General features: G+C 45.6%; 114 protein-coding genes and 1 rRNA gene (1 of these 115 running past the window's edge). 72 read left to right on the top strand and 43 right to left on the bottom strand.

Annotated features, from left to right (window positions below; all coding sequences use genetic code 11):
• On the bottom strand, nt 1-550 hold the 5' portion of the coding sequence (locus G6R11_RS10490) for a helix-turn-helix transcriptional regulator (protein WP_163133033.1). 392 nt of this gene lie to the left of the window's left edge; only the first 550 of its 942 coding nucleotides appear in the window; the start codon lies at nt 548-550; the stop codon falls past the left edge of the window.
• Nucleotides 551-726: 176 nt separating this feature from the next.
• Here G6R11_RS10490 and G6R11_RS10485 point away from each other — a divergent pair, with 176 nt between their 5' ends.
• On the top strand, nt 727-1,500 hold the full coding sequence (locus G6R11_RS10485; protein WP_163133032.1) for a YMGG-like glycine zipper-containing protein: 774 nt from the start codon (nt 727-729) through the stop codon (nt 1,498-1,500).
• 56 nt (nt 1,501-1,556) lie between these two features.
• Here G6R11_RS10485 and G6R11_RS10480 read toward each other — a convergent pair whose 3' ends face one another.
• Nucleotides 1,557-2,543, bottom strand: coding sequence for a GGDEF domain-containing protein (locus tag G6R11_RS10480; protein WP_163133031.1), 987 nt, complete (start codon nt 2,541-2,543; stop codon nt 1,557-1,559).
• A 144-nt stretch (nt 2,544-2,687) separates the two neighbouring features.
• Nucleotides 2,688-3,611 carry a LysR substrate-binding domain-containing protein gene (locus G6R11_RS10475; RefSeq protein WP_163133030.1) on the bottom strand — a complete coding sequence of 308 codons (924 nt, stop codon included), beginning with the start codon at nt 3,609-3,611 and terminating at the stop codon, nt 2,688-2,690.
• Nucleotides 3,612-3,879: 268 nt separating this feature from the next.
• Here G6R11_RS10475 and metE point away from each other — a divergent pair, with 268 nt between their 5' ends.
• Together metE and G6R11_RS10465 are read left to right on the top strand one after the other, a co-directional pair.
• Nucleotides 3,880-6,147, top strand: a complete 2,268-nt coding sequence (gene metE, locus G6R11_RS10470) for a 5-methyltetrahydropteroyltriglutamate--homocysteine S-methyltransferase (RefSeq protein WP_163133029.1) — start codon at nt 3,880-3,882, stop codon at nt 6,145-6,147.
• A 106-nt stretch (nt 6,148-6,253) separates the two neighbouring features.
• Entirely contained in the window at nt 6,254-7,723 is a 1,470-nt protein-coding gene (locus G6R11_RS10465; RefSeq protein ID WP_163133028.1) for an MATE family efflux transporter, read from the top strand.
• Here G6R11_RS10465 and G6R11_RS10460 read toward each other — a convergent pair.
• The gene (locus G6R11_RS10460) at nt 7,720-7,956 is read right to left on the bottom strand and encodes a DUF2375 family protein (RefSeq protein WP_163133027.1); all 237 of its coding nucleotides are present in this window, start codon (nt 7,954-7,956) and stop codon (nt 7,720-7,722) included. The two genes, G6R11_RS10465 and G6R11_RS10460, sit on opposite strands and share 4 nt — an antisense overlap.
• 155 nt (nt 7,957-8,111) lie before the next feature.
• On the opposite strand from G6R11_RS10460, the gene G6R11_RS10455 reads away from it, so the two are divergent.
• Nucleotides 8,112-8,825, top strand: coding sequence for an HAD family hydrolase (locus G6R11_RS10455; protein ID WP_163133026.1), 714 nt, complete (start codon nt 8,112-8,114; stop codon nt 8,823-8,825).
• Nucleotides 8,826-8,865: 40 nt separating this feature from the next.
• Nucleotides 8,866-9,540, top strand: a complete 675-nt coding sequence (locus G6R11_RS10450) for a hypothetical protein (protein WP_163133025.1) — start codon at nt 8,866-8,868, stop codon at nt 9,538-9,540.
• Between the two features lie 36 nt (nt 9,541-9,576).
• On the opposite strand, the gene G6R11_RS10445 is transcribed toward G6R11_RS10450, so the two are convergent.
• Nucleotides 9,577-9,774 carry a DUF4250 domain-containing protein gene (locus G6R11_RS10445; RefSeq protein WP_240352439.1) on the bottom strand — a complete coding sequence of 66 codons (198 nt, stop codon included), beginning with the start codon at nt 9,772-9,774 and terminating at the stop codon, nt 9,577-9,579.
• Nucleotides 9,775-9,783: 9 nt separating this feature from the next.
• Nucleotides 9,784-9,972, bottom strand: a complete 189-nt coding sequence (locus G6R11_RS10440) for a DUF2061 domain-containing protein (RefSeq protein ID WP_163133024.1) — start codon at nt 9,970-9,972, stop codon at nt 9,784-9,786.
• Nucleotides 9,973-10,314: 342 nt separating this feature from the next.
• Between G6R11_RS10440 and G6R11_RS10435 the strand changes: the two genes are divergently transcribed.
• A complete protein-coding gene (locus tag G6R11_RS10435) occupies nt 10,315-12,684 on the top strand; it encodes a fatty acid cis/trans isomerase (RefSeq protein WP_163133023.1) in 2,370 nt (789 codons plus the stop codon).
• Between the two features lie 63 nt (nt 12,685-12,747).
• Here G6R11_RS10435 and G6R11_RS10430 read toward each other — a convergent pair whose 3' ends face one another.
• Nucleotides 12,748-13,620, bottom strand: a complete 873-nt coding sequence (locus G6R11_RS10430; protein ID WP_163133022.1) for an AEC family transporter — start codon at nt 13,618-13,620, stop codon at nt 12,748-12,750.
• 108 nt (nt 13,621-13,728) lie between these two features.
• Between G6R11_RS10430 and G6R11_RS10425 the strand changes: the two genes are divergently transcribed.
• The gene (locus G6R11_RS10425; protein ID WP_163133021.1) at nt 13,729-14,373 is read left to right on the top strand and encodes a DUF4115 domain-containing protein; all 645 of its coding nucleotides are present in this window, start codon (nt 13,729-13,731) and stop codon (nt 14,371-14,373) included.
• 64 nt (nt 14,374-14,437) lie between these two features.
• On the opposite strand, the gene G6R11_RS10420 is transcribed toward G6R11_RS10425, so the two are convergent.
• The 6 genes from G6R11_RS10420 to G6R11_RS10395 form a co-directional block, all read right to left on the bottom strand.
• On the bottom strand, nt 14,438-14,710 hold the full coding sequence (locus G6R11_RS10420) for an oxidative damage protection protein (protein WP_016401386.1): 273 nt from the start codon (nt 14,708-14,710) through the stop codon (nt 14,438-14,440).
• A gap of 48 nt (nt 14,711-14,758) precedes the next feature.
• The gene (gene mutY, locus G6R11_RS10415) at nt 14,759-15,817 is read right to left on the bottom strand and encodes an A/G-specific adenine glycosylase (RefSeq protein WP_163133020.1); all 1,059 of its coding nucleotides are present in this window, start codon (nt 15,815-15,817) and stop codon (nt 14,759-14,761) included.
• Between the two features lie 10 nt (nt 15,818-15,827).
• Nucleotides 15,828-16,295 carry an Lrp/AsnC family transcriptional regulator gene (locus G6R11_RS10410; protein ID WP_016401384.1) on the bottom strand — a complete coding sequence of 156 codons (468 nt, stop codon included), beginning with the start codon at nt 16,293-16,295 and terminating at the stop codon, nt 15,828-15,830.
• An 82-nt stretch (nt 16,296-16,377) separates the two neighbouring features.
• A complete protein-coding gene (locus G6R11_RS10405; RefSeq protein WP_163133019.1) occupies nt 16,378-17,310 on the bottom strand; it encodes a Gfo/Idh/MocA family protein in 933 nt (310 codons plus the stop codon).
• An 11-nt stretch (nt 17,311-17,321) separates the two neighbouring features.
• The gene (locus G6R11_RS10400; RefSeq protein WP_163133018.1) at nt 17,322-17,813 is read right to left on the bottom strand and encodes a cupin domain-containing protein; all 492 of its coding nucleotides are present in this window, start codon (nt 17,811-17,813) and stop codon (nt 17,322-17,324) included.
• Nucleotides 17,814-17,865: 52 nt separating this feature from the next.
• Nucleotides 17,866-18,390, bottom strand: a complete 525-nt coding sequence (locus tag G6R11_RS10395) for a type II secretion system protein (RefSeq protein WP_255494611.1) — start codon at nt 18,388-18,390, stop codon at nt 17,866-17,868.
• Between the two features lie 108 nt (nt 18,391-18,498).
• On the opposite strand from G6R11_RS10395, the gene G6R11_RS10390 reads away from it, so the two are divergent.
• Together G6R11_RS10390 and trmB are read left to right on the top strand one after the other, a co-directional pair.
• Entirely contained in the window at nt 18,499-18,645 is a 147-nt protein-coding gene (locus tag G6R11_RS10390) for a DUF1272 domain-containing protein (protein ID WP_163133017.1), read from the top strand.
• 138 nt (nt 18,646-18,783) lie between these two features.
• The gene (gene trmB, locus G6R11_RS10385; RefSeq protein WP_163133016.1) at nt 18,784-19,518 is read left to right on the top strand and encodes a tRNA (guanosine(46)-N7)-methyltransferase TrmB; all 735 of its coding nucleotides are present in this window, start codon (nt 18,784-18,786) and stop codon (nt 19,516-19,518) included.
• A gap of 8 nt (nt 19,519-19,526) precedes the next feature.
• On the opposite strand, the gene hemW is transcribed toward trmB, so the two are convergent.
• The 7 genes from hemW to G6R11_RS10350 all read right to left on the bottom strand — a co-directional run bounded on the left by hemW (nt 19,527) and on the right by G6R11_RS10350 (nt 24,424).
• Nucleotides 19,527-20,681, bottom strand: a complete 1,155-nt coding sequence (gene hemW / locus G6R11_RS10380) for a radical SAM family heme chaperone HemW (RefSeq protein ID WP_163133015.1) — start codon at nt 20,679-20,681, stop codon at nt 19,527-19,529.
• Nucleotides 20,675-21,274 (bottom strand): RdgB/HAM1 family non-canonical purine NTP pyrophosphatase, encoded by a 600-nt coding sequence (gene rdgB / locus G6R11_RS10375; protein WP_163133014.1) that lies wholly within the window; start codon nt 21,272-21,274, stop codon nt 20,675-20,677. Before rdgB ends, hemW begins: the two co-directional genes overlap by 7 nt.
• Before the next feature lie 98 nt (nt 21,275-21,372).
• Nucleotides 21,373-21,807 (bottom strand): DUF4426 domain-containing protein, encoded by a 435-nt coding sequence (locus G6R11_RS10370; RefSeq protein WP_163133013.1) that lies wholly within the window; start codon nt 21,805-21,807, stop codon nt 21,373-21,375.
• 58 nt (nt 21,808-21,865) lie between these two features.
• Nucleotides 21,866-22,156 (bottom strand): DUF167 family protein YggU, encoded by a 291-nt coding sequence (yggU, locus tag G6R11_RS10365; RefSeq protein ID WP_016401375.1) that lies wholly within the window; start codon nt 22,154-22,156, stop codon nt 21,866-21,868.
• A complete protein-coding gene (locus tag G6R11_RS10360) occupies nt 22,157-22,702 on the bottom strand; it encodes a YggT family protein (RefSeq protein WP_163133012.1) in 546 nt (181 codons plus the stop codon).
• A gap of 17 nt (nt 22,703-22,719) precedes the next feature.
• The gene (gene proC, locus G6R11_RS10355) at nt 22,720-23,541 is read right to left on the bottom strand and encodes a pyrroline-5-carboxylate reductase (protein WP_163133011.1); all 822 of its coding nucleotides are present in this window, start codon (nt 23,539-23,541) and stop codon (nt 22,720-22,722) included.
• Between the two features lie 184 nt (nt 23,542-23,725).
• Nucleotides 23,726-24,424, bottom strand: coding sequence for a YggS family pyridoxal phosphate-dependent enzyme (locus G6R11_RS10350; protein ID WP_163133010.1), 699 nt, complete (start codon nt 24,422-24,424; stop codon nt 23,726-23,728).
• A gap of 25 nt (nt 24,425-24,449) precedes the next feature.
• Between G6R11_RS10350 and G6R11_RS10345 the strand changes: the two genes are divergently transcribed.
• The 5 genes from G6R11_RS10345 (at nt 24,450) to G6R11_RS10325 (ending at nt 29,012) form a co-directional block, all read left to right on the top strand.
• Nucleotides 24,450-25,484, top strand: coding sequence for a type IV pilus twitching motility protein PilT (locus G6R11_RS10345; protein ID WP_163133009.1), 1,035 nt, complete (start codon nt 24,450-24,452; stop codon nt 25,482-25,484).
• Nucleotides 25,485-25,492: 8 nt separating this feature from the next.
• Nucleotides 25,493-26,611 (top strand): PilT/PilU family type 4a pilus ATPase, encoded by a 1,119-nt coding sequence (locus tag G6R11_RS10340; RefSeq protein ID WP_163133008.1) that lies wholly within the window; start codon nt 25,493-25,495, stop codon nt 26,609-26,611.
• A gap of 17 nt (nt 26,612-26,628) precedes the next feature.
• On the top strand, nt 26,629-27,405 hold the full coding sequence (gene yaaA / locus G6R11_RS10335) for a peroxide stress protein YaaA (protein ID WP_163133007.1): 777 nt from the start codon (nt 26,629-26,631) through the stop codon (nt 27,403-27,405).
• Between the two features lie 161 nt (nt 27,406-27,566).
• Nucleotides 27,567-28,034, top strand: coding sequence for a hypothetical protein (locus G6R11_RS10330; RefSeq protein ID WP_163133006.1), 468 nt, complete (start codon nt 27,567-27,569; stop codon nt 28,032-28,034).
• Nucleotides 28,035-28,241: 207 nt separating this feature from the next.
• The gene (locus tag G6R11_RS10325; RefSeq protein WP_163133005.1) at nt 28,242-29,012 is read left to right on the top strand and encodes an OmpA family protein; all 771 of its coding nucleotides are present in this window, start codon (nt 28,242-28,244) and stop codon (nt 29,010-29,012) included.
• A gap of 71 nt (nt 29,013-29,083) precedes the next feature.
• Here the strand turns inward: G6R11_RS10325 and srmB are convergent, their stop codons facing one another.
• Nucleotides 29,084-30,340: an ATP-dependent RNA helicase SrmB gene (srmB, locus tag G6R11_RS10320; RefSeq protein WP_163133004.1), complete on the bottom strand. Its 1,257-nt coding sequence runs from the start codon at nt 30,338-30,340 to the stop codon at nt 29,084-29,086.
• 97 nt (nt 30,341-30,437) lie between these two features.
• On the opposite strand from srmB, the gene G6R11_RS10315 reads away from it, so the two are divergent.
• The 3 genes from G6R11_RS10315 (at nt 30,438) to G6R11_RS10305 (ending at nt 34,147) form a co-directional block, all read left to right on the top strand.
• Nucleotides 30,438-31,160, top strand: a complete 723-nt coding sequence (locus G6R11_RS10315; protein ID WP_163133003.1) for a tRNA1(Val) (adenine(37)-N6)-methyltransferase — start codon at nt 30,438-30,440, stop codon at nt 31,158-31,160.
• Between the two features lie 131 nt (nt 31,161-31,291).
• Entirely contained in the window at nt 31,292-32,599 is a 1,308-nt protein-coding gene (gene brnQ / locus G6R11_RS10310; protein ID WP_163133002.1) for a branched-chain amino acid transport system II carrier protein, read from the top strand.
• Nucleotides 32,600-32,785: 186 nt separating this feature from the next.
• On the top strand, nt 32,786-34,147 hold the full coding sequence (locus G6R11_RS10305) for a methyl-accepting chemotaxis protein (protein WP_163133001.1): 1,362 nt from the start codon (nt 32,786-32,788) through the stop codon (nt 34,145-34,147).
• A gap of 61 nt (nt 34,148-34,208) precedes the next feature.
• Here the strand turns inward: G6R11_RS10305 and fldB are convergent, their stop codons facing one another.
• Complete coding sequence (fldB, locus tag G6R11_RS10300; RefSeq protein WP_163133000.1) at nt 34,209-34,733, bottom strand: flavodoxin FldB; 525 nt, start codon at nt 34,731-34,733, stop codon at nt 34,209-34,211.
• Nucleotides 34,734-34,833: 100 nt separating this feature from the next.
• Between fldB and xerD the strand changes: the two genes are divergently transcribed.
• From xerD to G6R11_RS10275, 5 genes are all read left to right on the top strand, one after another.
• The gene (xerD, locus tag G6R11_RS10295) at nt 34,834-35,754 is read left to right on the top strand and encodes a site-specific tyrosine recombinase XerD (RefSeq protein ID WP_163132999.1); all 921 of its coding nucleotides are present in this window, start codon (nt 34,834-34,836) and stop codon (nt 35,752-35,754) included.
• Nucleotides 35,755-35,865: 111 nt separating this feature from the next.
• Nucleotides 35,866-36,645, top strand: coding sequence for a bifunctional protein-disulfide isomerase/oxidoreductase DsbC (gene dsbC, locus G6R11_RS10290; protein WP_163132998.1), 780 nt, complete (start codon nt 35,866-35,868; stop codon nt 36,643-36,645).
• Nucleotides 36,646-36,725: 80 nt separating this feature from the next.
• Nucleotides 36,726-38,447 carry a single-stranded-DNA-specific exonuclease RecJ gene (gene recJ, locus G6R11_RS10285; RefSeq protein WP_163132997.1) on the top strand — a complete coding sequence of 574 codons (1,722 nt, stop codon included), beginning with the start codon at nt 36,726-36,728 and terminating at the stop codon, nt 38,445-38,447.
• Nucleotides 38,448-38,466: 19 nt separating this feature from the next.
• The gene (trxC, locus tag G6R11_RS10280; protein ID WP_163132996.1) at nt 38,467-38,898 is read left to right on the top strand and encodes a thioredoxin TrxC; all 432 of its coding nucleotides are present in this window, start codon (nt 38,467-38,469) and stop codon (nt 38,896-38,898) included.
• Between the two features lie 230 nt (nt 38,899-39,128).
• Nucleotides 39,129-40,706 carry a PAS domain-containing methyl-accepting chemotaxis protein gene (locus tag G6R11_RS10275; protein WP_163132995.1) on the top strand — a complete coding sequence of 526 codons (1,578 nt, stop codon included), beginning with the start codon at nt 39,129-39,131 and terminating at the stop codon, nt 40,704-40,706.
• 33 nt (nt 40,707-40,739) lie between these two features.
• Here G6R11_RS10275 and G6R11_RS10270 read toward each other — a convergent pair whose 3' ends face one another.
• From G6R11_RS10270 to G6R11_RS10260, 3 genes are all read right to left on the bottom strand, one after another.
• A complete protein-coding gene (locus G6R11_RS10270) occupies nt 40,740-40,967 on the bottom strand; it encodes a hypothetical protein (protein ID WP_240352437.1) in 228 nt (75 codons plus the stop codon).
• A gap of 71 nt (nt 40,968-41,038) precedes the next feature.
• Nucleotides 41,039-41,422: a hypothetical protein gene (locus G6R11_RS10265; protein WP_163132994.1), complete on the bottom strand. Its 384-nt coding sequence runs from the start codon at nt 41,420-41,422 to the stop codon at nt 41,039-41,041.
• A 46-nt stretch (nt 41,423-41,468) separates the two neighbouring features.
• Nucleotides 41,469-42,215, bottom strand: coding sequence for an SDR family oxidoreductase (locus G6R11_RS10260; protein WP_163132993.1), 747 nt, complete (start codon nt 42,213-42,215; stop codon nt 41,469-41,471).
• Nucleotides 42,216-42,402: 187 nt separating this feature from the next.
• On the opposite strand from G6R11_RS10260, the gene G6R11_RS10255 reads away from it, so the two are divergent.
• On the top strand, nt 42,403-42,798 hold the full coding sequence (locus tag G6R11_RS10255) for a heme-binding protein (RefSeq protein ID WP_163132992.1): 396 nt from the start codon (nt 42,403-42,405) through the stop codon (nt 42,796-42,798).
• A 373-nt stretch (nt 42,799-43,171) separates the two neighbouring features.
• Nucleotides 43,172-45,730 (top strand): hypothetical protein, encoded by a 2,559-nt coding sequence (locus tag G6R11_RS10250; protein ID WP_163132991.1) that lies wholly within the window; start codon nt 43,172-43,174, stop codon nt 45,728-45,730.
• Nucleotides 45,731-45,781: 51 nt separating this feature from the next.
• Here G6R11_RS10250 and G6R11_RS10245 read toward each other — a convergent pair whose 3' ends face one another.
• Nucleotides 45,782-46,144, bottom strand: coding sequence for a hypothetical protein (locus G6R11_RS10245; protein ID WP_163132990.1), 363 nt, complete (start codon nt 46,142-46,144; stop codon nt 45,782-45,784).
• A gap of 261 nt (nt 46,145-46,405) precedes the next feature.
• Nucleotides 46,406-48,304, bottom strand: a complete 1,899-nt coding sequence (locus G6R11_RS10240; protein WP_163132989.1) for a sigma-54-dependent Fis family transcriptional regulator — start codon at nt 48,302-48,304, stop codon at nt 46,406-46,408.
• 293 nt (nt 48,305-48,597) lie between these two features.
• Here G6R11_RS10240 and G6R11_RS10235 point away from each other — a divergent pair, with 293 nt between their 5' ends.
• The 6 genes from G6R11_RS10235 to G6R11_RS10210 all read left to right on the top strand — a co-directional run bounded on the left by G6R11_RS10235 (nt 48,598) and on the right by G6R11_RS10210 (nt 54,578).
• Complete coding sequence (locus G6R11_RS10235) at nt 48,598-49,698, top strand: ABC transporter ATP-binding protein (RefSeq protein WP_163132988.1); 1,101 nt, start codon at nt 48,598-48,600, stop codon at nt 49,696-49,698.
• Complete coding sequence (locus tag G6R11_RS10230) at nt 49,691-50,794, top strand: ABC transporter ATP-binding protein (RefSeq protein WP_163132987.1); 1,104 nt, start codon at nt 49,691-49,693, stop codon at nt 50,792-50,794. The genes G6R11_RS10235 and G6R11_RS10230 overlap by 8 nt, the downstream gene beginning before the upstream one ends.
• Nucleotides 50,787-51,650, top strand: a complete 864-nt coding sequence (locus tag G6R11_RS10225; RefSeq protein WP_163132986.1) for a carbohydrate ABC transporter permease — start codon at nt 50,787-50,789, stop codon at nt 51,648-51,650. The genes G6R11_RS10230 and G6R11_RS10225 overlap by 8 nt, the downstream gene beginning before the upstream one ends.
• 21 nt (nt 51,651-51,671) lie before the next feature.
• Nucleotides 51,672-52,472 carry a carbohydrate ABC transporter permease gene (locus G6R11_RS10220; RefSeq protein WP_163132985.1) on the top strand — a complete coding sequence of 267 codons (801 nt, stop codon included), beginning with the start codon at nt 51,672-51,674 and terminating at the stop codon, nt 52,470-52,472.
• A 10-nt stretch (nt 52,473-52,482) separates the two neighbouring features.
• The gene (locus tag G6R11_RS10215) at nt 52,483-52,755 is read left to right on the top strand and encodes a DUF2160 domain-containing protein (RefSeq protein WP_016401345.1); all 273 of its coding nucleotides are present in this window, start codon (nt 52,483-52,485) and stop codon (nt 52,753-52,755) included.
• A gap of 98 nt (nt 52,756-52,853) precedes the next feature.
• Nucleotides 52,854-54,578 (top strand): ABC transporter substrate-binding protein, encoded by a 1,725-nt coding sequence (locus G6R11_RS10210; protein ID WP_163132984.1) that lies wholly within the window; start codon nt 52,854-52,856, stop codon nt 54,576-54,578.
• Nucleotides 54,579-54,725: 147 nt separating this feature from the next.
• On the opposite strand, the gene G6R11_RS10205 is transcribed toward G6R11_RS10210, so the two are convergent.
• The 4 genes from G6R11_RS10205 to G6R11_RS10190 all read right to left on the bottom strand — a co-directional run bounded on the left by G6R11_RS10205 (nt 54,726) and on the right by G6R11_RS10190 (nt 57,915).
• Complete coding sequence (locus G6R11_RS10205; protein WP_163132983.1) at nt 54,726-55,073, bottom strand: Imm8 family immunity protein; 348 nt, start codon at nt 55,071-55,073, stop codon at nt 54,726-54,728.
• 79 nt (nt 55,074-55,152) lie between these two features.
• The gene (locus G6R11_RS10200; protein WP_163132982.1) at nt 55,153-55,896 is read right to left on the bottom strand and encodes a hypothetical protein; all 744 of its coding nucleotides are present in this window, start codon (nt 55,894-55,896) and stop codon (nt 55,153-55,155) included.
• A gap of 53 nt (nt 55,897-55,949) precedes the next feature.
• Complete coding sequence (locus tag G6R11_RS10195) at nt 55,950-56,717, bottom strand: hypothetical protein (RefSeq protein WP_163132981.1); 768 nt, start codon at nt 56,715-56,717, stop codon at nt 55,950-55,952.
• A 298-nt stretch (nt 56,718-57,015) separates the two neighbouring features.
• Nucleotides 57,016-57,915, bottom strand: a complete 900-nt coding sequence (locus G6R11_RS10190) for a LysR family transcriptional regulator (RefSeq protein WP_163132980.1) — start codon at nt 57,913-57,915, stop codon at nt 57,016-57,018.
• 174 nt (nt 57,916-58,089) lie between these two features.
• Here G6R11_RS10190 and G6R11_RS10185 point away from each other — a divergent pair, with 174 nt between their 5' ends.
• Nucleotides 58,090-58,575, top strand: coding sequence for an SRPBCC family protein (locus tag G6R11_RS10185; protein WP_163132979.1), 486 nt, complete (start codon nt 58,090-58,092; stop codon nt 58,573-58,575).
• 2 nt (nt 58,576-58,577) lie between these two features.
• Here G6R11_RS10185 and G6R11_RS10180 read toward each other — a convergent pair whose 3' ends face one another.
• The 5 genes from G6R11_RS10180 to G6R11_RS10165 form a co-directional block, all read right to left on the bottom strand.
• Nucleotides 58,578-59,825: a hypothetical protein gene (locus tag G6R11_RS10180; RefSeq protein ID WP_163132978.1), complete on the bottom strand. Its 1,248-nt coding sequence runs from the start codon at nt 59,823-59,825 to the stop codon at nt 58,578-58,580.
• Complete coding sequence (locus tag G6R11_RS10175) at nt 59,825-60,964, bottom strand: hypothetical protein (RefSeq protein ID WP_163132977.1); 1,140 nt, start codon at nt 60,962-60,964, stop codon at nt 59,825-59,827. Before G6R11_RS10175 ends, G6R11_RS10180 begins: the two co-directional genes overlap by 1 nt.
• 449 nt (nt 60,965-61,413) lie before the next feature.
• Nucleotides 61,414-61,620, bottom strand: a complete 207-nt coding sequence (locus tag G6R11_RS21885) for a response regulator transcription factor (protein ID WP_304503126.1) — start codon at nt 61,618-61,620, stop codon at nt 61,414-61,416.
• A 15-nt stretch (nt 61,621-61,635) separates the two neighbouring features.
• Nucleotides 61,636-62,322: a response regulator gene (locus G6R11_RS10170; RefSeq protein WP_240352436.1), complete on the bottom strand. Its 687-nt coding sequence runs from the start codon at nt 62,320-62,322 to the stop codon at nt 61,636-61,638.
• Nucleotides 62,322-65,699 (bottom strand): ATP-binding protein, encoded by a 3,378-nt coding sequence (locus G6R11_RS10165; protein WP_163132976.1) that lies wholly within the window; start codon nt 65,697-65,699, stop codon nt 62,322-62,324. The genes G6R11_RS10170 and G6R11_RS10165 overlap by 1 nt, the downstream gene beginning before the upstream one ends.
• 309 nt (nt 65,700-66,008) lie before the next feature.
• Between G6R11_RS10165 and urtA the strand changes: the two genes are divergently transcribed.
• The 8 genes from urtA to G6R11_RS10125 all read left to right on the top strand — a co-directional run bounded on the left by urtA (nt 66,009) and on the right by G6R11_RS10125 (nt 72,990).
• A complete protein-coding gene (gene urtA, locus G6R11_RS10160; protein WP_163132975.1) occupies nt 66,009-67,271 on the top strand; it encodes an urea ABC transporter substrate-binding protein in 1,263 nt (420 codons plus the stop codon).
• Between the two features lie 65 nt (nt 67,272-67,336).
• Nucleotides 67,337-68,263, top strand: a complete 927-nt coding sequence (gene urtB, locus G6R11_RS10155; protein ID WP_163132974.1) for an urea ABC transporter permease subunit UrtB — start codon at nt 67,337-67,339, stop codon at nt 68,261-68,263.
• An 11-nt stretch (nt 68,264-68,274) separates the two neighbouring features.
• Nucleotides 68,275-69,480: an urea ABC transporter permease subunit UrtC gene (gene urtC / locus G6R11_RS10150; RefSeq protein ID WP_163132973.1), complete on the top strand. Its 1,206-nt coding sequence runs from the start codon at nt 68,275-68,277 to the stop codon at nt 69,478-69,480.
• The gene (gene urtD / locus G6R11_RS10145) at nt 69,467-70,228 is read left to right on the top strand and encodes an urea ABC transporter ATP-binding protein UrtD (protein WP_163132972.1); all 762 of its coding nucleotides are present in this window, start codon (nt 69,467-69,469) and stop codon (nt 70,226-70,228) included. Before urtC ends, urtD begins: the two co-directional genes overlap by 14 nt.
• Before the next feature lie 10 nt (nt 70,229-70,238).
• Entirely contained in the window at nt 70,239-70,928 is a 690-nt protein-coding gene (gene urtE / locus G6R11_RS10140) for an urea ABC transporter ATP-binding subunit UrtE (RefSeq protein WP_163132971.1), read from the top strand.
• Between the two features lie 34 nt (nt 70,929-70,962).
• Nucleotides 70,963-72,198, top strand: coding sequence for a formamidase (fmdA, locus tag G6R11_RS10135; protein WP_163132970.1), 1,236 nt, complete (start codon nt 70,963-70,965; stop codon nt 72,196-72,198).
• Nucleotides 72,199-72,209: 11 nt separating this feature from the next.
• Nucleotides 72,210-72,566, top strand: a complete 357-nt coding sequence (locus G6R11_RS10130; protein ID WP_163132969.1) for an FmdB family zinc ribbon protein — start codon at nt 72,210-72,212, stop codon at nt 72,564-72,566.
• A gap of 187 nt (nt 72,567-72,753) precedes the next feature.
• Nucleotides 72,754-72,990: a ribosome alternative rescue factor ArfA gene (locus tag G6R11_RS10125; protein WP_163132968.1), complete on the top strand. Its 237-nt coding sequence runs from the start codon at nt 72,754-72,756 to the stop codon at nt 72,988-72,990.
• Here G6R11_RS10125 and yjjG read toward each other — a convergent pair.
• On the bottom strand, nt 72,956-73,633 hold the full coding sequence (yjjG, locus tag G6R11_RS10120) for a pyrimidine 5'-nucleotidase (protein WP_163132967.1): 678 nt from the start codon (nt 73,631-73,633) through the stop codon (nt 72,956-72,958). The genes G6R11_RS10125 and yjjG overlap by 35 nt on opposite strands.
• Nucleotides 73,634-73,916: 283 nt before the next feature.
• On the opposite strand from yjjG, the gene rpsP reads away from it, so the two are divergent.
• The 4 genes from rpsP to rplS are packed head-to-tail and all read left to right on the top strand — an operon-like array spanning nt 73,917 to nt 75,877.
• On the top strand, nt 73,917-74,162 hold the full coding sequence (gene rpsP, locus G6R11_RS10115; protein WP_016401327.1) for a 30S ribosomal protein S16: 246 nt from the start codon (nt 73,917-73,919) through the stop codon (nt 74,160-74,162).
• Nucleotides 74,163-74,186: 24 nt separating this feature from the next.
• Nucleotides 74,187-74,717: a ribosome maturation factor RimM gene (gene rimM, locus G6R11_RS10110; RefSeq protein WP_163132966.1), complete on the top strand. Its 531-nt coding sequence runs from the start codon at nt 74,187-74,189 to the stop codon at nt 74,715-74,717.
• Nucleotides 74,718-74,725: 8 nt separating this feature from the next.
• A complete protein-coding gene (gene trmD / locus G6R11_RS10105; RefSeq protein WP_370525649.1) occupies nt 74,726-75,499 on the top strand; it encodes a tRNA (guanosine(37)-N1)-methyltransferase TrmD in 774 nt (257 codons plus the stop codon).
• Nucleotides 75,500-75,526: 27 nt separating this feature from the next.
• Nucleotides 75,527-75,877 (top strand): 50S ribosomal protein L19, encoded by a 351-nt coding sequence (gene rplS / locus G6R11_RS10100; RefSeq protein ID WP_016401324.1) that lies wholly within the window; start codon nt 75,527-75,529, stop codon nt 75,875-75,877.
• A 59-nt stretch (nt 75,878-75,936) separates the two neighbouring features.
• Here rplS and G6R11_RS10095 read toward each other — a convergent pair whose 3' ends face one another.
• On the bottom strand, nt 75,937-76,257 hold the full coding sequence (locus G6R11_RS10095; protein ID WP_163132965.1) for an isoamylase early set domain-containing protein: 321 nt from the start codon (nt 76,255-76,257) through the stop codon (nt 75,937-75,939).
• A gap of 98 nt (nt 76,258-76,355) precedes the next feature.
• Nucleotides 76,356-77,024: a DNA mismatch repair endonuclease MutH gene (gene mutH / locus G6R11_RS10090; RefSeq protein ID WP_163132964.1), complete on the bottom strand. Its 669-nt coding sequence runs from the start codon at nt 77,022-77,024 to the stop codon at nt 76,356-76,358.
• A 638-nt stretch (nt 77,025-77,662) separates the two neighbouring features.
• On the opposite strand from mutH, the gene rppH reads away from it, so the two are divergent.
• The 8 genes from rppH to G6R11_RS10050 all read left to right on the top strand — a co-directional run bounded on the left by rppH (nt 77,663) and on the right by G6R11_RS10050 (nt 89,863).
• Nucleotides 77,663-78,202, top strand: coding sequence for an RNA pyrophosphohydrolase (rppH, locus tag G6R11_RS10085; protein ID WP_163132963.1), 540 nt, complete (start codon nt 77,663-77,665; stop codon nt 78,200-78,202).
• 3 nt (nt 78,203-78,205) lie between these two features.
• The gene (gene ptsP / locus G6R11_RS10080) at nt 78,206-80,473 is read left to right on the top strand and encodes a phosphoenolpyruvate--protein phosphotransferase (protein WP_163132962.1); all 2,268 of its coding nucleotides are present in this window, start codon (nt 78,206-78,208) and stop codon (nt 80,471-80,473) included.
• A gap of 84 nt (nt 80,474-80,557) precedes the next feature.
• Entirely contained in the window at nt 80,558-81,364 is an 807-nt protein-coding gene (gene lgt / locus G6R11_RS10075) for a prolipoprotein diacylglyceryl transferase (protein ID WP_370525654.1), read from the top strand.
• Nucleotides 81,361-82,212, top strand: a complete 852-nt coding sequence (locus tag G6R11_RS10070) for a thymidylate synthase (protein ID WP_163132960.1) — start codon at nt 81,361-81,363, stop codon at nt 82,210-82,212. The genes lgt and G6R11_RS10070 overlap by 4 nt, the downstream gene beginning before the upstream one ends.
• A 186-nt stretch (nt 82,213-82,398) precedes the next feature.
• Entirely contained in the window at nt 82,399-83,622 is a 1,224-nt protein-coding gene (gene nhaA, locus G6R11_RS10065) for a Na+/H+ antiporter NhaA (protein WP_163132959.1), read from the top strand.
• 65 nt (nt 83,623-83,687) lie between these two features.
• The gene (gene nhaR, locus G6R11_RS10060) at nt 83,688-84,626 is read left to right on the top strand and encodes a transcriptional activator NhaR (protein WP_163132958.1); all 939 of its coding nucleotides are present in this window, start codon (nt 83,688-83,690) and stop codon (nt 84,624-84,626) included.
• A gap of 548 nt (nt 84,627-85,174) precedes the next feature.
• Nucleotides 85,175-89,431, top strand: a complete 4,257-nt coding sequence (locus tag G6R11_RS10055) for a PKD domain-containing protein (protein WP_163132957.1) — start codon at nt 85,175-85,177, stop codon at nt 89,429-89,431.
• Nucleotides 89,432-89,569: 138 nt separating this feature from the next.
• A complete protein-coding gene (locus G6R11_RS10050) occupies nt 89,570-89,863 on the top strand; it encodes a helix-turn-helix transcriptional regulator (RefSeq protein ID WP_163132956.1) in 294 nt (97 codons plus the stop codon).
• A 65-nt stretch (nt 89,864-89,928) separates the two neighbouring features.
• Here the strand turns inward: G6R11_RS10050 and rpsT are convergent, their stop codons facing one another.
• Nucleotides 89,929-90,189 (bottom strand): 30S ribosomal protein S20, encoded by a 261-nt coding sequence (gene rpsT / locus G6R11_RS10045; protein WP_152784499.1) that lies wholly within the window; start codon nt 90,187-90,189, stop codon nt 89,929-89,931.
• Nucleotides 90,190-90,427: 238 nt separating this feature from the next.
• On the opposite strand from rpsT, the gene murJ reads away from it, so the two are divergent.
• The 12 genes from murJ (at nt 90,428) to G6R11_RS09985 (ending at nt 104,396) form a co-directional block, all read left to right on the top strand.
• Nucleotides 90,428-92,005 carry a murein biosynthesis integral membrane protein MurJ gene (gene murJ / locus G6R11_RS10040; RefSeq protein ID WP_163132955.1) on the top strand — a complete coding sequence of 526 codons (1,578 nt, stop codon included), beginning with the start codon at nt 90,428-90,430 and terminating at the stop codon, nt 92,003-92,005.
• A gap of 42 nt (nt 92,006-92,047) precedes the next feature.
• A complete protein-coding gene (gene ribF, locus G6R11_RS10035; RefSeq protein ID WP_163132954.1) occupies nt 92,048-92,986 on the top strand; it encodes a bifunctional riboflavin kinase/FAD synthetase in 939 nt (312 codons plus the stop codon).
• Nucleotides 92,987-93,006: 20 nt separating this feature from the next.
• Entirely contained in the window at nt 93,007-95,838 is a 2,832-nt protein-coding gene (ileS, locus tag G6R11_RS10030) for an isoleucine--tRNA ligase (RefSeq protein WP_163132953.1), read from the top strand.
• A complete protein-coding gene (gene lspA, locus G6R11_RS10025; protein ID WP_163132952.1) occupies nt 95,831-96,343 on the top strand; it encodes a signal peptidase II in 513 nt (170 codons plus the stop codon). The genes ileS and lspA overlap by 8 nt, the downstream gene beginning before the upstream one ends.
• Nucleotides 96,340-96,765: an FKBP-type peptidyl-prolyl cis-trans isomerase gene (gene fkpB, locus G6R11_RS10020; RefSeq protein WP_163132951.1), complete on the top strand. Its 426-nt coding sequence runs from the start codon at nt 96,340-96,342 to the stop codon at nt 96,763-96,765. Before lspA ends, fkpB begins: the two co-directional genes overlap by 4 nt.
• 9 nt (nt 96,766-96,774) lie before the next feature.
• Nucleotides 96,775-97,719, top strand: coding sequence for a 4-hydroxy-3-methylbut-2-enyl diphosphate reductase (gene ispH / locus G6R11_RS10015; protein WP_163132950.1), 945 nt, complete (start codon nt 96,775-96,777; stop codon nt 97,717-97,719).
• A 131-nt stretch (nt 97,720-97,850) separates the two neighbouring features.
• Entirely contained in the window at nt 97,851-98,411 is a 561-nt protein-coding gene (gene pilV / locus G6R11_RS10010) for a type IV pilus modification protein PilV (RefSeq protein ID WP_163132949.1), read from the top strand.
• Nucleotides 98,408-99,418, top strand: a complete 1,011-nt coding sequence (locus G6R11_RS10005) for a PilW family protein (RefSeq protein ID WP_163132948.1) — start codon at nt 98,408-98,410, stop codon at nt 99,416-99,418. Before pilV ends, G6R11_RS10005 begins: the two co-directional genes overlap by 4 nt.
• Nucleotides 99,418-99,879: a hypothetical protein gene (locus G6R11_RS10000; protein ID WP_163132947.1), complete on the top strand. Its 462-nt coding sequence runs from the start codon at nt 99,418-99,420 to the stop codon at nt 99,877-99,879. The genes G6R11_RS10005 and G6R11_RS10000 overlap by 1 nt, the downstream gene beginning before the upstream one ends.
• 56 nt (nt 99,880-99,935) lie before the next feature.
• Nucleotides 99,936-103,670: a pilus assembly protein gene (locus G6R11_RS09995; protein ID WP_163132946.1), complete on the top strand. Its 3,735-nt coding sequence runs from the start codon at nt 99,936-99,938 to the stop codon at nt 103,668-103,670.
• Nucleotides 103,671-104,102, top strand: coding sequence for a type IV pilin protein (locus G6R11_RS09990; protein ID WP_163132945.1), 432 nt, complete (start codon nt 103,671-103,673; stop codon nt 104,100-104,102).
• Between the two features lie 3 nt (nt 104,103-104,105).
• Nucleotides 104,106-104,396 carry a hypothetical protein gene (locus G6R11_RS09985; RefSeq protein WP_163132944.1) on the top strand — a complete coding sequence of 97 codons (291 nt, stop codon included), beginning with the start codon at nt 104,106-104,108 and terminating at the stop codon, nt 104,394-104,396.
• Between the two features lie 13 nt (nt 104,397-104,409).
• Here the strand turns inward: G6R11_RS09985 and G6R11_RS09980 are convergent, their stop codons facing one another.
• Nucleotides 104,410-104,928, bottom strand: a complete 519-nt coding sequence (locus tag G6R11_RS09980) for a GspH/FimT family pseudopilin (protein WP_163133302.1) — start codon at nt 104,926-104,928, stop codon at nt 104,410-104,412.
• 230 nt (nt 104,929-105,158) lie between these two features.
• Here G6R11_RS09980 and G6R11_RS09975 point away from each other — a divergent pair, with 230 nt between their 5' ends.
• The 4 genes from G6R11_RS09975 (at nt 105,159) to glnB (ending at nt 107,815) form a co-directional block, all read left to right on the top strand.
• The gene (locus G6R11_RS09975) at nt 105,159-105,365 is read left to right on the top strand and encodes a hypothetical protein (RefSeq protein ID WP_163132943.1); all 207 of its coding nucleotides are present in this window, start codon (nt 105,159-105,161) and stop codon (nt 105,363-105,365) included.
• Nucleotides 105,366-105,431: 66 nt separating this feature from the next.
• Nucleotides 105,432-106,049, top strand: coding sequence for a hypothetical protein (locus G6R11_RS09970; protein WP_163132942.1), 618 nt, complete (start codon nt 105,432-105,434; stop codon nt 106,047-106,049).
• A gap of 60 nt (nt 106,050-106,109) precedes the next feature.
• Nucleotides 106,110-107,183, top strand: coding sequence for a methyl-accepting chemotaxis protein (locus G6R11_RS09965; protein ID WP_163132941.1), 1,074 nt, complete (start codon nt 106,110-106,112; stop codon nt 107,181-107,183).
• A gap of 293 nt (nt 107,184-107,476) precedes the next feature.
• Nucleotides 107,477-107,815 (top strand): nitrogen regulatory protein P-II, encoded by a 339-nt coding sequence (gene glnB / locus G6R11_RS09960; RefSeq protein WP_163132940.1) that lies wholly within the window; start codon nt 107,477-107,479, stop codon nt 107,813-107,815.
• Nucleotides 107,816-107,873: 58 nt separating this feature from the next.
• On the opposite strand, the gene bamD is transcribed toward glnB, so the two are convergent.
• Nucleotides 107,874-108,611 carry an outer membrane protein assembly factor BamD gene (gene bamD / locus G6R11_RS09955; RefSeq protein WP_163132939.1) on the bottom strand — a complete coding sequence of 246 codons (738 nt, stop codon included), beginning with the start codon at nt 108,609-108,611 and terminating at the stop codon, nt 107,874-107,876.
• 246 nt (nt 108,612-108,857) lie between these two features.
• Between bamD and rluD the strand changes: the two genes are divergently transcribed.
• From rluD to clpB, 3 genes are all read left to right on the top strand, one after another.
• The gene (rluD, locus tag G6R11_RS09950) at nt 108,858-109,826 is read left to right on the top strand and encodes a 23S rRNA pseudouridine(1911/1915/1917) synthase RluD (RefSeq protein WP_163132938.1); all 969 of its coding nucleotides are present in this window, start codon (nt 108,858-108,860) and stop codon (nt 109,824-109,826) included.
• Between the two features lie 2 nt (nt 109,827-109,828).
• Entirely contained in the window at nt 109,829-110,560 is a 732-nt protein-coding gene (pgeF, locus tag G6R11_RS09945) for a peptidoglycan editing factor PgeF (protein ID WP_163132937.1), read from the top strand.
• 114 nt (nt 110,561-110,674) lie between these two features.
• Nucleotides 110,675-113,245, top strand: a complete 2,571-nt coding sequence (gene clpB / locus G6R11_RS09940) for an ATP-dependent chaperone ClpB (protein WP_163132936.1) — start codon at nt 110,675-110,677, stop codon at nt 113,243-113,245.
• 18 nt (nt 113,246-113,263) lie between these two features.
• Here clpB and G6R11_RS09935 read toward each other — a convergent pair whose 3' ends face one another.
• Entirely contained in the window at nt 113,264-113,524 is a 261-nt protein-coding gene (locus G6R11_RS09935; protein WP_163132935.1) for a hypothetical protein, read from the bottom strand.
• 177 nt (nt 113,525-113,701) lie between these two features.
• Between G6R11_RS09935 and pssA the strand changes: the two genes are divergently transcribed.
• Entirely contained in the window at nt 113,702-114,544 is an 843-nt protein-coding gene (gene pssA, locus G6R11_RS09930; RefSeq protein WP_163132934.1) for a CDP-diacylglycerol--serine O-phosphatidyltransferase, read from the top strand.
• 450 nt (nt 114,545-114,994) lie between these two features.
• Nucleotides 114,995-115,343, top strand: a 16S ribosomal RNA gene (locus tag G6R11_RS09925); the annotation flags it as partial.

The raw sequence follows: 115,343 nt of genomic DNA, 5'->3' as shown, positions 1-115,343 counted from the left end.
GTTTTATTTTTAATGCGAAACAGTGCCCGGCTAACTGGCCAAGGTAGAAGTAGTAGCTAACTTCTGCAGCGGGATGGTTTTGCAGTGACTCTAGCCAAGAACTGTCCCAATGCTCATAGCTATAGGTGAGATTGTCTATGTAATTACTTAAATGTTGTGTACTGTATTGAGCAAGTGGGTGAGGCGGTGTGACTCGCTCAAAATTTACTTCGCCTTGTGGTAGATAAGGGTGAGCACCTAAGTAATGCTTAAACTTGGCGCGAGCTTCTAATACTTTGTTCATCGCCTGATTACTGGGAAGGTTTTTTGAGCGAAAACTGCTGGCGGTAAAAATCTTGTAAGCTTCATCGCCAAAGTAGCGAATAATCTCCAGTTGTCGATTTAAACTCGGTTCTACTTTTCCTCTTTCCCAGCGGCTCACTGCCAGCGCATCCAGCTCACTAAACTCAGGGCTAAAGGCCGCTAATACTTGGCAAAGTTGCTCTTGGGTTAGCCCTGCTTGGTTACGCTTTGTTTGCAAATAGTCGGCAATGTCTTGGAAGTCAGCCATTTAGGGTCATCAAGTAATTGTTATTATGTGGTTTATTCTAGCAAGTTGTTGTCACTTCGCCCAATTCCTTCCTGCTAGGCATAGGCAAATAAAAAAAACTTTTGGCATGCCCTGATGTTTGTTTGCGCCTTGCTTTATCTTACCTGCATATTTTTTAGCAACAGCGAGAACCATGAATGAACAAAATCGGAAGCTCTATTAGTGTCGTTTTACTTGCAAGCACCATGCTTGCTGGCTGCGCCTCAACGGATGGCGAGCCTGATCCTAACCAAGGAATGAAAACTGGCGCAGTAGGCGGAGCCGTATTAGGTTTAGTTATGGGAGCAGTAACCGGTGATGCTGAGCTAGCTGTAAAAGGTGCAGCAGTTGGTGCCGCAGCAGGTGGTGTTAGTGGCGCAATGCGCGATTATGAAAATAGCCATGAGAATCGCCGTACCGATACAACAGCAGAAGCGATAGCCCAGCCAAATACCGTGATTATGAATGGTGACAATGCTACCGCCAATCAAGGTGAGCATCTGAACAAACTGCTGGGTCAATGGCAGGTAAACGTTTGGGCGATAAACCCAGATGGTAGCACCATCGAAGCGCAGGGCCTTGCTCGCGGTAAAATGCTGGAAAGTGACGCAGCTACGGTAGAATTAGAGCAGTTAGAGGTGGCAGGCGAGAATGTTGAGTTACAAGCCAGCACAACCATTAGCTATAACCAACAGCAAGGTCATCAGCTAAGTGTGAGTGCCTCTAACCTTGAAAATGACGTGGTGTATGCGGGCGAGTTTCAAGCGGGCATGAACCGTTTTAGCTACTATCCTTTGAGCCAAGTGACTACAGCCAATATGCGTATGGAGTTACGCGTGGTAAGCCCGCAACTATGGATTGTAGAAACCTACTCGCAGCAAGGTAGTGAAGAGAAAATGATTCAATCTTACCGCTTTAGCAAGATGGGCTAGGTAAGCTTCAAAGGTAAGTCTAGTGCGTGTTATTTCGGCCTATTTAAACTCGCGGTTTAAATAGGCTCTTTTTGTATATTAGCTTCAACACTTAAAAACTGACTGGGCCAAGTTTGCCTTCTTCCCGCTTGTTTGGCTTGATACAAACCTTGGTCAGCACGTTCTATCCAGTCGTCGATGTTTTCATCGGTTTGTATTGTTGCAATACCGGCGCTAAAACTTATAGACAATTGGTTTGGAGCCTTTAAGCCCTTAATTTTAGACACCAGCTTTTCACTGGTTTGATAGGCCATATCAAACTTAGCGTCATGCAATAAAATAAGAAACTCTTCGCCACCGTAGCGAAACACGCGGTCATTTACGCGAGTGTTTTGCTGCAAAAAGTGAGCAAACCATACCAATATTTGGTCACCCACGTTGTGGCCATGTTGATCATTAATCGCTTTAAAGTGGTCTAGGTCCAGCAAAATAATACTTGCTGGTATACCACTGCGTTTATGTTGTTGGGTAGCCTTTAGCAATTCATCAAACAGTGCTCGGCGGTTATAACAACGCGTGAGTGAGTCTTTAAAGGCGAGCTCTTTTAGCTCATTGTTTTGTTTAACCAAAACCCGTGCTAGGCCCCAGGCAAAGATGTGTGATGCCACTACGCCAATGCTAAAACGTATTCCTTGGTGAATACCCAAGTGATGAACGCCAAGAATTATTGCTAAAATACTGACCGCCAACACCAGTCGTTCTGCCATTTGCAGCGGTAGGTGGATGAAACAAGCCAATATCAGCGCGGGAACAAAAAACTCCCCATGCATGTTCGATTGGGTTAGCGCCAATAACACTGGTGGTATGGCTAATAACAAGAACCAAACATCGGCAGTTTTATAGCGATTTGACTCAGGTTGAGTAAACAAGAAAAACAGTGAAACTAAAATAGCGAAAGCGCAAGGAAGCACCACCAAGCCATACCAAAATACGCCATTCACTAAATGAGTAATTGAAAAGTAAGCGCTAGGTATAAAGCCCGCCAAATGCATGACAAGGCTCATTTTTCTTTCTGTAAATTCGGCTGGAGACCAGTCTGAGACCATCGTAAAAACCTTTGCCAAAAAGTGAAGATACGCGCTAGGGTGTTTTCCTTATGTTATTAAAAGTAAACTCTTTTTGGCTGATTCGTCAAATCAAATTACGGCTTAATTTTGATTAAAGCTCAAGCTTCTAGTGCCCTTTAGTTGCATTAACGCTTGTTGCAAAATTAGTTCAATAAAACTGTTTAAAGTAGGGCTAGATTGCCGGTGCTGGTTATATGCTGCATACATTGGCCGCCATAAAGCTTGTTCGAAGGAGAGTAAGTGAACAAATTGCTGCTGTACATAATGTTCAACTGCCCAATACGGCATGGCTGCGACACCCATCCCCGCGGCGACCATCTGCAATAACATGGCGGGGTTGTCGGCATGTTTCCATTGTTTTACCGATACCTGGCTGGGTTGCAATATGTAGCGATAAAGGTCCAAACGCTGTGGTGTGACCGGGTAACAGATAATAGTTTCTTCACTTAACTGAGCCGCACTTACGCTAGTTTGCTCGGTTAGGCGGTGTTGCGGCGGGCAAATCAGCACCATTTCATATTCGAACAAAGGCTCAAAATGGATTTGATCTTCTGGGCTAACTTCTGAGGTGAGCAGAAGGTCGGCTTCACCGCGCTGCAGTAAGGGTAGCCCGTTGTAGTCTTTGTCTTGGCAAAAGTGGCTACTTACTTCTGGCCAAGCTTGCTGGAACTGCTGTAAAGCTGGCAGTAGCCATTGAAAACAAGCATGGCAATCAACACTAATGTTTAGGCGAGTTTGCTGGCCTTGGGCTGCGCTAAATTGTTGCTCTGTTTGTTCAATTAAAGGTAATACTTTCGCGGCTAGTTGAAGCAATTGTTGGCCGTGTTGGGTTAGCTGTAAGGGCTGTTGCTTTCTTATGACTAAGTGAGCATTGATCCGTTGTTCAAGATCTTTGAGCTGATGAGACAAGGCTGAATCGCTAATAAATAACTTTGTGGCAGCCGCCTTAAGTGAAGAGCTAGATGCAATGGCTTGTATGCAACGTAAATGCTTTATTTCTAACATTTAGCTGGCTAGCTCCCTGATTGGCTTGATGAATTGGCAGCTTAGGTAGAGCGCACTCGTTTGTATATATCCCCAGCGGCTTAGATGCTTTAACTTGAATTTTTTTCAATATCACGGGCTTGGTTAGAGATTATCAAGGCTATGTTTAGGTTGTACCTCATCTTTACTTGAGAGAAATTCAATTTAACTTGATGGCTTTTCAATTGTGTTGTGCTTTAGCTCTGGTCAATATGGATTTACACATCTAGACGGCTAAAAGGATATAGACATGAGCACTACTCACGTATTGGGATACCCAAGAATTGGTAAGCAACGAGAGCTAAAATTTGCACTAGAAAGTTACTGGCGTGGTGAGTCTTCACAGCAAGATTTATTGCAAGTGGGTAAAGACATTCGCCAACAAAATTGGCAAGCCCAAAAAGGCAGTGGCCAAGCTTGGGTTACCGTAGGAGACTTTGCTTGGTACGACCAAGTACTAAATACCTCATTACTGTTAGGCAACCTGCCCAAGCGTCATCAATCTGAACAAATTAGCTTAGATAGCATGTTTGCGGTTGCTCGAGGACAACAGGGCTGCGGCTGTAATCATGCTGCGTCTGACATGAGTAAGTGGTTTAACACTAATTATCATTACATTGTCCCCGAGTTCTCTGAAGACAGCGAATTTAGCTTACAGTGGACACAATTATTTGATGAGATTCGCGAAGCGTTTGACCAAGGCCATGCGGTCAAACCGGTTATTTTGGGGCCAGTTTCATACTTATATTTGGGCAAAAATGATGACCAAGCCGCTGATGGCTTTGAGCGTTTGTCCTTGCTCCCCCAGTTATTAACGGTTTACCGTGAGATTTTCCAGCGCATCGCTGCTTTGGGCGTAGAGTGGCTTCAAGTTGATGAGCCCATATTGGGTTTAGAGCTGGACGCCCAATGGCAAGATGCCTTGTTAGCTGCTTACCAAACGAGTATTAGCCCAACTAAAGTGCTATTAACCAGTTATTTTGCCGATGTACTGGATAACGCAGAAGTAATTCAGCAATTGGCAGTAGATGGCTTGCACCTAGATTTATGCGTCGCGCCACAGCAGTTAGAGCAAGTACTTACTTGGTTACCTAAAGAGTGGGTATTGTCGGCTGGGGTGATTAATGGCCGCAATGTGTGGCGGGCTAACTTGCCTGAGCTTATTGAGAATTATAGTTCGCTTAAAGTTCACTTAGGGGAGCGTTTATGGTTTGCTTCATCTTGTTCATTGTTGCATAGCCCGCTAGATTTAGAGGCGGAAACAGATTTAGGTGATGCTAAGTACCGCTTAGCCTTTGCCGAGCAAAAACTGACTGAACTGCAAATACTCGATGAAGCTTTGAGCGGTGAAGCCGACGCATTGCGCCTGTCTCGACAATACAGTGCTGCCTTGCAAAACCTTAGCAGCAAACACAATTCTCGCTTGCAGCAGCGAATTGGCGCTTTAACACCGGCAGAACGCGAGAGGGATTTAAGCTTTGATCAACGGCAAAAGATTCAACAGCAAAGTTTACAATTACCGCCTTTGCCAACCACCACTATTGGCTCCTTCCCGCAAACCAACGAGATCCGTCGTCAGCGTCGTGAGTATAAAATGGGGCAACTAAGCCAAGCAGATTACGATGCAGCATTAGCCTTGCACATTAAAGATGCCATTGAGCGCCAAGAACGTTTAGATCTTGATGTATTGGTGCATGGTGAAGCAGAACGCAACGACATGGTGGAGTATTTTGCCGAGCTCTTAGATGGCTTTATTGCTAGCCGTTTTGGCTGGGTGCAAAGTTATGGCTCGCGCTGCGTGAAACCAGCCATTATTGTTGATGATATTGAACGCGCCAAACCACTCACCGTTGAGTGGAGTCGTTATGCGCAATCATTAACTAACAAGCCCGTAAAAGGCATGTTAACTGGCCCTGTAACCATTTTAACTTGGAGCTTTGCCCGCGAAGATCTTAGCCGCGCCCAAATTGCTGAACAAATCGCGTTAGCACTTAATGATGAAGTGGCGGAGCTGCAGCAAGCGGGCATTCAAGTGATTCAAATTGATGAACCGGCGATTCGTGAAGGCATGCCGCTTAAACGCAGCCAGTGGGACGATTACTTAAGTTGGGCGGTATCGGCCTTTAAGCTCTCTGCAGCCAGCGCCAAACCTGAAACACAGGTCCACACTCATATGTGTTACAGCGAGTTTAACGACATAATGCCGGCTGTGGCAGCGCTTGATGCCGACGTATTAACCATTGAGACCTCGCGCTCGGCGATGAGCTTGCTGCAAGCGTTTGAGCACTTTGAGTACCCCAATGAGATTGGTCCGGGTGTTTATGATATTCACTCGCCAAACATTCCTAGTATCAATGAGATTAAATCTTTGATCGACAAAGCCGCTCAATGGATCCCTTTGCAGCGCTTGTGGGTGAATCCAGATTGCGGCTTAAAAACCCGTAACTGGCAGGAAACCGAAGCCGCCCTCAATAACATGGTGCTAGCGACTAAAGAGTTACGGACTAGCCTCGCTTAAGTTCGCTGCCAAAAAATAGCCCCTTAAATTAAGGGGCTATTTCTCCAATGACTTCGTTTTGATTAGCGCCTACACTAGAAATTACCCTGTTGTTTCGAGAATTTCTATGCCAAAGGCAAAGTTCGTTTCTGGTGACATTTTTCGCCATATCGTAGTGATGTCCTCTACTAACGCCATTGGCTTAACTGCTTTATTTTTGGTTGATTTGGCAGATCTGTTTTTTATTAGCTTGTTGGGTGAAGCCGAGCTTGCCGCAGCAGTGGGCTACGCCGGAACCATCGCATTTTTTACCACTTCAATTTCTATCGGTTTGTCTATTGCCATGACCGCTTTGGTTTCTAAAGCCATTGGCCAGCAAGACAAAGCACGCGCCAAGCAGTTAGTCACCAATATTTTGTTTACCGGCTTTTTAATCAGCGCCGCTTTTGCTGCTTTGGCTTGGTATTTTGCCCCAGAACTATTGAGCTTGATTGGTGCGAAGGCCAGAACCCATGAACTTGCCGTTGAATACTTAAGAATTTTGCTGCCCTCTCTGCCTGTTCTTGGCTTGGCCATGAGTGGTGGTGCAGCGCTGCGCTCTGTGGGAGATGCAAAGCGGGCGATGTGGTCTACCTTGGCTGGTGGCGGCGTTAACGCGATACTCGACCCAATATTCATTTTTGCCTTGGGCCTTGGTTTGCCTGGCGCCGCGATTGCCTCGGTAATTGCGCGTTTTGTGGTAGCCGGTGTTGCTTTGTCTGGGGTGGTTTACAAACATCAACTGTTTGCTGGGTTTAAGTGGAGCAAGTGGTTGCAAGATTTACGCGCCATTTTAAAAGTGGCTGCTCCCGCGATGATGACCAATGTTGCAACGCCTTTAGGCAATGCCTATGTAACAGCAGCTATTGCGGTGTTTGGTGATGCTTATGTGGCCGGTTGGGCGGTAGTTGGGCGAATTATGCCCGTCGCTTTTGGTATGATTTTCTCTTTATCCGGCGCAATTGGTCCAATTGTTGGCCAAAATTTTGGAGCAAACAATTATGCTCGAGTGCGTGAAGCCTTAACCAAAGCCCTTTGGTTTAATGGTGGCTTTGTGGTGACGGTGTCGCTGATCTTACTGTTTGGCCAAGACTTGATTGCAGATGTCTTTGGAGTTGGCGCAGAGGCCGCTACGGTGATTGGCTTCTTCTGTACTTGGATAAGTTTTAGCTTTGTCTTTAATGGGGCGATGTTTGTTGCCAATGCGGCCTTTAATAATCTTGGTTACCCAAGCACCTCTACCATGCTTAATTTTGGTAAGGCCACTCTAGGGACTATCCCATTTGTTTATTTAGGTGGGCAGTGGTTTGGCCCCTTAGGTGTATTGGGGGGGCAAGCATTGGGAACGGTTGTGTTTGGGTTATTGGCACTGCGCATGGCTTACTACATTGTGGCTAGAGTCACTAATAAGCATCAACGTCATATGGCAGAGCAAGAGCAGCCACTAGAACCCAGTGTACCGCTCACACCTTTCTGTTCTAGCCGAGCTTATATGTGTGCAGAAGCCGAGCTAGATGAGGCGGCTTCTACAAACGATACCGCAGCGGCCAAGCCTTAAGCTACTGAAAGCGGACTTACGTTAAACCTATCGCCCAGCAGGTTAAGCAATTCCACTTGGCCTGCTATTACCGCAACAATAATTTTCCCTTGCTTGTGTTTACTGGCAATTACCACTCTGCCTTGGTTGTTAATCACTTGGTCTTTGAGCAGCATTGATTGCAAGTGATAAGGGTTATCCGTTGGATAAAAAAGAACGGTAACATCACGTAGGTCAACTGATTGAGTTTTCATTACGAGTCCTTCCAATTGTGTTACGTCTCAGTATAACGTTAGCACTGGTCACTTAGATCACTAAGCTTTGTGATTACAGCAGTAGAACTTGCTGTAAACAATCGTTGACTTCTTATTTCCTACCGCTAATCTGACTGAAAATAAAAGGAATACCGATGATTAAGCCAATTCAAGCCAAGATGCTGATGTTTGATTTAGATGATACTTTAGTGGATGACGGCGTTGCTACCGAAACTGCTGCTAAAGCCTTGTTCTCTAAATACCAGCCACAGCAAACTAATGATGCTTTAAGCCATTGGAAGCGCGCCTTAAAGCTTCATTATCCGGCTTTTTTGCAAGGCAAGCTTAGTGCTGCTGAAATGCGTCAAGCGCGGGCGCGAGAAGCGCTGCAAGACAAGAGCTTAAGTGATGAGAAAGCAGAGCAGGCCTTTGAATACTTTATGCAGCAGTATATTGCTGCAACGATTTTGTATGGCGATACCTTGGCGTGTTTAAATCAGCTCAAACAGCAGGGTTGGCGCTTGGCCTTGGTATCTAACGGACCCGAAGACATGCAACAGCGAAAAGTGCGGGCTGCTGGCCTCTTAGACTACTTCGAGTTTGTTCTTACTGCAGAAGCAGCAGGTGCAGCTAAACCTAAACCAAGCATTTTTCAGCAAGCTGCAAAATTGGCCAAGCTAAGCGTTGAGCAATGCTGTTATGTGGGTGACAACCTAGTGAATGACGCACAAGGTGCTAATGCTGCAGGGATGGGCAGTGTGTGGTTACAACGAGACGCTAGCAGTGAGCCAGAACATCAGCCAATGGATGAGGTAAACTGGAAAATAGCCTCGTTAAATCAATTACATCAATGTACCTGTTTAGCATAAACTTGTTGGCTGGTGGTTCTAAAGGAGTGTAGGAAGCAGTATGGCAATAGTTGGTTTATGGGACTGGTTGGCCGATAGCTTACGTTTTTATCGTCAGCATTTTACCCAATTAGCATTAATGGTTTTGCCCTTTGCTGTTCCTTTTGCTGCACTGCAAAGCCAATACGTTCAGAATCCTAGTGAGCCCTCTACCGCTAATTACTGGATGTTTGTGATCATCGGCCTATTAATGCAGCCGATTTATCAGGGCGCGATCATCTTGTATATGCGGGCGCAGTTCCAGCAACAGCCTTGGTCCATAGCGCGTTGCTTTCAGGCTTCCTTAAGTATTTGGCCTCTATTGTTTACAGTGGTGGCGATCTGTTTTGCTTTAGTTATGCTGGGCTTAAGTTTCTTTGTATTGCCGGGAATTGTTATCGCCAGCCGTTTACTGGTGGCAGATTTACACTGCGTACTCAACAAAAGTAGTCCGCTTAAAGCGATTAGCGAAAGCTGGAATCAAACAGAAGCGTATAAGTGGCCATTGTTAGCTGGGGTGGTAGTTGTAGCGGGTATAACTATGATACCGGTTTGGGCTTTGCATCATTGGCTATTAGACAACCAGGCTGCCGCAGTTTGGGTGTTTGCCAATCGAGTATTTGGGCAGGTTCTCGAGGCATTCTTTCTGGTATTTGCTTATCGCGCTTATAGTGCGATGAATGCGAATAATGAATAGTCTTAGCCTTAAAAACAGGCAGTAAAGCAGTGTGACTTATGCAGCAACGAACTGCTGTTGTGGCTCTTGTAGTTGATAACCCGCCTGGTTTAAGCGCTGGCTTAATTGTTTCTGATTCAGCTCATAAAACTTACAAAGTTCAGTAAAACTAGCAAACTCATTTCTTATTTGCATATTTACAATGCTTACCAAAATATTAATGTCCATATGCAGAACGCGTTGTTGGTCTAACATGTTTGCCCCTTAAGCTTGCTGGGGGCGGTTGAAGCCCCATCTTATCCAGGCTTTTTCGTGGAAAAAATAAGCGATGCTATTTACAGCAGGTTCTACAATCGCTACCAAGCCGCCAATCATCATGTCGCCAGTTAATAACCAAGTTACCAAAAAAGCGATGGTAAAATGCATGCTGGCAAAAGTTAATGTTTTAATCATTGTTAAGTCCTCGTTTGTTTCTATATCTAAATGATAATCATTATCATTTAGTTTGCAAGTGATTTTTTGTATTTTATTTATGCAAAATTAAAAAAACTTGAGAAAGGCTGTTTGTTTTGGCGCTTCATATAGCTGTTATTTGGGCTGGTCTTGCTCAGAACAATGCTTGAAATGTAGAACGGGAGAGCGCTTTTTTTAGCGCGATAGCTGTTAATAATTGCCGTGATATTTTTTATTTAGTTTTATCTTATGCTTAATCATGAAGCGCGCTAAGTGGCTTAGTTGTTATATACTTAGGCTATTGTTAAGAGCCTAGTAATAAGGCTGTATCAGGGAAGAGTTATGTTTCGACGTTTTAGTGTGTTTTGGGGGCTGCTGTTTGTTGTAGGCTGTTCCAGCGTGATAGTTAATCAGTTTGATCAGCGCTTTGGTGAAGCGGAAGTACAAACGCGTATTTATTCCGAAAACCACCCTCCTGCGGCTGAATTTTTGGCAGACGTTAAGCCAATTTTGGACCAGCGCTGCGTAATGTGTCACGCCTGCTACGACGCACCTTGCCAACTTAAGCTAACCTCAGCAGCGGGTATTGACCGCGGTATTACCACCGACCGAGTTTATAACGCCAGCCGCCTTACCGCCGCACCTACCACCCGTTTATATACCGATGCAAAATCGACACAAATGTGGCGGCAAAAAGGTTTTAACCCAGTATTAAATGAGCGTATTCAAAGCGAAGAGGCAAACTTAGAAGCAGGCGTTATGTATCAAGCGCTAAAGCAAAAGCGCGATTATGTTGACCCTGGCAATGAGATTTTAGATCCCGAGGCATTCGATTTTGCCTTAGATAGGGCTCAGCAATGTGTGGGCATTGAAGGCTACGCTAAAGTACAAGCTTCTCACCCTGAGTGGGGCATGCCTTATGGTTTACCCGCTATAAGCGATGTTGAGTTCGATACGCTGACTGCTTGGCTAGCCAGCGGCGCCCCGATGGCCGATGACTTAAGTGCGCATAATCAACTTGGTGAGCAAGTTGCTTATTGGGAGGGTTTTTTAAACGGCGATTCGCTCAAAGAGCAACTAATGGCGCGTTATATTTACGAGCATTTGTTTATTACTCATCTGTACTTTGATGATGACCCCAATACTCGCCCAGCCTTTTTCAAGCTAGTACGCTCGCGTACCGCGCCGGGCAATCCCATTGATGAAATAGCGACCCGACGCCCTTACGATGACCCAGATGTAAGCCGAGTTTACTACCGCTTAGCGCCTGAGCGCGAAACCATTGTGGTGAAGACCCATATCCCATACCGCTTAGATAAGGCTCGCCAGCAGCGCTGGATAGAGTGGTTTTTAGGTGAAGATACCCAAGTAGATAGCTTACCGAGTTATGAGCCTAAAGTGGCGGGTAATCCATTTGTGGCCTTCCAAGATCTTACTGTGAACGGCCGTTATCGCTTTATGCTCGATGACGCCGAAACCTTTATTATGGGCTTTATGAAAGGGCCTGTTTGTCGTGGGCAAGTGGCCTTAAATGTTATTCAAGACCACTTCTGGGTCTATTTCGCCAACCCAGATAATCGCTACGAACAAGAACAAGCTGAGTTCTTGGTTGAGCAAAGTGATCATTTAAGAATGCCTTCGGTTGAGCAAAGCAATGTGCTGCCTATTAGTGCTTGGCTTAACTATTCTAAACGCCACCGCAAATACATGAATGCGAGCATTGAGCAAGCCAATGAGTGGCTCAACCAAGACAGTACCTTGCTTAATCTTGATTTATTGTGGGATGGTGATGGTGAAAACCCAAATGCCGCACTTACCATATTCCGCCACTTTGACAGTGCCAGCGTAGTTAAAGGCACCGTAGGTCGGCAACCAAAAACGGCTTGGGTAATTGATTACTCCTTGTTTGAACGTATTCATTATCTATTGGTGGCAGGCTTTGACCCTTACGGTAACTTAGGACACCAATTAGTAACCCGTTTATACATGGACTTTTTGCGTATTGAAGGTGAGGGCAGTTTTGCTTCGTTCTTACCTGCCGACGTAAGGTATGACGAGCTGCGAAGCTGGTATGTTGGAGCAGATAAAAACATTATCGACTTTGTTGAGTCTCGCCCGCAAGAGGCCTTCTTTAAAAGCGCCGTTGAGTACAGCGAAGATGCGCCTTACAAACAACAACTATTTGATATGATTGGCCAGAAACTTGCGCCAGTTTTAAGCCAGAAACATCACATTACCTGGCCGCATTATTCTCGAGAAGTTAGTGATTTTGCGATTCAAGTTGGTGCTTGGCGCGGCGGGGCTATTAAGCTGTTACCGCAAGTGGTGTTTATTCAGGTCGACGATGTAGAGCAAGTTGAGCCTGAGTATTACACGCTATTGAGGCATAACGCTCATACCAACATTTCTAGCTTGTTCTTGGAAAATAATAACCGTTTGCCAGATCAAGACACTATATCAGTATTGCCGGGCTTAGTTGGCGCATATCCTGGTGCATTTTGGCAGGTAGAAAAATCCGAGTTAAAGCAGCTACAACAAAGCTTAGTGCAAGTGCATAACGAGCAGGGTTACCAGGCATTCATGAAGCGCTATGGCATTCGCAGAACCAATAATGACTTCTGGCCATTTAGCGACCGCCTCCATCAAGCTTATCTTCAAGCAGAGCCGCTGGAATCTGGTGTATTGGATTACAGCCGCTTAGAAAACCGTTAAGCTAGAATTATTGGCAAAAAACCAAGCGACTCGCTTGGTTTTTTTATTTATGGTGAGGCGCTGTTAAAGTACCCAAAGTAAGGCTAAAGGTATAAACACTAAACTGGCGATATTTCCCAGCATAACGATGGAGGCTACTCGTTGTGGTTCGATTTGATATTGTTCGGCGATAATAAAGTTGAGTACAGCGGGCGGTAAAGCAGCAAACAAAATTAAACAGGATTGCTGTAAGCTGTTGAGCGGCAAAACAGCTATGGCTATAAAGGCACACAATAAGCCACTTAGAGGGCAGGCGATAGCGCCAATCATACCGATACGCCAGTCTTTTAAATCTACATCAATTAATCTCACGCCTAAGGTAAACAGCATTAGAGGAACCGATATTTGCCCGAGCATTTCTACCGGCGTAGCAATGACTTTTGGTAGCGAGAGTTCTAAGGCACTCCATGCTATGCCGGCAATGGCAGCAACAATCACCGGAATACGCAAAGTGGAAAGCAGCTTTGCTTTGGTATCAATAAAATATAGCCCTACCGAAAAGTGTAAGACCATTTCAACCACAAACAGAATGACCGCGATGGGCATGGCGGCTTCGCCAAAGGCTAGAATAATCAGCGGTAGCCCTAAGTTACCAGCGTTGTTGAACATCATCGGTGGCAAGAAGGTACGTGCTTTTAGGCCTAAGGGCTTAATTAGCGGCAGTAATACCAAGCCCGAGCCCAGCACTACCCAAATAGAGGCTAGCAGCAGCTCGCTATAATCAGCCAGCTCTAATTGGGTATTTGCCAGCACCGAGAAAATTAAGGCTGGGCAGAATATCTCCATATTCATTCGATTTGCCGCGCTAATATCGGGGCGATGTTTACGGCCATAAATCAGGCCCAATACAACAATAATAATTAGCGGTGCAACAATACTTAAAATTTGCCAAGCCACAGTATCAGTCCTTCATCGAATGAGAATTAAGCTTACCAGAAAGGCTCAAAGAGGCTAACTAGCAAAAGGTGGTAGTGGCTTTTACTAGCTTGAATGGCTAGGCTAATAATGCGTACACCAAAGTTTGAGGCGCTTATGTTGAAACAGCTCTACCTTGCTATGATCTTACTCGTTATAGCTGGCCAAATGCCAACAGCGGTAATTGCCGAAGATGAGTTTGATATGGACATGGATATGGACTTTCCTGAGCCAGATTTCCCTGAGCCCGAGCCTGACTTTCCAGAGCCAGAACAATTGCCTGAGTTAGAGCCTGAGCCTCCGATTGCTGAAGTATTACCCGAGTTTGACCAGCCAGAGGTTGAACTACCTATAGCACCACCACCTGAAGAAGTGATCCCGCCAGAAGAGATATTGCCACCCATTATTGTATTGCCGCCGCCAATCTATTGGTTAGATGATCCTTGGGACTATTGGTATCCGCATGACTATCCGCGCCATTATTATCGTCCGGCGACTATTAGTGTAAGAGTGAATGGTGAGATTAAGCTGCGTATTGTTGATAGCCAGCAGCGCACTTTAGTTAACCAAACTCTTGAGGCTGGCGCTTATCAGCAATGGCAAGGGCAGGCTCCATTTGCGGTAACGGTCAGTGATCCGTCGCAAGTAGCGCTGAGCTACCAAGGGAAAGAGGTGGATTTAAGTACTTACCAAGGTACTGAAAATGCATACTTTCAAGTGCCGCCTAATCGCTAATCTTTGATTATAGAAAGCAAAAAAACAGAGCCGGTGCTCTGTTTTTTGCGTTTAGCCACGGTGTTTATTGGCTTGGCGGGGTGTAACCTTCAATGTCCACTTCACCATCTTCAAACAGGTACTTAACCATCTCTGCTTGCAGTAGCTCGCGGTCATCTTGATTCATCAAGTTAAGTTTTTTCTCATTGATGAACATGGTTTGTTTTTTCTGCCATTCGGTCCAGGCTTCTTTACTGATGTTATCAAAAACACGCTTGCCCACATCACCAGGAATCAGTTGAAAATCTAAGCCTTCGGCTTCTTTCTTTAAACGTTGGCAAAATACTGTTCTAGCCATAGTAGATCCTTTTTACTTGCTCAGATTCATGCGAGGGCTGAGGCTAAATTAAAGTGCTTGTTGTGCTATTTTTAGTAGCTTTTCGGTTACGGCTGCTAAGCCAACCTTGGGCGCTTGTTGCATGTTATACCAAAGTTGTTGATTGTCTGCCATGACTTGTAAGTTAGGTGCTTCACTCAGTTCTATCAGTGAAGGTTGAATGTCTAGATGGTAGTGGCTAAAGGTATGGCGCAGTGGCGTGAGCTCATAAATCGCATCAGCGCTCATTTGCTGCTGGTTTAGCCATTTACTAATACTGTCTTCAGGGCTGATTTCCGGAAAGCAATATAGCCCTCCCCAAAGCCCTTGCATGGGGCGCTGATAGAGTAAAAATTCCTGCTGCCAATGCAAAATCAGCATTTGAGTTGGCTTTTCTGGCAATACCTTTTTAGGCTTTTTGCCGGGGAAGTCGCCTTGACGTTGAAACTTAAGCGCTTGGCAGTCTTCGGCCACTGGGCAAACCTCACAACGAGGTTTGCTGCGAGTGCAGACCATGGCGCCTAAATCCATCATTGCTTGGTTGTACTCGGTGGTTTGCTGTTTAGGCGTGTTGGCCTCGGCCAGTTCCCACAATTGGTTTTCCACCGGCTTTTTGCCTGGCCAACCTGCTATCGCTTGGTGGCGAGCGAGTACCCGCTTTACGTTGCCATCGAGAATGGCGTGGCATTGCCCTAGGGATAAAGACAACACGGCGCCAGCGGTTGAGCGACCTATGCCGGGTAGGGCAATAACTTGCTCGATTTCCTCGGGCAACTGGCCATCATATTGTTCGGCAATCACTTTAGCGGCTTTGTGCAAATTGCGGGCTCGTGCGTAATAGCCAAGGCCTGTCCAAAGGTGCAGTACTTCATCGGTATCGGCATTTGCTAAGTCAGTCACTTTGGGAAAGCGTTGCATAAAGCGCTCAAAGTAAGGAATAACCGTAGCCACTTGAGTTTGTTGCAGCATGATTTCCGACAGCCAAACTTTATACGGAGTTTTGTCTAGTTGCCAAGGCAGGTGTTTACGCCCAGCTTGGTGATACCAAGTAACCACTCGGCTGGAAAAGCTTGCTAAATTGTTAGTCATTAAAGGTTGCTTAGTTTAAATAGTGGGTTGGCAGCGAGGTTGTCGATTTCATGACTTCCATAGAAAAAGCAGAGCTTACGTCGGTAAATGCCAAGCGTTCAATCAGTTGTTTATATACTTTGTCGTAGTCGTCAATGCTAGGCACCACCACCTGTAATAAGTAGTCGATACTGCCACTCATACGGTGAGCTTCTATGATCTCTGGGATGTCTTGAATGGCTTGCTTAAATTGATCTAACCATTGTTGGTCGTGCTGCGAGGTGCGCACACTAACAAACACCGTTACCCCTAAATTGAGTTTAGCTCTATCGAGCAAAGCGACCTTGTGGCGAATAAAGCCCGCTTGTTCCAGTTTTTGCACTCGACGCCAGCAAGGGGTTGCCGATAAACCCACCCGTTCGGCGATGTCGTTGAGCGGGATGCTTACGTCTCGTTGCAGCAAATCGAGTATTAACTTGTCTTTACTATCGAGTTTCATTTTTCACGCTTTGCTCAAATAATGAAAGTTGCTGCTATTTTCCCGCGCTTAAGCTTAAGAAACAACCGCTATCTTTGTGTGGCTACTCGCCCAGTAGGCTTTGTTCTAACCAAAGCGCTTTATGGGGGCTAAATCCGCCAGCGGCTAACAATGCCTGTTTGCTTATGTGACCTCGTAGATGCTCTATGATGGCGGAAGTAGAACGATGATTGGCTTGTAACCAGCAATCTTGCGGGTGATATTCCCCTTGGTTTTGCGCTACGCCATTAAGTAATACCGGCGCAAAACGCCAGGCATGACCGGGTACATATTCACCCTGCAAGACCATGCTATTGTTGCCTTGCGTTAAGCTTATTTGATGAAAGATGCCGGGAGAACCTCCTAAACTAAAATCCACGTCAATCTGATGCTGCTTGCAAGCCAGTTTTAAGCTTAAGTGTTGATTATCTTGCTGCCCTTGGCGTTTTTCAGCAGAGAGCTGCTTTGGTTCACCGAGTTTATGTAATAACCAAGATAAGGGATGGCTAGCTGTCTCTAAAAACCACTGTTCTAAAGTAAAATTAAGCGGCAAGTTTACCTGTGAGCTTAAGCGAGCTTGCACTGGTTGATCTGGCTCTAACAAATTATTGATAAGCTGGGCGCTTTCCAAGTAATTAAAGGCATAGTTCACCCATAGATTTTGCGGCCAGCTGGATAAGGGCTCTGCTGCGTTTAAGCCCATCAGTGGCTTTTCACAGATGATAGCAGTGTGCTTAAAATGCTCGATAAGCGCTAAATGCGAGGCTGCAGGACTGGCAATAATCACTAAATCTACCGGTGGTAGCTGATTGATGTCGTTGCAGGCATTGGCAATGCCATGTTGCTTAGCTAGGTGCTGGGCTTTGTTTATGTCTAAATCAAGTAGGGCTTTAAGCTCAACTTGGCTTTGCTGCAAGGCATTTAAGTGCACTAAGCCCCAGTTACAGCCAATAATCGCTGCACTGTTAATGGCAGTGGGCGTGTTGTTCGAAGGCAAATTACGATGTCCTAATTGTTAACTGTGGCGGCAACCACAATAAAACGAGCGCCAGTAGATCCAGCTTGCACAAAGTGACTTTGGCCGGGGTGAATACAGTGAGAATCACCAACTTTCAGTTGCTGAGTTTGCTGTTGTTCACCTTCTATCACGGTAATGATGAGTTCGCCACTGAGCAGATAGTAAAGCTCTTCGGTGTGGCTATGTTCGTGCAAACCTATGCTGCCATTGGCCTCTAGGCTTGAGTCCATCACTAACTCTATACCACTAGCGAGTATGCCTTCGGCTTTATCGGGCTCTTCGCTGTAAATCCAAGTGCCATCTAAACGACCTTGTCCAGCCATGCCAGCGGGAGCTTGTGGGTTAAGGTGAGCGGGTTGATAAACCACCGTGGCCATAGCCTGCGCTTGCTTAAAGCTGTAGCCATCTCCGCTGTATAGCGGAGCATCTCCGTCATGAAATTCTTGGTCATTATATAGCCGAGATTTGGGCTTGCTCGCCATTTCATCTTCCTATTTTGTCTATTGTTGAAGTCATGCCAGTAAAGTTGTTGCTTCAACAATCAGTGGTTTTAACGGTAACGCTTGGGCCATTGCCATTCTCTTGATTGGTGTATAAGACATGACAGTTAAAGGATACACTTTTATCGGCTAAATCGTCTGAAAAAAAGATGTAAATCCGATTTAGCGCCGTTGACTTATCAACAAAAAATGGCGCGGCGTCATTGTTGGCAATAATGGTGGGTAAGGCTACGGAATCTATGTCTAACCATGCTTGCACTTGCTGGTTAAGTTGTTGAAAACTGTTACCGCCGTCCACCGCCGGATAACCTTGGTAAACCGGAAGCTGAACACCCAAATAGTCAATCTCACCGTTACCACTAATTTGATTTTGTAAGGCCGCTTCACTGTAGACTAAGTGTAAGCCCTCTCTCATCGCGCCGCCAACGGCTTCGAGGGTGGCTGCTTTGCTATCTAATCTCAAGCTGATGAACTTAGGTAAGGCGACTACGCTTAATACAGCCAAAATCACAATAACCAATACTAGCTCGATAAGAGTAAAGCCTGCTCGTTTGGAAATAGCTAAGTTCTTCAGGATATTACTCCTACTGTTTCGGCGTAAACATGATTATGTTTTTTATTATAGGTTAGTAGTCTAGGCGGGATATGTTAGAAATATCTCCTTGTTGTGAGCACTTTTGGTTTAGATTGCGAGGAGTCGGTTTTAGCCAATGTTTGCCCTAATTACAGTGGTAGCTATTACTCTAGACCAATAAGGCCAGAAGTTGATTGGCTTAATGGCAATAGCTTGAGCCATTACCCAGCGGGTAAGTGAGTAGTGTTTAAAGCGGATAACCTTAGTAAAACATTGCCAGCTTTGGCGCACAAAGCTTGCACAACGGCGAGAACTTTGGATAATGCCAGCCCTGTTCTACATTTAGAATGTCCCTGCAATATCTAGTCTGGAAATATCATGAGCGAGCAAGACCAAAACCAAGCACCTGAGGCTTCTCAAGAGCAAGTTGAAGATAAACGCCTACGTAAAATTCGCAGCTTTGTTAAGCGCGAAGGCCGTTTAACTAAACGTCAAGAAAAGGCATTAACAGAGTTTTGGCCGCAAATGGGTCTAGACCATCAAGCCAACAACTACTCACTGGCAGAAGTATTTGGTCGCGAAGCTAAAACGGTATTAGAAATTGGCTTTGGCATGGGTGCTTCTTTAGTAGAAATGGCCACTGCTGCCCCAGAAACCAACTTTATTGGCATTGAAGTACACCGCCCTGGTGTTGGCGCTTGCATGGCAGATGCTGTTGAAGCGGGCATTACCAATTTACGTGTTTTTGAGCACGACGCAGTAGAAATATTAAATGACAGTATTCCAGATGGCAGTTTAGATACCGTCCAGTTATTTTTCCCTGACCCATGGCATAAAGCGCGTCACCACAAACGCCGTATCGTGCAACTTGAGTTTGTTGAAGTGCTGCGTAAAAAGCTAAAAATTGGTGGCGTATTCCACATGGCGACAGACTGGGAAAACTACGCGGAGCACATGTTAGAAGTGATGCAAGCAGCACCGGGTTATAGCAATACCTCAGAGACTAATGACTACGTGCCGCGTCCTGAATGGCGACCATTAACTAAATTTGAAAACCGCGGCCATCGCTTAGGCCACGGTGTATGGGATTTGATTTTCGCACGCGAGTCTTAGTCGCCAGCTTAATCGGTAAAGCAATTGAGAAGGTCGTTTAGAAATAAACGGCCTTTTTTTGTGACAGCCCAATGCTGATCATGTTCATCCAATAGACCTTGTTGTTTAGCATCTTTAAGTGATGACTCAAGCTTGCTGAGCGCTAAACCGGTTAAGTTAATAAACTCTGCCTTGGGAATATCTTCGAATAAGCGTAAGCGGTTTAAGAAATACTCAAAGGCTAAATCAGCTTGCTCCACTGCCCAGTGTTTAAACATGAAATCACGTTCTTGTTCTAAATAACCTTTAGGGTGCTTAACTTTTTCGGTTCTTACGATGGCCTGTTGTGTCAGGTCGCTTATTTTGCCGTGCGCTCCACAGCCAATGCCTAGGTAATCGCCAAAGCGCCAGTAATTGAGGTTGTGTTGCGAGCGGTCGCCATTTTTACAGTAGGCCGAGACTTCGTATTGCTCAAAGCCTGCTTGCTGCAGTTGCTGGTGGCCTTGCTCGTAAATATCCCATAACAGATCCTCGTTAGGAAGTTTGGGAGGGCGCGAAGCGAAAGCGGTATTGGCTTCAATGGTGAGCTGGTACCAAGATAAATGGCTTGGCCCAAGCGCAAAGGCTTGTTGTAAATCAGCCATGGCTTGCTTAAGGGTTTGGTTTGGCAAGCCGTGCATTAAATCGAGATTGATGCGTTTAAAGCCGGCTTGTTGGGCAAACTCAAAGGCTCTGATGGCTTCATCACCACTATGAATGCGGCCAAGTTTTTGTAAGTGGCTAGCTTCAAAGCTTTGCACGCCAATCGATAAGCGGTTAACCCCAGCCTGAAAATAACCCGCAAAGCGCTCTGCCTCGGCGGTACCGGGGTTGGCTTCCATAGTGACTTCGGTCTCAGGGCTTAGGGCCAAGCGCTGTTTAATGCCTTGCAATAGATTACTGATAGCGTGGGCCGATAGCAGGCTAGGGGTGCCTCCACCAATAAAAATACTGTGCAGCGCTCGCCCTTGTAAGGCTGGGAAGCGGGCTAAGTCGGCATCTAAATCGGCCAACAGGGCGTTAATGTAATCGGCTTCAGGTAAGTCTTGCTTGAGGCCGTGGGAGTTAAAATCGCAATAGGGGCATTTTTGTACGCACCAAGGCACGTGCACATAAAGGCTAAGCGCAGGGCTAAGCTTTAGCATGCTTGAGCTTCCATCTGTGCTAACAATTGGCGTAGGGCAATACCGCGATGACTAAGGGCGTTTTTCTCGGCCTTGCTGATTTGAGCCGACGTTGCCTGATGTTGCTCAACCCAAAATACTGGGTCATAACCAAAACCGCCAGCACCATGAATTTCTTCGGTAATAGTGCCGCGCCATTTTCCGTGGCAAATTAGCGGGGCTGGGTCATCGGCATGGCGCAAATACACCAATACACAGTGAAACTCTGCGCCGCGCTGGGCTGGTGGCACTTGTTTCATGGCTTCTAATAACTTGAGCACGTTGTCGTGGTCATTGGCATCTTCGCCAGCGTAGCGTGAAGAGTATAAACCGGGCGCCCCATTTAAGTAGTCAACGGCTAAACCTGAGTCATCAGCTATGGCAGCAAGCCCAGTAATGCGAGCGGCGTGACGGGCCTTAATAATGGCATTTTCCACAAAGGTAGTGCCGGTCTCGTCGGCATCTTCTATGGCAAATTCACTTTGGGCAATAATTTGCTTGTTTAGTGGCTTAAGTAATTCTGATAATTCGGCCACTTTGCCGGGATTGCCGGTGGCGAGTACAACTTGTTGCATGCTGTGTCCTAAAGTTAGCAAATAGGCTGGGCTAGTGTAATCGAAGGTGCTGCGCTGAAATAGCCTTAAGCAGGTGTTAAGGCTATTTTATTGCGGGCTTAATCTACGTAGAATTTTTGTTGAAACTCTAATATCTGTTGGCTTTTGCCATCATCAATAGTGAGCTTAAAACGAAAGGTTTCTTCGTTACTGTGGCGCAGCTCAGCAATGTAGTAAATCGACTCGCCTTCGCGAATTTCTTTGAACTCTAGCTGCTTATTATTCCCCACTAAATTACGTGCATTTCCCGATATATTGACGGCTACCGGCGCTTTGTTCGCCGATTTACTGTCGAGTACGGTGATGTTAATCAAACCGTTATAGCGGCTGCGCTGCAAGCCATAAATTTTGGCGACTTCTGCTGGAATAAAGGTGGAGTTAAAGGCCACATAGTGCACCTCATAGTTACCCAACTGAACCTTTTGTTCAGCCTGACTGGGTAGCGAAAATAGCATTAAGCTGGCGATCAAGTTGACCAAGAAAAACTTACTCATGAGGACGACCTTTTTTACATGCATGGTTTAAGTATAGAAAGAATTTGCGCGATAAAAGTTACAGTAAACCAGCGATTATCTCAGGGATTTGTTTTGGCTGAGCAATGCTAATGGTTTTGTGGCGACCCAGTTCTCCGCGAAGAATAGAGATTTGCGATTTGGCCACTTTACATTGTTTAGCTAAAAACTTGCTCAAGTGCTGATTGGCTTTGCCATCAACGGGGGGAGCGGTTATGGCTATTTTAAGTTCCTCACCGTGTAGGCCAATAATCGCGTCGCGGCTGGCTTTAGGTTGTACGTAAACCTGCAACAGCAGGTTTACGTCATCAAAGCTAACGGGCTTAGGCAATTACAACGAACTCCAGAAAGGAACCCAACCAGCGATTAACAAGTTAAGGAAGTTAAGCGCAATAAATAGCACCAATACTGATAAATCCAAACCACCCATAGAAGGCAGAATGCGGCGAATTGGTGAAAGTAGCGGTTCAGTTAATTGGCCCAATACATACTCAATTGGGCTGCGACCTTGGCTTACCCAGCTTAAGATAGCGCGCAGTAACAATACCCAGAACAACAGCATGCCTGCTTCTTTTAGCGTGCTAAACAAGGCTAGAAGGGATACCGCAGCTAAATCAAAACCGCCGCGTAGTTGCATCAAAATGGCCCATTTGGCAAAGGATATAACCAGTGCCAAGAACACTGCTGCCCAATCTACCCCGGCAAATCCTGGGATAATTCGGCGTAGTGGAACCACAATAGGGTTGGTTGCTTTAACCACAAACTGGCTAAGCGGGTTGTAAAAATCGGCGCGCGCCATTTGTAGCCACACACGCAGTAAAACCACCATTAAGTAGAGGTTGAATACAACTTCAATCAAGTAACTAAGCGCTTGCATAAGGTCCTCAGAATAAATTAAAACAAACTTTCCATTTCGCGTCCGCGTTCAACGGCAGCGTCCATGGCATTGGCGACTACTTTACGTAAGCCTTGTTCTTCAAAAACACGAATTGCCTCGGCAGTCGTTCCTCCCTTAGAAGTAACATTGGCCCGAAGTGTCGCTAAATCAAGGTCTGGGTTAGCTGCAACTAATTCGGCACTGCCTAAGGCTGATTGCTGAACTAAGCTTCGAGCTTGTTCAGGGCTAAAGCCTAGTTGCTCCGCTTGCTGTTGCATAGCCTCCATAAACAGGAAGAAATAAGCGGGGGCACTGCCTGCAGCCGCAATAATGTGGTTGATATCATCTTCATTTTCCACCCAGCAGGTTTCTCCCACTGCTTGCATTAGTTGCTCGGCGCTAGCGTTTTGCTCTTGGCTAACATCTGCTGGTGCGTATAAACCAGTCATACCGCGGCCAACCAATGCTGGAGTATTAGGCATGGTGCGCACAATGGCAACCTGCTCGCCCAGTAAACTTTTTAAGCGCTTAACGCTTACACCGGCAGCAATAGACACAAACAGCTTGCTGCTTAAGTCGTTGCCCGCATCGGCTATTGCTTGGCACACCACTGCCATTAGCTGCGGCTTTACCGCCAATACAATCACATCGCTTTGTGCAATGGCTTGATTGTTATCGCCAGTTACATTCACCGAAAACTGCTGCTTAAGGTTTTGCTGCTGCTCGGTATTTGGGTCACTCGCGGTAATGCTGCTTGGGTTTGCGCCATTAGCGAGTAAGCCGCCAATTAAACTGCTGGCCATGTTACCACCGCCAATAAACGCAATTCGAGCTGTCATGTTCAATTTTCCTTATTATTGTTATACCAATCGTACTAAGTCACAGTTCATTCTATCTGGTTAAAATACTCGATAATTGCGTTAGCATTTTTGATTGTAGAATAACTACTTATCGAAAAATCCTGCCTTATTCTCGAGTATTTTTCCTGCGCTATTTCTGATCACTTACTTAGTGTGATTGGTATTAGTTTCGTTGGCCAAATATCGCGCTGCCCACCCTAACCATGGTACTGCCGTTATTGATTGCCATTTGCATGTCGCCACTCATTCCCATGGAAAGAGTATCAACACTAGAATATTGTTGCTGTAATTCGCTGAACTTTTGTTGCATGGCGGCAAATTGAGCCGCCAGTTCTTGGCCTTGCTCAAGCTTTTGTGGAATGGCCATTAAACCGCGCAAGCTTAAGGCGGGCTGTTTCGCAATGTGTGCAGCCAAAGCTGCTACATCTTCTAGCAATACGCCTGATTTAGCCGGTTCTTGGCTAATATTTACTTGTATGCATACCTGCAAGGGCGCCATGTCGCTAGGGCGCTGTGCCGCTAAGCGGTCAGCAATTTTTGCCCGCTCAAGAGTTTGCATCCAATCAAAGTGCTCGGCCACGAGGCGAGTTTTGTTGGACTGCAAGGGGCCAATAAAGTGCCACTCTATGGGGTCTTTTAGCCAGTTTTGTTGTTGGCTTTCGATGATTTTGTCTACGCCCTCTTGCACATAGTTTTCACCAAAGCTGCGCTGGCCCGCCTGGTAGGCTGTTGCAATATCATTCAAAGGTTTGGTTTTACTAACGGCTAACAAATCAACAGCATCAGCTGGGCGATGTGCTTTAGCTAACGCTTGCTGAATTTCTTGGTTAACAAATTGAAGTGCTTGGGTAATACTGCTCATAGACTCACATTGAGGAAACAATTAAATGGATGTTACTGAATTACTGGCCTTTAGTGTAAAACATAACGCGTCGGATCTACACCTATCTGCAGAATTGCCACCGATGATTCGGGTAGACGGCGAAGTACGTAAAATTAACGTACCGGCACTAGAGCACAAACAAGTTCATAGCCTGATCTACGACATTATGAACGATAAGCAACGTAAAGAGTACGAAGAAAACCTCGAGATTGACTTCTCGTTTGAGGTACCCGGTACAGCGCGTTTTCGTGTGAATGCCTTCCAACAGAGCCGCGGCGCTGCAGCGGTATTTCGTACCATTCCTTCAGAAGTATTGAGCTTAGACCAACTGGGGGCACCGGCTATTTTTAGGCAAATTGCTGAACACCCTCGTGGTTTAGTGTTGGTAACGGGGCCTACGGGTTCGGGTAAATCCACTACTTTGGCGGCGATGATTGATTACGTGAACGAGCAACGTCACGAGCATATTCTTACCATTGAAGACCCGATCGAATTTGTCCACAAAAACAAAAACTGTTTGATTAACCAACGTGAAGTGCACCGTGATACGCACAGCTTTAATAACGCACTACGTTCTGCACTTCGTGAAGATCCAGATATCATTCTGGTAGGTGAATTACGTGACTTAGAGACCATTCGCCTGGCACTAACCGCAGCAGAAACGGGTCACTTAGTTTTTGGCACTTTGCACACCACCTCGGCGGCTAAAACCATTGACCGTGTGATTGATGTATTCCCAGCAGCCGAAAAAGACATGGTGCGTTCAATGTTATCTGAATCACTACGTGCGGTAATTGCCCAAACCCTGCTTAAAAAGTTAGGCGGCGGACGAGTTGCTGCTCATGAGATCATGACCGGTATTCCAGCTATTCGTAACTTGATTCGTGAAGATAAAGTCGCGCAAATGTATTCGGTTATTCAAACCGGTATGGCGCACGGCATGCAGACCCTGGATCAAAACTTAAAAGAGTTGGTGAACCAAGGCATGGTGTCTTATGAAGACGCTAAACTTAAAGCTGCAGATCCAAATAACTTCTAGGAGGATTTATGTTACTCGATGAGCTATTAAGCGATATGTCGGATCGTAAAGCATCCGATTTGTATTTATCGGTTGGCGTGCCGCCTAGTGCAAAGGTGAGTGGTAGATTAACACCACTGAATGAGCAAAAACTGATGCCTGAGCATGTGATGGATATGCTGGCTGACATTCGCACAGAAGCTCAGTTAGAGGCCTTTGTTACTGGCCGCGAGGCAAACTTTGCTATCGCTCGGCAAGGCTTGGGCCGCTACCGTGTGAGTGCCTTTTATCAACGTGAACAACCAAGCATGGTGATTCGTCGTATTGAAACGGATATTCCTAGTTTTGAGCAGCTGCAATTGCCGCAGATTCTCAAAGAAGTGGGCATGTCTAAGCGCGGATTGATTCTGTTTGTTGGTGCGACTGGTGCCGGTAAGTCAACCACTCAGGCCAGTATGATTGACTACCGTAATCATAATTCCAGTGGGCATATTCTTACCATTGAAGATCCGGTGGAATTCATGCATAAACATGCCGGTTGTATTGTTAACCAGCGTGAAGTGGGCATTGATACGCCGTCGTTTGATGAAGCCTTGAAGAACTCATTGCGTCAAGCACCCGATGTGATTCTAATTGGTGAGATCCGTACCCGTGAGACCATGGAGTTTGCTTTGCAATTCTCCGAAACGGGTCACTTATGTATGGCTACCTTGCACGCCAACAACGCGAACCAAGCCCTCGACCGAATCATGCACTTAGTGCCAGAAGAGCGCCATCGTCAATTGTGTTTTGACTTATCGTTCAATCTGCGGGCGATTGTGGCTCAGCAGTTGGTGCCTACCAAAGATGGCAATGGCCGCCGCGGGGTATTTGAAATTTTACTTAATACGCCATTAGCTGCAGATTTGATTCGTAAAGGCGATATGCACAAGCTGAAAGAGTTAATGAGTAAATCGCGCGAGCAGGGTATGTTAACCTTCGACCAAAGCTTGTTTGAATTGTACGAAAGTGGGGTAATTGGCTATACCGAAGCCATTGCCCATGCCGATTCGCCAAACGATCTTCGTTTGATGATTAAATTGCATGGCACTGAAAAATCGAATAATTTAGACAGCGGAATGTTAGACGGTGTAACCGTCGATTTTTAACACTTGAAAGGAGCATTATGTTAGCGGTTATTTCACCAGCTAAAACCTTGGATTTTAGTTCTGAGTTAGCGAGTTACTCATCTTCTCGCCCTGAGCTGCTTGAGCATAGTGCCGAGCTAATCGATGTAGCTAGGCAGCTAAGCCCAGCCGACATCGCTAGCTTGATGAAAATTAGTGATAAATTGGCCGGCTTAAATGCCGCCCGTTTTGCTGAATGGACCAAGGACTTACCAGAAGTTTTAGCGCGCCCGGCAGTATTTGCTTTTAAAGGCGATGTTTACACTGGCTTAGATGCGGCAAGCTTAAGTGCAGAGCAATTAGACTATGCCCAGAAGCATTTGCGGATCTTGTCCGGCCTTTATGGTTTGTTGCGTCCCATGGATTTGATGATGGCTTATCGCTTAGAAATGGGCATTAAGCTGGCCAATGAAAGAGGGACAAACTTGTATCAGTTTTGGGGAGCGATTATCACCGAGAAACTGAATCAAGCCTTAGCTGAGCAAGGTGATAATGTCCTGGTTAATTTAGCCTCTAATGAGTACTTTAAAGCAGTTAAGCCCAAGCTTTTGAACGGCACGGTTATTACCCCTGTATTTAAAGAACAAAAGAACGGCCAATATAAGATCATTAGCTTTTATGCCAAAAAAGCCCGTGGTCTAATGGCGCGTTATATGTTTGACAAACAAGTTACAACTTTAGAGCAGCTGAGCCAGTTTGATTACCAAGGTTATTATTTTGATGAAGCTAGCTCAGACGCTAGCACCTTGGTGTTTTTGCGCGATGAGGCTGAGTAAGGCTTAACTTGATTTACAGCGTGTTAAAGCCCCACATAGTTGGGGCTTTTTTTATGCGCATAATTGTTTACGGCTACTTTATGGAGATTAAGGCATTAAGCCGCTAGAGTCAGAGCGGTTGACTAGGCTTAGCTTTTTACTCATCAGTAAGGAAAGCTAAGATGTTAGACGCAATTTTAGAGCACTATTCACAATACCTTTATTTAAGTGCTGAAGTGAGCAAAACCAAGGGGCAGTTTGTTAATGTTAATGAGCTGTTCACGGTTAAATTTACTTTACTTAATACTGCGCCAACCATTCGAAGTACCAGTCAACCCAAAATCGTATTTTTAAACCCCTATTTGCAGGTAGTAAAAACAGAATATGCGGCGCCTTGGGGGCCAGATAACGAGACTTGGGATTCCATGGGACTTAACTTTCGTCGCGATATTAGTCCTGGAGAAAGCGCCAGCTTAGACATTGAGTTTATGGCAACGCGTTCATTGGATCGCCGGCGACTTATTGTTGAAGAGTCCTATGCGTCAGTGTCGGTCAAAGCCCCGTTGGATGTTAACGAGCTATTTTTTGCGCATCAAAGATTCGAGTTCTCACATGATATTCGTCTTCGTTCACCCACCGATATTGGGTAAAGTTAAAGTTAAATTTGCTGCTTTTTGAGGTGTTTAATACTACTTAAGTATAAAGTTTTTAACTTTTTATTCACTTGAGTTTTTGCTCCAGCCTTGTCAATATCTCAAAAAAGCCTACCTAGAATAGGTTTAATTGGTAAATAGCTGACTTATTTTTTACTCAAGGTAATCGACATGAATAGTCGAATTAGGCCATATGGAGATAATATGAAAAATAAGATTGCAGTGGTATTAGCGCTAGTTGGCGCAGCGTCATTATCAGGGTGTTCAACTCCTCCAGAAGGAGATATTAGGGTTCTGTGTCCTATAGTTGGAGGCGGGTTTGGTGCTGCTGTGGGCGGTGGTGCAGGCATGGTTGGTGGTGCAGTTGTTGGTGGTTTAATTTGTGCTGATTATGATGGGGACGGTGACGGCGTTGCCAACAGTGTTGATGAATGCCCCGACACACCGGCTGGTGCACCAGTTAATGAACGTGGTTGTGAAATCGTCGAAGAAGTGATTGTCGAAGAAGTGATTGTTGAAGAAGTTGTTGTAGAAGAAGTTGTTGAGGAAGAGATTGTAGAAGAAGTGGTGGTAGTGGCCGCAGTTGCTGCAGTGTTGATTCCAGAATCATGTGAACAATATGTGATGGTTGAAGATGACAAAGTGGTTGGCTTTGAGCACATCTTGTTTGGTTTTAACAAAGATGAATACGACGCAGACGAGCAAGAGAAACTGGATTGTATCGCTAAGACCGTTATAGCCAATGATCTAAAAATTGATGTAGCTGGTCATACCGATAATGTCGGTAGTGATGAATATAACTATGAGCTTAGTAAGCGCCGAGCCCATAACGTTGGTGTTGCATTGTTAGCTGCTGGTGTAACCAGAGATGCGGCTGTTGAAGAAGGTAAAGGCATTGCAGCCCCCATTGCTTCAAATGCTACTGAAGAAGGTCGAGCTCATAACCGCCGCGTAGAAGTGCGCGTTTATAACTAAGAGCTTTTATCAGAGTTAACTAAAAAGCCACGCAATGCGTGGCTTTGTTTTGAATGGCTATTGCCCGTTGGCTATTTTTTGGCTTTTTTAGCTAATTTTTTAGCGCGACCCTTGGCTTTTTTCTTAGCGGCTTTTTTAGCTTCAACGGTTTTAGGTTTTTTCTTCTTCGCTGGCGGCGCAGCAACCCGATGAGTAGGGCGTAAGCCATCAACCACTCGGCGTTTAATTGGTTCTTCGGTATAGCGCTCAGCTTTTGCTAACGCGCCCATGTCATGTGCTTCAACCAAGTTAATCGCCATACCTTTACGACCAGCACGGGCTGTGCGGCCAATTCGGTGAACGTAAACATCTGGTGTGCGTGGCATGTCATAGTTAAATACATGACTAATTTCAGGTACGTCTAAGCCTCGAGCGGCCACATCGGTTGCGATGAGGATCTTCACTTCACCGTCTCTAAAGGCTTGCATAGCTTGATTGCGTTTGTCTTGGGCCATTTCACCACGTAGATACGATGCTTTAATCTCATCGCTTTGTAGCTGCTCGGCTAGGGCATATAAACGGTCGCGGGTTTTTACAAATACCACACAACGTTCAATCTCTTCGTTAAGCAAGTAGTGGCGCAATAATTGGTATTTATGAGCGGCATCATCACAGAAGTGCAAGATTTGCTGAATTTTAGCTCGCTCGCGACGAGGTGGCTCTACTTCAATTTGTACTGGGTCTTGCATTACTTTGTCGGCAAAACGTAATAAACCAGAGCCTTCCAAGGTGGCAGAAAACAGAGCCGTTTGGCTGCGCTCACTGGTGGCGTCGCTAATAGTTTCCATATCTTTAATAAAGCCCATGTCTAACATGCGATCGGCTTCATCAAGTATTAGTACTTCAATCGCTTGAGTATCAAATACCTTGTAAGTGATGTATTCCATCAGGCGGCCTGGGGTGGCAATTACAATATCAATATTGCCCTTTAGCTGCTCCGCGTGTACATCGTATTTAACCCCACCGGTGATATCGATGGTGGTTAACTTGGTGTGTGCAGTGGCTAAGCGCGCTTGCTCGGCCACTTGCATGGCAAGCTCGCGAGTAGGGGTGAGAATAAGTACTCGACCAGGCCCTGCTTTGCGGCGTGGGTAATCCAGTAAGTGCTGAATAGCCGGCAGTAAAAAACCTAAGGTTTTGCCTGTGCCAGTGGGCGCAGAAGCAAGTACATCTCGACCATCAAGCATTGCCGGAATGGTTTGCTGCTGAATAGAGGTGGCTTTTTGCAAGCTCATATCGCTTACTGCAGCAAGGATCTGCGGGTCTAGGTCGAGGTCTTCGAAGGTCATAAATCTACCAAGTTGTGAGGCGCCATCGACTTGAACCAAAAGCGCGGGTCATTTACATTCGCGGCATAGTATAGCGCCAAACAGAGGCAAGCAAGAAGTGATCGATCATAATCAGCGTCCTGGATTTACCTTTAAGCAGTTTCATGTGGCTCATGATCAATGTGCTATGAAGGTTGGCACCGACGGGATCCTATTGGCTGCGTGGCTTAATCTTGCTAATGCGAAACGGATATTGGATGTGGGAACCGGTACAGGTTTAATTAGTTTGATTATGGCGCAGCGTTGTCAAGGAAGGGCAAGGATTGATGCTATCGATATTGAACCTGATGCCGTTGAGCAAGCAAAACTAAATGTAGCAAACTCACCTTGGCCAAATGCTATCCAAGTAGCGTTAAGCAGTATGCAAGACTACCAAGCAGCGCACAGCTATGATCTGATTGTTTCTAACCCGCCTTATTTCCCCGCTGGACAGAGTTTTGAACAAAAGCGCCAGCAGGCTAGGCACAATGGCTCTTTGGATGCTCAACAGTTCTTTTTGTCGTTAACTGAGCTGAGCCACTCAAACACCGAGCTTGCCCTAGTGCTACCGTGCGATGTCGCCGAGCACTGGCAACAGCATGCTCTGCGCAACAATTGGTATTTAATCCAACAAGCAGATGTTCAATCAGTAACCAGCAAACCCGCTATTCGTAGCTTGTTGCGTTTCTCCAAGCTGCAATTGCAGCCAGTTAAAAAAGAGCAAATCCTTATCTATCAAGCAGATAACGCTTATAGCAAACAGTATGTTGAATTGTGTAGAGACTTGTACTTAAAAATGTAGGTTTGTTTACTATTGAGTTGGATCAATTATCCATAATGTAGATTTATTCACTGGTTTTATGTTTAAGTTTAGTTCTATATACTTACGCGCTCAAAATTATAAACAATTGCAATCTACAACGAGGATAACACGTGACCAAACCACTTGGATCATGGAATACATTAAGCTTAGGGATGATGGTATTCGCCTTTTTTTTAGGCGCCGGTAATTTGATTTTTCCACCTATGGCAGGCATGTTAGCGGGCGATAATCTTGCTATGTCGATGCTTGGCTTTTTGGCCACTGCAGTAGGTTTACCGTTACTTGGCTTGCTGGCGATTGCAAAAGCGGGTGGCGGCATTGTGCACCTTGGGCGTTATTTACCCTCTAAGGTGGCCAACTTTATTGCGCTAGCCATTTATTTGGTATTGGTGCCTATGTTTGGTATTCCCCGTACATGTTTGGTGGCCTACGAGCTAGGTTTGGTACCATTAGTAGAGAGCGCTAGTCAGCTAACCTTAATAGCTTACTCCTCGTTTTATTTTATTGCGGCGCTGTTTTTCATTCTGCGCCGTGGTGGTTTGATTGATACCGTGGGCAAAATTATCACCCCTTTACTGGTAATTTGTATTGCTGTTATTGGTGTGAGTGTATTTAGTAATCCTTTTGCTGAAATCGCCGATGCGCAAAAAGGCTTTGCCGACATGCCATTTGGTCAAGGTTTTATCGATGGTTATAACACTATGGATGCCTTGGCTGCGTTAATGTTTGGTGTATTGATGATTGATGCGCTAAACAGCAAAGGTGTTACCGGTAAAGGTGAGCAATTTGGCTATTTAGTTAAGGCTAGCATCATCGCGGCCATCGGCTTAACTCTGTTTTATGTGGTGCTGTTCTATTTGGGTGCTACTGCAACTGGTGTAGCGCCAGAGGCGAAAAATGGTGGCGAGATTATTGTTGCTTATGTTGGCGTACTGTTTGGCGCTAAAGGTCAGCTGTTACTTACGGCAATTGTGAGTTTGGCCTGCTTTACTACCGCCATTGGTGGTATCTCGTCGTTCTCAACTTATGTCAGTGATAACAGCAAATTCTCATATAAGCTTACCGCGATTATCACTGCCGCTTGTTGTGCATTGGTTGCCAACATTGGTTTAAATCAATTGCTAGTGGTGTCTATTCCTATTCTTATCGGTATCTATCCAGTAGCGGTAGCGCTCATTGCCTTTAACTTGTTGGTTGATTGGTTTAATCGCCCGCAAATGGCGGCTCGTTTAATCATTGGTGTGGCGGCTATTTTTGGCATACTCGATGCGATTAAAGCGACTGGTGTGAATATGGATGCCTTTAATGTTCTGCCTGGCTTCTCTCAGGGTTTTGCTTGGCTACTGCCTACTTTTGCGGCGGTATTGGTGAGTATATTTGCTCGTCCAAGCAAACAAGCCGTGGTAGAAACCGCCTAGTATTGAAAGCGCTAGCCTCTGCGCTAGCGCTATTTCAACTAAGCAAAACAACATAACAGGTTAATACCTGTTTTTTTTTGGTTTTTCTCCCCCCGAACTGAGCCTGCTATCCCTCGTATTTGCAGGCTTCGCGCAATACCATAAGCGACTACTTGTTGGTTGCTTATATGCAAAATGGAGTTTGTCATGAAAGAAGTCCCATTTAGGTGGATTGACCGCTTTAATATTCACCTTACCTTGCAGGAAAAATTTCTACTGATGTTCGTATTCCCTATGCTGGCTTTGGTAGCAATCTTGTTGATTGTGTCTAGTAATGTAGAGCAACACTTGCAAGAAGTTCATCAACAAGAGGCCCAGCTGTTAAGCCAAGTGATTAAGGCTGAGCCAGAAGAGCTGCGAGCCTTGCTATCGAAAGCGGGTTATACATTGCGTGGCAATAATGTGAGCTCTCAGCACCACAACACCTCCATTTTTGGCTTATTTTCCGGGCTGCAATACGCCAGTATTGCTGCAATATTATTTGTTGCGGGTTTGCTGTTTTACTACGTCATGACCTTTATTGGCGGGGCAATGTATCAAATTCACAATGCTTTAGATTTGTTAGCCAAGGGCGATTTAACCAAGCGACTCAATTACTTTCCGGTGCGTGACGAGTTTAGCTCCATTGCGATCATTATTGATAAGGTGGCAGAGCGTGAACACCAACTAGTGAGCGAAACTAATGCCAGTAACGCCATGGTTAAAGACTTATGTGATCAACTCAATCAAACCAGTGAGCAATGCAATAGTGTAAGTGTGCAACAGCAAGACCGAGTTGACTCTTTAGCCAGTGCCATCGAGCAAATGGTGGTAACGATTCGCAATGTGGCCGCCAATGCCAATGACACCGCCGAGCAAACTACCCAGGCTAATCAAGCCACTAGTGCAGGCCAGCAAAATGTTGAGCTTACCGTGGAGGCTATTGATCAACTAATGGCTGATGTACAGCGCGCCGAACAAGCGGTAACTCAATTGGAAAAGCGTACTCAAGATATTGGTGCAGTGGTTACCACCATTAATTCTATTTCTGAACAAACCAATCTGTTGGCATTAAATGCCGCGATTGAAGCTGCCCGCGCTGGTGAGCAAGGGCGTGGTTTTGCCGTTGTTGCAGATGAAGTTCGCAGCTTAGCTGGGCGTGCACAGCAGGCCACTGTTGAGATCCAATCAATGATTGAAGAGCTGCAATCTACCAGCCTTGGCCTAAGTTCAACGGTTAAAGAAAGCGTACAACGCGGTGAAACCAGTAAGCAGATGATGGGCGGTGTGCATCAAACAATTGCCGACATCCATCAGCGCACCGATACGGTTTCGGCCAAAATTTCAGAAATTGCTACAGCCTCAGAGCAACAAGGGGTGGTTGCTACAGGCATCTCTGAAGATACTCATCAGTTACGTGATCAAACTGTATTGGTAACAGAGTTAGTTCAAGGCTCAGATCAAGCGATTAAATCGCTGCTGGAAAGGGTAGAAGTACTAGAACAGCTTACTAAAGAGTTAAAGGTTTAGTGCTTAAAGCAGGATAGCTAATGTGAATTTTTAAACTTCACATTAGCTAATACCAAATTGTTTAAGGTGCTTGCAGTTCGGCGAGCTCTTGCTTTAATTGCCCGCACCACTGTTGAATGCGTTGGTCGCTTAACTCGTATTGATGTTCATCATCTAGCGCTAAGCCATAAAAGAATTCGCCATCTTCGGTGAGAGCTTTGGAGGCTTCAAATTCGTAGCCTTGGTTTGGCCAAAAGCCAATAAAGTTGGCACCAGAGGGTGCCAGCTGTTCAAACAACAAGCCCATGGCATCTAAAAACCATTCGCTGTAACCCACCTGATCACCAAGACCAAACAGGGCAATGGTTTTGTTTTTAAAATCAAGCCCTTCAAGGTTATCCCATACGGCTTCCCAATCTTCTTGTAATTCGCCATAATCCCAAGTGGATATGCCAAGAATAAGTAGCGAGTAGTCGTGCATTTGGGCTACGTCGCAATCTTTAATATTGAACATGTCGATATCATGGTCGGCAAATTCAGCGATAATTTTTTCCGCTGCCATTTCGGTGTAACAGGTAGATGAGCCGAAGAACAGGCCAATGCGCATGTAATACTTCCTTAAGCGTTGCAGTGTGCGCGGGCAGTTTATCAAAAGCGCTAACTAACACCAATAAGCCAAGTGCGAGCACGACAAACTAGTGAGAGATATGCCAAGTAAGCAAGCCAAACCCAAAGCCAGCGAAATAGACAATCCGCATATCAATCGCTTTATTGAACAGTTGTGGTTTGAGCATAGCCTTGCAGAAAATACCCTTAACTCCTATCGCAACGATTTAAACCAACTTGCTAGTTTTTTACAGCAGAGAAAGGTCGCCATTGAGCAAGCTGAGGCTTTAGATTTACAAGGCTTTATCGCCTATCGCTTCGAGCAAGGACAAAAGCCAGCCAGTGCCGCTAGGCAGCTTTCAAGCCTAAAACGTTTTTATCGCTTTTTGATTCAAGAAAAAAGCCGTGAAGACGATCCCTGTGCCTTGTTAGTCCAACCCAAATTAGAGAAAAAACTTCCAGGCACCTTAAGCGAGGCGGAAGTTGAAGCCTTGTTGAATGAACCTCAGCTCGACGACCCCATTCAACATCGTGACTTAGCCATGTTGGAGGTGCTTTATGCGACTGGTTTGCGCGTCACCGAGCTGGTGAGCTTGCAAATAGAGCAAGTAAGCTTGCGCCAAGGCCTAGTGAGGGTGGTGGGCAAAGGCGGTAAAGAGCGCTTAGTGCCTTTAGGGGAGCAAGCTGTAGACGTACTAGAGCGTTACTTGAAACAGGCGCGACCAATGTTATTAAAGCAAGAGAGTGATGTATTGTTTCCTAGCTCTCGTGGTAGCCAGATGACTCGGCAAACCTTTTGGCATCGAATTAAACGCTATGCCAGTTTGGCCGGGATCAACAACCATTTGTCGCCTCATACCTTGCGCCATGCTTTTGCAACACATTTACTCAACCACGGAGCAGACTTACGGGTGGTGCAAATGTTGTTGGGGCACAGCGATTTATCCACCACCCAAATATATACCCATGTGGCAAATGAGCGTTTACGTAGTGTTTATCAGCAACACCACCCGCGTGCTTAAACGTATAAGTAAGCAGTTTGTAATTAATTTTTTGCATTTGAGCGAGATAGGCGGTAAGTTTTCTCAGCTTTGCACGGTCTGCTTGTATACCCCTAATTCGGAGAAAATTTAATGAAATTATCCAAGGCCTTATTGTTGTCGATGAGTATATTCGGCCTGAGCCTAAATAGCGCTTGGAGTGCAGCAGCCAGTGAGCCTGCTTTAGATACAAATAAAACTAAACAGATAATAGAGGCTCGCTTAGGTGTAGCAGTGGATTCCCTCGCGGAAACTCCGCTGACAGATATTTACGAGGTTACTACTAGCCAAGGCATGTTTTACATAAGCCAAGATGGCCGCTACCTGTTACAAGGTAGCCTGTTTGATTTAGTGAACCGCGTGAACCTAACTGATGCCAGCATGGCTAAAGTACGCATCAAACAATTAGCTAGCTTTGAAAATGACATGATTGAGTTCAAAGCTAAAGATGAAAAATACGTAGTAACGGTATTTACCGATACTAGCTGTGGTTATTGCCGCAAGTTACACAACGAGTTATACACCTACAAAGAAAAAAACCAGCATACCCAAAAGGTTGAAACCCTTGCTGGTTATACCGATCTAGGTATTACCGTGCGCTATTTAGCCTTTCCTCGTGGTGGGGTAGATTCACCGGTTTTCGGTGAAATGCAAAGCGTATGGTGCGCCGACGATCAAGCCGGTGCAATGAGCGCAGCTAAAAACGGCGGCTCAGTCACTAAAGCCAGCTGCGATAACAGCGTACTTAAACAATACCAATTAGGCGAAGCCTTTGGAGTACGTGGCACACCAGCGATGGTGCTAGAAGATGGCACCATGTTACCAGGGTATCGCCCACCTGCAGCCTTGTTAGAGTTTTTAGAGCGCAGCTAGCTTACACTGCTGTAAATAGGCTCCTACTTTTGTTAAAAAGGGGAGCCTTTTTTATTTCACCAGCCTAGAGAAAACAATACGTGTTATTACGCCGCCGAGAGAGTCTAGATACCCAAGCCCTGCCGGCCGAATGGCCCGAGCTGATCAAGCAAGTTTATGTGCGACGCGGAGTAAAATCTGCCGCCGATGTAGAGCGACGCGCTCAAGCTTTGTTGCCGTTTCAGGGCTTACAAGGCATGGATGATGCCGTAAATCTGTTGATTAGCAATTTGCAGCAGCGGAAAAAGATCCTCATTGTGGGCGACTTTGACGCCGATGGCGCAACCAGCACCGCGCTGCTTATGGCGGGCTTACCGCAATTTGGCTTTAGGGCTGTGGATTTTCTGGTGCCTAACCGTTTTGAATATGGTTATGGTTTAAGCCCAGAGATTGTAGAGCTAGCCGCAGCCAAAGGCGCCGAGCTAATCATTACCGTAGATAATGGCATCTCCAGCATTAATGGTGTTGATAAGGCGCAGTCTCTTGGTATTCCGGTATTAATTACCGATCACCACCTGCCTGGTGAGCAATTACCCAAAGCGGCGGCGATTGTTAATCCAAATCTGTCGGCCTGCGCTTTTCCTAGCAAAAACTTGGCTGGCGTTGGCGTAGCGTTTTACTTGCTTATGGCGCTGCGCAGCAAAATGCGCCAACAGGATTTATTTGCCCAACAAGGCTTGGTTGAACCCAATATTGCCAGCCTACTGGATTTAGTGGCTCTAGGCACCGTAGCCGACGTGGTGCCGCTAGATAGCAATAACCGCATCTTAGTGCATCAAGGCTTGCAACGGATTCGCGCTGGCGCTTGTAGGCCCGGCATTCAGGCGCTTATTGAAGTGTCTGGTCGCAATAAAGCCAATATGGTGGCCAGTGATTTGGGCTTTTCTATTGGTCCGCGCCTCAACGCGGTTGGCCGCTTAGACGACATGAGCCTAGGTATTCACTGTTTGCTCAGTGACGATATTCACCATGCCCGCCAACTGGCCAGCGAAATGGACAGTTTGAATAGCGAGCGCAAAGATATTGAAGCCAGCATGCAGCAAGAAGCTCAGCAAAGTGTCAGCAAATTGAGTTTAGATAGTCAAAGCCTGCCCAAAGTTCTGTGTTTGTATCAAGCCGATTGGCACCAAGGTGTTGTAGGGCTGGTGGCTTCGCGCATCAAAGAAAAATATTATCGTCCAGTGTTTGCTTTTGCAGATGGCGATAATGGCGAAGTAAAGGGCTCTGGTCGTTCGGTAGCTGGAGTGCATCTGCGCGATTTACTGGAACGTATCGATACCCAAAACTCCGGCTTAATCAGTAAATTTGGTGGTCACGCCATGGCTGCCGGTTTGTCCTTATCGCAGGCGCGCTTTGCAGAGTTTCAGCTCTGCTTAGAGAAAACAGCCAAAGACTTTATTGATGAAGAATGCCTTACTCATACGCTGCTTAGTGATGGAGAGTTAGCACCCGAACAATTGGTGCTGGGATTTGCCGAATCATTGCGCGAGGCTGGGCCGTGGGGGCAAGGTTTCCCAGAGCCCCTGTTTGATGGTGAGTTTGAGTTGTGTGCCCAACGAGTGGTTGGCGAAAAGCATTTAAAGATGAGTGTTAAACTGCCCGGTATGACCCAAGAAATTGATGCCATTGCCTTCAATGTCGACCGCAGCATTTGGCCAAACGCCAGTCTCAAACAAGTGCAGTTGGTGTATAAATTAGATGTTAATGAATTTAGAGGACGTCGTAGTGTTCAGTTGATGGTTGAACACTTGGCGCCTTTGTAAAAGTTGTAGGAGTAATAATATGTCTGAATCACTGATTGTGATTTGTCCTAGCTGCCAAGCGGGCAATCGCTTACCGGTGGCTCGAATAAGCGAGCAAGCTAAATGTGGTAAATGTAAGCAGGCCTTGTTTAGCGGTCAGCCTATTGATGTCACCGAAAATAGCTTTAGTAAACACTTGGGCGGAGAGCTACCGGTTGTGGTAGATTTTTGGGCATCTTGGTGTGGCCCATGTAAAAGCATGGCGCCTGCTTACCAGCAAGCTGCTCAGCAATTTGCCCATAGGGCGCAGTTTCTAAAAGTGAATACCGAAGAACAACAAGCCTTGGCGCAGCGTTATCAAATTCGCTCAATTCCTACCTTAATGGTGTTTAAAAACGGCAAACTATTAAGCCAGCAGGCTGGTGCTTTACCTGCCCAAGCTATGCAACAGTGGCTTGAGCAATATATTTAGTTCGATTTGTCACCATTAGCACTTTAGAGCTCCTAGAGCTCTAAAGTTTTTGTTTCATCCTCGCAATTTCTACAGCTCATTATTGTGTTGCCTACCTAAATAGAGATAATCCAAAAAGTTATTATTTTTAAGTATTTGTTGATGGCGAGTTATCTATTTGTTGTCAATAATTAATCAAAATATCAAATAAAAATTAGCTGGCCACAGAGCCAATGATTAAAGGATTGTTTATGCCTAGCGGAAGCTCTCTTACCGGAAATGAGCGCAAGATGGTTGAACATCAACACATCGTTTCAACTACCGATCCTCGAGGCGTAATTACCTACGCCAATCAAGACTTTGTCGATATTAGTGGTTATAGCAATGATGAATTAGTCACTCACGGACACAATATTGTTCGTCACCCTGCAATGCCTAAAGCGGCTTTCAAGATGCTTTGGGATAGGGTTGAAAGCGGCAAACCTTGGATGGGAATTGTAAATAATCGCTGTAAAAACGGAGACAATTACTGGGTGGATGCTTTTGTCACTCCGATGCTCTCTAGTAAAGGGGAGATTGAGGGTTACCAGTCGGTGAGGGTAAAACCTAATGCCGAGGCAGTGCTACGTGCAGATCGTCTATATCAACGCATCAATGAGGGGCAGGCTCCTATTTCTCGCATGGAACGCGGGCTGAATATTTTAAGCCGTTACAGTTTAAGCTTTGCCTTACCTAGTTTATTGGTGTTAGCACTTTGCCTGTTTAACTCAGTACTCTCTTTAGGTGGTGGGCTAATCGCAGCCTTGGTGATTATAGGGCTAAGCATTTTGTTAGCCGCTATGCTTAGTGCGTCTATTCGTAGCTTGGCGGCCAGCAGTAAACAAACTATTGATGATCCCGTGGCGCAATGGATTTACACCGGGCGCTGCGATGAATTAGGGCAATTACAATTGGCTAATATTCTATTGGATCACCAACAACAAACCTTAATTTGGCGAGTTAGTGATTCGGCGCAGCAATTGGATAAAGTGGCTGCTCAGGCATCGAGCGCAACCGAGGGTGTATACACCGATATGGACTCGCAACAGAATGAAGTTGAGCAAGTGGCAAGTGCCATTGGCCAAATGGCGAGCAGCGTTGAAGAGGTCTCATCTAGCGTGCAACAAACGGTAGAGCAAACCAGCCAAGCCGATCAGCAGGTGCGTCAAGGCCACCAAGAAGTGAATGAGACCATCACACAAATTAACCTGCTGGCTAAAGAAATTGATACCGCTAGTGAAGTGATTGCTTCGCTGGCTCAAGAAAGTGAGCAAATTGGCTCATTTGTCACGGTTATTCAAGGCATTGCCGAACAAACCAATTTACTGGCTTTAAATGCTGCCATCGAGGCAGCAAGAGCGGGAGAGCAGGGGAGAGGTTTTGCCGTGGTGGCAGATGAAGTAAGAACCTTAGCCAGTCGCACGCAAAGCTCAACCGAAGAAATTCAAAGTATTGTTGCCACCTTGCAAAGTGGCGCTGAGCGAGCAGTGAAAGTAATGCAACAAGGCAGCAGCGCTGCACAGGGTAGTGTTGAGCAAGCAGCCAATGCTGGTGATGCAATTATGAAAATAACCCAAACCGTAGAGCAAATTCGCGGCCGAATTAGCCAAATCGCTAATGCTACCGAGGAACAAGCTTCTGTGGCCAGTGAAATTGGCGGCAACGTATCGGCAATTAGCCAGCAAACTCAACAAACCTTGCAACGTTGTCAGCATACTAGCGAAGCCAATCATTTGTTGGCTGAACAAAGCGGCAAGTTGCGGGCAATGGTAGAGCTGTTTGCTCGTTGATTTAGCAGGTAAATCAACGATAGATAACTTAGCTTAATTTTTTGATTTTGCTTTCATCAGTAATAGGGTGAGAATAATTTTGCTGGGTACCATTAACAGTAAGCCTAGGCCGATAATACCAGCAATTATTTGCACCCCGGTTACACCCATAGAGACACTAATATTAGAAAACATCGCTAAGGCTATTCCTACTAGTACCAATACTAAGCCCGCGCTTATAACGGCATATAGCAAGTACTTTCCTTGTTGTTGAGTCATCATGATGCCCTTTTAAATAACGACTTAAGTCATTATTAAGCACATACTTATATACAACCTTGCGTTAGCGCAGTTTATTGTGACTCTGTTGACTGTTTAGTGGGGGTACTTGCTTGAGACACCTTGAGTAAGGGGGCATTTTCGGGCCAGCTAAGCATGCCTTTTACTTGCCAAAAACTACCAATAGCCGGTGTAGATTGTTGATTAAAGTTGATTGTGAGTAACTTGCCTTCAGCACTTTTAGCTAATACCTCTTGCTCGCTATTTGTGTTGCCCATAACCAGAACATCGCCCTCTACCAAGCCAGATTGTTGGTTTGCTAAGGCGCGCTCTAAAGACAGGCTTTCTCTTTGTTTAAAGGGGCTATTGGGCGCCCAAGTGTAGTAACAAAAAAGACCAATTAGCAAAGCCATCACAAAGGGAATGCGTTTATCGATTATTCGAGGATCTTTAGCCATATATTGGTCCTTGTTGGTGAAGTAAAGCCTTTGCCGTTACCAAGCTCTATCGCCCGCCAGCGACGTCGACAATGCTACCCGTGACATAAGAAGCTTGTTCTGAAAGCAGCCAGCAAATGGCCTCGGCAACTTCGTCGGGCTGGCCGCCGCGCTGCATTGGAATGGAGCTGCGGATGCGCTCTAATCTATTAGGTTCACCGCCATCGGCATGCATATCGGTATTAATAAAGCCCGGTCGCACCCCATTAACCCTAATCTTTTGCTCTGCCAATTCTACAGACAGTCCTTTAGTGAGTGTATCTATTGCCCCCTTGCTGGCGGCATAATCAATATATTCGAAGGGGGAGCCTATGCGAGCCGCGGCCGAAGATACATTAACAATGGCCCCTCCAGCACCACCGTAACTGGTGCCCATGCGCTTAATCGCATATTTGCAGCACAAAAACGCGCTGGTTACGTTAGTCGTGAGTAACTGATTGACGCGGCCTTGGTTCATATCCACCAAAGGGCTTTGTGGTAGCAATATGGCAGCGTTGTTGACTAAGGCAGTTATCGGGCCCAATTGCAGGTCAATGGCAGTAAACAAGTCATCAACTTGCTGTTCTTGGCTTACATCAGCAGCGTAAGCAATCGCCGGCACACCTAAAGCATGTATTTGCTTAAGTAGAGTGTTGGCAGCTGCTTGGTTTTGTTTGTAGTTAATACAAACGGCGTAGCCCTTTTGCGCCAGCAGTAAAGCGCTAGCAGCGCCAATGCCACGACTAGAACCGGTGATCAGTGCAACCTTATTCATAGTTGTCCCTGCTATGTGAAGAGAAACCATGCTAGCAATATCAACCGCCTACAGAAAGCCTTTATGTTACGAATTAAATGACTATATTCCATACTATAGTGCGATAAACTTGCGTGCTAAGCATTGGCTTTATGCAGTAATCTTTCTAGACTTTGGCCTAACTTAACTATCACTCTTGAGATTATTTATGGATATTACTTTTGATTTAGCCAGTGCTTTAAATGCCCAAGCATTACGTTTAGCCGAAGAAAAACAAGTGAGTATTGCTGTAGCTGTGGTTGATGCTCACGGCGAGTTAGTGAGCTTTTCACGAATGAATAATGTTGCGTTTCATGCAGCGGTGCTAGCCCAGAACAAAGCGTACACCGCAGCGCGTGATCGCCAACCTACAGCTAACTTAGCGGCATGGGCAAAAGAAACCGGCAAAGATATGGGCTATTGGACCGATTCACGCTTTACCGGTATTCAAGGTGGAGTACCCATTTACCAAGATGGTAATGTGATTGGCGCTATTGGCATTAGTGGCATGAGTGAGCAAGACGATGCTGCTCTCGCTCAAGCCGCAATAGATGCTATGGTATAACCAAGATCAAACTTTCATCACTGGCGTAAACCTTTGGTTTGCGCTATTGACTTATCTCTCATATTATCTCTGTTCACCTTAACATTAGTCATGATGACGTTTTAAACAATTACTAATGATTATCAGTTCATCTGAAAGTTTTATGGCAAAACCTCCGTCAACTGTTCGGTACGTTTAGCATGTTTTGTTAATAATTTGTTTTTATCAAAAATTGATGTTTTAAGCGCTAAATGTTGCTATGGAAAAGGCCTACAAGCGCTGCCCATGTTGTTTTAATCTAATGGTTTAGCAAATTATTAACATTGTTGGGCGATAATTGTGTATTCACACTTTAGCATCTGCTTTAGTTAAAAAAGGTAAACAGGGAAGTAATATGATATTTCAAGTCAGCAAGCCTTTGGCACGTTGCGTTAAAGTTGCCGTATTCGCTTGCTCACCATTGTTGCTCCTAGCTTGTGGCGGTGGTGGAGACGAGACACCTAGTCAGCAGCCAACGCCAGACACTGGCGCTGCGGTAATTGCTCAAGAAATTGTCCTGCGCGCAGGTGACACCAGCCTAATGGAAGGCGAAAATAGCCAATTAGAATTGGATCTGGTTTATGACAATGGCGTTACCCGTAATCTCACCCCTTTTAAACTTAACTGGCAATGTAATTCTGAAGCAGTAAGCATTAGTGAATCTAGTTATGTGACAGCCAACACAGTCGGTGAAGCTGCTTGTAGTGTTGCTTGGTCGACACTGAGTTTGGTGGTGGGTTTTACCGTTAGCTCGGATGAGCTTATTGCCGAAAGCCTTACTATTTCCCCAGTCAGTCCGCTAGCTCTTTCACTGAATGATCAACAAGCTTTACACGTTACCGCTAGTTTTAACGACGGAACTGAGCAAGCTGTAAACAGCGATGCCAAGTGGGTATGCGACAGCAATGCAGTAAGCATTGACGCTCAACAACTGCTAAGCGCCGAGCAAATTGGATCAGCTAACTGCAGCGTTACTTGGCAAAAACTGAGTGCTGATCTTGAGGTGGTCGTATCAGCCCCCGCTACTTTAAGCAGCATTAGCATTAACCCCACTGGGCCTATCGATATTCCCTTAGCTTCCAAACAGAGTTTACAAGTTAATGCGACGTACAGTGATGGTTCTGTACAAGATTCATTAAGCGATGCGCAATGGGCCTGCGATAGCAGTGCTGTGAGCGTAGATACCCAACAACTGCTAATCACCAATCAGGTTGGTCAAGCTATTTGCACTGCCACTTGGCAGGGACAACAAGCAGACATTCAGATTGAAGTGCTAGCTCCTGCTGTCACCAACCACAAGCTATCTCTGGCATCGATAGAGCACCTACGTTTTGCCGGACAGGATTACAGCCGCTTTGCAGCTTGGGTTGACCAAGCAGTGGATGGCAGCCCAGGGTATGGATTTTCGCCTACCGATGCGGTGTATATGTACTACCTGACTCAAGATAAAAAATACATTGAGTTGGCGATTGAAGATGTAGAAAAGCAGGTTGCCGAGGCTGAAGCCCTCATTGCTGCTAACCAAAAGCCAATAACAAGCAAAGATTCTTACCTTCATGTAGGCGACTTTATCTCAGAGCTCGCTTACGTTTACGACTACGGTTATGACTTGCTTAGTGATAGCCAAAAGCTACGCTGGAAAAACTATGCCGAGCAAGCCATTTGGAATGTTTGGAATCATGCTGATGCACAGTGGGGCGGAAATAGTTTCCCTTGGAGCGGTTGGGCAACCACTAACCCGGGCAACAATTATCACTTCAGCTTTTTAAAAGCCACCATGACCTGGGCGCTAGTGGATGAAAACGAAACTTGGCTCAACCTACTCAGGGATGACAAGCTACCTAAGTTAGTTGAGTATTATGCGCAGTTTGCTGGTGGAGGTAGCCGAGAAGGTACAGGCTACGGTGTGGCTCAAAGTAAGTTGTTCGAGTTGTATATCATCTGGCGAGATGCTACTGGAGAAGACCTCTCAGAGGAGTCATTACATACTCGACAGACTATTGATTATTGGATCCACGCGACAACGCCAGACTTAGAGCACTTTGCGCCTATTGGTGACCAATCTCGGGTCTCATTCCCGGTGCTGTTCGATTACCACGAAAGCTTAATGCAGCGTGCTTCTTCGTTAAATATTGGTAGTGATGCTGCCAAACGTGGTAGTTGGTGGTTAGCTAATAACTCCGTTGATCCGATGCGCTATGGCTTCAACTTGCATACTACCTTGCTGCAACAAGAGCTCAATCAAATCGTACCAAGTGACTTGCTGTACTACTCTTCTAGCGCAGGCCACTTGTTTGTTCGCTCTTCTTGGGACGCTGATGCTACTTGGTTATCTGCTGTTGCAGGTATCTATGATGAGTCGCATGCCCATCAAGACCAGGGGTCGTTCACCTTATTTAAAAATGAGTTCTTGGCGGTAACCCAAAACATATGGTCGCACAGCGGTATTCACCAACTGAGCGACAAGCACAACATCTTACGCTTTGAAGAAGCGGGAGAAATCATTCCGCAAAAACGTGGCACAGAAGGCAGCATGACTCATCAGGTTACTGGTGATGTCACTACCATTAACATGGATCTCACTGGCGTTTATCCCGCTTATGATTCGATTACCTCTTGGCAGCGCGAGGTTCGCTTTAGTGAAGATAAAGTGATGGTGACTGACGAATGTGTTGTAGCTAATACGGTTTCAGCTATTTGGCAAATCAATTTGCCAGTAGAACCGGTTGTGCAGCCAGACGGTTCTATCATCGCAGGTCAATTAAAAATCACTCCTATTACACCCGCTACACCAACAGTAAGTATTACTAACTGGCAAGATATTGATGCGGTTGAATACAAAGAAGCCCGTTATAGATTGGATCTAGAAGGCTCTACCTGTAACTATCAAGTTCAGTTAGATATTCTAAATTAGTGCGGCTGATGTCGGTGTAAAAAGGGAGCTTCGCGCTCCCTTTTTTATTGGCTAAGAGTTGTACGACTTATTCGAGGTTATCTTAGCTAAGCCTTTGATGATTCGATAAATAGACCAAATCCAAACGGCTAATAGTACAAAGTAACCAACTACTACAAACGCCAATACAAAACCGATGATGGATAGACCAAAGCCCCACCAAAAGGTTTTAATAATATTTGAATAATGGTCTTCAAATAAGGTGCCGGCTGCTTCGCCCTTTTTCACCATTGCCCAAATAGCGCCTACTAGCCAAAACAAGCCGGTAAACAAACCCAGAATCATTAATCCATAGGCAATCAGTGCGCTGGTTTTTGCTGCCTCATCTTTACTTGATAAACTTGGTTCGGTAGCTGAAATTTCCATATCTGACATTAAATACTCCTTAAATTGTCAGTGATTTGAAGCAAATCTTTTATTGATAAGTGCTAAGCCGCGTTAGTGAAAACAGCTCGCTGGCTAAACAAAGCCGTGTTAGCAATAAAGCAGGAAATATGACAGATACGCTGGGGGAAAGCTGTAGTCAAATAGGTGATTCAATACGATATAACAATAATATAATCTTTTATATATTAATGCGTTAGCTAATTGCTGCCAAAAGTTACTACCGCTTGAGTTTAACCAGTAGTGGCTTGGCTACTTGTAGCCTGACTCGCGTAAGCGCTTATATACGGTGTTTCGGCTAATACCCAGTTGTTGAGCGGTTTTGGAGATGTTGCAAGACAAGGATTGGTAGATGGCCACAATGTCATCACTACAGGCTGGTTTTGGCTGCTCGGCTTCGCCAGTAGGTTGAGGAGTGCTGACAGCAATAGGCTCTACGTTGCTAGTTTGGCCATCAAGGTCGGCAAAGAAGTCGTCGGGTAGGTGCTGTAAATCGATGGCTTGATTGTCAGACATAGCCTGAGCGATTTGGATTACGCTAACTAGCTGGCGAATGTTACCCGGCCATGGGTGTTGGCAAAAGCTGTGCATTGCGCGCTCGGTTATCAAGGAATCTTGCGGTGCTTCGGCATAGTAGTTAAGTAAAAACTGGATGAGGTGTTGGCGGTCACTACGATGACGAAGTGCCGGTAACTCGATGTTTAAGCCACTCACCCGATAATATAAATCTTGGCGAAAACTGCCGGCTTCAACATCATCTTTTAGGTTTCTATTGGTGGCAGAAACCAACTTAAAGTCTACTGGATAAGACTCGGTGCTACCCAATGGGTTAACCCTGCGTTCTTGCAATACTCTTAATAAGCGTGCCTGAACATTTAAGGGCATATCGCCAATCTCGTCTAAGAATAAGGTACCTTTGTCTGCCTTACGGATCAGCCCTATATAGCCTTTGTTGCTAGAGCCCGTAAACGCGCCTTTTTCATAACCAAATAGCTCCGACTCCACCAACTCTTGGGGAATCGCAGCGCAGTTTACTGTCACCATGTTCTGCTTGCTTCGCAGGCTTGAGTGATGCAGTGCTTTTACAAATACCTCTTTACCTACGCCGGTTTCGCCACGAATTAGAATCGGGATTTCTTTATCTACAATACGTTTGCTTTGCGCTACCGCTTTAGCCATTACCGGATCGCCCAAATTAAGATCATCCAGCAAAAATGCCTGTTTCTCCGAGACGTGTTGTGGCCTATTTTGTTCAGGCTTAAGCAAAGTTCTAAAATCTAAAACACGCGGTTTGGCTTGTTTGGGTTTATGCAAAATACCGTGCACTCTAAATTGCTGGCGAGTGATTAAGGGGATTTGAAAACTCTCTGGTTGATTAACTAACTGGTTAACACTAATTTCAAATAGCTCGCTAATGTTCACCAGCTTTAAGTCGGTGGCTAGAACTAACTCCGCGCGGCGATTGGCCGAGATCACCAAGCCGGTTTCATCAAATACAACCAGCGCCGACCACTGGCTATCGATGTTTTCTGGGCTGGTGTTGAAACGCAGCAGAAAGTGTTCACTATTAAAGTGAGAAATTATTAGCTGATTTTCAACCGCTTGCGACATGATTTTCACCATGCCAAGGGTATGAGATTCCGGTAAGTAGGTATCGCTCGAGATATCAATTACACCTACCATTTCCCTATCTACCCCATAGATAGGTGCAGCCGAACCAGTCATAAAGCGGTTCGCCACCAAAAAATGCTCGTCATGATGAATTTGCACCACGCTGCCAGTTTTTAAGGCAGTGCCAATGGCGTTGGTGCCTAACACCGGTTCTTGCCAGCCAGTGCCCGGTGAGAATATTTCTTGATGTTGCTGCTTAAAACGTTGTTCTCCCCAGCTTTTTAATACATAGCCTTGGTGGTCGGCCAGCATCACTTGGCTGTTGCTATTACTGAGCAAATTCTCGTAGTAGGGCAGTACTTGATGATGGGTGGTTTCTAATAATTGATGATGCTGTTCCAGCAGACATGACAAATCCCCCGCAGACTTATGCTCTACGTTTGGCTCACTATGATGGGTTAAGCCAGAGTCTCGGCAGCGCTGCCAAGAGTGCTTAATTAGCGCTTCATGTTCTAAATACCACTGTGACTTTTCGCTCATCTCAATCCTTTAATCAGCATCACATTGTTTAGCAGTGAACAGTATCAGGCAGGCACTTTCGCATACGAACATTAATTGGTCAAAATCGATTAACAAAATGTTCACATTGATCACACTAAATGAACATATTTTTATTAAAGTAAAAACTAAAACAAATATATTAATCTATTAAATCAGCAGGTTATGATTTTATTGGTGGGTTGGCACAAGTTTGGCAATAAGCTTCGTAGATTTGCGAATTTGAACATAGTGCGAACATTATTCAGCACTGGACATAAGGAGAGCCCCCGCCCATGTCACTGACATTGGAAAACGTAACACGGATGGTCGATGGCCAGTATTACATTAACCAAGCCACCCTCAATTTTGAGCCCGGCTCGTTTAACGTATTGCTTGGCCGCACCTTGTCAGGCAAAACCAGTTTAATGCGGCTAATGGCCGGATTAGACAAACCAAACACCGGCCGAGTATTAATGAATGGCCTAGACGTAACCGGTGTATCGGTGCAAGAGCGAAATGTATCGATGGTCTACCAGCAGTTCATTAACTACCCCAATATGACGGTATACGACAACATTGCTTCGCCCTTGCGCTTGGCTAATGAGTCGGAAACCACCATTAAAAAACGGGTGATGGAAACTGCAGAAATGCTGCGCATTACGCCTTTTTTATCTCGCCTACCTTTGGAGCTTTCTGGTGGTCAGCAGCAGCGTACTGCCATGGCCAGAGCGCTGATTAAAGACGCCGATATCATCTTGTTTGACGAGCCCTTAGTTAACTTAGATTACAAGTTACGCGAAGAACTACGCCAAGAAATGCGCGAGCTGTTTGCTCAGCGCAATACCATTGCGGTGTACGCTACAACCGAACCTAATGAGGCACTTGCCTTAGGCGGCACCACCACTATTTTGCACGAAGGCAAAGTAATTCAAAGTGGGCCAACCGCAGATACCTATCACTCGCCCTGCAATGTTACCGCCGCAGCCTTGTTTAATGAGCCACCCATTAACCTGATTACCGGAAAGATGAGTGCCACCGAAGTGACCTTTGACGACAAAGTGCATTTCCCGCTAAATGCCGACTTAAAAGCCTTAGGCGAAGGGTCTTATCAATTTGGCATTCGCCCCAGCCATTTAAGTCTGTTACCTAAAAATGACGATGATTTAGAAATATCAGTTCAGGTTGAGCTGGCAGAAATCTCCGGCTCCGAAACCTTCTTGCATGTACGTAACGAGCACTTTCAATTAGTGCTGCATCTGTCTGGGGTTCATTCCTACCACGTCGACGAGAAAATCAAAATATACGTACCCACTCATAAGCTGCACGTATTCGACCATGCCGGAGAGCTTATTCAGGCTTCAAGCCGCCGTATAGAGGATCATTATCATGGCTGAGATCCAACTAAAATCCTTAGCGCATAGTTACGACAAGCAGGCCGATCAGCCCCAGTATGCGATTCGAGAAATGAACCACGTTTGGCAAAAGGGCGGTGCATATGCCTTGCTAGGGCCATCGGGTTGTGGCAAATCTACTTTGCTAAATATTATCTCTGGCTTGCTTGAACCATCCGACGGCGAAGTATTGTTTGACGGTGTTCGAGTAAACGACATTCCGCCGCAAGAGCGCAACATTGCTCAGGTGTTCCAGTTTCCTGTGGTGTACGACACCATGACGGTATTTGATAACTTAGCCTTCCCGCTACGCAACATGGGCGCTAGTAAGGCCAAAGTGCAGTCTAAAGTGGGCGAGATTGCCGAAATCCTAGACCTTACCGCGGTGCTTAATAAAAAGGCCGCCAACCTAAGCGCCGATGAAAAACAAAAAGTATCGATGGGTCGCGGCTTAGTGCGTGACGACGTATCGGCGATTTTGTTTGATGAGCCGCTCACGGTGATTGACCCCCACCTTAAGTGGAAGTTGCGCCGCAAGCTCAAGCAAATTCACGAGCAGTTCAATATTACCATGGTCTACGTTACCCATGATCAGCTCGAAGCCTCTACCTTTGCCGACAAAATTGCGGTGATGTACAACGGCCAAGTGGTGCAGTTTGGCACGCCTCGAGAGCTATTCGAGCAGCCCAACCATACCTTTGTGGGTTACTTCATTGGCAGCCCCGGCATGAACTTAATGGAAGTAGAACGCTGTGAGCAAGGTGTGTGTTTTGGCGAGCAAAGCATTGCCTTAAGCGAGCAGGAATTAAACGCAGTTAACAGCAGCCAATCTAATAACTTAAAAGTGGGAATTCGCCCTGAGTTTGTTCATGTGTGGGACAAACCTAATGGCGATGCCTATCAAGCAGAGGTGCTGTTTGTAGAAGACTTAGGCACCTACAAAATTGTTAGCTTGCAGCTGGGCGATCAGGTAATTAAAGCGCGCTTGCAAGAAGACCAAAAAGTGCCTCACCAAACCGCCTATATCAGCTTTCCCGAGCAGTGGTTGATGCTCTACATCGACGAATACTTGGTGGCCAAGGAAGATAATCATGATTAAACCCTATACCAATAAAGCCTGGTACTTGGTACTGCCAGTGTTCGCGCTGGTGGCGTTTAGCGCCATTGTGCCGCTAATGACGGTAGTGAACTATTCGATTCAGGATATTTTTGATGCTAATACCCGCTACTTTGTGGGCACCGAATGGTATCGAGAAATTCTTAACGATACTCGCTTACACGACTCCTTAATTCGCCAGTTTATTTTCTCTGGCTCGGTGTTGTTAATCGAGATCCCGCTAGGGATTTTAGTCGCCTTAATGATGCCAGCTCGTGGCCCAGGTTCGGTGGTGTGTTTGCTGGTGTTAGCGTTGCCGCTATTAGTGCCACTTAACGTGGTGGGCACTATTTGGCAAATCTTTGGGCGGGCAGACATTGGCCTATTTGGCTGGGCCTTAAACAGCCTAGGCATAGACTATAACTACGCCGCTAACCCCATGGATGCGTGGCTTACGGTGTTGCTAATGGACGTATGGCATTGGACATCCTTGGTGGCACTGCTGTGTTACTCAGGTTTGCGCGCCATTCCAGATGCTTATTACCAAGCGGCTCGCATCGACCGTGCCTCTAACTGGGCGGTATTTCGTTTTATCCAACTTCCCAAGCTTAAGAATGTGCTGCTAATTGGCGTATTACTGCGCTTTATGGACAGCTTCATGATTTATACCGAACCCTTTGTGCTCACCGGTGGTGGCCCCGGTAACTCCACCACCTTCCTCAGCCAAACCCTTACCAAAATGGCAGTAGGCCAGTTTGATATTGGGCCAGCAGGGGCGTTCTCGATCATTTATTTCTTAATCATTTTGTTGGTTAGCTGGCTGTTCTACACCGCCATGACTCATAACGACGGCAAATAAGCGCGGCGAAAGGATGCAATTATGAACATGAAAAAAACACTGGGAATGAGCGCTTACATCTTGTTCTTGCTGTTACCCATTTATTGGTTGTTGATTATGTCGTTTAAGAGTAATCAAGAGATACTAGGCGGGCTTAGCTTTTGGCCAGAACACTTTACCTTTGCCAACTACGCCACCATTTTTAGCGACGCCAGCTGGTACATGGGCTACGTAAACTCGATTTACTACGTATCGCTAAACATGGTGATTACCTTGGCGGTGGCGCTGCCTGCGGCCTATGCTTTTTCGCGCTTTCGTTTTATTGGCGACAAACACCTGTTCTTTTGGTTACTCACCAACCGAATGGCGCCGCCAGCGGTATTTTTGCTGCCCTTCTTTCAGCTCTACTCATCGGTAGGTTTGTTTGATACCCACATCGCCGTGGCTCTCGCACATTGTTTGTTTAACGTGCCACTAGCGGTGTGGATCTTAGAAGGCTTTATGTCGGGCGTGCCAAGAGAAATCGACGAAACCTCCTATATCGACGGCTACAGTTTTCCGCGCTTTTTCGTCAAAATTTTTATCCCGCTAATCCGCTCTGGCATTGGGGTTACCGCCTTCTTTTGTTTCATGTTTAGTTGGGTAGAACTGCTATTGGCCAGAACTTTAACCTCGGTAGACGCCAAACCTATCGCTGCAGTAATGACCCGCACGGTAAGTGCCTCTGGTATTGATTGGGGAGTGCTGGCAGCCGCCGGTGTGCTCACCATTTTGCCAGGTGTATTAGTTATTTGGTTTGTTAGAAATCACGTAGCCAAGGGCTTTGCCCTAGGTCGGGTATAGGAGAAACAACATGAACTGGATGGCATGGACAACACCATCAGCACTATTTTTTACCGGCATCGCCTGCATTTTGTTTGTGATGACCTGTTGGGAACTTAAGAGCCCCTGTGTGGCTCGCAAAGGTTTTTTACCGATAGCTACTACCCGTGGCGATCGATTGTTTATTGGTTTGTTAAGCAGTGCGTTTATTCACCTCGGTTTTATCGGGATGACTGAACTGAGCATTTGGCTACCGTTCGCGGTGGCAGTGGTGTGGCTGTTTATTGTTATGAGATGGGGGTGAGACCAGCAAAAACTCGAGAGCAAATTAAGGATGTGCAAAGGCATCAAGGGGTGCCTTAAAAAAACAAGACGCACTTAAAAATTAAAAGGAATGAAGCAATGCCCTACTACAAAAAATCAGTGTTTAAACTGGCTCGCTTGAGTGTAGCCATGGTTATCGCCGGATGCAGCAGTTTAGCATTAGCAGATCAATACAGTGATGCAGCCCAGCGTTGGGTGGGAGAAGAGTTTAGCCCTTCTACCCTTAGCCAGCAGCAACAAATGGATGAGATGGCATGGTTTATTGAAGCGGCAAAACCATTTCGCGGTATGGAAATAAACGTAGCCTCAGAAACCATCACCACCCACGAATATGAAAGTAAGACCTTAGCCAAGGCATTTTTTGAGATAACCGGTATTAAGGTTAATCACGACCTTATTCAAGAAGGTGATGTAGTTGAAAAACTGCAAACCCAAATGCAGTCGGGCCGTAACATTTACGATGCTTACGTAAACGACTCAGACCTAATTGGTACTCACTTTCGCTACGGTAAAGTGGTCCCGATTAGTGACTTTATAAAAGGCGAGGGTAAAGACGTTACCCTGCCAACCTTAGATCTAGAAGATTTTATTGGCTTAAGCTTTACCACCGGGCCAGATGGAAAAATCTACCAACTTCCAGACCAACAGTTTGCCAACCTTTATTGGTTCCGCGCCGACTGGTTTGAGCGCAGCGACCTAAAAGAGAAGTTTAAAGCCGAATACGGCTACGAGTTAGGGGTGCCACTAAACTGGTCTGCCTATGAAGACATTGCCGAATTCTTCTCAGAAAAAGTAAAAACCATTGATGGCGAACGGGTTTATGGCCACATGGATTACGGTAAAAAAGATCCATCACTAGGCTGGCGCTTTACCGATGCCTGGTTGTCTATGGCAGGGGCTGGCGACAAAGGCATTCCTAACGGTGTTCCGGTAGATGAATGGGGCATTCGGGTAGAAGGCTGTAACCCAGTTGGCTCAAGCGTAGAGCGTGGTGGTGCCACCAACGGCCCTGCCGCAGTATACGCCACTGCCAAGTATGTAGAGTGGCTTAAAAAATACGCGCCACCAGAAGCCCCAGGCATGACCTTTGGCGAAGCCGGCCCAGTGCCAGCACAAGGCAGTGTTGCCCAGCAAATCTTCTGGTACACCGCCTTTACCGCAGATATGACCAAACCCGGATTACCAGTGGTTAACGAAGATGGCACGCCAAAATGGCGCATGGCACCGTCGCCACGCGGCCCATACTGGGAAGAAGGCATGAAGCTGGGTTATCAAGATACCGGTTCGTGGACCTTCTTAAACTCTACCCCGCTAGACAGACGCCAAGCAGCTTGGTTGTATGCTCAGTTTGTAGTGTCTAAATCAGTATCGCTGAAGAAAACCTTGGTGGGTTTAACACCGATTCGTGAGTCTGATATTAACTCGCAAGCCATGACCGACGCCGCACCTAAGCTAGGTGGCTTGGTCGAGTTTTATCGCAGCGACGCCCGCGTACAATGGACGCCAACCGGCACCAACGTGCCAGACTATCCAAAACTGGCGCAACTTTGGTGGCAATACGTGGCAGAAGCGGCCAGTGGTGAGAAAACCCCACAAGAAGCAATGGACGGCCTAGCCGCCGCACAAGACAAAGTACTAACACGCTTAGAGCGCAGTGGTGCACAAGGCGAGTGTGGTCCTAAGCTTAATCCTAAACAAGACGCCTCTTACTGGCTAAACCAACCTGGCTCGCCTAAAGCCAAGTTAGCCAAGGAGAAGCCACAGGGTAAAACCATTGCTTATAAAGATTTAATCGCCCAATAAGCAAACCAGTAAATCAAAAGACCCAGCCTTAGCTGGGTCTTTTTGTTAGCTTTTTCAAGTGAGGTCATTAACTAATTTTGTTTTAGTGAAATGCTTATTTAATTGGAGCAACTTCATGTGTTGGTTAAAAAAGCCCCGTTAGCAGTTTTACGGTTGGTAATTATCATATTCCCAGTGCAATTCTTTAGTTAGGTTCTGTACTACTCCATCCCAGGTTTCTGCACGCACAAAACTAAGTAGTTTATTAAGCATTAATTCTACTCCTGACCACGAGAAAGACTCCATCAATAAGTAGCCACGGCCCCAACTTGTCACTGGATTAGCAGTCATAAACTTTGCTGTGATAGCAGTGAAGCTAAAAATATCACAGCTTTCTCTGTTTCTTTCCCCAATTTCGACCTCAATAAATACTGCACAGATATCTGGATCCATCGGTGTTTTACCAAAGTCTAAATCGGGACTAATTATTGATTTTATTTCTAGTTTTAATGGCATATCAGTTCTTTGTTTTATAAGGTTAACGCCCGCAACGAAAAGCTGTCACTGTACCTGTGATTATTATGTCTTGGTTGCCTCATGCTCGGCTCTTTAGATATTCGTAAACAAACGAACCGGTGACTGAGCCGGTAATACCAAGCATTAATGCAAACATACTAGATAAAACCAGTGCTGCAATAGGATGCTTTTTTACGTGACCAATTATTCTGAAATATAAATCTTTTTTGATGCGTTTAATGTCACTTTGGGTGTTATCAATATCAGATTTAGATACTCTTTCCTGCTTCAATCTCTCTTGGCACTCATCACATATTTGTGGGTTATGGCAAGAAGCGACTAGATCGGTCTTTATGCCATTCATGTCAAAGAGGCATCCACGCGTCTCGTCGTGGGTAAAACCTGGCGCCTCATCAAAATCAGGGATCTTGTTTCCCGTGCGCCGATACAAAAGCGTGTAAGCATATAGTAAACGGTAAACAACATTTTCTAGCGGAATATTGTAGTGTTCGAGGATGTCTTTGATTTGATGAAACGTAAATACAATCTGATTATTTCCGAGCCTTCTCGAATACCAGTTGTCTTCAATTGGAACGTTTACAATAGCGATCATAAAGTCAGCATTAAACAGGTTAGGGAGTTGTCCTTTTACTGCACTATCGGAGAACTCCCAATCAAAACCATCAGAGTCACAACGAAGCGAGTAGTTGTCGACATCCTCGACAACCTCGAAAGTCTTAGACGACCAATTCTTAATTTTTTTTGACTGGAACTCCAAAGGTAAGTGCCCAATCGATACTAGCTTGATTCTAACTTTACTCATAAGCTTCCTTTATAGACATAACGCCCGCTTGAAGCGTTTGTTATGCGACTTAGCTAACCTGATTTAGATGCGACAAAGGCCTGTATGACCCCGACAACAATCAAGACCAGTGTTAACCACGTAATAGCCTTTGCTTGATTTAGTGTTTGTTTGTGCTTTTTTAACTCGAGTTCATGCGAAGAAAGAGTGTCGAGAGCAATCTCTGTGATTTGGTAACTGCCATCAACTAATTTTAATTCACCAGTTTTCATCAATGATTTAAGAAGCAAATCGTTATAAGAAATTTGTCTATTTCTATCAGGGTGATAAACCCATATTTGAGAATGCAACAAGTTCATCATTGAAACTGCATTGACTTTATAATTCATATCATCAATGGTTCTCTCAAGAATTAGCTGCAAAGTTTCCATTCGCTCTGTGCGAACCAATTTCTTTCTATTGGCTGCAAATATCCCTGCCTTATCAAGAAGAACTCTAAACTTATTTATGGGAAGTATGGACCTAAAAAAATACGCTTTTAGGCTAGAGAATTTAAAATCATAAATATTATAAAAATGTGTAATGTCGAGGTAAGTGTTTGAATTTTTTAGTTCTTGATAATCTATAGATGCTATATCATCTGTTTGCTCCCCTTGCCACTTCTTACCGCTTAACCCTTTGTCATTTGCACTATCAATTAGCATTGACCAAGACTCGTCCTTAGTTCTAACATAAAGTACGTTGCAATCTACAGACTTAGCACGTTCGCCCGTCCGAGGGATTTGCATAGGTGCTGGCTTAGACAAAATGACTTGTATAATTCTCTTTGAAATTAGATTCACTAAACCTCCTTCTAGCGGATAACAGCTCATTAAGAGAAAACTTCCTTGTTGAAACAAGGAGCATCCCCTCTTTTTATTCATATGACAAAAACCAGATTACCACCTTTCCTAAGCTACATCAGCCACCTAGCTCTAAAAGTAACAAAAACATCAGCTAGCCATAAGGAAAGTAATTGTGGAAGCAAGGAAACGCAATCTGTAGTTAGCTACAGTGTTTTGCGATCTTAAGGAAGACAAAATGTGCGGGTAGTTGGTGGCTGTGCGTTGTGCCTAGGCAATGCCAAGTTAGTAACAGTGCTTAATCGCTGCTTGGTGTTGTAAATTGCTTTCCTTCGATTAGCTCGCGTTGGGCGAGGATCTTTTGGGTCATAAAGCGTACAAAGGTTAACACTTTTTTGTTTTGCTGTAGGTCTGGGTGGCTGAGTACCCAAAGGTCATATTTGGGCACCGACAAATAGGGCGGTATACGCACTAAGTCTTTGCTGGTATCGCCAATAAAGCAGCCCAATATGGCCACGCCCATTCCTTGTTTGCAGGCTGCTACTTGCAAACTGGGGCTAAGCAGTTTGTGGCGAGATACTAATTTGGGGTAGCTTTTGGCAATTTTTCCTATTGGTCGTTGTTGTTTGTCGGACCAACCTAACCAGTTTTGCTGGGCTAGCCATGTAGGGTCTGCAAGTTTAGCTTGCTTGTTGGCCGCGATATAACAGGCGCGGTGAATGGTGGCGAGCTTGCGGCCAATTAAGTGTTCTGGTGGTGAGTCGCACAGCCTAAAGGCTACGTCGGCTTCGCGATTGCTAATGCTAAGCAGTTTGAAAGAATCAATAATTTCGATATGAATGTCGGGATAGAGCTGGCAAAACTCGGCTATTGCTGGCATTAACAAATGCTCGGCAATAATTTGATGGCTGGTGACTCTTATTTCGCCTACCATGCTGGCATCGTTGCCCGCTACTCTGCGCTCTACCGCTTTTAGGCTTTGTTCGAGTTTTTCGGCCTCTGCAAAAATTTCATCTCCCATGGCAGTGCATTGGTAACCTTGGGGGCTTCGCTCAAATAGTCGCCGGCCTAAAGAGGCCTCAAAGCTGTTGATACGGCGCGACACCGTAGCGTGGTTAACCTGTAGCTCGGTGGCTGCGGCTCTAATTGAGCCGTTGCGGCATACCGCCAAGAAGTACTTTAAATCATCCCAGTTCATGCTGTTTTCTAATAATTTGCAAACCTTAAGCCTAGCTGACCTTGGTGTTTATGAGGTGGATAATTTTTGCACCAATAGTTGGATTTATTGCTTCTTACCAAGCTTGGTTACGCGGGCTAGCATAAATGAGCAATCTATTTTTTGTGTTAGTGCCAACTATTTAAGGAGAAAGGGATGATTAACATTTATCTTAAAGGCAAATACAAAGTTGAAACGTCGGTAGATATAAACGCACCAGTTGAGCAGGTTTGGGCGGTGATAGGGGATTTTACCAATGTGGCGTGGGCACCCGGTGTAACCGCCTCTCACCCAATTGGTCGCGCCGACTTAGGCGTGGGAGCAGGCAGACATTGCGCCTTGCAAGGTTTTGGCGAAATAGATGAGTACATTACCCAGTGGTCGGAAGGGCAAGGGTTTGTGTATAACGTTTCTCCGCTTGGCCCTTTAAATCATGGCCATAGCAGCTGGTGGATTGAAAAAGTAGGGGAGAATAGCCGAGTAAATATTGTATTGAGCTACGATCTTCGTTTTGGCTTGTTTGGCCGTTTGCTACACGCCTTGGTGATGCGTAAAAAGCTTAAGGGCTCGTTACCGCAAACAGCCTCGGCGATAAAAACTCGAGTCGAAGGTTTGTCGTTTAGTGCGGCCAATGCCGCATGAGCTTAATCGTAAATACTGCCGATGTTGGCGCTAGATATAAACTTTGGATGCTGCTTAAGCCTTTGCTGCAGTAACTTTAGTTGGATAGCGTCACTGTATTTAGGAAATACGCTAACATCGGCCAGCTGGTGCTGAGCCACCGTTTTGCGTCGCCATTTGCTCCATAGCGAGTGAAGCAGTAAGCGGTCGGTTTCGCGCAGAAAGGCTTTGGCGCGATAACGCCAGATGATTTTGCGCAGTACTCGGTTTAGCTGGCGATTATGTTGCTTAATGGCTAGCTGGTAGAGGTATTCGTAAAAGGATAAGTCTTCGTCACTTTTAGGGCTGAGTTTGCTTAGTGCGGAAAACTCTACTTCTTGGGAGAACTGAAAGTGGGAAATGTTATTAAGCTGCAAAGCCATAAAAGTGCGGTGGCATTTGGAGCAGCGTCCGCAATTGCTGCTTGGGTCTTCCCAGCATACCCAAAGGTTATCTAAGGCTTCTGGGTAGTGTTTTATTAAGGCTATTTTGGCGGCTCGGTCGGCTTCTAAACCAAGGTGCAAAATTCTGCACGATTCGCTCGACCACAAAGGGTCTAACAAGGGGTGGCTGTTAGAGGGATTAATTGCATCAAAGGTTACTGCGCCACTTATGGTCATGCTGCTGGGGTTGAGCAGTAAGCTAACACTGGCTAAGGACGCGCCAAAGTTGGCGAAGCGGGCTAGGCCTGTCCAACCAGTAAATTCTTTTAAATTACTCTCTACGCAAATGAGCTTTTTGTTAAACAGCTTGGCGGTTTTTTGGCAGCGGGCAACCAGCTGTTGCCAGGAGTGCTGGGGCATTGAGAAGTCGAAGCCATTAATGAGAACTAAGTTGTCGAGCTGCTCTTGATGCTTAATAAGGTTGTAGGTGCCATCTACCCCGCCAGAGAAAAAAGCGCTGTCACCCAGTTGGCTAGCAGAGGGCTTAAATACTTGGGTATTGGCGGTAACTTTAATGGGCTTAAAGATGGGGTTCCAAGCGTGCATCATGGTTTGGATCTCTGGCAGTTTTGCTAACAAACTGGCCGATACATAGTATTGGCGATCAATTTCGATATCTTCGCCCATAAACATCGCAGGAATCAGCGCGGAGCATAAAAATGGACTGGCATCGTTACAGGCAATTAGGCAATCGCTGCTGGTTTTAAACCATAAGGGGAAGGGGCCCAGCATGGCCGATAGTTTGTGGTATTTTTCGGTTTTCTCTAAGCTAAGTTGCTGAATTTTCATTAGTGCCGCGCAATCAGCTGTTTTAGTTTGTGAGCATAACCATGCAAGATAAGTTCATCGGCTTGTTTGATTAAGGCGCGCAGTTCAAAATTATGTTTGATGTGCTGCAGGGCTTCTATCATCACACTGTCATTTACTGCGATGGCTAAGTCGAGGTTCTCTTCAAGAAACTGCACATCGTGAATGTTGTACAGCTTTAGATCTCGCAGTTTATGTTTAACTAAGTGGTCACTCAGCGTAGGGAAGGTATCGGTTTCTATACCCAATAAACGCAGGCTGCTCATGGTGCGCAAACATTTCTCGCATTCGCCGCAGTTGTAGCCATGGTCGTGCCAGCAAACCCTTAGAATGGCTAAGAACTCAGGATCATTGGTGAGTTCTTTTAGTTTGTCGATACGTTTTACATTGGCACCGTGATGGACAATTTGGGTTTGATGATTACTCCACAAATGGTCGGTAATGTAGTTGGAACCTTCTGGGATGTTGTTTTGATAGGTTAGGCCGGCTGCGATGTAACACTTTTTAACCCCCAATGCTAAGGCGATGCTAGATAGGCCCCCGCCAAAACACACTCCCCATTTAAGTTGGTTATGGTAACCAAGAAATCTCACGTTGGTTTCTATGGGATATAGGGTTTTATGTTTACTGAGTAAGTAGTCTTTGTTGCTGTTAAAGGCGTGCTGATAGAGGGTATCACTCGACAGTTGCATATCAATGCCTTTGGCAAACAGCAGGTAATCAATGTCTTGCTGGTTTTGTTGGTAGGTGTGGTAACCGTCGACGCCTCCGGAGAAAAACGACACCTTATCGTTGCAGGGAAAAGGCTCTTCCTTGGCGGTTCCGCCCATTATCTTAATATGGTGCATGGTGTGGCCAAGGTAGTCTTGCCAATAAGCAAAAATGTTTTGTAGCTGTTCGAGGTTGTTTAGCAAGATGGGGGAGTAGTTGGCGCTAGCTTCTATTTCTAAGTTTTGGTTTTTTGCCATGCAAATCAGCAGGCAAGCGGCAATAAATGGGTCGGCACTTAAACGAGGCTGTAGCGGGGCGGGGAATTTATACCATAAGTCGAAGCCAGCGCAATCGGCCCGAAGAATGGCGTGGTCGGGGTGCTGCTCAATGCGGATTTGGGAAATCTTCATAAAGCCTCCTTGCTGACTAGGGTCTGTGGATCTTTCGAGCTGATTTTTGCAGCAGTTTGTGGCTTATTTATTCAGCCAAACGCTTTGATGTGTAGCTAAGCTACATGAGAAGCCGATAACGCAGTAGAAATGAGCCACAAACACTGCCCGAAGGGTTCGGCTAAAATCGCTTTATGCTTTGTTAAGGAGTATTTGCTTAGAATAACTAAGCAGCACACACCTTGCCGCGCCTAAAACGATTTTATCTCGAACAAAATTTAACCGCGAAAGTTCAACAGACCCTAATAAGCGTAGTGCGGGCAGGGAGATTTTTAAAATTTAAGTGCACAAAAACGCTATTTAGCTGCTAGCGAGTTGCTGTGTGTAGTCTGCATTTGTTTACAGCAAAGCAATTGGGCGGCACCTAAGTTAAGGCGAGCTAAACCGCTTTAGTAGCCGCGAGCTTTAAGCTAGCTGTCGTTTAAGTGAGCTAAGCAAACCGCCGTTGCGCTGGTTCGGTTTTCTACTGCAAGTTTGTGAAATACCGCCTCAAGGTGTTTGTTTACGGTTCGTGGACTCATGTCTAAAATTTGCGCGATTTCTCGATTGGTTTTCCCCCGTGCTAGCCACAGCACCACTTCTGATTCTCGCTCGGTTAAGCTGAAGCGCTGGCGCAAAGACTCGCGCTGGCTTTAGTCGTCGTTATTTACTAGGCGCAGCAGGTGTTCCCCTGGTGATGACTGACCCAAATAACGCAGCTGCAGTGCAGTATTGAGGTTTTTAAGCGATAGCATACTGTGTTTAGCTGGGGTATAGGCTAACCACTGCTTAAGTTGAGGGCTAATCACCTCGGCTGCTGTGGCAGGTAAATCCTCCTGCGATGCCAGTGTTTCGCTTGCTTTGGCGCTTACCCAAATCATTTCGCCTCGGCTATTGGCGGTAAAGCTAGCTTGGCCTATTTCATCTAGGGCACCATGGGCACTGCGGGTGAGGCGAGCATTGCTAATATGTACTTTTATGCGGGCAAATAGTTCATCAAGTTTTATTGGTTTGTTGATGTAGTCTACTCCGCCAGATTCTAGGCCCTTAACCACCGACTCACTGCTGCTTAATCCAGTCATGAAAATTACTGGAATATCGCTGAGTTGAGTATTTTGTTTTAGTTGCTGGCAGGCTTCAAAACCGTCCATATTCGGCATTAATGCGTCCATGAGTACTAAGTCTGGAGTAATGCGTTGGCTAATGTTGAGTGCTTGTTGCCCATCCATGGCAATTAATACGGTGTAGCCTTGTTCAATTAAAGCGGTGTTAAGCATCGCCACCGATTCGGTAGCATCGTCAACAACGAGGATTAGTCCCTTTGAGTTTGTGGCGTTCATTAGATTACGACCTTTTCACAATAAGCGGTAATGCTGGCAAATTGATACTGTTCTAATTCCTTTCTTAGGGCGCGAGTAATGGTGTGTAACGCGCTGTCTTTCTCTAGGTTTTTTATTAGCCTATCAATCCCTTGTACAAAGCCAAGTTGTGCCATTTCGGCTATTTCTTGCAGCTGTTCGCGCTGGCTTTGGTTTAGTTGAATGTTTGGCGCTTGCAACTCGGGCGAGGCGCTTTGCGTATGGGTGTTTTGGTAGTTCCAATCTATGGCTAAGGCTTTGGCAACTTTTTCCAGTAGCGCGTTATCGCGCATTGGCTTAGCCAGGTAGTCGTTGTGCAATGCTGGCTCGTGAATTTCTTCAGCGGCATTGAAATAAGGCGCTTCTGTGGCATCGGCCGACACCATGATGATCGGTACACTAATGCCATTGCTACGAAGTTTTTTAAGTAGTTGCCAGCCATTCATATCGGGCATGGATATGTCGAGCAAAAACAGGTCAATGGCACTTAAGTAGGTATTGCTTAAACAACACAAAGCATCGTTGGCTTCATGAACCACAAAGCCCAGCGGCGAGAGTATTTCTGATACTAAGTTACGGTGATTAGGGTCATCGTCTACCACCATTACGGTTTTGCTAGGGCCTTTGATTGAGTTTACTGGCGCTTGCACAGATTTCGGCTGCTGCTCTTTGTTTAAGCTAGCTAGCATTATGCTCAGTTTAAAGCTGCTACCTTTGCCAATCTCGCTGCTTACACTAATGTTTCCACCCATTATGTCGGTAAGCAACTGAGTAATGGTTAAGCCTAGGCCGGTGCCAGGAGAGCTGGGTATGTCCCTTTTCTCTACTCGCTCAAAGGGTTTGAATATTCGCTCGATATCTTGTTCGCTAATGCCTACGCCGCTGTCGGTAATGGTGAATTCTGCGACTTGATTACGGTAATAAACGTCTAAGGTTACTGAACCTTGTTGGGTAAACTTAACTGCGTTGGACAACAGGTTGATGAGTATTTGCCGTAGTTGAGTTTCATCTGCGGTTACCCAGTTGGGCAGGTAAGGGCTGGGATTGTAAACGAAGGAAATGCCTTTGCTTTTGGCTTGAAGGCTGAACATATCTACCAAGTCATCCAGCAATTCACCAATGGCCACTTCGTCACGTTGTAATTCGATGCGGCCTGCCTCGATGCGCGAGATATCTAATAGGCCTTCAATTATGTCGGCGAGGTGTTCGCCGCTGCGTTTGATAAGCGAGACTTTGGCGCTATGCTCGGGTGCTAAACTTGGCGATTTTTCTAAGAGCTGTGCGTAACCCAGCACCGAGTTAAGCGGGGTGCGAAGCTCATGACTAATGCCAGTGAGGTAGCGGCTTTTAGCTTGGTTGGCTGATTCGGCCGTTTCTTTGGCCTGCTGCAAGGCTTGGTCGGTAACCTCGTGGGCAGATATCTCGCGGCTAAGTAACTCGGTTTGGCGCTGCGATTCATCTAATGCAAATTGGCGGCTGTCGTTGGCTAAAACAAATAGCCAAACCAGCACGCCAACAATAATCATCAATAAGAAAAATACGTGGCTAAGCGTTGCCGACACTGCCACTTTAGTGGCAAATTCGGTTACTGGGATCCGCGAATAGACTAAGTAAAACAAGCTGGCAATCAGCAAGGCAATGAGCGCCATTAAGCCAGAGAAATTCAGCAGGCGAGTATTCATTAAGGATGACACTGCTTTAGGAAGCACCAGGCTAACAAATTGACTTAGTTGCTGACCAAAGCGGGCGTTTTCTTTACATTGATCATGGCAGCGTGCATCTAGGGTGCAACATAGCGAGCATATTGCGCCGCCATAGGCTGGGCAGCTGGCAAGGTCTTCTATTTCAAAATGATTTTGGCAAACCGTGCATTCCCCTTGGTGGGCCTGCGGTAGATCGGGCTCTCTCGCTAAGTAGTAGCGGCCTTTGGTTAAAATGGCGATGATGGGAGAGCATACAAAAGCCGTGCTTAAGCCAATATAAGGCGCCAGTGCTTGGGCGGTGTCACCAGCATTTCCGGTATAACAATAAATACTCAAAACAGAGGCTATCACCATTGAGCCAACCCCAACAGGGTTGATGTCGTAGAGGTGAGCACGTTTAAATTCAATGTGCTTGGGGCTATAACCCAAGGGTTTGTTGATGACTAAGTCCGCCACCAATGCGCCAACCCAAGCAACCGCCACATTCGAGTAAATGCCGAGGATGTCTTCTAACGCGGCATAGATGCCTAGCTCCATAATCAGCAGGGCAATAATCACGTTAAATACCAGCCACACTACGCGACCTGGGTGGCTATGGGTTAAGCGAGAGAAGAAGTTTGACCAGGCGATAGAGCCGGCATAGGCGTTCGTTACGTTAATTTTAAGCTGACAAACCAAAACAAAAATACCCGCCAAGGAGAGCGCAAGCAGAGGAGATTGGGCCATGTAGGAAAAGGCCACCTGGTACATTTGAATAGGATCTCCGGCCACATCCTCGGCCACTCCGGCATTAATGGCTAGTACCACTAAAAACGATCCTAAGAGGATTTTAAGTGCACCAACAATAATCCATCCGGGGCCTGCCGATAACAGCGCTACCCACCAACAGGCACGATGTTTTTTCTTGGCTTCGGGCATAAAACGCAAGAAGTCTACTTGCTCACCAATTTGCGCCATTAACGAGAATAAGATCCCCGATGCTGCACCAAATAAATGCAGGTTAAATTCCCCCGAACTGCCGCTCTCTTGCTTGCCTTCAAACTGTAACCAGTTGTTAATGGCGCTGGACTCATGCCACAAAATAAAAATTAGCGGCGCCACCTGCAGTACCAGCCATATTGGTTGGCTCCACAGTTGAAAACGGCTGATGAAGGTGATGCCGTGGGTTACTAAGGGGATCACTACAACTGCGCTAATTAAGTAGCCAATGCTTAAGGGAATATTAAATAACAGCTCCAAAGCCGAGGCCATAATGGCCGCCTCAATGGCAAAAAAGATAAAGGTAAACGAGGCGTAAATGAGCGAGGTAATGGTAGAGCCAATGTAGCCAAAGCCCGCGCCGCGCGTGAGCAAGTCTATGTCGACGCCATAGCGTGCAGCGTAGTATGAGATTGGCAGCCCGCAGAAAAATATAATTGCCGATACCAGCAATATGGCAATTAACGAATTATTAAAACCAAAGTTAAGGATTAGCGCGCCACCAATGGCTTCTAGGGCTAAAAAAGATATTGCGCCCAAGGCGGTATTGGAGACGCGTGCAACCGACCACTTACGAGCATTTTTAGAGGTAAACCTTAGGGCATAATCTTCTAAAGTTTGGTTGGCTACCCAGCGGTTATAGTTTCTACGCGCTTTAAATACATGCTGGTCCTTCATCCCTTAAACGCCTTCCTTTGCGAATTCATAGGTTTTATAAGCATTTTTCGCGCCGTGGCTTTATCACCCTTTTGTTAAAATGGTTATTAAAATCAGACTGTTATGCTTGCTTAACTGAGTTGTTTGTTGGTAGCGGCTTGCCACTCTCTTTAATATCTTGACCCTAAATCAATCTCCTCTTCACTGCTATGCGTCAAATGACGTAGGTCGCTAGGGTGAACGGCGAATTTTGCTCACCGTTGTAATCTCGCATCATGGTATTCACCAAGTACGGACACCTTGTCTTAAACACTCAGTAGGGATACCACTATGCACAATCTCAAGAAAACAGGCTTAAGCAATTCGCTACGCCGTAATCTGTTAAAAGGAATGATGGCCTTGCCCGCCGCGATTCTTGTTTCACAACTAAGCTTTGCAGCAGCTCCTAGCACCGCTGAAGTAAATACCACCGGCTTAGCCGTAACCGACGACACGGTTAAGGTAGGTATTCTGCACTCGGTAACTGGCACCATGGCGATTAGTGAAACGGGTTCAGTACAAGCCGAGATGCTAGCCATTGAGCAAATCAACGCAATGGGCGGCGTATTAGGACGCCAAATTGAATACATTCAAGAAGACGGTGCCAGTGACTGGCCAACCTTTGCTGAAAAGTCGAAGAAGCTGCTAGTTAAAGATAAGACTGCGGCGGTATTTGGCTGCTGGACCTCTGCTTCTCGTAAAGCGGTATTGCCAGTGTTTGAGCAATATAACGGCATGCTTTATTACCCAACTTTCTACGAAGGCTTAGAGCAATCACCTAACGTAATTTACACCGGCCAAGAAGCAACTCAGCAAATTATTGCCGGTATTGATTGGGTAACCGACACCAAAGACGCTAAGAGTTTCTTCTTGTTAGGTTCTGATTACATTTGGCCGCGTACCTCTAACAAAATTGCCCGCAAACACATCGAAAAACTGGGTTTGAAAGTAGTGGGTGAAGAGTATTACCCACTAGGTCATACCTCGTTCAACTCGGTGATAAACAAAATTAAACTGAAAAAGCCTGATGTGATTTACGCCATTGTTGTGGGTGGGTCTAACGTTGCTTTCTACAAGCAGCTTAAAGCCGCGGGCATCGACATGAACAAAGAGAAGCCACTGGTACTCACTATTTCGGTAACTGAAGACGAGATCTTGGGCATTGGTGGTGAAAACATTCAAGGTGCTTACGCTGCCATGAAGTACTTCCAAAGTTTAACTAACCAAAACAATGAAGAGTTTGTTGCAGCCTTTAAGAAGCGCTGGGGTGACGACATTGTGATTGGTGACGTAACGCAAGCTGCCTACCTTGGCCCTTGGTTGTGGAAAGCTGCGGTAGAAAAAGCCGGCTCGTTTGATATCGACAAAGTACGTGCTGCCTCGCCAAACCTAGAGCTAACCACTGCGCCAGAAGGTTATGTGAAAGTTCATGAAAATCATCACCTATGGTCTAAAACGCGAATTGGTCATGCTCAAGCCGATGGTCAATACAACATCGTTTATGAAACTGCAGATTTAATTGAACCAAACCCATTCCCTAAAGGTTACCAGTAACCGCTGTAGGTGGCTCAGTTCGCTGAGCCACTTGTTCTTTCGCTAGCTTTTAAGAGGGACTGAAGATGTTTGCCGATTATACCAGCTCAGAGCTAACCGCCATTTTCGCCATGCAGGGATTTGCCGGTCTTATTTTGTTTTCTGTATTTGTTCTTATGGCCCTAGGTCTAGCCATTATATTCGGTCAAATGGGCGTAATTAATATGGCCCATGGCGAGTTTATGATCCTAGGTGCTTACATTACTTACCTTACTTCGCAGTTATTTAGCAATTACCTCCCTGGCTTGTTTGATGGCTATTTCTTTGTGGCAATGTTGCTGGCGTTTATTGTCACCTCGGCGCTTGGCGCGCTGGTGGAATGGGCGATGATTCGCCATTTGTACAAGCGTCCACTAGATACTTTGTTAGCCACTTGGGGTTTAAGCCTTATCTTGCAGCAGCTCTATCGCACCGTATTTGGAGCTCGAGAAGTAGGAGTGAGCTTACCCGATTGGTTAATGGGCTCTTACGCGATTACCGACATTATCGAAGTGCCGATTAACGGCATATTTGTGATGGCATTAACCATCATGATTACCATTGGCGTGTACTTGCTCATGCAAAAATCTCGCTTAGGTAAACAGACCCGCGCAGTGGTACAAAACCGCGCAATGGCAGGCGCTGTAGGGATTAACACCGAAAAAGTTGACCGTTATACCTTTGCTTTAGGTTGCGGTATTGCTGGCATTGCAGGCTCGGCCTTTACCATGGTGGGTTCAACCGGTCCAACAGCTGGGCAGCTCTACATTGTAGACACCTTCTTAGTGGTGGTATTTGGTGGCGCGTCAAGCTTGCTTGGTACCGTTGCATCGGCCTTTACCATCTCACAAGCGCAATCAACCATGGAGTTTTTCCTTAGTGGTTCGATGGCCAAAGTTCTCACCTTATTGACCGTGGTTGGCATTTTAATGCTGCGTCCTCAAGGTCTGTTTTCGCTCAAGGTTCGTCGTTAGGGAGAATGATGATGTTATCTCAAATTAGTGCTACTGCAGCACAAAATACCAGTAAGGTTGATTGGTGGAAGTATCTACTGTTAGCCGCGATTATTTTCATTGTGTTGCCCTTGTCCTTGGACATTTTCCGACTCAACTTAATTGGCAAGTACTTAACTTACGCCTTTGTCGCTATCGGCTTAGTATTGTGCTGGGGTTGTGGCGGTATTTTAAGCCTAGGTCAGGGCGTGTTTTTTGGCTTAGGTGGCTATTGCATGGCGATGTTCTTGAAGCTTGAAGCATCAAGCCCCGAGGCGACCGCAATTCAATCGACACCGGGCATTCCTGACTTTATGGATTGGAATCAGCTCACCGAGCTGCCCTGGTTTTGGCAGCCCTTTAATAGCTTAGCCTTTACCTTGGTTGCGGTGATAGCGGTGCCGGTATTGTTCGCCTTCATAATTGGTGTTGCCATGTTTACCCGCCGAGTGGGTGGGGTGTACTTCGCCATTATTACTCAAGCTATTGCGGCCATTCTCACCATTTTGATTATTGGCCAGCAAGGTTATACCGGTGGGGTAAACGGCATTACCGATTTACGCACCTTTTTAGGCTGGGATATTCGTACCGAGTCGGCCCAATACCTACTGTATTTTGTTAACGCAGTATTGTTGTTCGCCTGCCTGTTTATCGCCTTATACATTAAGCGCTGTAAATTAGGCCGTTTGCTGGTGGCGATGCGAGAGAAAGAAGATCGGGTTCGATTTTCTGGCTATAACGTTGCCAGTTTTAAAATCTTCATCTTTTGTGTTGGTGCTGCCTTTGCCGCCATTGGTGGAGCGATGTTTACCTTGCAAGTTGGCTTTATGTCACCATCTTTTGTGGGCATTGTTCCTTCCATCGAAATGGTGATTTTTTGTGCCGTGGGTGGGCGTTTATCTTTGCTTGGTGCGGTATACGGCACCTTGCTGGTAAACCTTGCTAAAACCAGCTTCTCTGAATCCTTCCCTCAGTTGTGGTTGTTTGCCATGGGCGCGCTATTTATTGGTGTGGTATTAGCCTTCCCAGATGGTTTAGCCGGCCTCTATCAATCCTACATTCAGCCTTGGTTTAAGCGCCTGTTTAAACGTGCTGCCACCAATAAACCTGAACCGACTAAGAAGGCTATTCAAGCCGCTGAGCCGGAAACGGATAGCACTTCGCCATCACTTAAGGAGAGCCCAAATGCCCCAGCCTAACTCATCAAAGAACAAAGATTTTGTGCTCAGCGTTGAAGGTTTAACCGTGTCTTTTGATGGCTTTAAGGCCGTTGATGACCTGTCGCTATACGTTGAAGAGCAGGAAATTAGGGTGATTATTGGCCCTAATGGCGCCGGCAAAACCACAGTATTGGATCTGATATGTGGTCGTACTAAAGCCACAACTGGCTCGATTAAGTTCAAGCAAAAAGAGCTTACCAAGCTGAAAGAACACCAAATTGTGCATGCCGGGGTAGGGCGTAAATTTCAAACCCCTTCCATTTATGAAGACCTGAGTGTTTTTGAAAACTTAGAAATCTCATATCCCCGTGGCCGTAACGTGTGGGGCGCGCTGACCTTTAAGCGTGATGAAGCGGTGCACGCCAAGATTATGGAAATTGCCGAGATGGTATTTCTTAGCGACAAGCTAAATCACCAGGCTGATTTGCTTAGCCATGGTCAAAAGCAGTGGTTAGAGATAGGCATGTTGCTTATTCAAGACCCTGAACTGCTGATGTTAGACGAGCCAGTGGCGGGTATGTCGGTGGCCGAGCGTAAACAAACCGCGCAATTGCTGCAAAGCATTACCAAGCAACGTTCGGTGTTGGTGATTGAGCATGACATGCAGTTTGTCGAAGACATCGCCGACCGAGTGACGGTGTTACACCAAGGGAAGGTACTGTCTGAGGGCTCGATGCAGCGGGTGAAAAATGACCCTAAAGTGGTCGAAGTTTACCTAGGCCATTAAGGAGAAAGTGATGTTAGAACTAAGCGATTACCACGTGGCCTATGGCCAGAGTGAAGTGATAAGCGGGATGAATTTTAGCCTTAAGAAAAATGAGATTGTGGCGATTCTTGGCCGCAATGGCATGGGTAAAACCACCTTAATGAAATCGCTGATTGGCATGATTCCCAGTAAAAGCGGCGAAGCCAATTTAGATGGAGAGCCCTTAGTAGAGAAAAAGAGCCATCAGCGGGTGGCTTCTGGTTTGGGTTTTGTGCCGCAGGGGCGAATGATTTTCTCCACCATGACGGTGCAAGAAAACATTGAAACCGGCTTAACCAGCACCGGCGAAAACAAAGTGCCGGATGACCTTTACAGCATTTTCCCGGTGTTATGGGAAATGCGCCACCGTAGAGGCGGCAATTTGTCTGGCGGACAACAGCAACAGCTAGCCATTGCTCGGGCTTTAGCCAGCAACCCCAGCGTACTGCTATTGGATGAGCCCACCGAAGGTATTCAACCTTCAATTATTAAAGATATGGCGAAAACCCTAAAACAAATTCGCGACCAGCGTGGTTTGTCGATAGTGGTGTCGGAGCAGGTATTGAGCTTCGCCCTTGATGTGGCGGACCGAATACTGGTGATTGAAAAAGGACAAATCGTGCATGACGTGCAGCGCGATGACGTTGATGAACAGCAAGTGGCCGCGTACTTGTCGGTATAGCTTGCTGGACAATTTACATTCAAGGAGAAAGACCATGGCAGAAACAATAATCAAGATTGACTTAAACAAATCGGCTTACGAAAACGAAAAGCTACACAATCGCTGGCACCCAGATATTCCTATGGCGGCCACCGTAAAACCGGGTGACGATTTCATTTTGGAATGTGTAGATTGGACCGGCGGGCAAATCAAAAACGATGACGATGCCTCAGATGTGCGCGATGTAGATTTATCTCAGGTGCACTTTTTATCTGGCCCGGTTGGAGTAGAAGGCGCAGAACCTGGCGATTTGTTGGAAGTGGATATTCTCGATATTGGCACTTTTGATGATTCGCAATGGGGCTTTAATGGCTTCTTTTCTAAGCAAAATGGCGGTGGTTTTTTAACTGAGCATTTTCCTGAAGCGCAAAAGTCGATTTGGGATTTCAACGGTATGTTCACTAAATCCCGTCATATTCCTGGGGTAGAGTTTGCCGGGCTGATTCACCCCGGTCTAATTGGCTGCTTGCCCGATAAAAAGATGTTAGATGAGTGGAACCGTCGTGAGAAGGAGTTGTTTGATACAGACCCTGAACGAGTACCGATGTTAGCAGCACTGCCTTACGCACCAACTGCTCACATGGGCAAAATGAAGCCCGATGATGCAAAGGTAGCCGCCGAGGAAGGTGCCAGAACCGTTCCGCCACGTGAGCACGGCGGTAACTGTGACATTAAAGATCTATCGCGTGGCTCTAAAATCTACTTCCCGGTATATGTAAAGGGCGCGGGTTTGTCGGTGGGCGATTTACACTTTAGCCAAGGTGATGGCGAAATTACCTTCTGTGGTGCTATTGAAATGGCAGGCTGGATCCACTTAAGGGTTAATTTAATTAAAGACGGTATGTCTAAGTATGCGATTAAAAACCCAATCTTTAAGCCAAGCCCAATTACGCCGCGCTACGACGACTATCTAATCTTTGAAGGTATCTCGGTTGATGAACATGGCAAACAGCATTACTTAGATGCCAACGTGGCTTATCGCCAAGCCTGTTTAAATGCCATTGAGTACCTCAAGAAATTTGGTTACAGCGGTGCGCAGGCTTATTCACTGCTTGGTACAGCGCCAGTACAGGGCCACTTAAGTGGGGTGGTGGATGTACCTAACTCTTGTGCCACGCTGTGGCTACCAACCGATATCTTTGAGTTTGACATTAAGCCGAATGCCGATGGGCCAACTAAGTATTTAGATGGCAGCGTAGATATGCCTTTGGCTCCAGATTTAGATAAATAGGGAGGTGAGCTATGCCAGTTTATGACTATAAGTGTGCCGAACATGGTTTGTTCTACGAACTCGCCACCATGGCCGATAGCGCAAAACCTGCGAAGTGCCCAAAGTGTGAGGCTTTGTCTGCTAGGGTTATTATGTTGCCTCCCGAGATATTGGATATGGCCGCTGAAACCAAGCAAGCAATTGAGCGTAACGAGAAAGCGCGGCATGAGCCGCAGCATTCAACGGTGGATACACGGGCCGAAAATGCCGAAAAGCTTAAAAAAGGCTGCGGCTGTAAGCATACCAAGCGCGGTGGCTCTAAGCTGCTGTATACGGCTAACGGAGAGAAAATGTTCCCTTCTATGCGGCCTTGGATGATTAGCCACTAAACGGGTATAGGATAATCCAAGAAGCTGGCGAAGGCTGGCTTCTTGGTTGCATCCTGCCGATTTTATTTGGTATTAAACGCGATAAGTTTCCAGCCGTAGCAACAAAGCTAGGGCTTGCTGCTTGTTTTGGTTTACACTAGCCGACTCTGGTGGCTATTGAGGCTGCTAGTGAACTGAGAGAAAGATTATGGCTAAGAAAAAAGTCGCTAAGTTGTTAGCGCATGAGCACGGTCGTGGGCAAATTAACGACAATGCAATTAAGGCGCTGGTTACCAGCCAGTTATTTAAATCAAAAGTTGAACGGCCGAAGAAAGGCAAAGGTTCATACACTAGAAAGGGGCATAAGCTGAAGGGCAATGCCCCTTTCGACTTTTTGGCTTTAGCTAAAACTAAGCGGCTTCTAACAGAGTTTGTAGCTGTTTAAGCGAGCTCACCTCATAGTGAGGTTCTATACCCTCTGGCCGTTCCTCTCCGTGGCGGTTTAACCAGCAGGTTCTAATCCCCGCATTAATACCACCCTGTATATCCGAGTGTGGATTATCTCCCACCATTAATACCCGATGTTTCTCCGGTTGCTGCATTTGGGCAAAGGCATGCTCAAATATATCTTTATGTGGTTTTGCAACGCCCACTTGCTCAGAGATAACCAAGGGCGAGAAATAGCCGCTCAAACCGGTACGCTCTAAACGAATCTTTTGCAGTGCGGTAAAACCGTTGGTAATAATGCCCATTTTCACTTTGCTTTTAAGTGCATCGAGCAGGTCTTTAGCGCCAGGTAATAGGCTGCATATCTCTGCCATAGCCTCTAGGAAGGCGTCATTGAGCTGTTGTGGGTGTTGTTCAAGCTGATTAGCCCAATACTCAAAACGTTGCTGTTGAAGCTGCTCTGCATTCACCTGGCCAGCTTGATAGGCTTCCCACAGGGGCAGGTTGCGGGTTTGATAATGTTGATAGTCTTGTTGCTCAAATTTAACGCCATAGCGAGAGAACATTAGTTGTAGGCCAGCAAAGGCGTCAAAATGAAACAAGGTCTCATCGGCATCAAACAATATCCATTGGTACTTCATAAACAAATGGCCCAGCAATTAATAAAGATAAGCACTTATGTTGGTAGAAGCCTAGGGCTAAGTCAAAGACTCGCTTAGTGGCTTGAGTCGCTTGCCTTTTTTGGCAGCCAAAACAGCCATTCTAAGTATCGGTTGTTTAGCCCCAGTAAACACTAGCAATTTAGATACTCGTCAAAGCGGGTTATAGCTTGCAATTAAGCAAAAAAGGAGTACAATTCCGCGGCTTCAATTAGCGGGGATCCCATTTTGGGACCTTAAATTTTTTAACTAGTATGAGGACGATATGGTTACCATTCGTTTGCAACGTGGCGGCGCTAAGAAGCGTCCATTCTATCAAGTAGTTGTTACTGATAGCCGTAATTCACGTGACGGTCGCTTCATTGAAAAATTAGGTTTTTTCAATCCGATCGCAAAAGGTCAAGAAGAGCGTATTCGCTTGGAACAAGACCGCATTGATCACTGGGTTGGCCAAGGCGCTGCGGTTTCTAACCGTGTAGCTAAGCTAATCAAAGATTCAAAAGCAGCTTAATTTAGCCTTTTTAGTGGAGTTAAGATGAGCAATAAAGAACAGCCCATCGTGCTGGGTCGCCTCGGTGCCGTTTACGGTATTAAAGGATGGCTAAAAGTTAACTCGTTCACTGAAGATGCAGAAGCTGTATTTAACTATCAGCCTTGGTTGATAGGTCGTTCTGGCGAATATACTTCAATTGAAGTGACAGAATGGCGGCGACACAGCAAATCTTTCATCGTTAAGCTTGCGGGCTATGATGTAAGAGAACAAGCACAGAGTTTAACCGGAATGGATATTGCGGCTTTGCCGGAAGTTCTGCCGGAGCTAGCTGAAGATGAATATTACTGGCGTGACCTTATGGGCATGCAAGTGGTTAATCGCAGTGGGTATAACTTCGGACATGTGACCGATTTAATGGAAACAGGTTCTAATGATGTCTTGGTTGTGAAAGCCAATTTAAAAGATGCCTTTGGCAAAAAGGAACGGTTAATCCCGTTCATAGAGTCTCAGATAATTGATAACGTCGATCGCGAGTCTCAAACTATTACTGTTGATTGGGACCCTAGTTTCTAGGTTCCTTTATGGCTGAGCAAACACCACAATTGTGGGTGGGAATAGTAAGTCTATTCCCGGAGATGTTTTCTGCCATAAGCGAGTACGGTGTAACGGGGCGTGCGGTAAAACGTGGCCTTATTAAGATTGAGTGTTGGAATCCTCGTGATTTTACTCATGACAAACATCGTACAGTGGACGACCGACCTTACGGCGGTGGACCTGGCATGTTAATGATGGTGCAACCTTTACGGGATGCTATTCATGCTGCTAAACAGGCTGCTGGTGATGGGGTAAAGGTGATTTATATGTCACCGCAAGGGCGTACCTTGAAGCAAGATGGAGTAATAGAGTTAGCTCAACAGCAAAAGCTGATTATAGTTGCTGGTCGCTATGAAGGCATTGACGAACGCTTGATTCAAGCGGAAGTTGATGAAGAATGGTCGATTGGTGATTATGTGTTAAGTGGTGGTGAGCTGCCAGCAATGAATATGATAGACGCCGTCTCGCGGTTAATTCCGGGAGTACTGGGGGATAAAGCTTCAGCTGAGCAGGATTCATTCTCTGATGGATTGTTGGATTGTCCACACTATACTCGTCCAGAAGTTTTGGATGGGCAAACAGTACCCGAGGTACTGTTAAGTGGTAACCATAAAAAAATTGAAGAATGGCGCTACAAACAAGCACTTGGGCGAACCTACTTGAGGCGACCGGAGTTATTGGAGAATCTAGCTCTGACTGACAAGCAAGAGAAGATTCTTGCTGAGTTTATCCAAGAGCAAACGCCCTTGGATAGTAAATAAAGATTCAGTTAATTCTAGGAAATAGTAATGAGCAATATCATTAAACAGCTCGAAGAAGAGCAATTGAAGCAAGACGTACCTGCGTTCGCACCTGGTGACACAGTTGTAGTTCAGGTAAAAGTAAAAGAAGGTAACCGTGAGCGTCTACAGGCGTTTGAAGGTGTAGTAATTGCTAAGCGTAACCGTGGTTTACACTCTGCATTTACTGTACGTAAAATTTCAAGCGGTGAAGGCGTTGAGCGTGCATTCCAAACTCATAGCCCGCTAGTTGAGAGTATTACTGTTAAGCGTCGTGGTGACGTTCGTCGCTCTAAGCTTTACTACTTGCGTGAACTTTCTGGTAAGAAAGCGCGTATTAAAGAAAAATTGGCTAAGTAAGCCCTTTTCTTCGAGAATAAAAAAAGCCCGCAGTAGCGGGCTTTTTTTATGTCTGTGGTTTAGGCCACTTCAAGTACAGAGTTGTCACCATCCACGCCATTTGGCTGGTAGCTGTCTGCTGCCCAGTCATTGTCATAGGCTTCTGCACCGTCGCTCAAGCAAAGTTTGTATTTAAACTGGTAGCTGCTTTGTTGATCTGTTGGCACGTTTACCACCACTTTGAACTTACCGTTTTTTAGTTTAGTAAGCTCAATAGGTTGCCATTCGTTAAACTCAGCTAGCAAGAAAATTTGCTCCGCTTCTTGAGTGGCTTCTTTCTCAACTTCAAACGTTACTTTTACTTCTGGCTTCGATTTTAGGTATTGCTTCTTCAACGGCATGGTTTCTCCTCCGAGAGATAATATAAATCCGTGTACTATGTGACCAATATCGATTCTTTCAAAAAAGTGAGAGCTTGGTCAATAGTTGATTAATTTTTTTACAGTTGAAAGTAGTCTTGAAGCAGAGCGGCGGTGAACTTTGTTCGTAGGTAATATCCGCGAGGAAGGGTTTGAATAAGCTGGCCATTTGGACCAATCGCATTAGTGCGAGCCTTGTTATTAGCGGCTTTAGGGCGTAACTGCAGTACTTGGCCGTGGCGCGCGGTAATTTGCTCAATCTGGCCGAATGCAATCATTTCCATTATTTCTTCCCAGTCTGATCGGAGCAGTTGTTCTTGTTGGGCATTTGGGCTCCAAAGAATGGGATTAGCCACAACGCGCTGATCTAAAGGTATATGCCGCTCCGCCAAAATTGGGATCCACAATACCCGTGATAGCTTGTTATACACATTGCTGTTTTGCCAGGTTGAGCCGGTTACGTTGCATAGTGGAGTAATACATACATAAGTACTTTCTAGTGGTTTGCCCGCAGCATCAATAGGGATGGTTTTGAGTTCTATGCCCAGTTCTGGAAAATCTTGAATGGGCTTGCTACCGGCACTGGCACCTAAGCACCATTCGAGCAATTGCCCACTCCAGCCTTTTTCTCTTTTTAAATCTTTCGGAATAGCAAAACCTTCGCGATGAGCGAGTTCGCCCAAGCTTAATCCCGCTAAAGACTGAGCGCGTTTGAAGAGTTCTGTTTCACTTTGTGGTTTAGCGGTCATGCATGCCTAGCGCCAACAAAAACACTATTGTATAGAAGCTGTTCAATAATTGCAGTAACCCATAAACGCTTAAGTGAATATAGCTAAGGCTATGTTTAAAAAGGATTTTTATTACTGACTATAGGGCTGGTTAACTTGTGCTGTGCGTTATTCATAACTAATGTGAGTTTACTAACAGCTTTGTCCACATAAACTAGGGATAACTCTTCTCCATTGTTATTAACTTGTATTTTATTCACAGAATTATACTTTTTAGTCAAGGTTGGTTTATTTTTGGTCAAAAAATGTCTCCGCTTGGCCCATAATCTAGAACTGTGTGTTTTTTAAACGCTATGACTTATAAACAGTTTTAACCTGTTGAAAATAACACTTATTAAGACTGTTTATATTTAACTCTTTGTTTTTAATGTTTTTTATGAAGTTTGTTTGGGGTGTTTTTTGAGCGGGTTAGAACTTTTAATTTGTCTATAGGAGGTTTAACCCAAGTTATGCACAGGATTTCTCACAGATAAGTCGAATAACTTTAATTAAACCTGCGTTATTACAATTTACTCCCTTTGTGATAGGCGTATTTGCCGCGCTTGTGATTCTGTGAAAGAATCAGTTTATCTATAGTTTTTTAGCTGAAGGTTGTTTCAGTGATTGATGGGGATGGTTATCGTCCCAACGTAGGCATCGTTATTTGTAATCAGCGTGGCCAAGTTTTATGGGCACGTAGATATGGTCAACATTCATGGCAGTTCCCTCAGGGAGGCGTGGACGAGGGAGAGTCTGCTGAACAAGCGATGTATCGTGAGTTACATGAAGAAGTCGGCTTGTTGCCGCAAGATGTAAAGATTGTAGCAACAACCAGACATTGGCTGCGTTATAAATTACCAAAGCGCTTAATTCGTTGGGATAGTCCGCCGGTTTGTATCGGACAAAAGCAAAAATGGTTTTTGCTCCGCTTAGTGGGCAAAGAATCTAATATAAAATTTGATCGCTGTGGCCACCCAGAGTTTGATGATTGGCGTTGGGTGAGTTATTGGTATCCCGTAAGGCAGGTAGTGTCTTTTAAGCGGGAGGTTTATCGCCGAGCATTAAAAGAGTTTGTAACTGCAGCCATGCCGTTTAACCGCTCGGAGAAACACCAAGGCAAAGATAAACGCCGGCGTTATAAAAAGCGAAAAGGAGCTTAGTAAGTGTTAGGAGAGTTACGCGCCATTGTTGAACAGGTAAGCAATGCCGATACTCTCGACAGTGCTTTAGCTATCTTAGTTGAAAAGATTCGCCTCACTATGCATACCGATTGTTGCTCGGTATACGTTATGGACTCGCAGCAGCAAAATCTAGTGCTGCGAGCAACTCATGGTCTTGCCAGCGAAGCTGTTGGCAAAGCTATTATGCCCTTAGGTGAAGGGGTGGTGGGTCAAGTTGCCGTTCGTGAAGAGCCGATTAACCTAGCCGACGCTCGCTTAAACCCGCATTTTAAATATCTTCCAGAAACCGCCGAAGACGGTTTCTTTTCATTTCTTGGTACCCCAATAACCCATCAGCGAAAAGTATTGGGTGTATTGGTTGTTCAGCAATCAGAAACCCGCAGTTTTGACCAAAGTGAAGAATCGTTTTTAGTCACTTTGGCTGCGCATTTAGCTGGGGTATTAGCCAATACCGATTTTCAAACGGTGTTACAAGAACCTACCAAACATAAGTGGACTGAAGCCATTAAGGCCGGTTCTAGCTCCAGTGGGATTGCCATTGCTAAGGCCTGGATAAATCGCTCTACCGGAGCCTTAGAACAGCAAGTCGTAGAGAAAGCTGAGGACAGCGAGCATCAATTACAACGCTTTGATGTTGCCTTAGAGATTACTCGAGACGAATTTCATAGTTTAGCGATTAAGCTGTCTGAGCAGTTGCCCAAAGATGTCGCCTCCATTTTCGATGTTTATCAACACATGTTGGCTGATGCCAGTTTAGCTGGAGATATTCGCCGCAAAATTAATGAGGGTTATCAGGTCGAAGGCGCGCTGCGTTTAGTGATAGAACACTATGTGCAACAGTTTGAAGAAATGAACGACCCCTACTTAAAAGAGCGGGCGGTGGATGTAAAAGATGTTGGTTTACGTTTATTGCATGCGCTGGAGTTAGGGCCTAGTGCGGAAGTCATTCCTAGTGAGCCGGTGATAGTGGTTGCGGAAGAAGTGACGGCCACTATGTTTGCTAAAATCCCGCGTAAGTTTCTGGCCGGGGTTATTTCTCAGCGAGGCGCGGCAAATTCGCACGCAGCTATTTTAGCGCGCGCCATGGGCATTCCTGCCTTAATGGGTTTAAGTTTTAATGTTAATAAGTTGCGCGGCTGCGAGCTTATTTTAGATGGCTATTCCGGTGAGCTATTTGTTGAGCCAGACAAAATTGTTCGTGATGAGTACATTGCATTATTAGCCCAAGAGAGTGAGCTAAATAGTTTAGTTCAGCAAGATTTAGATAAACCTGCCGTAAGTATCGACGGTGAAAACGTTGAAATGTTGATTAATGCTGGCCTTAGTGCCGATAGCGACATTGCGATAAATGCGGGTGCCGATGGCGTGGGTTTGTATCGTACCGAAGTACCATTTTTGATGCAGGATCGCTTTCCCTCTGAAGACGAACAGTTTGTCCGTTATCGCGATATTCTAAATAGCTATCGTGGGAAAGATGTTTGTATGCGCACCCTTGATGTTGGCGGCGATAAGCAGCTTCCGTATTTCCCTATTGTGGAAGAAAACCCATTTTTAGGTTGGCGTGGCATTCGCTTAACCCTTGATCATCCAGAGATATTTTTGGTGCAGGCAAGGGCGATGTATCGCTCCGCCATCGAATGCGGAAATTTGAGCATTATGTTGCCGATGATAAGTTGCCTTAATGAGGTAGACGAAGCCTCGCGTTTGCTAGAGCAAGCCTGGGCTGAAGTGGTTGATGAACTAGATTTGCGCGAGCCACCAGAGCGGCCAAAGCATGGTGTGATGTTAGAAGTGCCTTCGGTATTGTTTTTGTTGCCAGAGTTAGCCCAGCGGGTCGACTTTTGGTCGGTAGGCAGCAACGATTTAACCCAGTACTTATTAGCAGTAGATAGAAACAATACCCGCGTTGCAGAGCTGTTTGATACTTTCCATCCGGCTGTGGTTCGCGCATTAAAGCAAATTATTGAGCAAGCTAACTTACATAATACTCCGGTAAGCTTTTGTGGTGAGCTAGCGGGTGAGCCCGTTGGCGCGTTGCTGGTTTTGGCATTAGGATACCGCCGCTTAAGTATGTCGAGTTTTAACTTAGCCAAAATTAAGTACATAATTCGCCATGTAAACCTTAATGACTTAAGTGCTTTGCGAGAGCAAATCCTGCAAAGCCAAAGTGGTTCGGCTATCTACAGTTTATTGTATGAGTACCTGAAGAAGCAGAACTTGTCGCAATTGGTACGTGTTAGTAAACATTAATGTTTTGCCATGAGTCAAAGCTTGTTTCATGGCAACTTTCACTGCAAAATGCCCATTCTTTTTATTCCCTAAATAGAGCAAATTATCGTGTCTACACCTTTGCAATTTCCTGAGATTGATCCGATTGCGATTAGCATCGGTCCATTAGACGTACGCTGGTACGGTTTAATGTACTTATTTGGCTTTTTATTTGCGATGTGGTTAGGCAACCGTATGGCCGATAAGCCCGGTAGCGGTTGGACACGCGCCGAAGTTAGTGATTTGCTTTTCTATGGTTTCGTCGGTGTGATTATAGGCGGCCGTATTGGTTACGTGCTGTTCTATCAGTTTCCGCAGTTTTTAGATGATCCTTTATACCTATTCAAAATTTGGACTGGCGGCATGTCATTCCACGGTGGTTTGTTAGGTGTAATTACCGCCATGATGTGGTTTGCTCACCGCACTAAGCGTCACTTTTTCACGGTTGCTGACTTTATTGCGCCATTAATCCCCTTTGGCTTAGCCACAGGGCGACTCGGCAACTTTATGAATGGCGAACTATGGGGGCGTGCAACCGATATGCCTTGGGGAATGGTTTTCCCAAGTGGTGGCTTGGTAGCTAGGCACCCATCGCAGCTTTATGAGTTTGCCTTAGAAGGTGTATTGCTGCTGGTGATTTTATTGGTTTATGTCAAACGCAAGCCGCCAATGGGGGCTATCTCTGGTGCGTTCTTGCTGGGCTATGGTAGCTTCCGCTTCATTATTGAGTTTTTCCGAGAGCCCGACAGCCATTTAGGGTTGTTAAGTTTAGGTATGAGCATGGGACAAATTTTGTCGTTGCCTATGATTATATTTGGCGCCTTATTTATCACTTGGGCCTATCGTCGCAACACCAAAGAGAGTAAAGCATGAAACAGTATTTAGACCTATGCCAACGCATTGTTGATGAAGGCACTTGGATTGAAAACAAACGTACCGGTAAGCGTTGTTTAACGGTAATTAATGCTGATCTTGAATATGATGTTGCTAATAACGAATTCCCGCTAGTGACTACCCGTAAAAGCTATTGGAAAGCCGCAATTGCCGAGCTACTTGGTTATATTCGCGGTTTGGATAATGCTGCCGATTTTAAGGCACTTGGCACGCCTACTTGGTTGGCTAACGCTAACGAAAACGAAGCGTGGTTGAGCAACCCAGCCCGTAAAGGCGAAAATGACATGGGGCGGGTTTACGGTGTACAAGGCCGCTCTTGGCGCAAGCCAGAAGGCGGCTCGGTGGACCAGCTTAAGAAAATTGTTGATGACTTATCTAATGGCATTGATGATCGCGGTGAAATACTATCCTTTTATAACCCTGGTGAATTTCACTTAGGCTGTTTGCGCCCTTGTATGCACACGCATACCTTTTCTTTAGTGGGTGACACACTTTACCTTACGTCCTCCCAACGTTCTTGTGATGTGCCGCTTGGGCAGAATTTTAACCAAATTCAGGTCTACACTTTCTTGGCTTTGATGGCACAAATCACTGGTCATAAACCTGGTAAGGCTTATCACAAAATTGTTAATGCCCACATCTATGAAGATCAGCTGGAATTGATGAGAGACGTTCAGCTAAAGCGTGAACCGTTTGCTGCACCTAAGTTACATATCAATCCAAAGATTAAGTCTTTAGAAGACTTAGAAACGTGGGTAACACTGGATGACTTTGAAGTGACTGATTACCAGTTCCACGACCCTATCGCTTACCCATTTTCGGTGTAAAGCACAGTAAGTCGACCAAGTGCTGTGGTACTTGGTCGATCTAACTATATTTGTATTATCTAACATTCAAACCTTGGTATGTTTTACTTATACTCGGTTTTTCCGATAGTAAGCGCAATTACAAGTGAATATGTTTTAAACTCCTACTCAGTAAAATAATGGCTTAATTTTTCTCAGTGAGCTGTTATGAAATCATTTCTTGAACGTTTCTTAAGAATGGAAGCTGCTGGCGGTATCTTACTTATGCTTGCCGCTGTGGTAGCCATGTTTATGGCAAACAGTAATTTGCTATCACCTGCCTATTTTGCTTTTCTCGATACGCCTTTCCAAGTTCGTATCGCGGAGCTAGATATAAATAAGCCCTTATTACTTTGGATTAACGATGGCTTAATGGCCATATTCTTCCTAGTCATTGGCTTGGAAGTTAAACGCGAGCTAGTAGAAGGCGCGTTATCTTCAAAAGAGCGTGCCCTATTACCGGTAGTGGCTGCTGTGGGTGGTATGGTTGTACCTGCCGCTGTTTACCTACTATTTAACATAGGTGATGGCGAGTTAGCTAAGGGTTGGGCTATTCCTGCGGCAACCGATATTGCTTTTGCTTTAGGTGTCATGGCCTTGTTAGGTAAGCGAGTACCAGCTAGTTTAAAAGTGTTCCTGCTAGCACTCGCGATTGCCGATGACCTAGGCGTTATTGTAGTTATCGCCTTGTTCTACACCAGTGAAGTAGCGATTATGCCGCTAGTTTGGGCAGTGGCTGCTACTGTAGGACTCTGGTTACTCAACCGTCGTGGGCATAGCGGGCTAAGCGCTTATATGCTGCTTGGTTTAGTGCTTTGGGTTGCGGTGCTTAAGTCTGGCGTTCATGCCACTTTAGCAGGTGTTATTGTCGGCTTTATGATTCCAATTAAAGCAAACTCTGGCGGTTCTCCGTTGAAGAAGTTAGAGCATGCTTTACATCCAGCATCGAGCTTTTTCATTGTTCCTGTATTCGCCTTTGCCAACGCTGGTGTTCCATTAGAAGGTATTAGCTTAGAGAGCTTCCAGAGTCCGTTAGCGCTTGGTGTAATTCTAGGTTTGTTAGTGGGTAAACCCCTGGGTATTTATACCTGTAGCCGTTTGGCTATTCGAGCGGGTTGGGCAAAACTGCCTGAGGGTTCCAATAATATGCAATTGTTGGCTACTTCAATGCTCTGTGGTATTGGTTTCACTATGTCTATTTTCATTTCGTCTTTAGCCTTTGCTGGGCAAACCGATTTGATAGGCTTGTCGCGATTAGCTATATTGGCGGGGTCGGTAACTGCAGCCCTAATTGGCTATGGTTTACTTCATTGGTCTACCCGTGAAGAAGCCGCTAAAATTGCCGAGCAAGAGCAAGGCAAAACCAATACATTGAGTACGTCTTCTGTGTAATTGATAAGTGAAGGCTGTACCCTGTTTAAGCAAACCCCGTTAAGGGGTTTGCTATTAGGTAAGGTATGTCACACTTAAATTACAATCATCTTTACTACTTCTGGATGACCTATAAACGCGGCTCTGTTACCGCGGCGGCAGAAGCACTGTTTCTTACTCCACAAACCGTTACTGGACAAATCAAGCAGTTAGAACAGCGTTTAGGCGGCGAGTTGTTTATTCGCCGTGGTCCTAAGATTACCCCTACCGAATTGGGCCAATTGGTCTACAAATATGCAGACCGCATGTTTAGTCTTAGCTATGAGATGTTGGATATTGTTAACTACTCTCAGCAAGAAAAACTGCTGTTTGAAGTGGGCGTGGCCGATGCTTTATCTAAGCGCTTAGCCAGTCGAATTTTATTATCGGCTGTCCCGCCTGATGGCAATATCCGTTTGCGTTGTGTTGAGTCAACTCACGAGCTGTTGTTATCACAATTGGCCGAGCACAAGCTTGATATGATTTTGTCTGATTGCGGCTTAGACAACGCGCAGCAAGACGGCGTACTTAGCAAAAAATTGGGAGAAAGCGGAATTGCATTTTTTGCTAACGAGCCAATGTCTTTGCTGCCATTTCCTGCCTGTTTAGAACAGCGCAGTTTGTTACTTCCGGGACGGCGCAGTTCTTTGGGAAGAAAGCTTTGGACTTGGTTTGATGAATTGGGTTTAAAGGTCTCGGTATTGGGCGAGTTTGATGATGCAGCATTAATGAAGGCATTTGGCGCCTATACCGATGGTATTTTTGTTGCACCAGCTATTTATACCGAAGAGATCTTGGCTAACCCTAATACCCGTTTGCTCGGTGTTACTCATGACCTAAGCGAGGAGTATCACGTATTATTTGCTGAGCGTATGATTCAACACCCCTCGGTTAAACAGCTATGTAACAGCGACTTTTCTCCCTTGTTTTCGGGAGAGCAGCAGCTACAAAACGTTGATGCCATTCTAAACTTCAGCTCAAAATAAGCACTAAGCCAAGCAAGCTAGATTCATAATACTTAACTATCAGGCTTGGCTTTTATATTCCCTTGTAGAAACCTAATCCTATTGTGATTTATATCAAATAAACCGGTTCGACCAGGTTATTTGTTTGAACTAACGCATGTTTAACGCTCTGCTTGCTTAATTATTCATCGTCTTAGCGCTACGCTAGATTACAGAATATCCTACTAAGCTTGGGCGAATTTAAAAAATAATGTTTAAGTTGAGTAGGTAAAATAATTATAAGGGTTAGCAAGTACTAACCTGCAAGAATGTTTCTGGTAACTCTTTGTCGCGGTAGCAAATATAAGCATCCTTTCATCGAGCTGTTGTACAGAAGCCTCGCTAAACCAGACCATCTCAACTGAGTTTGGCGAGTGATGCTATTTAGCATCTGAGCGCAGAAACAAACGGTAGTAGGGCAACAAAAATACGGTTAACACTAAACTTCCCATGTTTGGCTTCTGCATTTTAATCAGCGAGTAAAGCGTATTAGTGGCTTGAGAGCTACGAGTGCGGGAAAGGAAGCAATCATGAAAAAGGTGTTCGCCTTAAGTATGGTGGCTGCGTCGATCTCTGCGCAAGCGGAAATTGCAGCAACCCATATCTACCATAACCACATGCCAAATTTTTGGCCTTACTACGATGTAAGCCAATACGAAGGTTTAGCTGTAGGTGATCCAATTCGGTATACCTACGACGGCCAAGTCATTAACCTTAAAAACAACCCTCCAGCAAACTACACGTTCTATATTCCTGGCAGCGGTGCGCCCATGCCGCATGATGACTTGGTATCTTATTATCAGCATCACGCTAAAAAAGGCGCTTATCTGAGCTGGCCAATGGATACGGCCAGAAACAACAATGGTAACCACCCGCAAAGCCAAACGCATGTCACCATGTCTGCATCAGTGATTAACAATGTGCAGAGTTTTGGCGAGTTAGGTAATTTAGACGGTTACAATTTAGGTTGGGGCGCTTACTGGCGTGATACCCAAAATGGTACTAAAACCAGTGGCGGTTATAATGCTCTAGATACCATCCACTTTTCTGGTCACCACACCATGGGACCATTAGTAGGTAATGACTATTTCTTAAAAGATCTTATCTACCAAAATGTTACCTTAGCGCAGGACTACTTCCTGGGTGATTCGTTTAAATCATCTAAAGGCTTTTTCCCCACCGAATTAGGTTTTTCTGAGCGAATTATTCCAGTATTAACCAAGTTGGGTATTGAATGGTCGGTACTCGGGAATGTGCATTATTCTCGAACTTTGCGTGACTACCCTTACTTAAATGATCCGGGTAAAGATACTTTGATTTCGCCGCCTAACCGCGCCGACTTACAGAATGAGAGTAACGTAGGTGCTTGGACAGAGCTACATATGTTCAATGAGCAGCAGGTGACTTATAACAAGTTCCCGTTTGCGTCTATTCCGCACTGGGTTCAATACATTGATCCGGAAACCGGTGAGCAGCATAAAGTAGCCGGTATTCCTGTAGAGCAAGCCAGCTCTTGGGAAGAGGGTTATCAAGGCTCTATTACTGCCGATGTACTAAAAGCCTTTGAGGGCGACGCAGCAGCATTGGGTCGTACTCAGTATTTCACCATTGCACATGATGGCGATAACTCCTCTGGCCGCGCTGGTGATGGCGGCACTTGGGCTAACTCTGGCAATGTTACTTATGCTGATAGTTCGGTTCGAGGTATGGGGGTTGATGAATACCTAAAAGCTTACCCAATTCCCGCTGATGACATTGTGCATGTTCAAGACGGTTCTTGGATTGATACACGTGATTCGTCTGCTGATCCAACTTGGTACCACTGGCATATCCCAATGGGTGTATGGCGTGGTCAAATGGCCGACTTTAATACCGTGAATGGCACTGATTTTGTGGCCACTCGTGAGCACATGGTATCGCTAGAGTTAGGTTACCATTATCTTGAGCGTAACTTTGCTTTACTGCAAGCGGCTGAAAACTATGCCAAAACAGCAGAGCAAATTTGGTTAGACAATAATCCAAACTATTGGAGCCCGTCTACCGCTCGGGATAACGAAGTCACTTACCCAGGCAACCAGCTTAACCCTTGGATGATGTCTTACCCAGTTAAGGGCGATGAGGCGAACAACTATGCCGGCGGTGCAAACCCAGCAGAGTTGGGTTGGTACTTCTTAATGGCTTCAATCGACTCGGGCTTTGGTTACTACGATGAAAACGTTGATGATGGGGTAAAACCTACTATTTCGTTTAACCAATCGTTGCACTTTACTACCCCTTACGTTGAAGCAAACCTTGGTCAAGACAAAACAGGCCCCTCTGTTTGGTGGCCACAACGCTATCCTTATAACCCAGGTAGTGCTAACTCAAGTAAAGCGGAAGGTTGGGCAACCGTATATGCCGACACCAAGTTTGCGATTTACACCTACGGTTATGACGTAAGCGGTATTCAAGACATTAAAGTTAAGGTGCGTGTTCATAAAGACAAGTGGGCTACTGCTACCGATAAAACCTTTAAGCTTTACGACCCAAGCGCGCATGCTGGCGACCCTAACGTAGACCCATCTCGGGTTGGCGAATGGCAAACCTTTAGTATGACCGAACGTGACTTAAACGGTGATATGAATGGAGTGGATTGGCAGCCTTCTGGTAAAGAGATGTTTGAAGTTGTACCCGCTGAGAAAATCGGCAACATGTACTTCACCTACATTGACCAATACCAAGAGCAGTTGCTGGATTATTACATTGAAGCAACTGACGCTAAAGGCAACGTAAGCCGCTCTGAGATCCAACAAGTTTACGTAGGCGCTGGTCAATTTAGCAGCGTTGGCGGTAAAACCGTTGAAGATGTAAATGGCGCTATTGCTGGTGAAGCGATGTTCTTTACCGACAATGTAGTGGTGGGTGATAAACGTCCTACGGCGCTTATTGACGCTAGTGGTGGAGAGGTTGAGTTAGGAACGGTTGTTACCTTAAGTGCAGCCGGTTCTAGTGATGAAGAAGGTCCAATTGCTAGCTACTTATGGAGTACTGGTGAAACTAGCCCTTCCATTACTGTCACCTTAAACGAGCGTACTACTATTTCGGTAGTTGTTACCGATAGCGTTGGCCAACAAGCTTCTACCAGTGTGACCTATCGAATTATCGGACAATCTGTAACCAGTACCTTGTATTACCAAGATACCAATGGTTGGGGACAAGTTTGCTTGCACTATTCTGTAGATGGAACAGTAACTTGGACCACCGCTCCTGGCGAACCAATGCAAAGCTTGGGTGATAACTGGTATAGCCTGACCGTTGATTTAGAAGACGGTAACCAACTAGAGTTTGTAACCAATAACTGTAGTGGTGCTTGGGATAATAACGGTGGTCAAAATTACCAGATTGACGAAGGTGACTGGAACGTAGCTGGTGGTGCAATTGTTGCTGGTATTCCTGATGGTTTAGATGGCAACAATGCGCCTGTTGCAGTAATTAGCCCTGCTAGTCAATCGGTAGCAAAAGGCACTGTTGTTACTTTAAGTGGTGCTGGTTCTAGCGATAGTGACGGCAGTATTGCTAGCTACAGTTGGAGTACAGGCGAATCTACTGAGTCGATCTCTGTAACTGTTAATGATACCCAAACAATTAGCCTAACCGTTACCGACAACCAAGGAAAAACAGCTACTAGCTCGGTAACCCTAACGGTAATCCCGAATAAAGTACCGGTTGCGAGTATTTCTCCTGCTAATCAAACTGTTGCAGCAGGTACTACTGTCACTTTAGATGGTGCAGGCTCAAGCGATGAAGATGGCTCAATTGCCAGTTACTTGTGGAGCACCGGTGCAACCACTAGCTCGATTTCGGTAGTTGTGAATGCCAGCCAAACTATTAGCTTAACGGTAACCGACAACGAAGGCGCTGCTGCAACAGCAGAAGCCGTGTTAAGTGTTGAAAGTGATGAGAAAGCTAAGAACTTTAATCAGCTCTATTTCCGCGGTACTGCCAATGGTTGGGCAACAACAGCCATGGATTTAGTGGCGGATAATACTTGGCAAGCTGTGATTGATTTTGACGGCCAAGCTGAGCAACGCTTTAAGTTAGATGTGAGCGGTGATTGGACCCAAAACTACGGTGATACCAATAGTGATGGAGTTCTAGAGCAAACTGGGGGGGATATCTTCACCGATGTGGTGGGTTCTTACTTGTTAGAAGTGAATGACCAAACCTTGGCTTACAGCATTACTGAGCTTAACGCTAACCAAGCGCCAAACGCGATAATTGGAGCTTCGACAACCCAAGTCGATATTGGCCAAAGCATCACCTATAGTGCTGCGGGATCCAGTGACAGCGATGGGGTTATTGCCAGCTATTTGTGGAGTAATGGTGATACCAGCGAAACCACCACCGTTACCTATAATACTGCAGGCTCTAACAGTATCGGTTTAACCGTTACGGATGATGGCGGTAAAACGGCGCAAGCCTCAGTGGTGGTTGAGGTCATTGACCCTAACGCTAATTTCACCAGTAACTTCGAGCAATTGTATTTCCGTGGTACAGCTAACGCTTGGCAAACCTCGGCGATGTCATTAGTGGCAAACAATACTTGGCAAGTTAGCGTAGACTTTGATGGCCAGAATAATCAACGTTTTAAGTTTGATCTAAACGGAGATTGGTCAACGAACTATGGTGACAACAACAACGACGGCACGCTTGAGCAAACCGGTGGTGATATTTTCACTGGTATTGTTGGAAGCTATGTTGTTGAAGTCAACGATGCGACTTTGCAATATCGAATCATTGCTCAGTAAGACATTGCTTTGCTCAATTAAAGCCGCTTAACTGCGGCTTTTTTGTGGTTGTGCTAAAAGCCAAGTCCTGTGCATTAACCTAGCGAGCTATAGCCAATTCACGTATAGTTTGGCCTAAGTGAGTTAGTAGGTAGAAAGATGAACATTCAAGACATGCAAAAAAATGCCGAACCTGCATTAAAGTTATTAAAGGCCCTAGCTAATGAAAGCCGTTTAATGATTTTATGCCACTTGGTGGAAGGGGAGTTAACGGTAGGCGAGCTGAATCAAAGGGTAACCTTAAGTCAGTCTGCTTTATCTCAACATTTAGCATGGTTGCGAAAAGATCAGCTTGTGAGCACTCGTAAGGAGTCTCAAACCATTTACTACTCAATAGCCAGTGATGAGGCTAAAGCGGTGCTAGGGAAGCTTCACGAGCTGTATTGCAAGTAACCCGCACTAAACTGCAGATATAAAAAAACCGGCTAAGGCCGGTTTTTTTTATCAAGCGCTTTAAATTAAAGTGCGTTGATTTTCGCAACAATGCGGCTCTTATGACGAGCTGCTTTGTTTTTGCTGATCAAACCTTTAGACGCGTAACGGTCTAAAATAGGTTGAGCGGCTTGGTATGCTGCTGTAGCTGCTTCTTTATCGCCTGCTTCGATAGCTGCAATAACTTTTTTCAAATTAGTGCGCATCATAGAGCGACGGCTAGCGTTATGTTGACGACGCTTTTCAGCTTGGATAGCGCGTTTTTTAGCTGACTTAATATTAGCCAAGTGTAACTCCTGAACTTTGTCTTGGAATTATGAATTTTAAGGCCGTGGAATATGCCCGTTTTTCATGTTTATGTCAAACAATTTTTAACCAAGTATAAATATCAAAGCAAGGAAAACCTAACTAAACGTCATGATCGTAGCATCGATCTTTATAGGCGGTTAAACTGTGCCGCGATTCTACCAGCATTTTTAATGTTAGGGCAGAGGAATTTGTGTAAATTAGCAACAGGACAGTGCATTGAGTAAAACCTTGTTAAAATCTGGCGCCATTGTTAGCGCCATGACCCTGATTTCCCGCATATTAGGTTTGGCTCGCGATGTGGTGATAGCTAACTTAATGGGAGCGGGTGTTGCTGCCGATGTATTTTTCTTTGCCAATAAAATTCCCAATTTTTTGCGCCGCCTATTTGCAGAGGGCGCTTTTGCCCAAGCATTTGTCCCGGTGCTTACCGAATACAAGCAAAAGAGTTCTGAAGACGAAGTAAGAGAGCTTGTGGCTAAAGTTAGCGGCACGCTGGGCTTGGCGGTTACCATTGTTACCTTATTCGGCGTTATTGGTTCGCCCTTGATTGCCGCACTATTTGGCACCGGTTGGTTTATCTCTTGGTTAAATGATGGCCCTGATGCAGCAAAGTTTGAGTTGTCGGCATTTTTATTAAAAATTACCTTTCCTTATTTATGGTTTGTCACCTTCACAGGTTTATCAGGCGCGATTCTTAATGCCTTTGGCCGTTTTGCCGTGGCGGCCTTTACCCCAGTGCTACTAAACGTAGCGGTGATTGGTTTTGCTATTTTCGTTTCACCTAAGCTTGAGCAACCAGAAGTTGGCTTGGCTATGGGAGTTTTCTTTGGCGGCTTAATTCAGTTTCTATTTCAATTGCCGTTCTTGTTTAAGCTTAAGTTGTTGCGCAAGCCAAGTTGGGGTTGGAAGCACCCCGGTGTGGTGAAAATTCGTACCTTAATGATCCCGGCATTGTTTGGTGTATCGGTAAGCCAAATTAACTTGTTGCTAGATACCTTAATCGCCAGCTTCCTCATCACCGGTTCTATATCGTGGTTGTATTACTCTGATCGCTTGTTGGAGTTTCCGCTCGGCTTATTTGGCATCGCCATTGCGACAGTGATATTACCCAGCCTTTCGCAGCGTCATGTAGATAAAAGCCCGCAGCAGTTTCAGCAAACCATGGACTGGGCTGTACGCATGGTTTGCTTTTTAGGCGTTCCAGCAACAGTGGGCTTAGCTTTGTTAGGCCAGCCAATTTTACAAGTACTGTTTATGCGTGGTGCCTTTGATCAGCAAGATGTGCTTAACGCCTCATACAGCTTAATGGCCTACAGCGGTGGATTGCTGTTTTTCATGCTGGTGAAGGTGCTAGCGCCAGGTTATTACTCACGACAAGATACCAAAACACCGGTGAAAATTGGCATCATTGCCATGGTGAGCAATATGGGCTTTAACTTTATTTTTGCTATTCCTTATGGGTATGTTGGTTTGGCCATTGCCACAGCGCTGTCAGCCCTATTGAATGCCAGCCTGCTTTATCGTGGCCTATATAAACAAGGTGTTTACAAACTTAGTGCTGCAACAACAGTGTGTTTAGCCAAAATTGTGGCTGCGTCACTGGCAATGGGCGGGCTGATTTTGTGGCTATCTCCCATGGCTGAACAATGGTTTGCCCTAACTTGGGCAGAGAGCGTTTGGCAACTTTTAATCTGTGTTGCTGCGGCAGTGGCAGGCTACCTAGTTTTGCTATTTTGCCTAGGGATAAGATTAGCGCACTTGAAAAGCAGTTTCGGGGCTGTAACTGCGGACTAAACAAGCTATAATCCGTCGGTTTTTGACGAAATAGGCGCGGGAATGGAGTTAATTCGCGGAATACGCAACATTAAAGCGCGTCACTATGGCTGTGCATTAAGTATTGGCAATTTTGATGGTGTGCACTTAGGCCATCAACAAGTGATAAAGCGTTTAGTTGAACAAGCTCGCCAGCGTGCTTTGCCCGCTGTGGTTATGATATTTGAGCCTCAACCGCTTGAAGTGTTTGCTAAAGATAAAGCGCCTGCTCGGATTAGCCGATTTCGCGATAAGTACCAACAGCTAAAAAACTTAGGTGTTGACCGCTTATTGGTAGTGCGATTTAGTCATGAGTTTGCGCAACAGAGTGCCGACTATTTTGTCCGCCAGTTACTGGTAGAGTTATTGGGTATTAAATACCTAGCGGTGGGAGATGACTTCCATTTTGGTAAAGGGCGCGAAGGCAATTTTGCTAGCCTGCAAGCCGCTAAAAAACTGTATGGCTTTGAGCTTACTGCGACAGACTCGTTTTGTTTAAACCAGCAACGAGTTAGCAGTACCTTATTGCGTCAGCATTTGGCCGAGGCTGATTTTTCTAGCGTGGCTCAATTACTGGGTAGAAAATTTAGCTTTAATGGCAAGGTAATTCATGGCCAAAAACTGGGGCGCCAGTTAGGTTTTGCCACCGCAAACTTAAAAGTAGCGCGCCACGTATGCCCCTTACACGGGGTGTTTGCGGTTAAAGCTTACGTGCAACATCAGCCAGAGCATCGCTTTTCGGGCATTGCTAATATTGGTTGGCGGCCAACCGCCGCAGGAAAAGATTTATTGGTGGAAGCTCATTTATTTGAGTTTGATGCCAATCTGTATGGCCAACGTTTAGTGGTTGAACCGCAGTTAAAAATACGAGATGAACAAAAATTTGATTCGCTTGACGCACTGAAAGCTCAGGTGAATCTCGATATTAAGCGTGCAAAAGCCTACTATGGCCTTGCAGAGTAATTGACTGGAAAAGTGATTCGATGAGCGACTATAAAGATACTCTTAATCTACCTGATACTGAATTTCCGATGCGTGGTAATTTAGCCAACCGCGAACCTGCAATGCTTAAGCGTTGGAGCGAAAAGGATCTGTACGGCCAAATTAGACAGGCCAAAAAGGGTAAGAAGAGCTTTATTTTGCACGATGGCCCTCCTTACGCCAACGGCAATATTCACCTTGGCCATGCGGTTAACAAGGTGCTTAAAGACATCATCATTAAGTCGAAGACTTTGTCAGACTACGACTCTCCTTATGTACCTGGCTGGGACTGTCACGGTTTACCTATCGAGCTGCAAGTAGAAAAGAAAGTTGGCAAGCCGGGTAAAAAAGTAACCGCTGCTGAGTTTCGTCAAAAGTGTCGTGACTACGCGGCTAAGCAAATTGACGGGCAACGTAAAGACTTTATCCGCATGGGTATCCTAGGTGATTGGCAAAATCCTTACCTAACCATGAACTTTGATACCGAAGCCAATATCATCCGTGCTTTGGCCAAAATCATCGATAACGGCCACTTATTGCAAGGTTCTAAACCAGTGCATTGGTGTACCGACTGTGGCAGTGCGTTAGCAGAAGCAGAGGTTGAGTATGAAGATAAAACCTCTCCTGCTATCGACGTGCGTTTTACCGCTGTGGATGACGCGCAAGTATTGGCCAAGTTTGATCACCCAGAAGGCGTGACCGGAGAAGGTCCTATCTCTGCGGTAATTTGGACTACAACGCCGTGGACCTTACCTGCTAACCGCGCGGTGGCCTTAAATGCTCATCTTGAGTATGTATTGGTACAAATTGAAACTGAAGCTGGCAAAGAGCGCTTAATTTTAGCGCGTGACTTGATGGAAGAGTGTGTAGAGCGCTTTGGTGCAACGCATTTCCATGCTTTAGGTTACTGCCAAGGTGAGGCGCTTGAACTGATTAAAGTTAAGCACCCATTTTACGATTTTGAAGTTCCTGTGATTTTAGGTGACCATGTGACTACAGAGTCTGGTACCGGTTGTGTCCACACCGCACCTGGCCATGGTCAAGAAGATTTCGCGGTAGGCCAAAAATACGACTTAGAAGTTGCCAACCCAGTGGGTGACAATGGTGTTTACCTTGCCGATACCGAATTCTTTGGTGGTCAGCATGTGTTTAAAGCCAACGACAACGTAGTTGAAAAATTAAAAGAAACTGGCGCACTTCTACATCATCACGCTTACCGTCATAGCTACCCACATTGTTGGCGCCATAAAACGCCAATCATTTTCCGTGCTACGCCGCAGTGGTTTGTGAGCATGGATCAAAATGGTTTGCGTAAGCAAGCGATGCAAGAAATTGAGAAAACCCAGTGGATCCCAGATTGGGGCCAAAGCCGCATTGAAAGCATGGTAGAGAATCGTCCAGATTGGTGTATCTCGCGTCAGCGTACTTGGGGCGTGCCGATTGCTTTGTTTGTTCATCGTGAAACCAACGAATTGCATCCTCGCGCAGTAGAGCTGATGGAAGAAGTGGCTAAACGTGTTGAACAAAGTGGCATTCAAGCATGGTGGGATTTAGATGCCACTGAGCTGTTGGGTAATGATGCTGAGCAATACCGTAAGGTAGAAGATACCTTAGACGTATGGTTTGACTCAGGTTCAACTCATTCAAGTGTGGTTGCAGCCCGTGAAGAGTTTAACGGCCAAGCAGCAGACATGTATTTAGAAGGCTCTGACCAACACCGTGGTTGGTTCCAGTCTTCGCTAATGATTGCTACTGCGATTAATGGTAAAGCACCATACCAGCAAGTACTTACTCACGGCTTTACCGTTGATGCTAATGGCCATAAGTTTTCTAAATCATTAGGCAATGGTATTGCTCCGCAAGATGTTTGGAACAAACTAGGTTCTGATATTCTGCGTTTGTGGATTGCATCAACCAACTACACTGCAGAAATGAGTGTATCGGATGAAGTATTCAAACGTAGCGCCGATGCTTATCGTCGTATTCGTAATACTTCGCGCTTCTTGCTTGCTAACCTAGCTGGTTTTGAGCCTGAGCAGCACTTGGTTGCTAGTGAAGATATGGTAGAGCTTGATCGTTGGGTTGTGGGTCGTGCGGCTGCTGTTCAACAAGAAATTGTAGAAGCTTACGAGCAATACCAATTCCACGTTGTTTATCAAAAGCTAATGCACTTCTGTTCTATCGAATTGGGTAGCTTTTACTTAGACATCATTAAAGATCGTCAATATACCGCTAAAACCGATGGCTTAGCGCGTCGCTCTTGTCAAACGGCGCTATTCCACATTGCTGAAGCGCTAACTCGTTGGATTGCGCCAATCTTAAGCTTTACTGCTGACGAAATCTGGCAGGCACTGCCAGGTGAGCGTAGCGAATTTGTATTTACTGAAGCTTGGTACGAAGGGCTTACTGCACTTCCTCAAGACCGCCAGATGAACGATGAGTTCTGGGCTCAATTGATCACCATTCGTGATGAAGTAAATAAAAATCTTGAGCAAGCGCGTCGTGATAAGAAAATTGGCGGCACGCTAGAAGCTAAAGTAACCCTTTATGTAGATAGCAAGCTAGAACAAGTACTCAGCCAGCTTGGCGATGAGTTACGTTTTGTTCTACTTACTTCAGAAGTAAGCTTACAAGCACTGACTGAGGCAAGTGATAGCGCGGCTGCTACCGAGCTTGATAATCTTAAAGTAATGGTAGAAGTGGCAAGTGGTGCGAAGTGTGACCGCTGTTGGCACCACCGTGAAGATGTTGGCCAAAACGCCGAGCACCCAAGTTTATGTGGTCGCTGTGTAACCAACGTAGCCGGTGAAGGTGAGTCTCGTAGTTATGCATAATGAAGCCACAGTGAGTAAATCAAACAGCACTGGATTGCGTTGGCTATGGCTAAGTGTGGTGGTGTTCATTGTCGACCAAGTTACCAAGTTTGCCATTGCCAAAAATTTCGACTTGTATGAATCGCTTGCTGTAACGCCATTCTTTAACTTGGTATCGGTGCGCAATTACGGCGCAGCCTTTAGCTTTTTAAGTGATGCTGGTGGCTGGCAACGCTGGTTTTTCACTGCCATTGCCATATTTGTAAGTGGCTTATTGGTTTGGTGGATGAAAAAAACGCCTGCCGAGCAAAAGTGGCCAGCGATTGCTTACGCCTTAGTACTTGGCGGAGCCATTGGCAATGTATTTGACCGAGTTGTGTTTGGTTACGTTATCGACTTCCTCGATTTTTATGTTGGCTCTTACCACTGGCCTTCATTCAACGTTGCAGACTCAGCCATTTGTGTAGGGGCAGTACTATTGGTATTAGATAGCTTTTTGTCACCACAAACCAAGGACACTAAATGATTCAGCAAGGAAGCACAGTAGAGCTGCACTTCGTTCTAAAGCTAAGTGATGGCTCGATTGCCGAAAGTACCTACAACTACCCAAAGCCTGCTCAACTGGTAATGGGTGATGGAAGTTTGACTGAGGGTTTTGAAACTTGTTTGCTGGGTTTAAAAACTGGTGATAAAAGCCAGTTTGAACTCACGGCTGAGCAGGCTTTTGGCCAAAGTAATCCTGATAACATCAAGTACTTTGAGCGCAGCAAATTTGGTGATGAAGCGCCAGCCGAAGAAGGCAGCATTATTGCTTTTGCTCAACCAGATGGAAGTGAAATTCCGGGCATCGTACGTGAAGTAACTGGTGATTCAGTAACGGTTGATTTTAATCATCCTTTAGCTGGTCAAACGGTCATTTTCGAAGTAGAAATCTTAGCGGTTAATTAAGGAGCGATGGTGGAAATACTGTTAGCTAACCCTCGTGGTTTTTGTGCTGGTGTAGATCGCGCCATTTCTATTGTAGAACGCGCTTTAGAGATGTTTGGCGCGCCAATTTATGTGCGCCATGAAGTGGTTCATAACCGCTACGTGGTAGATGGCTTGCGTAAACGTGGTGCAGAATTTGTTGATGAACTGAGCGATGTGCCTGAAGGCAGTATTTGCATTTTCAGTGCTCATGGTGTTTCTCAAGCTGTTCGTGCAGAAGCCAAACAACGTGACCTTAAGATCTTTGATGCAACTTGCCCCTTAGTGACTAAAGTGCATATGGAAGTCACTCGCGCTAGCCGTAAAGGTATTGAGTGTATCTTGATTGGCCACCACGGCCATCCTGAAGTAAACGGCACTATGGGCCAGTATGACAACGCTGACGGTGGTATTTACTTAGTAGAAACTGTAGAAGATGTAGCTAAGTTGCAGGTAAAAAAACCAGAGCAACTGTTTTACTGTACTCAGACCACGCTGTCTGTTGATGATACCTCGGCAATTATTGACGCCCTGCGTGATACCTTCCCAGAGATTCAAGGACCGCGTAAAGACGATATTTGCTACGCTACCCAGAACCGTCAAGATGCAGTAAAAGATCTTGCAGAAAAGTCTGATGTGGTATTGGTGGTGGGGTCTAAAAATTCTTCTAACTCTAACCGGCTACGCGAAAAAGCTGAGAAGTCTGGCGCGGCTGCCTACCTTATCGACGGGGTTAGCGACATTAACTGTCAGTGGTTTAAAGCTGATAGCCGCATTGGTGTTACCGCCGGTGCTTCCGCACCCGAAGTACTGGTTCAAGAAGTAGTATCTGGCCTTAAGGCGATGGGCGGCGTAACAGTTGTCGAAAATCCAGGCCGTGAAGAAAACACCATTTTTGAAGTCCCCGCAGAGCTACGCGTTACCCAAACTAACTAATTGAGTTAACTCTCATTTAAATTAAAAAAGAAGGCATAGCCTTCTTTTTTGCGCTATACCCTAAGTAATTGGTCGATTCGAAAGGCAGAACTATCGGACGCTAAACCAGCTTCAAGGATGGGTAGGTAGGGATGCAAGCAATATCATCATCTGTCAGAGGTTTTACTCTGATTGAGGTTATCATAACCTCTTTTATATTGGCGGTAGGCCTGCTGGCGGTAGTTGCCATGCAAGCAGTTGCCAAGCGCTCTAGTTTCGAAACTCACCAACGCACCGTTGCCATGATCTTAGCTGAAGACATGGTTGAACGAGTTCGCCTTAACCATATTGCTTGGCAAGCTAATAATCCTGCCACTGTTACCGTGGGCGATGGGCAAACAGCCAGAGCAAAGCCGGCTTGCGCTGAAAATAGTGGGCTAATGACAGCCTGCAGCCTTGCCGATGTTGTGAATTACGATCTCTACCATTGGGAGTATGGTCTCTATGCCAAAGCCGCCGGGGCGAAGGGGGGTTTAGTTAAGCCAAATGGTTGCGTATTGTTAAGCGCTAATGGAGAGCTCACGGTAGTGGTTACTTGGTTGTCTAGGCAGTCTTTTAGTAGCATTACCAGTAGCAATACGGTTACTGCCAATTGCGGCTCACAATCAGATAAGCGTCGCAAGATGGCATTAACCACGCGGGTGGCTTCATGAGCAAGCATACTCAGCAAGGCTTTACGCTTATTGAGTGGCTAATTGCCATTGTGATTGGCTTATTTTTAACCGCGGGGATCAGTAGTTTTTTAGTTGCCTCACAACGCAGTACCGAATCTACCTACCATAGTGAACAATTGATGGAGAGCGGCCGTATTGCCATGCACTTGATTACCCGCGATTTAAGAATGGTGGGTTTTTTTGGCGAATATACCGGTAACCCAATGGTGCGTGGATCTGGCGTTGAGCTAGTCGCCAGCGATGTTACCGCAGCAAATGATTGCACAATAGATTGGGTTGGCGGTACCCCAGAGGGCTCATTCCCCTCTGTGGATGGCCGATTCAGCTCCCTGTTTGTAGGACAGATTAATAACTCAAACTCTCTAAACGGCCAATACAGTTGCGTGAGTAACCGTAGCAACTTGGTTGTAGATTCCGATGTTATCGGCATCAAACGAGTGATTGGTTCGCCCATCCAATCCGCTGGGGCATTAGATGCTAACCGTTACTACTTTGCTGCAAACGCTGCCAGCGCCCAGATATTTACTTCTAATGATACTTGGCCTACCGAAGCGGCTATGCCAGGTAGGCAAATATGGGAATACCAACATATTGTTTACTACTTGGATGTAAGCGCTCAATCGGGTTTGCCAGTGTTGCGTCAACTATATCTTGATAACAACAGCGGCATGCAAATCTTGGGCTCTGGCCCTTTAGTGGAAGGCATTGAACGAATGCGTGTATTGCTTGGGGTTGATACCGATACCACTCAAGATGGTGTGGTGAATGACTTTGTATCATCAGATAGCGTGACTCCTCAGCAATGGAGTGAAGGCCGAGTGATTGGCGCCAAAGTATTTTTGCTGGTTCGCTCCTTAACCGAGGATAAAAACTATACTAATGGGAATAGTTACGAATTGGGCGATTTGAGCGTGGCTGCTGCTAATGACCATTATCGACGTGCCTTGTTTGAGTCTGTCGTATCCCTAAGAAATATGGTGTATTGATGCAAGTAACTGTTTTGTTTAGCCAAAAAACGGCTACAAGCCAGCATGGAGCAGCATTGTTTGTGGCAATGCTATTTTTGCTCATTTTAAGCTTTTTAGGTGGGGTGTTACTAAGTAGCGCGAACCAAGGATTAAAAGTGGTGTCGGCAATGGGAGACCGAGTAGGCGCAGAACACTCACTTGAAGGTGAAATGAATGAGTTAATTCTAGAGCCTAGCCTTCAAGGCGTGATTGGTGCGATGACGCCTGCAGCGTCTATGGCGGTATCTACTATGGTCACTGGGGCTGATGGGAGCATGGTTCATACTGTAGATAGCGTGTGCGCGCGCAGTTTTACTGCCAGTAGTAATAACGCCATCACTCAATGCCGCTACATACGAGTAGATGCAACAAAAACATATGGAAAGGCTAATCGAGCTTCAACGTCAATAGCTGCCGGTATAGAGCAGCCGATGCTATAGCCAAAACGGGAAAGTTGCTTGCATAGCAAGCAGGCAATACAACAAGGAGAGAGCAGATGAACGGTCGGTTAAAGTCGGGACTGCTTGCATGGCTGTGTTCCACAGCAGTAACTCTTCCAGTGTGGGCTGATGATACAGAGTTATTTTTATTTGATTTTAATAGCTTAAGTTCGGCCGACCCTAAGGTGTTAATTATATTTGATACTTCGGGCAGCATGGCTTGGAATATCACCACTCGCCAAGGGTATAACCGAGACAGCAATGGCGATATTAGTTATCAAAATTATCCCATTGCGGCGAGCTCTCAAAATAGCCTCGATAATGACTTTATTTATTTCACCGTTAACGGTGTTGATGGCTCCTATATTCCCACTGGTGCCAATGATGATCGTCGCTTTGTTTGGGATATCAATAACTGTGCTGCCTCTTACGAAGCCTTAGCAAAAAACGGTATTTTTACTGGTTACTTTCGTGAGCATCGGGTTCAAGGAGGCACAGGTGCCTGGGATGATGTTCGTCTAAATAATGGCGCAAATTACACTGTTTTAGATTGCATGGATGACTACGAGCTTGACAGTCATGCAAGTGATGGTCGCTTACTGGATGACGAAGGAGACCCTCGTTCATTTACAGTAAAACTGCAGGCTTCCGACGGGAGTTTTGTGGATAAGGTAGTTTCCACAATTAACCCTGGTCAATATCGCGAGAGTAATAACTCTTATGTAGATGCTCCGCAGGGCTACCCGATTAATGGCGCGGCAAATAATACCGAAGACTTTTATACCCTAAATAAAGCCAACGCCGAGCAAACCACCAAAGACAGCTTTGATGATGGCTATCTAATTACTCTTTATTCAGCTAATTACCTTCGTTGGTACCATCACTCTGATGCAACCACTACTCGACCTCGTATCGAAATCGCCCAAGAAGCCATGGAGAATGCGCTCAACACTATCAATGGTGTCAAGTTTGGTTTGATGGTGTTTAATCGCTCTAATGATGGCGGCAGAGTGATTAGGGGAATTCAAGCGTCCGACGATAATCAGGATCTTATATCAGACATTATTGAGCTCACCGCCGATGGGGGTACCCCTTTGGTTGAGACGCTAATGGAGGCCAAGCACTACTTTGCTGGAGAAGCAGTGGATTATGGCGATAGGGGCAATAACAACGAAAAGAACGATCGAGATAAAACTATCGAGACACCCTCCGGAGGATCTAGTAGCTATTTGTCACCCTATGAAGTGGGGTGTGATAGCTCAATTAACATCATCTATGTCACCGATGGCACTCCTAGTGTTGATGCCGGTGAAAATGACAATATCAAAAATCTACCAATTAATACTGACAATGTATTTGGCTGTGATAATGCCACTACGGTAAATGGTTGTACTTGGAAAGACCCGGTTGGTTTTGGCACCGGTAGCTCAACCAGTTATTTACCGGTGTTATCTAAGTGGATGAATACCAACGATATAAACTCCAATATGACGGGTAGGCAGTACGCAAAAATATCTACTATTGGTTTTGGTGAAGATGTCATTGAAGGCGGCACGGCAATGTTAACTGCTACCGCCGAAAATGCTCAGGGAAGCTTTTACCCTGCGGAGGATGGTGTCTCTTTAGAGGCGGCTTTTCGCCAGGCCTTAATCGGAATCTATGAAGAAAGCTCTTCTTTAGTTTCTCCAGCAGTAACCAGTAACAACTTTGACCGCACTCGTACGCTAGATAGAGTGTATTACGCCATGTTCAAGCCTTCACTAAACCCGCGTTGGCGCGGCAACTTGAAAAAGCTGGAGCTGTCTTCTGAGGGCTATATGGTGGATCAAAATGGTAACCCGGCTATTGGCGCAGATGGTTCTATTATTGACGAAGCCAAGACGTTTTGGTCCTCAGTTAAAGATGGTAATAATGTTGAGCTAGGAGGGGTCTCTGAAACCTTGCTCAGTAATGACGCGCGAATGGTGTATTTCAATCAAACTGATAGTGGCAGCTTCACCACACTAACTACCAGTAACTTGGTCTCAAAGGCGGGTAGCAATGCCAATTTAGCCAATCAGCTCGGTGTAGTTGAAGACGATATAGCAGAGCATGTTAGCTGGATCCGTGGTACTGACGTTGATAACGATGATGGAGATACCAATACCACTATTCGCAGTGACTTAATGGGCGATCCGCTGCATTCACGTCCCTTAGTGATTAACTATGGTTTACGTAGCGGTGCTGCCGCTGATAGCACTGACCCTGATGACATGGACATAAGAATCCTTGTAGGCACTAATGGTGGTGCTATGCATATGTTTAAAGATACCGGCTCAAGCGTTGCTGAAAGCTGGGCCTTTTTCCCTTATGAGCTACTGGGCAGACAACTTACCCTGCGTAACAACATCGCTAGTTCGCAACACGTATATGGCGTAGACGGCACGCCAACGGTATTACTCAAAGATACCGATAATGATGGTAAGTACAGCAGCAGTGGCGACAAAGTGCTGGTGTTTACCGGGCTACGCCGCGGCGGCGATGGCTATTATGCGATGGACTTAACTAAACCTGACTTACCTAAAATGTTGTGGCGGATTGACAGCTCAAGTACTGGCATGTCTGAGCTTGGTCAAAGCTGGTCTCAACCTACAGTCGGGTATGTACCAGGCCATAGTAACCCAGTTGTGATATTTGGTGGTGGCTACGATAGCAACCAAGACTTAACCACCCCTGGCGATGATGATAGAGGTCGCGGCGTATTTATTGTTGATGCCTTAGATGGCAGCTTAGTGTGGAGCATTACCGAAGCTGATGATGACCGCTTGACTCACAGCATACCGGCTAGAGTCGCTACCTTAGACAGCGACGGAGATGGCAATATTGATCGCTTGTACTTTGGTGATACCGGAGGGCAAGTATGGCGAGTGGATTTATTTTCAGCCACCCAATCGAAGTGGAAAATGACCGCTTTGGCAAGCATTAGCGATAGCTCGGTGCTTACCGATAAGCGTAAATTTTTCACGGAGCCGGTAATTGTTAGAACCTATCTGAAAAAGCTCACTCGAATCACCACTGGGCAAGGTAGTAACCAAGTGACGATTACGGATTCTCAGCAGATCCCTTACGATGCGGTGTTAATTGGAACGGGAGATAGAACAAAACCCGTGAGTGATAAAGATCCCAACGGAGTGGATAACCGCTTCTATATGTTCCGCGACTACAATGTTCAGGTTACCGATTTTGGCGCACTTGACGACGATGCTCAGCCCACTGCAATTGTTTCTAACGATCTCTACAACATTACTAGCGATCCGATTGGTGCCTTAAGTGATGAAACCGCCATTGAAACACAACTCATTGCCCTAGGTGCTTCCAAAGGTTGGGTATACAACTTGGTGGAGGATGGTGAAAAATCGCTGGGAGCGGCCTTGGTATTAGGCGGAGAGCTGTATTTCACCTCGTTCATTCCTGAAACGACTAACTCGGCAACCTGTACTATCCCAACCATTGGTAAAGGCCGTACTTACGCAGTAGACATGCACATAGGGACCAGTATCAATAACAGTCGCTACTATGATGTAGATAATAAAGTGCCCGATGATCTGATTATTCACTCCGGCGAGGATGAGCAAGGCGAGTCTGTGGTAAGGGTATTTGGTGGAGACCCCGGCGAGGACTTAGAGTTTGATGACCAAGACGAAGACAAGGATCATACTTGTGAAAATGCCGGCGAGTGTAAGGAAGGCTCTAGAGAAGCCAATATGGACATGAGTCCAAAACAAATTTACTTCTATTTTGATGAGGGCTAAATGAAACACTCGATGCGTGGTGTGACCTTAATGGAGCTAATGATTGCGGTGGCTATTGTTGCCATATTAGCGGCGGTAGCGTACCCAGCTTATACCTCTTTTGTCGCCGAATCTCGGCGTAGTGAAGCTAAAAAAGAGCTGGCAACCTTAGCGGTATTACAAGAACAATATTATGCAGACAATGCGAGCTATGCAGCTAACCTCGCCAGTTTGAGTTTAGCGGCCTCGGGTGCAAGTTCTTACAACTCCGAGAACGGCTATTACGCTATTACAGTTAGTAGCTCTGCGGCGGCGAGTACTTTTACAGCCCAGGCCACCGCCTTAGGCACTCAGCTAAGTGCTGATAGCGATTGTAAAATTTTCTCTATCGATGATGAAGGCAGCAAATCTGCTGAAGATTCATCGGGCAATTCAAATGCTGATTGTTGGTGATTTATGAAACGTTTGGTTATTTTGTTATGTGTAATTTTGCCTATGTCTTCAAGCTGGGCTATTACCGTTAAGTGTTATATGGCCGGCTCAACAGGTTATGACCAAGTAGTGATCGCCTCGCCTAAGGGGCTAGAATCTATGGCGGAGATTACAGCCGAAATAAAACAACGGTATACCGACCACGCCGCTAGCGCACAAAAGTTTGGCACTATTTCTCAAATAGAATGTGTTGAATTCAACAGTGTGTTTAGCAGTGATATTGCCAATGTACGATTTGCAGAGCTCGAATATTAATTAAAGTAGGCGTCTAAATAGGGCAACTATTTTTTTCACTGTCGGTGATAAAACGAATGTTGCCGCCTTTTGAGATAACTACGCCTTCAATGTAGCTATTATCACTAGAACAAAAGTAGAGGCTACCAGAGGCTCCGGCAATTAAACCATCGCTCTGAAAGGAAAATGAATCTATTGAACCCTTAAAATCTATATTGCCAGCCTTAGTAAAAGGCTCGGCTGCCAGCAAAACTTTCTCTCCGCTATCCAACTTGCCATTGCTGTTATCGTCGGCAAATACGCTTAAACCAGCATTCACTTCTCCACCGCAATCACTGCCATTTGCCTTTAATGCGCAAACTACGACTCGTTGATTTAGGTTAATTGCTTGGCTTCGAGCAAAACGCACTTCTCGCATCATCCGGTTGCTTGATGCATCAGCTGCCATGGATTGAAACAAACTGTTCATGCTGGGTACACCTATGCCAAGAAGTACCACGGCAATTGCAATGGTTATCATTAGTTCAAGCAGGGTAAATCCAGTTTGCTTCATGCAGGCTCTCGGCAGGACAATGTGGTTACTTTAAGTGTATACCCTTATTGTTGGCTTGCTGCTTTTGTCGTCGGTTTAGTTGATTTTTATAGATGTTTTTTCAACTAATTGCGGTTTTTAACAAAAAATAATCATGCCTTTGTGTGATTAATCTCATGTCTTTGGGTGGGTCATAAAAGTGTCATAAAGCTCCCCTATAACTGGCCGCGGATCTCTAGCGGTAACAAAACATGTTTTTACAACCGCCCTTCAAAAAACAGCTCACTTTAGTCCACCATCTTGCATTATCTATGGCGCTACAATTTGCGATTGCCTCTGGCATTGTGATGATTGCGCTTTGGGGAATGAATCAACTTAGCCACTCATTTAAGCAGCTAGATGAACAGGCTTTACCGGTTGCTGAGTTAGCGGCGCAAATTGACAGAGCGGCCCTGTAATTAGATCGACAGCTGAGAAATACCATTAGCAGCCCCAACTCTGAGGTTTTTTCCCAACAACGTGAATTGTTTGATGCGCAGCTAAATACCGTGACTTTAGCCTTGAATGTATTCACTCATTTTAGCCAGGGTTTAGAGCTATTAAGCGATGAGGAAGCGCTTATAACTGGCAGTGTTGGTGAGCTAAATCAAGAGATGCAGAGCTTGCTAGCGAGTGTAGAAAAGCGTTTAGAGTTAGAGCATGAAATTGCCGCTACGCAAGGTTTAGTATTGTATGCTATGGGCTCAGCCAGAGACGAAATGTCGCGTTTAGTGCCGATATTATTTGCCGATATTGCTGAATCGAAAATGGCTTATGATGCCTTTATCGCGGATGCGGCCAGTTTAATGAATGCTGAGTTAGAGTTGGTTACCACCCAAGAGCCGCGCAATGCGCAAACCCAGTTAAAGCAAATTCAGAGTTACGTATCGAGGCTACGTTTTAACTACAATATTCTGCTAAATGACAATCATGAATTGGCTGAGTACCCAAGTGTATCTATGGCCATCGGTATCCTAGAAAAAGCAGTGTTGGACAGCGGCTTATTTGGTCTGCAGGCGCAGCAAGTAATATTAAAGGATGCCATTAGTAAAGACATTGCCAAGCTGTCGGAGCCTCTAGATATTCTCCAGATTCATTTATAGCAGCTGCTAGCTGAAGGCGCTGTCATTATTGATAGTGCTAAGCAAAACACCCAATCTACCATGTTACGTAGTCAGCGTTTATTGCTGGGGCTAAGCGCTGTGGGTATTGTTGTGTTTGTGGGTTTGTGTATTGCCATTGTTCGTTTGGTTCGCGGTCGAATCAAACAAATAGGCCAAGCTATCCATAAGCTTTCTCAAGGGGACTTCACCCATAGTTGTAATGTATCGAGTCCTCGAGAGTTTAGGCAGCTAGCGAATTGGTTGAATAAAGCTAGCGATCATAATCGAAGTAATATCGCTCAACTTAGAGAGCGCGGTATTGAGCTTAAACAAGCTGCTGAAGCTAGTGCTAAAATCACCCATAGCCAACAGCAGCAACTGGCTGAGAAAGAAAACCGAATAGCTTTAATCGCCTCGTCAGTGGTGCAAATGGATGCCACCATGGGAGACATTGCAAACGCCGGTAATAACGCCGCACAAGATAGTCAGTTGTCCGCGGAGTTGGCTGAGCAAGGCAAGCAAACCTTGGTAAATACTAGTGCTCACTTGCAAGGCTTAGCCGACAAAATGCAGCGAAACGCTCAGCGAATGAGTGAGTTAGATCAACAAGTTGATCAAGTGGGAGAGGTGGTTCAAGTGATAAATAGCATCGCCGAGCGCACTAACTTGCTGGCTTTGAATGCTGCTATTGAAGCCGCGCGTGCAGGTCAGCACGGTCGTGGATTTGCCGTAGTGGCTGATGAGGTGCGTAAATTAGCAGGGCAAACCCGTGAACAAACCGATTCCATCAGTGAGCTGATTAATACGCTGCATAGTGCAACCAATAAAGCGCGAGAGTCGATGGCATCTTGTCAAAATGAAATGCAGTCAACTCAGCAACTCAGTGAGCGTTTATCCTTAGCCATGAATGATATTGAACAGGCGGTGTGCACGGTTCGCCAGCAAACAATTAGTATTTCCCGCTCAACTACAGAGCAGAACCAAGCCAGCCACCATGTTAATCAAGCGGTGGACGATTTAGTGAAACAAAGCCAGCTGCGCCAATCTCAAATTGATCAGCTATCAGTGCAATCAGATCAGGTAGCCGCTATTGCTAATGAGCAAGGGGAAAGCCTTGCTGCATTTAAGGTGTAAACCTTGAATGGCTGAGATTACGCGCTAATTGATACAGCATTTAATAATCGTGGGTTGGTTTTGTCATCGCTGTATAATTTCGAGTGACTTAAATGAGAAAAGGCGTACCTAGTACAGCGAGAGAAGAAAAACTTTAAGAAACATGTTGTTAACTAGTGAATAAGCTCTCTTTTTACTACTTTTTGTGTGGTTTTGATAATTAAGCTCGGTTTACAGCGTTGTTACTTGTCTGCGCTTGGCTTAAAGTAAACAACATACAGACTCAACAAAATGATAAATATAAGGAAGTACAAATGAAGCAAGTAACGGCAATTATCAAGCCATTCAAAATGGATGATGTTCGCGAAGCCTTAGCTGAAATTGGTATTACTGGTATGACGGTTACAGAAGTAAAAGGCTTTGGTCGTCAAAAAGGACATACCGAGCTATACCGCGGCGCAGAATACAAAGTAGATTTCTTACCTAAAATGAAGCTTGAGCTGGTTGTACAGCAAGATGACTTAGACCGCTGTATTGAAACTATCGTTCAAACAGCTCAAACCGGTAAAATCGGTGACGGTAAAATCTTTGTTCGCGATGTAGACCGCGTTATCCGCATCCGTACTGGTGAAGAAAACGAAGATGCGATTTAATTAGAGTCAGATGCAAAAAAGGCGAGCTTAGCTCGCCTTTTTTAATGCTTGTTCAATACTAATTCACACTTCGTATCAGTGCTGTTTGTTCTGCCTTATCGGTAATGCCTAAGGCTTTGTATCCGTCTTCCATCACCTTGAGCGCATCACGTGCAGAAGGTGTATCTGGGAAGTTTTCAATAATATAGCGGGCACGATTTACCGCTCCAATATACGCTTCGCGCTTAATATAGTAACGGGCTACCGATACTTCATAGCGTGCTAAGTTATCTTTCAAATGAACCATACGTTGTTTGGCATCAGCTGCATAATCACTGTGCGGGTAACGATTAATCAAGGTTTTAAAATCGTTAAAGGCTTGGCGAGAGAAGCTTGGGTCACGGTCGAAACGATCAATGCCAACAACACTTTGGAATAAGTTGTAGTCCGCCGCCATATTAGTGAGGCCACGCATGTAATACACGTAATCTAACTCGCTGTGAGTTGGATTGTTGCGAATAAAGCGATCGGTGCTGGCTAAGCCCATCGCAGTATCGCTACGCTTGTAATATACGTAGATAAGGTCGAGCTGTACTTGATTAGAATAAGGGCCAAATGGATAACGAGTATCTAAGGCTTCTAAGTTTTCTACTGCATCAGTAAAAGCACCATTGTTAATGGCGGTTTGAGCTTCTGCATACAGTTCAGACGCAGGTTTATCTGGGATCTTTGGCTTTTCTTTCGAGTTTGAAGAACAGGCTCCAAGTATTAAGCCGAGCAGTATTACTGAAATTGTTTGCTTATAAACGCGTATCATGGACTAAAAATCGTCTTTGTTGTTTCTGTGATAACCACATAGCAATACTTGTCTCAAGGTCGAAAAGTATTAGGTTATACACCTCAAATAATGGGCAAACAGTATCCTCTATGCCACTTAAACCGTCAATCACCGAGTGACATATATAGTGGGAGGTGCATCTAACAAACCATTTTCTTCTATGCTTTAAGCTAAGAATGATTACAATAGCCCGTTTTGGCCTTCCCGATAGAGGTAAAACCTAAGATGAGTCAACCATTAGAGTTGCGTGCAATCGTTGATGATGAGCTAGCAGGAGCTCGCCTCGATCAGGCGTTAGCTGCATTATTTCCCGATTATTCTCGTTCACGGATCAAGGAATGGATCCTAGGCGAATGTGTTCGCTTAGACGGCGAATTGAAAGTTAAGCCAAGGGAAAAGGTGGTTGGCGGGGAAGAAATTGTATTAAACACCGTGTTGGAAGACGTGGTTGAAGCCCAAGCCGAAGATATTAAACTCGACATCGTTTACGAAGATGACGACATATTAGTTATCAATAAACCAATAAACATGGTGGTGCACCCTGGTGCTGGTAACAATAGCGGTACTGTATTAAATGCTTTATTGCATCTTTATCCTTCAATTGCCGAAGTTGCCCGTGCGGGTATCGTGCACCGCTTAGATAAAGATACTTCAGGTTTAATGGTGGTGGCTAAAACCGTTCCTGCTCAAACTCACTTGGTTGAAGCACTGCAAGCTCGCCATGTTACCCGTGAGTATGAAGCGATTGCCATGGGCGTAATGACAGCCGGTGGCTTAGTTGACGAACCCATTGGTCGCCATCCCACTAAGCGCACTCACATGGCGGTTGTGAATACCGGCAAGCCTGCGGTAACTCATTACCGCGTCGCCGAGAAGTTTCGTCAACACACCCGTATTCGTTTACGCTTAGAAACTGGCCGTACTCACCAAATTCGGGTACATATGGCGCATATTGGTCATTCTTTATTAGGCGACCAAACCTACGGTCGTTTACGCCTACCTAAAGGTTCAAGTGAAGAGCTTATTGCTGCCATGCGTGGTTTTCAGCGCCAGGCTCTACACGCGGTAATGTTGCGTTTAGAGCACCCGATTACTGGTGAAATGATGGAGTGGCACGCGCCAGTGCCGCAAGATATGTTGGATATTGCGGAAGCCTTACGCGCTGATCACAAACTTAATCCAGACTTAGGCTAGCAATGGCCAAGCTGCTGGTCGACTGGCCCTGTCCAGCCAATGTTAAAGCCATCTACAGTGATCGCTTAGCTGGGTTTAGTGAATCTTCTTATGATTCCTATAACTTGGGCGATCATGTAGAAGATGAGGCTGGCGCAGTACAAGCCAACCGGCAGCACTTTCAGCAAGACATGCCACCGCAAGTTTGCTGGTTAAAACAAGTTCACAGCACTCGTGTGGTAGATGCGAGTCTCGCAAGTATGCAGTTTGTCGAGGCTGATGCCAGCATCGCTAAGCAAAACAACGCAGTATGTGTAGTAATGACGGCAGATTGTTTGCCAGTGCTTTTTTGCGATAAACAAGGCAGTGTAGTGGCGGCAGCACATGCTGGATGGCGCGGTTTACTCGATGGCGTGCTAGAAAATACCGTGGCAGCAATGAACATTGCTCCCAGTGAGATAATGGCTTGGTTTGGGCCAGCGATTGGCCCAGATGCCTTTGAAGTGGGCGGAGAGGTTTATCAGCAATTTGTTGCTAAAGACTCACACTCAGCCAGCGCTTTTAAGGCTAGCTCCAATAGCGGTAAGTATTACGCCAATATCCATCAACTGGCTAAACAGCGCCTTAGTGCGCTAGGTTTGGTTGATGTTTATGCCGATGAAAGCTGCACCTTCAATAATGCCTCACGTTTCTTTTCTTACCGGCGTGATGGTCAAACTGGGCGAATGGCTGCAGCCATTTGGCTTAGTCAATAGCAATAAAGCTCACAAAACCATCGTCTTGATGGTTTTTTAATGCCATTTATCTTGAATTTTTTTGCATCTAATCCCACATAATCACTAATAGCTTAATATATGCGGAGGTGTGACATGCGCCTAGATAGATTCACCAGCAAATTTCAATTAGCCATTTCAGACGCCCAATCCTTAGCATTAGGACGCGACCACCAGTTTATAGAGCCGGTGCATTTAATGTCGGCCATGCTTAATCAAGATGCCGCTTCTCTGCGACCTTTATTAGTAGAAGCGGGCATAGAAGGTAGCGCTTTACGCTCACAGCTTTCTCAAGCCCTTGAGCAATTGCCTCGAGTAGAAGGAACAGGCGGAGAAGTTCAACTTTCCAACCAGCTGGTGGTTCTTCTTAACCTTTGCGACAAACTTGCCCAAAAACGAAAAGACAAGTTTATCTCTTCCGAGATTTTCTTTTTAGCGGTGACCGAAGATAAAGGCAAGCTGGGCGACATAATGCGCGAGCTTGGGGCAACCAAAGAAAACATTGAAAAAGCCATTGGCAAAATTCGCGGCGGTCAAAAAGTTGATGACCCTAATGCCGAAGACCAACGCCAAGCGTTAGAGAAATACACCATAGATCTTACTGAGCGCGCCGAGCAGGGCAAACTTGACCCGGTGATTGGCCGTGATGACGAAATTCGCCGTACAGTGCAGGTATTGCAGCGTCGTACTAAAAATAACCCAGTACTTATTGGTGAACCTGGGGTGGGCAAAACCGCCATTGCTGAAGGTTTAGCCCAGCGGATTATTAATCACGAAGTGCCAGAAGGCCTAAAAAACAAACGTGTATTGTCACTGGATATGGGCTCCTTGGTAGCAGGGGCAAAATATCGTGGCGAGTTTGAAGAGCGTTTAAAAGCAGTGCTCAACGAGCTTTCTCAAGAAGAAGGCCAAGTGATACTGTTCATCGACGAGTTGCACACCATGGTTGGAGCCGGCAAAGGGGACGGCGCCATGGATGCCGGCAATATGCTAAAACCCGCTTTGGCACGAGGCGAGCTGCATTGTGTAGGCGCGACCACCTTAAACGAGTACCGACAGTACATTGAAAAAGATGCTGCTTTAGAGCGCCGCTTCCAAAAAGTGCTGGTGGAAGAGCCCAATGTTGAAGATACCATTGCTATTTTGCGGGGCTTAAAAGAGCGTTATGAGCTGCACCACTCAGTAGAGATTACCGATCCTGCCATTGTTGCTGCGGCCAGTTTGTCGCATCGCTATATTTCCGATAGGCAGCTACCCGATAAAGCTATCGACCTTATTGACGAAGCGGCGTCCAGCATTCGTTTGCAGATAGATTCCAAACCCGAAGCTTTAGATAAGCTAGAGCGAAAAATAATCCAGCTGAAGTTGGAGCGCCAAGCGCTGCAAAAAGAATCCGATAGTGCCAGTGTTAAGCGCTTAGCCTTGCTTGACGAAGAGCTGGTGGAAAAAGAAGCCAAGTTTAAAGAGCTAGATGAGGTATGGAAGGCAGAAAAAGCCGCTTTATCTGGCACTCAACATATCAAAGCAGATTTAGAACAAGCTCGTTTGGATATGGATATTGCGCGCCGTGCTGGCGATCTAAATCGTATGTCAGAGTTGCAGTATGGCCGCATACCAGAGCTAGAACGCCAGCTCGATTTAGCTTCTCAAGCTGAAATGCAAGATATGAGCTTATTGCGCAATAAAGTTACCGATGCCGAAATTGCCGATGTGTTGTCGCGCTGGACTGGCATTCCCGTTAATCGGATGCTTGAAGGTGAGCGAGACAAACTGTTACGTATGGAGCAACAGTTGCACGACAGGGTGATTGGCCAAAGTGAAGCCGTAGAAGCTGTTTCAAATGCCATTCGCCGTAGTAGAGCAGGGTTATCAGACCCAAATCGTCCAATTGGTTCGTTTCTATTTTTAGGACCAACTGGCGTGGGTAAAACCGAGTTATGTAAAGCCTTAGCCGAATTTATGTTTGATACCGAAGAGTCTATGGTGCGTATCGATATGTCGGAGTTTATGGAGAAGCACTCGGTAGCTCGTTTAGTAGGTGCTCCTCCTGGCTATGTAGGTTATGAAGAAGGTGGCTACTTAACTGAGGCGGTAAGGCGCAGACCCTATTCGGTTATTTTATTGGATGAAGTAGAGAAAGCGCATCCAGATGTATTCAACATCTTGTTGCAAGTGCTTGACGATGGCCGCTTAACCGACGGGCAAGGGCGTACCGTTGATTTTCGCAACTCAGTGATCATCATGACATCTAACCTTGGCTCAGACATCATTCAAGAACGTCATGGCGAGATGACCCATCAGGAGATTAAAACGGCATTAATGGGAGTGTTAGCTCAGCAGTTTAGACCGGAGTTCATTAACCGTATTGATGAGTCGGTGGTATTCCATCCTTTAGCTCATGAACAGATCCGCACGATTGCCGGAATACAAGTTCAGCGCTTGGTGCCGCGTCTTGAAGAGAAAGGCTATAAGTTGGAATTTAGTGATGCGGTATTAGATAAACTCGGACAAGCTGGGTTTGACCCGGTTTATGGCGCTAGGCCGCTTAAACGTGCTATTCAGCAGCAGCTAGAAAACCCTTTAGCTCAAGCGATTCTTTCTGGACAGATTGAGCCGGGGAGAACGATTCGTATCGAGCTCGAAGATGGCCAGTTAGCCTTTAAATAAGGGTAGAGCGTAAGCAAGCTAATTAGCTTGCTTACGTTGTTGGCTTTGAAGTTGTTTTAAGTTGAAATAACTTTTAGTTTGGCTGTCGCTAAGCAGCTTGGTTATCTCTTGATCTTTTTCTTTTAACAACTCACGCATTGCTTTCCACATTTGTTTTCTATCGCCTTCAAAACCAAACAAGTCATCCATCAAGCGATTGTATCGCTGTTCTAGTTGAGTAAATTGGTTAATCTGCTGAGAATCTAAACTCAAATGTTTAGTCAATCTTTCTATGTCCATAGTGTTACTACCAATTTGTGCGTTTAGTCGACCTAAAAAATGAACCCCCTCTAATATTTAATTCTCATGTCTAAGATATAGTTCATAGCTACGCTTTTGTCCTTGAATTGCTATTAACACTTAGGGGCTTATGCTATTTTTAGCCAAAGTTTTAAGGCTGTTTTATAGAGTATTTACATGACTGAACAAAAAGTTAGCGAAGGCGCCCGCCAAAAAGGCATCTTCTTACTCCCTAATTTGTTTACTACTGCTGGATTGTTTTCAGGGTTTTATGCCGTAGTGGCATCAATGAACGACCAATTCGAAGCAGCAGCTATCGCCATTTTTGTGGCTATGATTTTTGATGGGGTAGATGGCCGGGTTGCCCGCTTAACCAATACCGAGAGTGCTTTCGGCGCGGAGTATGACTCAATGGCTGACATGGTGTCCTTCGGTATAGCTCCTGCACTGGTAGTTTATAACTGGGCACTGCACGACTTAGGGAAAATAGGCTGGTTAGCCGCATTTGTGTATACCGTTGGAGCGGCTTTACGTTTAGCCCGCTTTAATACTCAAGTGGGCATTGCTGATAAACGTTTTTTCCAAGGTTTGGCCAGCCCAGCTGCCGCAGCATTAATAGCGGGCATGGTGTGGTTTGCTCAAGATCTCCAGTTTACTGGTAACAGCCTAGAGTTCGTAGCCTGTTTTATCACTGTGATAAGTGGTCTATTAATGGTTAGTAACTTTCGATACCACAGCTTCAAGGGCATAGACTTAAAAGGCCGCGTACCGTTCTTTGCAGTGTTGCTTATCGTACTCGTGTTTATTGTGATTGCGGTTAAGCCCGCGGTTATTCTATTTACACTGTTTGCGGCCTATGCAGTGTCAGGTCCAATCTATACCGTTCGCACCGTAAAGGATCTAAAGTTTAAGCACGTTGTTGGTGATGAAGAAGACTTAGATTGCCATCGTTCGGAGAACCAAGTGAAAGAAGCTGAACAGCCAATTGAACCGGATTCCGAAGACAAGCCCCAAAAATAACAAAATAGTACTTAATTGGATAAAAGGCGCTTAAATAGCGACTTTTTGCTTATTAAGTAATCTAATTTAGTTTTATCTTTCAATAATCGCTAAAAAAGCAAAATAACTGTTGCTTTAAGAAATGTCTTCCCTATAATGCACCTCCACTGACACGGCACGCAGCGCACTAAAGCGCAGCAAGGCTAAGTCAGGGTTGGTAAGGCCTGAGGCTTTATTAGCGGCTCAAAAACTTCTTTTTAAAATCTTTTAAAAAGCGGTTGACAGCCACAGAGGAAAGCGTAGAATGCGCACCTCGCTTCGACAAGAAGCAACGCTCTTTAACAATTTATCAAGCAATCTGTGTGAGCACTCACAGGGCCTTAAGCGAAAAAATTAAGCTTAAGTGAACTGGAGTCTTGCACTGTAACAACAGTAATAATTTCAGTTTTTAACTTTGAGCGAAAAAACTTTTGATTGAAGAGTTTGATCATGGCTCAGATTGAACGCTGGCGGCAGGCTTAACACATGCAAGTCGAGCGGTAACAGAAAGTAGCTTGCTACTTTGCTGACGAGCGGCGGACGGGTGAGTAATGCTTGGGAATATGCCTTTACGTGGGGGACAACAGTTGGAAACGACTGCTAATACCGCATAATGTCTTCGGACCAAAGGAGGGGACTCTTCGGAGCCTTTCGCGTATTGATTAGCCCAAGTGGGATTAGCTAGTTGGTGGGGTAATGGCTCACCAAGGCGACGATCCCTAGCTGGTTTGAGAGGATGATCAGCCACACTGGGACTGAGACACGGCCCAGACTCCTACGG

Source organism: Agarivorans sp. Alg241-V36 (genome assembly GCF_900537085.1).
Classification (GTDB): domain Bacteria; phylum Pseudomonadota; class Gammaproteobacteria; order Enterobacterales; family Celerinatantimonadaceae; genus Agarivorans.
This window is presented reverse-complemented; position numbering and strand designations above follow the sequence as displayed.

Coding starts and splice junctions, on each gene's coding strand:
- G6R11_RS10485 (WP_163133032.1), top strand. CDS start 727: ATGAACAAAATCGGAAGCTCTATTAGTGTCGTTTTACTTGCAAGCACC.
- G6R11_RS10480 (WP_163133031.1), bottom strand. CDS start 2,543: ATGAGCCTTGTCATGCATTTGGCGGGCTTTATACCTAGCGCTTACTTT.
- G6R11_RS10475 (WP_163133030.1), bottom strand. CDS start 3,611: ATGTTAGAAATAAAGCATTTACGTTGCATACAAGCCATTGCATCTAGC.
- metE (WP_163133029.1), top strand. CDS start 3,880: ATGAGCACTACTCACGTATTGGGATACCCAAGAATTGGTAAGCAACGA.
- G6R11_RS10465 (WP_163133028.1), top strand. CDS start 6,254: ATGCCAAAGGCAAAGTTCGTTTCTGGTGACATTTTTCGCCATATCGTA.
- G6R11_RS10460 (WP_163133027.1), bottom strand. CDS start 7,956: ATGAAAACTCAATCAGTTGACCTACGTGATGTTACCGTTCTTTTTTAT.
- G6R11_RS10455 (WP_163133026.1), top strand. CDS start 8,112: ATGATTAAGCCAATTCAAGCCAAGATGCTGATGTTTGATTTAGATGAT.
- G6R11_RS10450 (WP_163133025.1), top strand. CDS start 8,866: ATGGCAATAGTTGGTTTATGGGACTGGTTGGCCGATAGCTTACGTTTT.
- G6R11_RS10445 (WP_240352439.1), bottom strand. CDS start 9,774: ATGTTAGACCAACAACGCGTTCTGCATATGGACATTAATATTTTGGTA.
- G6R11_RS10440 (WP_163133024.1), bottom strand. CDS start 9,972: ATGATTAAAACATTAACTTTTGCCAGCATGCATTTTACCATCGCTTTT.
- G6R11_RS10435 (WP_163133023.1), top strand. CDS start 10,315: ATGTTTCGACGTTTTAGTGTGTTTTGGGGGCTGCTGTTTGTTGTAGGC.
- G6R11_RS10425 (WP_163133021.1), top strand. CDS start 13,729: ATGCGTACACCAAAGTTTGAGGCGCTTATGTTGAAACAGCTCTACCTT.
- G6R11_RS10420 (WP_016401386.1), bottom strand. CDS start 14,710: ATGGCTAGAACAGTATTTTGCCAACGTTTAAAGAAAGAAGCCGAAGGC.
- mutY (WP_163133020.1), bottom strand. CDS start 15,817: ATGACTAACAATTTAGCAAGCTTTTCCAGCCGAGTGGTTACTTGGTAT.
- G6R11_RS10410 (WP_016401384.1), bottom strand. CDS start 16,295: ATGAAACTCGATAGTAAAGACAAGTTAATACTCGATTTGCTGCAACGA.
- G6R11_RS10400 (WP_163133018.1), bottom strand. CDS start 17,813: ATGGCGAGCAAGCCCAAATCTCGGCTATATAATGACCAAGAATTTCAT.
- trmB (WP_163133016.1), top strand. CDS start 18,784: ATGAGCGAGCAAGACCAAAACCAAGCACCTGAGGCTTCTCAAGAGCAA.
- hemW (WP_163133015.1), bottom strand. CDS start 20,681: ATGCTAAAGCTTAGCCCTGCGCTTAGCCTTTATGTGCACGTGCCTTGG.
- rdgB (WP_163133014.1), bottom strand. CDS start 21,274: ATGCAACAAGTTGTACTCGCCACCGGCAATCCCGGCAAAGTGGCCGAA.
- G6R11_RS10370 (WP_163133013.1), bottom strand. CDS start 21,807: ATGAGTAAGTTTTTCTTGGTCAACTTGATCGCCAGCTTAATGCTATTT.
- G6R11_RS10360 (WP_163133012.1), bottom strand. CDS start 22,702: ATGCAAGCGCTTAGTTACTTGATTGAAGTTGTATTCAACCTCTACTTA.
- proC (WP_163133011.1), bottom strand. CDS start 23,541: ATGACAGCTCGAATTGCGTTTATTGGCGGTGGTAACATGGCCAGCAGT.
- G6R11_RS10350 (WP_163133010.1), bottom strand. CDS start 24,424: ATGAGCAGTATTACCCAAGCACTTCAATTTGTTAACCAAGAAATTCAG.
- G6R11_RS10345 (WP_163133009.1), top strand. CDS start 24,450: ATGGATGTTACTGAATTACTGGCCTTTAGTGTAAAACATAACGCGTCG.
- G6R11_RS10340 (WP_163133008.1), top strand. CDS start 25,493: ATGTTACTCGATGAGCTATTAAGCGATATGTCGGATCGTAAAGCATCC.
- yaaA (WP_163133007.1), top strand. CDS start 26,629: ATGTTAGCGGTTATTTCACCAGCTAAAACCTTGGATTTTAGTTCTGAG.
- G6R11_RS10330 (WP_163133006.1), top strand. CDS start 27,567: ATGTTAGACGCAATTTTAGAGCACTATTCACAATACCTTTATTTAAGT.
- G6R11_RS10325 (WP_163133005.1), top strand. CDS start 28,242: ATGAAAAATAAGATTGCAGTGGTATTAGCGCTAGTTGGCGCAGCGTCA.
- srmB (WP_163133004.1), bottom strand. CDS start 30,340: ATGACCTTCGAAGACCTCGACCTAGACCCGCAGATCCTTGCTGCAGTA.
- G6R11_RS10305 (WP_163133001.1), top strand. CDS start 32,786: ATGAAAGAAGTCCCATTTAGGTGGATTGACCGCTTTAATATTCACCTT.
- fldB (WP_163133000.1), bottom strand. CDS start 34,733: ATGCGCATTGGCCTGTTCTTCGGCTCATCTACCTGTTACACCGAAATG.
- xerD (WP_163132999.1), top strand. CDS start 34,834: ATGCCAAGTAAGCAAGCCAAACCCAAAGCCAGCGAAATAGACAATCCG.
- dsbC (WP_163132998.1), top strand. CDS start 35,866: ATGAAATTATCCAAGGCCTTATTGTTGTCGATGAGTATATTCGGCCTG.
- trxC (WP_163132996.1), top strand. CDS start 38,467: ATGTCTGAATCACTGATTGTGATTTGTCCTAGCTGCCAAGCGGGCAAT.
- G6R11_RS10275 (WP_163132995.1), top strand. CDS start 39,129: ATGCCTAGCGGAAGCTCTCTTACCGGAAATGAGCGCAAGATGGTTGAA.
- G6R11_RS10270 (WP_240352437.1), bottom strand. CDS start 40,967: ATGATGACTCAACAACAAGGAAAGTACTTGCTATATGCCGTTATAAGC.
- G6R11_RS10265 (WP_163132994.1), bottom strand. CDS start 41,422: ATGGCTAAAGATCCTCGAATAATCGATAAACGCATTCCCTTTGTGATG.
- G6R11_RS10260 (WP_163132993.1), bottom strand. CDS start 42,215: ATGAATAAGGTTGCACTGATCACCGGTTCTAGTCGTGGCATTGGCGCT.
- G6R11_RS10255 (WP_163132992.1), top strand. CDS start 42,403: ATGGATATTACTTTTGATTTAGCCAGTGCTTTAAATGCCCAAGCATTA.
- G6R11_RS10250 (WP_163132991.1), top strand. CDS start 43,172: ATGATATTTCAAGTCAGCAAGCCTTTGGCACGTTGCGTTAAAGTTGCC.
- G6R11_RS10245 (WP_163132990.1), bottom strand. CDS start 46,144: ATGTCAGATATGGAAATTTCAGCTACCGAACCAAGTTTATCAAGTAAA.
- G6R11_RS10240 (WP_163132989.1), bottom strand. CDS start 48,304: ATGAGCGAAAAGTCACAGTGGTATTTAGAACATGAAGCGCTAATTAAG.
- G6R11_RS10235 (WP_163132988.1), top strand. CDS start 48,598: ATGTCACTGACATTGGAAAACGTAACACGGATGGTCGATGGCCAGTAT.
- G6R11_RS10230 (WP_163132987.1), top strand. CDS start 49,691: ATGGCTGAGATCCAACTAAAATCCTTAGCGCATAGTTACGACAAGCAG.
- G6R11_RS10225 (WP_163132986.1), top strand. CDS start 50,787: ATGATTAAACCCTATACCAATAAAGCCTGGTACTTGGTACTGCCAGTG.
- G6R11_RS10220 (WP_163132985.1), top strand. CDS start 51,672: ATGAACATGAAAAAAACACTGGGAATGAGCGCTTACATCTTGTTCTTG.
- G6R11_RS10215 (WP_016401345.1), top strand. CDS start 52,483: ATGAACTGGATGGCATGGACAACACCATCAGCACTATTTTTTACCGGC.
- G6R11_RS10210 (WP_163132984.1), top strand. CDS start 52,854: ATGCCCTACTACAAAAAATCAGTGTTTAAACTGGCTCGCTTGAGTGTA.
- G6R11_RS10205 (WP_163132983.1), bottom strand. CDS start 55,073: ATGCCATTAAAACTAGAAATAAAATCAATAATTAGTCCCGATTTAGAC.
- G6R11_RS10200 (WP_163132982.1), bottom strand. CDS start 55,896: ATGAGTAAAGTTAGAATCAAGCTAGTATCGATTGGGCACTTACCTTTG.
- G6R11_RS10190 (WP_163132980.1), bottom strand. CDS start 57,915: ATGAACTGGGATGATTTAAAGTACTTCTTGGCGGTATGCCGCAACGGC.
- G6R11_RS10185 (WP_163132979.1), top strand. CDS start 58,090: ATGATTAACATTTATCTTAAAGGCAAATACAAAGTTGAAACGTCGGTA.
- G6R11_RS10180 (WP_163132978.1), bottom strand. CDS start 59,825: ATGAAAATTCAGCAACTTAGCTTAGAGAAAACCGAAAAATACCACAAA.
- G6R11_RS10175 (WP_163132977.1), bottom strand. CDS start 60,964: ATGAAGATTTCCCAAATCCGCATTGAGCAGCACCCCGACCACGCCATT.
- G6R11_RS10170 (WP_240352436.1), bottom strand. CDS start 62,322: ATGAACGCCACAAACTCAAAGGGACTAATCCTCGTTGTTGACGATGCT.
- G6R11_RS10165 (WP_163132976.1), bottom strand. CDS start 65,699: ATGAAGGACCAGCATGTATTTAAAGCGCGTAGAAACTATAACCGCTGG.
- urtA (WP_163132975.1), top strand. CDS start 66,009: ATGCACAATCTCAAGAAAACAGGCTTAAGCAATTCGCTACGCCGTAAT.
- urtB (WP_163132974.1), top strand. CDS start 67,337: ATGTTTGCCGATTATACCAGCTCAGAGCTAACCGCCATTTTCGCCATG.
- urtC (WP_163132973.1), top strand. CDS start 68,275: ATGTTATCTCAAATTAGTGCTACTGCAGCACAAAATACCAGTAAGGTT.
- urtD (WP_163132972.1), top strand. CDS start 69,467: ATGCCCCAGCCTAACTCATCAAAGAACAAAGATTTTGTGCTCAGCGTT.
- urtE (WP_163132971.1), top strand. CDS start 70,239: ATGTTAGAACTAAGCGATTACCACGTGGCCTATGGCCAGAGTGAAGTG.
- fmdA (WP_163132970.1), top strand. CDS start 70,963: ATGGCAGAAACAATAATCAAGATTGACTTAAACAAATCGGCTTACGAA.
- G6R11_RS10130 (WP_163132969.1), top strand. CDS start 72,210: ATGCCAGTTTATGACTATAAGTGTGCCGAACATGGTTTGTTCTACGAA.
- G6R11_RS10125 (WP_163132968.1), top strand. CDS start 72,754: ATGGCTAAGAAAAAAGTCGCTAAGTTGTTAGCGCATGAGCACGGTCGT.
- yjjG (WP_163132967.1), bottom strand. CDS start 73,633: ATGAAGTACCAATGGATATTGTTTGATGCCGATGAGACCTTGTTTCAT.
- rpsP (WP_016401327.1), top strand. CDS start 73,917: ATGGTTACCATTCGTTTGCAACGTGGCGGCGCTAAGAAGCGTCCATTC.
- rimM (WP_163132966.1), top strand. CDS start 74,187: ATGAGCAATAAAGAACAGCCCATCGTGCTGGGTCGCCTCGGTGCCGTT.
- trmD (WP_370525649.1), top strand. CDS start 74,726: ATGGCTGAGCAAACACCACAATTGTGGGTGGGAATAGTAAGTCTATTC.
- rplS (WP_016401324.1), top strand. CDS start 75,527: ATGAGCAATATCATTAAACAGCTCGAAGAAGAGCAATTGAAGCAAGAC.
- G6R11_RS10095 (WP_163132965.1), bottom strand. CDS start 76,257: ATGCCGTTGAAGAAGCAATACCTAAAATCGAAGCCAGAAGTAAAAGTA.
- mutH (WP_163132964.1), bottom strand. CDS start 77,024: ATGACCGCTAAACCACAAAGTGAAACAGAACTCTTCAAACGCGCTCAG.
- G6R11_RS10070 (WP_163132960.1), top strand. CDS start 81,361: ATGAAACAGTATTTAGACCTATGCCAACGCATTGTTGATGAAGGCACT.
- nhaA (WP_163132959.1), top strand. CDS start 82,399: ATGAAATCATTTCTTGAACGTTTCTTAAGAATGGAAGCTGCTGGCGGT.
- nhaR (WP_163132958.1), top strand. CDS start 83,688: ATGTCACACTTAAATTACAATCATCTTTACTACTTCTGGATGACCTAT.
- G6R11_RS10055 (WP_163132957.1), top strand. CDS start 85,175: ATGAAAAAGGTGTTCGCCTTAAGTATGGTGGCTGCGTCGATCTCTGCG.
- G6R11_RS10050 (WP_163132956.1), top strand. CDS start 89,570: ATGAACATTCAAGACATGCAAAAAAATGCCGAACCTGCATTAAAGTTA.
- ribF (WP_163132954.1), top strand. CDS start 92,048: ATGGAGTTAATTCGCGGAATACGCAACATTAAAGCGCGTCACTATGGC.
- ileS (WP_163132953.1), top strand. CDS start 93,007: ATGAGCGACTATAAAGATACTCTTAATCTACCTGATACTGAATTTCCG.
- lspA (WP_163132952.1), top strand. CDS start 95,831: ATGCATAATGAAGCCACAGTGAGTAAATCAAACAGCACTGGATTGCGT.
- fkpB (WP_163132951.1), top strand. CDS start 96,340: ATGATTCAGCAAGGAAGCACAGTAGAGCTGCACTTCGTTCTAAAGCTA.
- pilV (WP_163132949.1), top strand. CDS start 97,851: ATGCAAGCAATATCATCATCTGTCAGAGGTTTTACTCTGATTGAGGTT.
- G6R11_RS10005 (WP_163132948.1), top strand. CDS start 98,408: ATGAGCAAGCATACTCAGCAAGGCTTTACGCTTATTGAGTGGCTAATT.
- G6R11_RS10000 (WP_163132947.1), top strand. CDS start 99,418: ATGCAAGTAACTGTTTTGTTTAGCCAAAAAACGGCTACAAGCCAGCAT.
- G6R11_RS09995 (WP_163132946.1), top strand. CDS start 99,936: ATGAACGGTCGGTTAAAGTCGGGACTGCTTGCATGGCTGTGTTCCACA.
- G6R11_RS09990 (WP_163132945.1), top strand. CDS start 103,671: ATGAAACACTCGATGCGTGGTGTGACCTTAATGGAGCTAATGATTGCG.
- G6R11_RS09985 (WP_163132944.1), top strand. CDS start 104,106: ATGAAACGTTTGGTTATTTTGTTATGTGTAATTTTGCCTATGTCTTCA.
- G6R11_RS09980 (WP_163133302.1), bottom strand. CDS start 104,928: ATGAAGCAAACTGGATTTACCCTGCTTGAACTAATGATAACCATTGCA.
- G6R11_RS09975 (WP_163132943.1), top strand. CDS start 105,159: ATGTTTTTACAACCGCCCTTCAAAAAACAGCTCACTTTAGTCCACCAT.
- G6R11_RS09965 (WP_163132941.1), top strand. CDS start 106,110: ATGTTACGTAGTCAGCGTTTATTGCTGGGGCTAAGCGCTGTGGGTATT.
- glnB (WP_163132940.1), top strand. CDS start 107,477: ATGAAGCAAGTAACGGCAATTATCAAGCCATTCAAAATGGATGATGTT.
- bamD (WP_163132939.1), bottom strand. CDS start 108,611: ATGATACGCGTTTATAAGCAAACAATTTCAGTAATACTGCTCGGCTTA.
- rluD (WP_163132938.1), top strand. CDS start 108,858: ATGAGTCAACCATTAGAGTTGCGTGCAATCGTTGATGATGAGCTAGCA.
- pgeF (WP_163132937.1), top strand. CDS start 109,829: ATGGCCAAGCTGCTGGTCGACTGGCCCTGTCCAGCCAATGTTAAAGCC.
- clpB (WP_163132936.1), top strand. CDS start 110,675: ATGCGCCTAGATAGATTCACCAGCAAATTTCAATTAGCCATTTCAGAC.
- G6R11_RS09935 (WP_163132935.1), bottom strand. CDS start 113,524: ATGGACATAGAAAGATTGACTAAACATTTGAGTTTAGATTCTCAGCAG.
- pssA (WP_163132934.1), top strand. CDS start 113,702: ATGACTGAACAAAAAGTTAGCGAAGGCGCCCGCCAAAAAGGCATCTTC.